Genomic DNA, 101,417 nt, shown 5'->3' with positions numbered 1-101,417 from the left:
CGGGGGGGGGGGGGGGGGGGGGGCGCGCGGGCCCGGGCCCCCCCGCGACCCCGTGTTTCCCCCCCACCCACAAACCTTCGGGGGGGGGGGGGGGGGGGGGGCCCCCCCCCCCCCCCCCGCGCCGGCACTATCCGAGCAGCGGAGTGGCGGCCTTCGCCGCGTCCTCGAGCGCCTGGTCCACGGACTTCTTGCCGAGCAGGGCGGCCTGGATCTCCGGGGAGAGGACGCCCTGCACGTCGCGGGCCTTCTCGTGCAGCGGGCCGACCGTGCTGGTGGCCACGTGCTTCTCCTGCTCCCCGAGGACGGGGTCACTGGCGTACAGCGGACCGCTGGACTTCCTGGGGGAGAAGAGGCTGGCACCGATGTCGTACTTCTTGGTGTTCTCGGCGTTGGTGGCGAAGGCCAGCCACTTGCCGGCCGCCTCCTTGTCCTTGGAGGTCTTCAGCATCGACAGCGAGCCGACGGTGCCGTAGCCGATCTGCTTGGTCTCGGTGAAGTGCGGGACGACCTGGATGTTCTCCTTGCCCCAGAACTTCTCGATCTCGGCGACCGGCGTGTACCAGCTGCAGCCGACCTTGTTCTGCGCGACGCGGGTCTGCTCGATCGGCGGGACGGCGGTGAGCATGGACTTGTCGACGTAGCCGCCGTCGACGAGCTGCTTGAGGAAGTTCAGCGCCTTCTTGCCGGCGTCGCTGTTGAAGGCGACCGACTTGCCGTCCGGGCTGAACACGTCGCCGCCGGCCTGCCAGAGCAGCGGGTAGAAGGTCTGGTTCAGGGTCTGCTTGGCGTCACCGGCGTACGAGATGATGTCGTAGCCCTTGGCCTTGAACTTCGGGGCCAGGGTGAGCAGGTCGTTCCAGCTCGTCGGGTAGTTCGTCTCGCCGACGGCCGCGAAGACCTTCTTGTTGCAGATCGGGGTGGAGGCGCTGGTGAGGATCGGGGCGCCCATCATCTTGCCGTCGATGGTCACCGACTGCACCACGTTCGCGTGCAGGTCGCTCTTGGTCGCCTCGTCGAGGTACTTGTCGACGGGCTCGATGTTGCGGGCGTACTTGGGCAGCTGGTCGGGGATCAGGTAGACGACGTCCGGCCCCTTGTTGCCCGCGATCGCGGTGGCGAGCGCCTGGTCGCGGTTGGCCCAGGGGAAGATCTCGACCTTGACGTTGATATCGGGGTTGGTCGCCTGGAACGCCTTGATGGTCTCGTCCCAGTGCGCGCGGTGCTTCGCCTCGTCGAAGATCGCCGGATATGTCCACATTGTCACGGTCGCCTTGCCGGAGTCACCGGAGCCGGAACCGCCACAGCCCGTAGCCGCGAGCGCGGCGACGGTCGCCACCGCCACGGCCGACAGGCTCTTCCGAACACGCATCTCGCATCCTTCCGGGGGAGTCAGGTTCGCAGTACATTAACTTACGGTCCGGGCCGATACTAGAGCCCGTATGCACCGAGGTCACATCGTTACTGTTCGGGTGAATACCTGGATAGATCGATCCAGAACCGTAATAGCGAAGGACTCCGATGACCGTCACCCTCGCCGTCGTCGGCGCCGGCAACCGCGGCAGCACGTACGCCGGATACGCACTGCGCCACCCCGAGCGGGCCCGCGTCGTCGCGGTCGCCGATCCGCGGCCCGCCCACCGCACCGCGCTCGCCGACGCCCACGGCGTCGCGGCGTCCGCGTCGTTCGAATCATGGCAGGACCTCGCCGCGCAACCCCGACTGGCCGACGCCGTCGTCCTCGCCACCCCGGACCGGGAGCACGCCGAACCGGCCGTCCGCCTCGCCGACCTCGGCTACCACATCCTGCTGGAAAAGCCGATCGCGCCCGGCGAGGCCGAGTGCGAGGCCGTCGCCGCGGCGGCCGAGCGGACCGGCGCGCTGCTCGCCGTCTGCCACGTGCTGCGCTACACCCGCTACACCGACGCGGTGAAGCGGTACGTCGACAGCGGGGCGCTGGGCCGGATCATCGGCGTGGAGCACCTGGAGCCGGTCGGCTGGTGGCACTTCGCGCACTCCTACGTCCGCGGCAACTGGCGCCGCGCCGAGGACTCCTCCAGCAGCCTGCTCGCCAAGTGCTGCCACGACCTGGACTGGCTGCGCTACGTCGTCGACGACACCCCGACGCGGGTCAGCAGCGTCGGCGCGCTGCACCACTTCCACCCCGGCAACCGGCCGCGCGGCGCCGCCGACCGCTGCCTCGACTGCCGGGTCGAGTCGACCTGCCCGTACTCGGCCGCCCGCTTCTACCGCGCCTGTCTCGCGGACCCCGACCGGCACCAGTGGCCGCTGGCGGTGGTGACCCGCGACCTGACCGAGGAGGGAGTGGACGCCGCGCTCCGCGACGGACCGTACGGCCGGTGCGTCTACGGCGGCGGGAACGACGTCGCCGACCACCAGAGCGTGACCGTCTCGTTCGCCGGCGGCGCGACCGCCACCCTCACCATGAGCGCCTTCACCCCCGGCGGCCACCGGCGCACCCGGATCATGGGCACCCACGGCTACCTGGAGGGTGACGGCGAACAGGTCGCCGTCACCGACTTCGTCACCGGCGAGACCGTCACCACCGATACCCGGGGCGGCGGGGCGGACGCCGGCTCCGGCCACGGCGGTGGCGACATGGCGCTGATGGCGGCCTTCGTGGAGGCGGTGGCCACCGGCGACCGGTCCCGGATGCGCTCGGGGCCGCAGGAGTCCCTGGACAGCCACCGGATGGCGTTCGCCGCCGAACGCAGCCGGCTCGCCGGAGGCGCCCCGGTGGCACTCGCGCCCGCCGGCTGACCCCGGGGCGCCGCACGCCGCCGGCGCCTCCCCTACGCCCTGCGCACGCCACGCTCCGGCGGCAGCGCCAGCATGCGCGCTGTCGCCGGGCTCGGCGGGATGCCCAACTCCTGCCGCAGCACCCGTTGGCAGGTGGCGTACGCCCGCCGCGCCTCGCTGACGTTGCCCTCGGCCAGATGGATCCGGATCACCGACCGGTGGGCGCTCTCCCGCAGGGCGTCATGGCGGAGCACCGCGAACGCCACCTCCAGCGCCAGACCGAAGTGCCCTTCGGCCGCGAGGTGGTCGGCGAAGGCCTCCTGGACGTGCAGGCACAGTTGCCGCATCCGCTCACGCTCGTCGACGAGCCACTCGTCGTCCCAGTCGTGGAGGAGTTCCACGTCGCTGTCCGGCAGGCAGGTCATCGCCTCGGGCCCTGGCCGTCCCCCTGGGTCAGCCGTCGGGCCACCCGCACCAGGTCACGGGCGTCCACGGTGACCGTGGCGCCGAGGTCCAGGGACGGCCCGACACCCGCCACGAGACCGGGAACGGCCCGGTTGGCGCGCCACATGGCGGTCCGCAGGCTCGCCAGCGCCCGGTCCTCCTCGTTGTCGGGCCAGAGCTGTCCCGCCAGCCGGCTGCGGCCCGCCCGCCCGCGCAGGGCGAGCAACGCCACCAGCCGTTGCACCCCGAGGGGCAGCGCGACATCCTCGCCCCCGACGACCAGGCGGAAGCAGCCGAACAGGGTGACCGAGACCGGTGACGGCGGAACAGCCCCGGCGCTCCGCGGTGCGCCCGGCCCGCCGACAGCGCGATCGACCAGGCGGTGCGGCATGCGCCAACTCCTCAACTCGGATGTTTCCGTCCAAACCGGAGACAACGCACTTTATCTCCGGAAAACGCCTCCCGTCAGCGCTTACCGCGAACCTCGACCGGGCCGCACGGCGGCGCCACGCACCACGGTCGGCACCCGGCCCCACCCCCAGGTGTGACGCGGACGTGACGAGCGGTTGATGAGCCGGGCCCATGCTGACGCCCATGACCAGCTTCCCGGGGAGTCCGCGCACCTGCACGGTGCCGTCGTCGCGGTCGACCTCGGTGCGCCGGCAGCCCGGCCCATCGTCTTCCAGTACAACCCTGACCAGGTCACGCGGACGGTCCGCCCGCGCGGCGGCCCCGACTCGCCCTCCGCCGGCCCGGCCGACCCGCACCGTCTCTCCGGCACCCCGGTGGAGACCATCTCGCTGACCCTCGAGGTCGACGCGGCGGACCAGCTCGCCAACGGCGACGAGGTCGCCGCGGCGATGGGGTCATGCCGCACCTCGCCGCGCTGGAGCTGCTGCTCTATCCCCCAGCAGCCGGATGATCGAGAACGCGGCGCTGCTGCTCACGGGCGCGATCGAGATCCTGCCGGCGCAGGGCCCGCTGACACTGCTGGTCTGGGGCCCCGGCCGGGCCCTCCCGGTGCGGATCGAGGGCATCAGCATCGTCGAGCAGGCGTTCGACCCCGAACTGTTCCCCACGAGAGCCTCCGTCGACCTGTCCGCCCGGGTGCTCTCGTACGCGCTCAAGGCGCGCTCGGCGGCGGAACTCGGCTACCGGAAGGCGCTCGGCGAGGCCGCCGGTCGGCTGATGGGCTCCGGCGGCGCCGTCGACCCGTGGCCCCTGGTCAAGGTCATGTACTACGCCGCCCGCAGAGGCGTACAGACGGTCGCCGAGCTGCGCAGGGACGCCCGGCTGATCGAACTCATGGGCGACGTGTCGAAGATGACCCGCGCCAGCCGCACCGAGATCACCACGGCGTTCCGCCGGGTGCGGCGGATCATCAGCACAGGTGAGCGACGCCGGATGGACGAGGCGACGATCATGCGGTACGTCGACCAGTTCGCCGCCGAGCGGCCCGACGAGGAGGCGTTCGCGGCGCTGCTGAAGGACATGAGGGCGTGGCGACCGCCCACCCAGGAGCAGGTCCTGGCCGAGACCAGGCTCACGGCCGCCAGCGAGCAGCTCGCCTCGCTGCGGCGGACGAGAGCAGAGCTGGAGGCCGAACGGACCGCCCTGCGCCAGGAGCCGGCGGGCAGCCGGGACACGGCGCGGATCCGGGAGATCGACCAGGAACTCGTGGAGCACGACGGCCTCGACCTGCGGACCGGCCGACCGACCGGCGAGGGCCTGATCCGGCGGGCCGAGGAGGCGCTCGGCAAGGCCGAGCGACTGGCCGAACAGGCCCGGCTGGACCCGACCACCCGCATGCGGCAGGTCTTCGGCGCGTCGAAGGAACGCGCCGACCTCCTGGCGAAGGTGAAGACCGACCAGGTCGGCCCCCTGCGGACGCCGCCCCAGGGACTCGAGGTGGACCACGTCGTCTCGCTGAACCGGATGTCGCAGATGGCGGGCTTCGACAAGCTCAGGGCCACCGAACGCGCCGCCCTGGCCGTACGCAGGGACAACCTCGTCGTCATGGACGCGTCCGCGAACAGCTCCAAGGGTGAGCGCAGCTGGGCGGGTGGCGGCAGTCGTCGACCTTCTACGGCCCCGACGTCGTCGCCACCTGGACGGCCCGGGACGCGACGTTGACCAGGACCATCCAGGACTGGATCCAGGCGACCGTCCGCAGTCGCTGAGGAGGCGGCCGACCCACCGCCGGATCGGAGACCAGCGGCGACACCGCCCGAGCCCGCACCACCGCAGACACCCCGACAGCCCCGCGGCCGGAAACTCTTGCCTCCCCCGCTTCGTAAGCCTAGGCTTACCGTTCGTGGACACTTACGGTTGGGGCGCTCTCGGTCTCCTCGGCGATCCCACCCGCCGCGCGATCTTCGAGCTCCTGGCCCGACGCCCGCGCTCGGTGGGCGAGCTTGCCCAGCAGTTGCCGATCAGCCGCCCGGCGGTGTCCCAACACCTGCGGGTGCTCAAGGACGGCGGCCTGGTCGTCGACCATGCGGCCGGCACCCGTCGCATCTACCACCTCAACCCGGACGGGCTGGCGGCCATGCGGGCGTACCTGGACCGGGTCTGGGACGAGACGCTCACCGCCTTCCAGAAGGCCGCCGAGGCGGCCCCCGCCGATCCCGAATCCGAACAGGAGCAGTGATGGACAGCCCATCCACAATCCCCGCGATCCGCCGGACGATCACCGTCGACGCCCCCGTCGAGCACGCCTTCCGTGTCTTCACCGAGTCCATCACCAGTTGGTGGCCCGCCGAGTACCACATCGGGCGAGCCGAGTTCGCCGAGACGGTTCTGCAACCGGGCGAGGGCGGGCGGTGGTACGAGCGCGGCACCGACGGCAGCGAGTGCGACTGGGGCCGTGTGCTCGCCTGGGAGCCCCCGCACCGACTGCTCCTGACCTGGCAGATCAGCGGCGAGTGGCAGCACGACCCGGACGCCGCACGCGCCAGCGAGATCGAGGTGCGGTTCATCGCCGCCGGGCCCGACCAAACCGTCGTCGAGCTCGAACACCGCCACCTCGACCGGCTCGCCGGCGGCAGGGCGATGCACGACGCGGTCGGCGGTGACGGCGGCTGGACCGGCGTCCTCCAGCGGTTCGCCAAAATGGCGGCGGGCGGAGCCGGGCAGCCCCCGGCCACCTCCTGACCGACGCGGACCCGATCCGGGATGCCGAGCCGGCCGTTTGCCGCGCCGGCACCCGGGTAGACGCTGCTACCCGTCGGAGAGGGAGGCCCGGAAGGTGGACAACAGCGAGTTCATCGACTCGGTGGCCAAACGCCTGCGCACGTCGCCCGAGCAGGCCACCGCCATCACGCGCGCCACGCTCACGACCCTGGCGGAGCGGATCGACGGGGGCGAGGCGCGGGACCTCTCCGCCCGGCTTCCCAACGAGCTGCGGGCCTACGCGTTCGCGCCCCGGGACAAGGCACAGCGCTTCGGTATCGACGCGTTCGTCCAACAGGTCAGCGGACGGGCCGAGGTCGACGGGACGACGGCGAAGGCCGGCATGCGGGCGGTTTTCGACACGCTGCGCGAGGCCATCCCGCCCGGCGACTACGACGACGTCATCACCCACCTCCCCGCCGAGTTCTGGGAACTCACCGACTCGGCGGGACGGTACGACGGCGGGCGCAGCCGATAGTGGGCGCACCGGGTCGACCAGCCGGCGCTGGCCGCTGCGTGCTCCGCGCGAGCCGCGCTGCGACGAACTGACGCGGTCCCGGTCAGCCGGTCAGCTTGGCCGTCAGCTCGCGGACCACGTCGACGAGCAGGTCGATGTCGCCCTCGGTGGTGCGCCAGTTGACGATCGCCGGCCGCAACGCCACCCGCCCGTCGTACAGGGTGGTGCCGGCGTAGACCCGGCCGTCCGCCAGCAGCGCGGCGCCCAGCCGCCGGTTGAGGTCGTCGAGGGCCTCCCCGGGCATGCCGGGCGGGTTGGCGCGGAAACAGACGATGTTCAGCGGCACGTCGGCGAGCCGCTGAAGCTCCGGCGCCTCGTCGACCAGCCCGGCCAGCCGCTGCGCCAGGTCGAGGTGCCGCTCGACCATCGCCCGGTGCCCGTCCCGGCCGTACGCGGCCAGGGTCGCCCAGATCGGCAGCGACCGGGCCCGGCGCGACGACTCCGGCCCGAGCAGCGCGTAGTCCGTCCCACTGGGCGGTGACGGCAGCGCGCTGTGCTCCCCCGGCAGGTACGCCGCGCCGGGCATGCCGAACGCCGCCGGCAGCCGCGCCGGGTCCTTCAGGAACGCGAACCCGCTCTCGTAGGGCACGTTGAGCCACTTGTGGCCGTCGCCGGCGATCGAGTCGGCCCGCTCGATCCCGTCCACCAGGTGACGGGTGCGCGGAGACAGGGCGGCGAAGATGCCGAACGCGCCGTCGACGTGCAGCCAGGCGCCATGCCGCTCGGCGATGTCGGCCAGCTCCGCCACCGGGTCGAAGTCACCGGCGTTCACCTCACCCGCGCTGGCGATCAGCACCGCCGGGGCGTCGATCTCGGCGAGCCGGCGCTCCAGCTCGGCGAGGTCGACCCGGCCCACGCCGTCGCGGGCGAGGACCTCGACCGAGTCCCGCCCGTGCCCGAGCAGTTGCAGGGCCTTGCGATCGCTGGCGTGCACGTACCCGCCGGAGAGCACCGGCATCCGCGGCAGCCCGGCCAGCCCCCGCGCCGCCACGTCCACCCCGTGCCGTTCGGCCCACCAGTGGGTGGCGGCGGCGAGCCCGGTGACGTTGCCGAAGGTGGCGCTGGCGACCAGCGCACCGCCGAACCGCTCCGGCAGGCCGAACAGCTCCCGCAGCCAGGTCAGCGCGATCGTCTCCGTCTCGGCGGCGAGCGGGGACGAGGCGCGGAACGCGGCGTTCTGGTCCAGCAACGCGGCGGTCCAGTCGCCGGCCAGCGCCGCCGGGGTCACCCCGCCGATGATGAAGTGGAAGAACCGTGGCCCGGCCGAGTGCGTGGCGGCGGCCGTACCGACCCGCAGCAGCCGGCGCACCGCGGCGGCGGCGCCCTCGCCCCGCTCCGGCAGCTCGCCGTCGCCGGCCGGCCGCCACAGCTCGCGCAGCAGCGGCTCGGTGCCGGGGTCGTGCACCAGCCGGTCCGGCAGGGACGACAGGTAGGGGCCGGCGGCTTCGTACACCTGGCGCAGCACAACGTCGGCGTCGCCGTCGCGCAGTGGATCGGTCACGGCGGTGGCCTCCTTGGTGGTCGTCGCCGGGCCGGTCGGCGGCCGGCACGGGCCGCGCACCTCGGGTGGCCCCACCCTGCCACCCGACGCCGGCGGCCGCGCCGACCAATTCCGGTGCGGTGGCCCGTCCCGACGCCGACCCGGCCGCTGCTGAGCCACCTGAACCAGTACCGGCGCAACGCCGACCGGGCGACCGGCTGACCGCCGAAGGACTTCGTCAGCCCCTGTACCGTCTCACCTCGACGCCCACGGTTGCCTCCGTGACTGCCTACTGGGGACCTCGCCGCGACCGGCCCGACCGCAGCAACTACCTTCCGACGGGCGTCGGGCACGGAACGTGCGCTAGGCAAACGGGGCCGGGCTCGATAGCGTGCCCGTAATCCGCTGGTAATGAAGGTGTTCCGCGACGCGATGACGACAACGATCGAGCCCGAGCTCGTCCGCCGGGCCGCCGAGGGCGACCGGGCAGCCGTCGCGACGCTGCTCAGCGACGTCCGTCCCGGGTTGGTGCGTTACTGCCGCGCGCGGCTGGGCCGGATCGGCGGCGCGTACGTGACCGCCGACGACGTCGCCCAGGAGATCTGCCTCGCGGTGCTGCGGGCGCTGCCCCGCTACCGGGAGCAGGGCACGTCCTTCGCGGCGTTCGTCTACGCCATCGCGGGGCACAAGGTGGCCGACGCGCAGCGCGCGGCCGTACGGGCCGCCTCCGTCACGGTGACCGACACGCCTCTCGACCGGCCTGCCGCGGAGCCCGGGCCGGAGCAGCAGGCCGTGGCCACCGACCTCGCCCGCCGACTGTCAGTGCTGCTCGACCGCCTGCCCGACGTGCAGCGGGAGATCGTCGTCCTCCGGGTGGCGGTGGGTCTCTCCGCCGAGGAGGTCGGCACCGTCGTCGGCATGTCCGCCGCCGCCGTCCGGGTGACCCAGTCGAGGGCCCTTGCCCGCCTTCGTACCCTGGCAGGCGACACACTCGACGAGGTGGCGGCATGAGCGAGCAGACCCGCGACGGCGGCGAGGAGCTGGACCTGGCGACGATCGCCCGGGACGACGAGCTGCTCGACGCGCTCGGCCGCGGCGGGCCAGGACCGGCGGGCGACGACCTCGCCGTGATGCTGGCCGCCTGGCGGGACGAGCTCGCCGACGGCGACCACGCGCTCAGGCCCGCCGGGGAACCCGTGCCGATGAGGAAGGCCCGGCCGGCGCCGCTCGGCCGGGGGGTGCTGCGTCTCGCCGCCGCCGTCGTCGCGGTCGCTGCCATCTCCACCGGGCTCGGAGTGGGCAGCAGGCACGCCGGGCCGAACAGCCCCCTGTGGTCCCTGACCAGGGTGCTCTATCCGGAACAGGCGGACGTACGACTCGTCGAACACACCATCCAGCGCGCCCGCACCGCCGCCACCGCAGGTCGGGTGGACGAGGCCCGGGCACTGCTCGCGGAGGCGCGGACGGAGCTCACCGCGATCGACGACCCGGCCGCCGCCCGCCGACTGGCCGCGGAACTCGACTCCCTGCAACACTCGCTGCTCGGTCCGGTGGCGACGCCCGGCGCACCGTCGACGGGCGCCTCGCCCCCGGCGCCCTCGGACGGCGGGGGGCCGGCGACGCCCGCCAGGCCCGCCCCGTCGCAGCCCGGGAAACCCACGCCCGACGCATCCCCCACCCCCGGCCTCGTCGTCCCGTTGCCGGGGTCGCCCACGCTGCGGCCGGACCCGGGTCCGCCCACGCGCCCGCCCCTGCGCGAGCTGCCCCTCCCCAACGGCCGCATCCTGGGCTAGGCGCCGGGCCGAGCGGCGGCCCGCGCCGGCTGCCTCGACGTCGGGCAGCGACCGGGATGGGGGCTCCGGTCACCGCGCGCATGTTGACGTCGGCCTCCCGAAACAGCAAGGGCAGGGGCCTGATTCTCGCTATGTGATTCGTCATACCGGAACGCTGTTACGAATCGCGGCGCCGTGCCGACAACAACATGGGAGCGCCCTCGTCCGACGGCGGCCCTCGATCACTGCGCACTACCGAGGATGGGGTGACCCCGTTGTTGCCTGACCCGCACCCTGACCACGCCGCCCGGCTGCCCGGCCTGTTCCGGGCGGTGATCGGCGCGATCGACGAGGCAGACTGGGACTTCAGCGTGTCGTCCGAGGGCCCGTTCCGGGTGGGGGACGTGCAGCGGGAGGTGGTCCAGGTGTCGGCGTGGAGCCACACCGGTGATCGACTGTGGGCGGTCTTCGTCGCCGACGCGCCGCCCGGCCGGCCGCGTCCGCCGTTCGCGCCGCTGCACGCGCTGGTGGGGCAGGGGGTGGGGGCCGCCACCGCCACCATGGCCGACGCACTGGCATTCGTACGCGGGCATCCCCACTCCGGACACCCCGAGCCCGCGCCCGATCGGCCGCGCCGGCCGCAGGGCCCCGACGGACGGTCCTGCTCGGCGGCCAGGCCCACGCGGCGGCGCTCCTCACCCGGTCCACGGACCGGGGGCAGCACCTGCACGAGGTGATCGACACCGCCGCCGAGACGCCGCACGGCCTGCCGTTGTAACGCCAGGGGCCGCCGACCGCGCTCACCTATTGACGAGCTGGTCAGATCTTGATCGACTCCGGTCGGGGAGGAACGATCCGAGGCAGCACGGAGACACCACGGACAGGCCGCACGCCCGTGTGGGGCACCGGTGGCGCAGGTCGGGCGACCGGAGGGACACATGCAGGGTGAGCTGCAGCGCATCGTCGACGCTCTCGCCGCCCACGTCGGGCGTCCGGCGTTGATCGAGGACCGGCGTCAGCGCCTGGTCGCCTACAGCGAACACACCGGGTTGATGGACGACGTCCGCAAGGCGTCGATCCTGCGCCGGCAGACCACGCCCGAGGTGATGGCCTGGTTCCGTGACGTCGGCATCCTGGAGGCCCGGGAGCCGGTGCGCACGCCGCCGTCGGCGGAACTCGACCTCCTGCCCCGGGTCTGCGTGCCGATCCGGCACCAGGACCTGCTGCTGGGCTTCGTGTGGTTCATCGACCCGGACGGCACCATGACCGGCGCGGACATCGAGGCCACCGGGCTGGTGAGCGAGCTGTCGCTGGCGCTCTACCGGGAGAACCTGCTCGGGGAGCTGGCCTCCCGACGCGAGACGGAGGCGGCGCGCACGCTGCTGTCGGACAGCGAGACGACCCGTGACCGGTCGGTGCGGGCGCTGCGGGAGGCGGGGCTCATCGTCGGGGACGCGCCGGCGACCGCCCTCGTCGCGCAGCTCGTCACGCCCGGCGGTCAGGCGCCCGACGAGACGGCCCGCTTCGCGCTGGAGCAGGCGCTGGTCAGCACCCGGCGCTGGATCGGCACCCGGGAGGCGCTGCACGTGGTACGCGACGACCACGGCGTGCTGCTGCTCTGCGGCGACCGGGGGGCCGGCCGCCCCTCCCCCGAGGTCGCCGCCAAACTCCTGGACGACAACCTCCAGCAGGCGATCCGTGGGCTCGCCTCGGTCGAGCGCACCGTCGTCGGCGTCGGGCAGGCGCGCTCGGGCCTGGCCGACGCCGTCGGGTCGTACGCGGAGGCGCTGCAGTCCGCCCGGGTGGGCGTCCGGCTGCCCGCCCTGGGCCGCGTGGTCTCCTGGTCCGGCCTGGGCATCTACCGGGTGCTGTCGCGGCTGGACGACCGGCACCTCGACATCGCCGACGTGCACCCGGGGCTGGAGCGGCTGCTGCGCGAGCAGGCGAACCCGGTGCTGTTGGACACCCTGGAACGCTATCTGGACCTGGCCGGCAACGCCCACGCCACCGCGGAGCAACTGCGGCTGCACCGCACCACCCTCTACTACCGGCTGCAGCGGATCGAGGAACTCGCCGAGACCGACCTGAAGGACGGCAACGAGCGACTCTGTCTGCACCTGGCGCTGAAGCTGGGCCGACTCACCGGCCACTACCGGCCGGAGGGCTGAGCCGCGCTGAGGCCGGGCGGAGAGCTGAGGCCGCGCTGAGACCGGCCGGAGAGCTGAGGCCGCGCTGAGACCGGCCGGAAGGCTGAGGCCGAGGCGGCGAGCGGCCCGCCGGGACGCGGACCGGTGGCGACGGGCGGGACGGGACGCCCGGCGCACCGCGCGTCCCGTCCCCGGGCCTCCTACAGGCCGGCCCGCACCGCCGCCGGCCGGCCGCCGACGACGGGCAACTCGATCCGGCTGCGGTCGAAGTGCACGGTGATGTCGGCCCGGTTCTGCTTCGCCCGGCTGCTGTAACCCGAGTACGAGCCGAGCAGGACCACGCCGATCTGGTGACCGGTGTCGAAGACGTAGTCCTCGGGGAGCAGCCGCACGTCGACGGCATTCCTGGCACCGGGCACCAGCGGTGTCGACACGGTCGGCGAGGTCAGGTTGAGGCCATCGAGGATGCCCTTGGTGACCAGTTCCTGCGGGTTGCTGGCCACGGTCTTCTCCGTCTGCCGGTAGCAGGCCTCCTCCGCGTGCCCGCCCCAGGTGGCCTCGCCGCCCCAGCAGTCCTCCCCGGCAAGCGTGCGGATGCCGTCGCCGGAGGTGCTGAACCTCGGCCGCGTCCCGTAGTCGACGAGCAGGCCGGCGAAGCTGGTGTCCGTGCCGTCGACCGACGCGTTGATCTTCACCACGGGCGAGCCGGAGACGTGCAGCGGCGCCCGCAGCGGCCCGGACAGGAACACCAGCCGGTTATCCGTGTTCGCCAGCGGGTCCGACGGGTGCCGGATGGCGTTGGTCTGGCTCATCGAGGGCGTGTCCTGGAACGTCGCCGAGGCGTTGCCGGGGTGCGGGCGCACCGACAGCCCTCCGGTTGCCCCGTCCACGCCGGGCTGCAGGAACACCTGGGTCGGGCTGGCGCCCGGCAGCGGCCAGGTGGGGTGGGACTCCCAGACGTCCGGTGCGCGCTCGACGTCGACCGCGGGTTCGGCCATGATGCCGTTGTCGATGCCGTACAGCCAGTAGTCGAACCACCGGTGCAGCGTGTCCACCCACCTGGCGCGGCGGAAGTCGAACGGGTCGACGTGGCCGGTGCCGGTCAGCCAGAGCTTGCGGGGGACGTCGTGCGCCGCCAGGGCGTTCCACCAGGTGCTGAAGTGGTCCGGCCGGACATTGTTGTCGTTGAGGCCGTGCACGACGAAGACGCTGGCGCGCACCTGGCCGGCGTGCGGGACGTAGTCCCGCTCGGCCCAGAAGTCGTTGTAGTCGCCCGTGACGTCGTCGACGCCGTCCCCGAGCCGGTCCCGCACAGGCGCGCAGTGCGCCCTGCGGTCGGGATCGGTGACGGTGTTGGCGAGGCTGCCCGAGTAGTTGTTGGCCCGGGTGACGAGGCCGTTGCTGCGCGAGTAGTCGTACCAGCTGGAGATGGCCGAGATCGGCACGATGGTGGCCAGCCCGTCCACCCCGCTGGCCGCGGCCGCGTTGGCCAGCGTGCCGTCGTACGACTTGCCGATCATGCCGGTCCGGCCGTTGTGCCAGTCGGCGACGACGGCGCGGCCGGCGGCGTCCCGGCCGGGGCGGCGGCCGTTGAGCCAGTCGATCGCCGTCGGCGCGCTGACGTTGTCGGCGCGACCGCCGGTGACCGGGCAACCGGTCGAGTTGTTGGTGCCGATCATGTCCAGCAGCACCACCGCGTACCCGCGCGGGACGAAGTAGTTGTCGTAGTACAGCGGCCAGCGGTCGTTGAGGCCGTCGCCGTCGAGGTCGGCCTTGCACTCACCCTCGTTGCCCCGGCACACCGTGGAGTAGTAGGGGCTCGCGTCCATCACCACCGGCACACGCAGCCCGCCGTCGCCGGCCCGGGGCCGGATGATGTCCATCGCGACGACGTCGCGCACGCCGTCGGCGTCGGTGTCGACGTCGGAGGTGACGAAGACCCGCTCGCGGATCGCGTCGCCGTAGCCGAACACCGGCTGGGTGACCCCGCCCTCGACGACCGGCCCGAGGCTCTCCGCGGCGGGCCGCGCTGTCGCGGTGGCCGCCGGCAGGCCGACGGCCACGGTCGCCACGACCACCACCGCCGCCCGCCACCAGGTTCTCGTGGTTCGCATCGCGCTCCTCCCGTTCCGGCACCCGCCGTCGGTCCGCCGCACCCCGTCGGGAGGACCAGGAGGTCGGCGGGCCAACAGATTGATCGAAGCGTACGAATGGGCACGCGGCCGGTCATCGGACACGTGTGGCAGGTGCGCGTCCCCGGCTCCTACGTCTGTCGCAGGCACCCCGGCCCCCGCCGCCCACCGTCGGCGTACGACAGGCGTAGGAGGCGGCGGCACGCGATTCCAACAGGTGCCCGATGACCGGACGGCGCGCCGGCCATAGGTTCGGCGACGTGCGGTTGTCGGGTCGCGCCACGATCCCGCGGATCATCGGGCGTTTCGTGGTACCGGCCCTGTTCGCGGCGCTGTTCGCCGCCCCGCTGTGGTTCATGGTGGTCGGCTCGCTGCGGCCCGCCGGCCTGCCCCCGCCGCGTACCCTCGAACTCCTCCCGCCCGAGCCGACGGTGGCCGCCTACGCCCGGCTGCCCGAGCTGATCCCGCTGTTCCGCTACCTGGCGAACTCGGCGCTGGTCGTCGCGCTCGCCGTGCCGTTGACCGTCGCCGTGGCGTCGCTGACCGGTTTCGGGCTGCGGCTGCTCGCGCCGACCGCCCGGCGGCGGGTGCTCCTCGGCCTGCTGGCGGTGCTGCTCGTCCCGGCCACCGCCGTGTGGGCGACCCGCTTCGAGTTGTTCCGCCTGGCCGGCGTGGTCGACACGTACGTCCCGCTGCTGGCACCGGCGGTGCTGGCCGGCAGCCCGTTCCTGGTGCTGCTCTACGCCTGGAGCTTCGGCGGGGTGCCGGAGACCCAACTCCAAGCGGCCCGCCTGGAGGGTGCCGGGTGGTTGACGGTCTGGCGCCGCGTCGCGATGCCCCAGGTGCGCCCGGCGACCCTCGCGGTGGCCGTGCTGGCCTTCACGTTCCACTGGGCCAACTTCATCGACCCGCTGTTGTACCTGCACAGCGGCGACCGGTACACCTACCCGCTCGGCCTGCAGTTCCTGCGGCTGTTGAACCCCACGGACTGGCCGCTGCTGATGGCGGGCTGCGTGGTCGCCACCGTCCCGTGCGTACTGGTGTTCCTGCTGGCCCAGCGGATCCTGCTGGACGACGACCCCCTGGCCGCGCTCAGATCTGGAGGACGCAGTTGACGATCACCCGGGCACGACGGTGGACCGCCCTGGTCATGGCCGCCCTGCTGGCCGGCTACGCAGCCGGCTGCGGCGGCGGTGACCGCCCCGACGAGGCGTCGGGCATCACCGTCGTGCTGTTCGGCGACGCCGAGGAGGTCGCCGGCTACCGCCGCATGGTGGCCGCGTTCGAGGAGGCCCACCGCGACGTCGACGTCAACCTCTCCCCGGTCGCCGGCCAGGACGAGCTGATGGCCCGGCTGACCACCTCGTTCGCCGGCGGCAGGCCGCCGGACGTGTTCCTGCTCAACTACCGCCGCTACGGGCAGTTCGCCGCGCAGGGAGCGATCGAGCCGGCGCAGTCCTACCTGGAGCGCAGCACCGTACTGAAGGAGAGCGACTTCAGCCCGCAGGCGCTGGACGCCTTCCGCTTCGACGGCAAGGCCCTGACCTGCCTGCCGCAGAACCTCTCCTCGCTGGTCGTCTACTACAACGCCGACCTGTTCGCCGCCGCCGGCGTACCGCTGCCGAAGGCCGGCTGGACCTGGGACGACTTCCTGGGCGCCGCCCGCGCGCTGACCCGCGACGGCCGCTACGGGGTGGGCGTGGAGCCGTCCGTGCCCCGGCTCGCGCCGTTCGTCTGGTCCAACCGGGGCGAACTCGTCGACGACCCGACCCGCCCCACCACCCTGACCCTCACCCGGGACCCGGCCACCCGCAGGGCCGTCGACTGGTTCCTCGACCTGCAACTCACGCACCACGTCGTACCGCCCGACGCCGAGGAGCAGAGCGAGTCGAGCGAGGCCCGGTTCCTGCGCGGCACCCTGGGCATGTACCTCAACAGCCGGGTGGCCGTGCCGACGCTGCGTACCATCGACGGCTTCACCTGGGACGTGGCGCCGCTGCCGGTCGCGCCGGGCGGCGTGCCCGCGTCGATCCTGCACAGCGACGCCTACTGCATGGGCGCCGGCCTGCCCGACCACGACGACGCCTGGCGGTTCATCGAGTTCGCGATGGGCCCGGCCGGCCAGCGGATCCTCGCCGAGTCCGGCCGCACCGTCCCGTCCCGGCTCGACGTCGCCAACTCCCCGGCGTTCCTCGACCCGGCCGAGCCGCCGAAGTCGTCGCGGGTCTACCTCGACGCCGCGCCGCACCTGCGCGCCACCCCACGCACCGCCACCTGGTCCCGGGTGGAACGCGAGGCGGACACCCTGCTGGCGGAGGTCTTCTACGGCCGGGTCGGGCGCGAGGAGGGGCTGCGCCGGCTGGAGGAGCAGAGCCGGCCGTTGTTCGCCCTGCCGGCGGGAGCGGGCGGGTGACCGGACGCGGGGCCATCCGGCTGGAGTCGCTGACCAAGTCGTACGGGCGGACGACCGCCGTCGACGGGATCGACCTGGACGTGCGGGCCGGCGAGATGATCACCCTGGTCGGGCCGTCGGGCTCCGGGAAGTCCACCGTCCTGCGGCTGATCGCCGGGCTGGACCGGCCGGACCGCGGCCGGGTCGTGGTCGACGGCCGGGACGTCGCCCTGGTGCCGCCGCACCGGCGGGCCGTGGCGATGGTCTTCCAGGACTACGCCCTCTACCCGCACCTCACCGCGCTGGGCAACCTGACGTTCGGGCTGCGGGTGCGCCGGGTCCCCCGCGCCGAGGCCGACCGGCGGGCCCGCGCCGCGGCCGAGCGGCTGGGGATCGCCGACCTGCTCGACCGGCACCCCGACGAGATGTCCGGCGGGCAGCGCCAGCGGGTCGCCCTGGCCCGCGCCCTGCTGCGCGAGCCCAGCGTCTACCTGCTCGACGAGCCGCTGTCCAGCCTGGACGCGCCGCTGCGGTTCGCCACCCGGGCCGACCTGCTCGCCCTGCACCGTGACCTCGGCACGACGACCGTCCACGTCACGCACGACCAGGCCGAGGCGATGACCCTCGGCGACCGGGTGGTCGTCCTCGACGGCGGCCGGGTCCGGCAGGTCGGGCCGCCGCAGCAGGTCTACGACGAGCCCGTCGACACCTTCGTGGCCGGCTTCCTCGGCTGCCCGCCGATGAACCTGGTGCCCGGCGGCGGCGCGCTGGGCGGCCGGCCGGGCGTGACCCTCGGCGTACGGCCGGAGGACCTGGCGCTCGACGCCGAGGGCCCGGTCGAAGCGACCGTCGAGGCGGTGGAGGCGCTCGGCAGCGAGGCCGTCCTGCTGACCCGGTGCCCCGACGGCACGCGCCTCGTCGTGCGGACCGGCCCGCGGCCGGGCGTACGGCCGGGCGACCCGGTGCGGCTGCGCCCCGACCCGGGCCGTGTCCACCGCTTCGACACCGCCACGGGGCGGCGCCGGTGAAGGCGGTCCGGGCCGGCCGGCAGCTCACCGCCTGGGCGTTCCTCGCCCCGTACGCCGTGGCGGTCGCGCTGCTGGTCGCCCTGCCCGCGCTGCTCAACGTCGGGTACGCGTTCACCGACCACACCGGGCTGACCCGGGACCCGCAGTTCGTGGGCCTGGCCAACGTACGCCGGATGCTGGCCGACGGTTTCCTGCTCGACAGCGTGCGGGCGTCCCTGACGCACGTGGCGCTGGCCGTGCCGGTCCGGCTGCTCGCCGCGGTGGGGCTCGGGCTGCTGCTCGCCGCGCCCCGGCCGGGCGGGCGGTGGTTCCGGGTCGCGGTCTACCTGCCGACGGTCGTCCCCGACGTCGCACTGGCCGTGCTGTTCCTGTGGGTGCTCAACCCGCTCTACGGCCCGCTCAACCAGGTGCTCGGGCTGTTCGGCCATCCCGGCTTCACCTGGCTGTCGGACCCGACCACCGCCCGGGTGGCGGTGGTGCTGATGCTGGCGTTCCCGATCGGCGAGGGCTTCGTCGTCGTCCTCGCCGCCCGCCGGATGCTCGACGGCCGGCTGTACGAGGCGGCGGCGCTGGAGGGCTGCGGCCCGTTCGGGCAGTTGCGCCGGCTCACGCTGCCGCTGCTGGCTCCCGTGCTGGTGCTGCTGGCCGTCCGCGACACGATCCTCACCCTCCAGGTGAACTTCGTCCCGGCGTACGTGCTCACCGACGGCCGACCCGCCAACGCCACGCTCTACCTGCCCGTCTACATCTTCGACCAGGCCTTCGAGTTCTCCGGCTTCGCGTACGGCGCGCTCATCTCGACGGTGCTCATGGCGGTCACGGCCGTCGTCATCACCGCCCTGTTGCTGATGGTGCGACGCTGGCGGGTGCTGCGGTGAGGTGGCATCCTGCTGCGGTGAGACTCCGGGTGTTCGCGGTCGCCGCCACGATCCCGCTGCTCGTCGCCTGCGGCGGGACGGACGCCCCGCAGGCGACCGGGCGGGGCCCCGGGATGCTGGCTAACCTGCCCGACTGCGACCGGGTGCCGCTGGACACCGAGCCGGAGGTCGACGCCCGGGTCGCCGGCCTGGTGCTGCCCGACGGCGCGCGCGTCACCTCGGTGGTGGAGCAGGGGGCTCTGACGACGGTCGAGGCCACCGTCCGGATGACCCCGCTGGACGTACGCGCCCACTACGAGGGCCGCACCGACATCGAGCTGCTGCGCGTCGAGGACGAGGTCTTCGAGGCCGAGGTGCTGACCCGGGCGCAGCAGCGGCGGATGTACCTGCGGGCCGGCGCGCTCTGCGCCGACGGCACCACGCTGACCGCGGTGGTGGGGCCGGACTCGGAGGACGCGGGGCTGCCGGAGTTCCAGAGCGGATAGTGGCGGCGCTCGACAGGTGTCCTAACCCGACGACCGGAATCCCAACAGTTGCCGGGTGACGCCGGTCACTGCGCTGTCTAGCGTGCGACAGACGACTGGTTCCCGGTCGCACCCGCACACGGACGGGAGATCCGCATGAGTCCCACCCTCGTCCGAGGTAGACGCGCCCTGCCGGTGGCAGCAGCCCTGGTGCTGCTGACGGCGGCCGCGTTGACGACCTCGACACCGTCGGCCCGCGGCGAGGAGTCGCTGGCCACCAGCAGCCCCACCGGGCCGATGGAGCTGCCCGCCGAGTGGATGACCGCCCAGCGGCTCAGCGACGGCAGCACCGACCTGTCCGCCGCCAAGTACGCGAAGGCCCGCGGCGAGGCGAACCAGCTCGCCGCCCGCACCCGCAGCGTCTACCGCGACCTCGCCGGGGAGCAGTGGCGCTTCTTCGGCCCGAGCAACATCGGCGGCCGGGTGGTCGACATCGCCGTCGATCCGCAGGTCGCCGACCAGATCTTCATCGCCGCCGCCTCCGGCGGCGTCTGGCGCTCCGCCGATGCGGGCGCCACCTTCGAGGCCGCCTGGCCCGACGGCGGGACGCAGAGCATGGGCGCGGTCGCGATGACCACCGACGGGGTGCTCTTCGCCGGCACGGGCGAGGCGCAGCCGGGCGGCGGCTCGATCACCTTCGGCGGCGACGGCGTCTACCGGTCGCGGGACCGGGGCCGGACGTGGCAGCGCGTCGGCCTGGAGAACAGCCACGCCATCGCCCGGTTCGCCATCGACCCGGGCAACCAGGACCGGATCTTCGCCGCGGCCGCCGGCAACCTGTTCGTGCCCGGCGGCGAGCGGGGCGTCTACCTCTCCGAGGACGGCGGCGACACCTGGCGGCAGGCCCTCGCCCCGCCGAACGCCACCACCGGCGCCACCGAGGTCGTCGTCGACCCCGAAAACCCGAACCGGGTGTACGCGGCGATGTGGGACCACCTGCGCGAGCCGCACCAGCGCACCTACGGCGGGCCCGGCTCCAGCCTGTGGCGCTCCGACGACGGTGGACGGACGTGGGAGCGGATGGCCAACGGGCTGCCCACCGACGCCGACCAGGGTCGCTGGGGTCTCGCCCTCGCCCCGAGCGACCCGGACCGGCTGTACGCGTACGTCGGCACCGCCCTCGGCCCGTTCCGCGCCTTCTACCGCTCCGACGACGGCGGCGACACCTGGACGCAGACCCCGGTCAACGCCAACCAGGCGTCCCAGTCCACCTTCAGCTGGTGGTTCGGCAAGCTGTTCGTCGACCCGACCGACTCCGACCACGTGTTCCTCACCGGGGTGAACCTGCGCCGCTCGACCGACGGCGGGCAGAGCTTCGGCAACGTCGGCGGCATGCACGCCGACCAGCACGTGCTGCGCTGGGATCCCAAGGTGCCGGGCCGGGCCTACCTCGGTAACGACGGCGGCTTCTACCGCTCCGACGACAACGGGGTGAGCGGCTGGGTCAAGTCCACGTACGAGCCGTACACCCAGTTCTACACGGTGGACGTCGCACAGACCGACCCGGCGCTGAAGGTCGGCGGCGCCCAGGACAACGGCTGCAACCGCGGCTACAACGGCGTGGGCGGCCCGTGGAACGCCATCGGCTGCGGCGACGGCCTCCAGGTGATCATCCACCCGGAGAACCCGAACATCGTCTTCGGCTGCAGCCAGTACGGCTCCTGCTACCGCTCGGAGAACGCCGGCGCCGCGCCGCGCCAGTCCATCGGCCCCGGCCAGACGACCTCGGACCGGCGCAACTGGCTCACCCCGCTGCAGTTCGACCCGAACGACCCGGACGTCATGTACTACGCGGGCAACGTCGTCAACCGGTCGACGGACAACGGCCGCACCTGGACGGCGATCAGCCCGGACCTCACCGGCGGCGGGCCGAACGACCCGTCGGGCTACCCGTGGGGCACGATCACCACGATCGCGGCGGCCCCCACCGACGGCGACAAGCTCTACGTCGGCACGGACGACGGCAGGCTGTGGTGGACCGACGACCTCGGGGGCACCTGGACCCAGGTCGACCCCGCGCAACTGCCCGGCACGTGGGTGACCCGGGTGGCGGCGCACCCCACGGACGCGAACATCGCGTACGCCACGTTCTCCGCGTTCCGCTCCGGTAGCGACCGCGCGCACGTGATGATGACGCGCGACGGCGGCCGCACCTGGACGGACATCGGCGGGGGGCTGCCCGACGCGCCGGTCAACTCGGTGGTGCCGACCGCCGACGGCCTGTTGCTGGTCGGCACCGACGTCGGGGTGTTCGTGTCGGCGTGGAACGGGGGCGAGTGGGCCTCCCTCGGTGGGGAACTGCCGGCGGCGGCCGTGATGTACCTGCGCTACCACGAGCCGACCCGGCAGCTCACCGCGGCGACGTTCGGGCGGGGCGTCTACGACCTCACCGTGCCCCGGTGCCCGGCGGCGTCGACCGGGCTGCCGCTGCCCGAGCCCGGCGTCGGCGTGGTCGGTGTGCTCGCCTCGTGCCGCGCGGCGTAACCCGCTGACCAGGGGCGGGGGTGGCGGGCGGCAGCCCGTCCACCCCCGCCCCTGCCCGTCACGGGGGCGGGTGGCGCGGACCGGGCGACCGAGGTCGTGGCGCTGCTGGCCGCCGCTACCGGGCCTGGTCCGCCTCGGGCACGGCCAGGTGCAGCAGAGCCGGCGACCGACCGGTCGACAGGTAGCCCCGCCCGGGTGGATCGGTGAAGTACTGGTCCGGTTCGAGAGCCACGTTGTGCGCGAGCGCCGTCGCACGGTTCTCGGGGGTGAGCAGCAGGCGGGTGCCCATGTTCATGACCGTGTTGATCAGCCGGGCGAGCGGGCTGGGAAAGCCGGTGAGCACGGGCGCGGCGTCTCCGGTCAGGACGAGGGCGCGACCGCCGCGGGCAGCCGGCTGGGCGATCTCCTCCAGCAGGGTGGGCGCGCTGGCGAACCCCTGCTCGGTCGGGAGCACCGAGACCTGGTCGGCGTCGTCGACGATCACGGCGAAGGGGGTGTCGGCGAAGGCCGCGGCGGCGGCCCGCAGGTCGGTGTCCGCGATGGCCGTTCCGGTGAGCACCCGTACCCGCGGATCGTCCGGAACCAGTCGCGGTAGCGGCGACCGGGACGACGCGACCGCGAGCACGCCGACACCCCGTCGGCGAAGGCCGTGGGCAACGGTGGCGGCGGCGGTGGTGCGACCGGCCCCCGGCGGCCCAGAGACCATGAGCAGGTGGGGCCCGGCCTCGAAGAGGTCGACGCCGACGGTGGTGTTGTCGGCCCCGCCGACACCGAGGGGAATCCAGGTGGCGCTCGGGGGCGCGTCGGGCTGGGCCAGTTCGTCGAGGGTGATCCGGGTGGGCAGCGCGGGGAACCGTCGGGGAAGCCGGGCGGGGTCGGCGTCCCGGGCGGCAGCGCCGGCTTCGGCCACGAGATGCGCGGCGGATGCCGTGGGCTGACAGACCTGGATGTGACGGCCGCTGCCGGCGTCGACGGCGCGCCCGGGCAGCGGGGGTGGACTGGCCATCGCGGAGCTCAGCTGCGCGCGCCGGGTGTCCTCCTTCGGGAACGGCAGGAGCAGCCGCCGGTTGTACAGGCTCGGCAGCTTGTGGTTGAGCATGTCCTGGCCGCCGAGGGGGATGACGTGCACACCGAGGGGGGCGCCCGCGGTGACGACGCCACGGAGCGTGGCGAGCAGCGGGGTCTCCACGAAGTCGGGGTCGCCGTGGTCCTCGAAGTGCTCCCAGCCGTCGACGACGACCACGACGTGGGGACGTGGGCTGTCGCCCGGGCCAGGGCGGTGGGCCGCGCGCCGCCTGGTCTCCTGGTCGAGCCAGGTGATGAGGCGGCGGATCCGGTCGGCATCCGCCGGGGTGAACACTCCGCCGCAGTGCGGCAGGTCGGCGTAGTCGGCGAGCCCGCCGGGTCTGCGCTCGATGAGGTAGAGGTGCGCCCGGTCGGGTGCGAATCGGGTGACGAGGCTCGTGACCAGGGTTCGGGCGAACGTCGTACGGCCCGACTGCGGACCACCGGCGACCATCAGCCGGTCGGCGGCGGCGAGGTCGAGGAACTCCGCCGGCTGCGCCTGTAGCCCGGGTTCGTCCGCCAGGCCGAGCGGTACGGCGGTGGCCGGCGCGGCGGCGGTCTGCCGGCGGGGCAGGTCGTCGAGGGTCAGGGTCGCGGGCAGCGGGGGCAGCAGCGGCCGGAACGGAGCGGACAGCCCCGCTGTGCGGGCGGCCTCCTCGACGGCGGCGATCGCCAGGTCCTGGTCGGTCGCGGCGTCCCCGGGGCGGGTGCTCTCGACGGTGCGCGGCACGCCCAGGTCGGCTGGTTCGAGGGCACGGACGGAGGCCGCGACGACGCCGGAGCGCGGTGGGTCGCCGAGGTAGCCGGACTGGAACTCCTGCGGCACCCGGGTCTCGGCGGTGGTGCAGAAGATCATCGCGCGTCCACGGAGCGCACCGGGGATCGCGGCGGCGTCCGGCACGCCGAGCACCTCCGTGCTGTCGGCGGCCTCGTTCTGGCGCAGGCTGATCCGCAGCGAGACGTTGTTCTTCAGTTCCGGCGAGAGCTTGCCCTGCAACGACTGGGTGGCCAGCACGAGGTGCATGCCCAGGGACCGTCCCTTGGCGGCGACGTTCACCAGTTCCCGGACGAAGTCCGGAGCGGCGTCGAGCACCCGCGCGAACTCGTCGAAGATCATGACGAGCCGGGGCAACGGCGGCAGTTGCGCCTGCGCGCGACGTTTCTCCCAGTACCGGTCGATCTCCCCCTCGTAGCGGGCCAGCAGGGACTCGCGCCGGCTCACCTCCGCGCGTATCGACGCCAGCACCCGCGCCGCGGCCGCGTCGTCGAAGACGTCGGCGACGCTCTCCCCGGTGGAACGGATGAGCCCGACCACGTGGGGACAGCGCTCGAAGGGCAGGAAGGCGCTGCCGCCCTTGAAGTCCACCAGCACCATGTTGAGTTCGTCCGGCCGGTTGGCCAGCAGCAGGGCCGTGACCAGGGTCTGCAGCAGGACGCTCTTGCCGGCGCCGGTGGCGCCACCGAGGATCGTGTGCGGGCCCTGCTCAGCCAGGTCGACGTGCACCGGCCCGCCGGCGTCCGCACCGAGCACCACCCGGGTGCGTGGCCCTCGACCGTCACCCCAGAGCGCGAGCACGTCGTCGCCCGTCGGCACGCCCAGGCCCAGCAGGTCGAGCAGGCGGACCCGGCCCGGGACGGCGTGCTGCGCGGCGGCGAGGGTGGCCCGGTCCCGCATCGGCGCCAACGAGCGGGCCAGCCGATCGGCTGTCACCTCGTCGAGGGCGTCCGGGCGGCCGGTGACGGGCGGGTCGTCCGGACTGCGGGTGAGTTCCACCGAGCGTTCGCCCACCTCGCACAGGCCCCGGCACTCGTTCATGCTGTGCCGGTCGGCGCAGATCACGTACACGCCGACCGCCGGCCCGTCGCGCAGGACCACGTCCATGCCGGGCAGCTCCCGCAGGGCGAGAGCGCCGTCCAGGACGACGACGACCTCCGTGCCGGCCTGACCGCCGGGCGCGCCGACCCGGTCGGCGCGTCGGGCGGCGACGAGACGGCGCAGCTCCCGCACCCGGGCGGCACGCGTCTGCGCGGTGTTGCCGATCCAGCACGGCACGGCCTCCCCCGCCCCGGCGTCGACGTGCGGCAACCACCGCGTCCAGCCCAGCCCGTCGGAGTCCCGTGCGGTGATCACGACCAGGCGCAGGTCGTCGGGACCGCGCAGGGTGGCCAGTTGGATCAGCAGCCACCGCAGCATGTCGGCCACGGGCTGGTCGGCCCCGACGACGCCGAGCACACCGGTGGCCCGCAGGTCGACGGTCACCGGCACGGCCGGCACCGTCGGGGGCTCGAAGCCGGGCCAGGGCTCCCCGCGTACCGTCACGGAGGCCGGCTGGTCGGCGGTGCCGACGCGCAGGGTCAGGCCGTACGGCGAGTCCGATCGCCGCGTCCACAGGTCGGAACGCTCCCCCGTGGCCGTCTCGACGATCCGGGTCGGCCCGGGGGCGAGCAGGTGACGGATCTTCTGCTCCTCCCGCACCTGGGACGTGATCTTGTCCTGGACGGCCTGCTTCGCGTCGGTGAAGGCCTTCTCCCGCTCCTGGCCCTGTTTCTCCTCCGACGAGCTCATCACCAGGTACCCGATGACGGCCGCGGCGGCGCCCAGCCACAGCATCGGTTGCTGCGTGACGAGCGCCGCCACCACGGCCACCCCCGCGCCGAGCAGGGCCATCGTGGCGGAACCCCGCACCGCGGGCTGGTGGACCGGCAGGGTCACCTCGACACTCGGCACGACCGGGGCCGGGTCGAAGGCCCGGTCGAAGTCCAGTCGCCCGTCCGGGGCGCGCACCACCCGCAGGGCGCCAGCCCTGGCGGGGCTCCACCGCAGCTCGTCGGCTCCGACCCGCAGCACGGCGCGCGGGGTCAGCCTCGTCCGCCCGGTGATCCGCACGCCGTCGACGAAGGTGCCGTTGCTGGACCCGCTGTCGGCGACCTCGGCGCTGCCGTCGGCGTGGACGACCACCTCGGCGTGGCCGCGCCGGGACACGTCGGAATCGCGCAGCGACACGGAGGCCCGGGAGCTCCGGGCGAGCGAGTGCCGGCCCGGGGGCAGCGCCACGGCGAGGCCGGCGTCCGGGCCGCCCACCACCTCCAGCACGCCGCCGGCACCGGAGCCGACCGGGCGACCGGCGGGACCGGGCCCGCCCACGCTGATGACCGCACCGGGCACCAGTGGACTGTCGGCCACCGTCGAGCGGGCGTCCAGCCGGACCGCCCCGACGAAGCACGGCCGGCCGTCGACGGGCACCGGCAGCGCCGACAGCAGGGAACCCACGTTCGTGCCCGGCTCCGCGATCACCTCGACGTCCCGGCAGAGCCCCGTTCCGGCGTCCCGGACCGTCACCCGGAGGATCATCGTCACCGCTCCGCCCCGAACGTCCACAGCCGGAGCCCGTCGTCGCTGCCGCACGCGAGGGTCTTGCCGTCCGGGCTCAGCGCCAGCGAATCGCAGTCGGGACCGCTGAACCGGAAGAGGTTGGTCCCCAGGACCTGCACCGTGCGGCCGGTCGTCGTCCGCCACACCCGGATGTCGTCCCAGGTGCCCGTGGCGAACAGGTCCCCGGGGCCAAAGGCGGTGGCGGTGACGCTGTAGGTGTTGCCGCGCAGGGTGGTCAGGATCCGGTCGGAGCCCGCGTCCCGGATGAGGACGGAGTTGTCGGGCCGGACGGTCGCCATGGGGTCGAAGGTGCCGGCAGGGCGGACGCTGGCGCCGGTGGTGATCTGCCAGAAGCGCCGGACGCCCCTCTCCTCGTCGACGCCGAGCAGGAGCCGGCTGTCCGCGCTGAACCGGATGACGCCGACGTCGATGCCCTCGGCATCGACCGGGACCGGCCTGCCCAGGTTGGCCAGCCGCCACAGTGCGACGCTCCCGACGGAGTCGGCGACGGCGAACGCGGTGCCGTCGGGGCTGAAAAGCGCCGAGACGATCCGGAACTCGCTGTCGCCGACGGCGAGGGTGGCCGTGTTGCGCTGGGTGCTGACGTCCCACAGCTTGACGGCCCCACCGTCGTCGCCGCTGAGCAGCAACTTCCCGTCCGGGCTGAAGGTCAATGACGTGACCCGGTCGGCGTGGCCGGACAGGATGGCGACGGCATGCCCGGTGGCCACGTTCCACACGGTGATCGTGCCCTCGGCGGCGCTGCCGAGCAGCGTGCCGTCCGGCCCGTACGCCACCACCGACGTCGCGTCCTCGGTGAGGGTGACCAGGTCCGCGGTCTGGTCCCGGTAGTAGTAGGTCCCGCCGATCAGGCCCAGGACGAGCAGGATCCACAGGACCAGGCCACCCCGGCGCGGGCCGACGTGACGGTTGGTCGCCGCGGCCCCGCCGGCGGCGCCGCCCGTCTCGTCCGCGACGGTGACGTGGTCCGGGACGGCGGCCTCGACCGCCTCCGCCACCGCCTCGGGGTCGGCGACGACGTCACCCACGACCCAGATCGGACCGTCGTTGACACGCGGCCGCAGGTAGCCCTTGAACGGCGGCACGGAGAGCCGGGCGGCCGCGGCTTTGGTGGCGAAGCCGACGGTGATCGTCGTGCGATCCACGGACCCTGCCGCGGCGGGAGCCACGATCAGCTCCCTCACGTCACCCCAGCGCAGGACGACTTCGGATCGCCCCTGCGCCGTCGGGGCCGCTGTGCCCTGAAGTACCAGCGCCGCCTCGGTGATCTTCAGCCGGCCCTGCCACGGGAAGTGCACACTGCTCGCCCCGACGGCCCACATGGCCGCCACCGTCGGGATGACGGTGATCAGCGGCATGCTCAGCGTTTCGTGCAGCAGGATCCAGCCCGCCCACCCGGACAGCGCCAGCAGGACCACGAGAGCCAGCAGGTTGGCGCGGCGGATCGACCGCGGCGGCGACACCTGGAAGCCGGCGTCCGGGTCGGGCGGCGCGAGCCGGACCGGCCCGCGTGGCTGGGGCCCGGGGGCGGCCGTCCCGTGCAGGGTGGTGGGCTGTTGCTCCCAGTCGGCGGCCCCGGCCAGGGGCTCGCTGGTTCCGCTGCCGGCCGGCGGGCCGGACGCGGCGTCAGCGCCGGCATCGGCGCCGGCGAGCAGCGCGCGGGCCTGTTCCAGCGTCATCCGTCGGTCCGGGTCCCGGGCGAGCAGTCCGGCGACCACGGTGGCCAGCGGCGGATCACAGCGTACGGCCGGCAGGTCGTCGTGGAGGACCGCGCGGATCGTCGCCGCGGTGGAGGCGCGGTCGAACGGAGCCTGGCCGTTGACCGCCTGCACCAGAGTCACGCCGACCGACCACAGGTCCGTCGCGGGGGTCGGCTCGGCACCGTGGAACAGCTCCGGCGCGAGGTAGCCGGTGGAGCCCATCATACCGTTGCGGGTCAGCCGACTGTCCTCGTCGGCCTGGGCGATGCCGAAGTCGACGAGCTTCACGTCGTCGCCGTCCAGCACCATGATGTTGCCGGGCTTGATGTCCCGGTGTACGACACCGGACGAGTGCGCCGCCGCCAGCGCGTCGAGGATCCGCACGGCCATCGTGGTCACCCGGGCCGGCGGCAGCGCCCCGGCATGCTCCAGGACGTCGGCGAGACTCGGCGCCTCCACCAGCTCCGACACGATGTAGACCGCCTCGTCGTCGGCGTTGGCGGGCACCACGTCGTGAACGGCGGCCACGGCCGGGTGACTGATCCGCCCCGCCGTCCGCGCCTCGCGCAGTGCCCGCTGCCCGAACAGCGCGCGCTCCTCGGCCGGCAGGGCCGGGTCGGCACGTATCTCCTTGACCGCGACCGCCCGGCCGATCAGCTCGTCGGTCGCGCGCCAGACCACTCCCATCCCCCCGCGGCCGAGCACCTCGGCGAGCCGGTACCGCCCCGCCACCAGCCGCTGAGACGACCGGGAATCCTGCACGCCCACTCCTTGCCGACAGCCCGTAGAGTCACTGTGGACAGTACCGGGACGGCCCTGGCGGCAACGCCCCCAGCACGGCCGGGGCACCGGCGTCACCAGCCGATCCGGCGCCATCGGGCGGTGCCGGGTGACAGCCGGTCGGCGACGGATGTCAGGAGGCGGCAGGACCGATGGCGGAGCGCTTCAGCCTGGATCCGGAGGGGATGCGTCAGCTGTCCAGGGGCCTGGACGCCGTCCGGTCCGAGGCGGCGGCCACCTGGCAACGACCCGACGCCCCGGGGTTCGCCGGATCCAACACGGTGGCGGAGTCGTTGCAGCGATTCGCCGATGCCGCGGCACGGTCCCACCACGACCTGGACGAGTCGCTGCGGCGCCTGGCGCGGTGGCTCGACCGGGTCGCCGACGGGCAGTTCTCGCTCGACGAGATGCTGAACCGCCACGCGATTCCCGGCCACACCAGCAGAAGGAGCGACACATGACGGATGTAAATGTCGGCTACGACGGGCTGCAGCGGGCGGCGTCGCAGCTCAGGTCCGGGCAGGTGGAGATGACCCAGCGACTCCAGGCGCTCAAGTCCATGATCGACCAGCTCGTGGGCAGCGAGTTCCGGACGCAGCTCGCCTCCGGGCGGTTCCAGGACTCGTACCAGCAGTGGTCCACCGGCGCGCAGAACATGATCGACGGCCTGGAGGGCATGTCGACGTTCCTCAACGAGGTGGTCCGGGAGTACCAGGACCTGGACAGCCGCCTCGCCGGCGGGCTCGGCTGATCGCCGCGGATGGAGAACTGGCTGGTCGTCGACCAGCGGACCGATCCGACGCCCGGGTCACCGGAACAGGTTCGTGCGCTGGTCGATCGACTGCGGCAGCAGGCCGACCAGTCCCGCAAGGCCGGCCAGCGGCTCCGTGGGGTGGCCGCCGACCGGGCCCGCCTCCGTCTGTGGGGTGACTACACCGACGTCCTCGACGTCATGCTCGCCGACCTTCCCGACGACGCCGCCGCCCTGACCACGGCCTACGACGCCTGCGCGGCCGCCCTGTCCGGCTACGCCCAGGAGTTGGATCAGGTCCAGACGGCGTCCCGGCTCGCCCTGCGGCAGGGCATCCGGGCGCACGAGCGCTACCGAGCGCTGTTGCAGCGGTTCTGTCAGGTGGTGCCCGTGTCCTTCCAGGGTGGCGACATCTGGCGCGGGCTCGACGCGGCGTCGGCGGCGCACCTGAGCCAGGGCCTCCGGGAGCCCGAACGGCAGTGGGCCGTGGCGCTCGGCCGCGAAGCGGGCATGTGTGAGTTCGAACGGCAGACGGCCTGCCGGGCGGTGGCGGAGGCCGCCCACCGCCACCGGGACGCCGCGAACCGCTGCGCCCAGGCCGTCCTCGCCGCCGCGCCCCGCCTTTCCGCCCACCGGTCGCGGCCGATCGGCTCCGTCGGCACCAAACAGCCGAGCCCGGGCGACCAGCGGACACTCGACGAGCTCAGGACGGCGCTCGACGGCGATGTGGAAGCGTTGGCGGCCTTCGACGTCGTGGTCGGCTGGATCGGGAAGGACGCCGTGGGCCCACTCGGCAAGGGCCACGCCGCCGGCAGGCTCAGGGAGCGGGCCCTCCAACTGGCCGGCAAGTTCAAGGACAAGGCCGGGCCGACCGACGAGCAGCGCAGGGACGTCGACATCTGGCTCAAGAACCTGGAGACGGTACGGGCGAAGATGTCGGAACTCGCGAGGAAGTTCCCGAACGCCAACATCGAGAGCCTGAAGAAAGACTTCAACAACGTGCACCAGGACATCACGGCGATGGCGAAGGACGGCAGCAAGTACAACCCGCAGCGCGGCCGCCGCGTCCTGACGATGGAATGGGAGATCGACGTGGCGCTCGCCCATCCCGACGTCCGGGGCATGGGCGTCTACGTCAAGGGACGGGACGGCACCAAGCGCGAAATCGACGTGGTCGGATTCCGCGACGGCCGATTCGAGTGGATCGACGCCAAGCGCGAGTACCTGCGCGACATGAACAACATCGAGGAGCACTGGAACCAGTTGTCGGAGCAGATGGCGGCAGCCCACGACCCCGACGCGTCCTGGCCGACCCGCTTCGACGACCCGCGGATCATCCTCCACCTTCGGAACGGGATCACCCGGGAGGCGGCGGAGGAGCTCGAGAACCGGGTGGGGCCGGGAGGACGACAGGTGACGGTCCTCGGGCCACGGGTCGACGGAGACGGGCGGTGACCGAGTGGCGGGACGCCGCCGCCTTCTTCCTGACCAGCGTCCCCGAGGATGACGAACGATGGCTCCGGAGCCTGTCGAGGACCATCGGCCTCCGGTCCGACGGCCTCAGGTTCGACGACAACTCGAGGGTCCTGCCGTGCGAATGGGCCGGCCTGGAGTCGCGGGCACAACTGCTCGGTGGTTCGAGGGGCAGCATCCTCGTGGTCAGCTACTTCAGCCGGGAGTTCCGGGACCTCGCGCGGCAGCCGGACCGGTGGCGCGGATTCTGCCGGTTGTTCGGCAGGGCTTGCCTTGCCCTCTCCCCCACGGTCGCGGTCGCTCTCGGCACCATCTCCGACGACATACCGTCCGACATCCGAGCCATCGAGGCGCCGGTCGCCGAGCAGGACGGCGCCTGGCTCCGAAGCCGGCCGTACGCCCTGTCGTACCTGTGCCCGGAACTCGACCGGGCGGCGCTGGAGGAGTCCCCCGCGTCGTCGTTCCCCAGCGTCGTGCTCGCCGACGGCGGACGCGTCACCTGGGACTGGGAGTACGACGACTTTCCCGAGTAGGCGGGAGCGGCGCCCCGACCCCGGGCCGGTCGGCGGCTCCGAGGCGCTCCGTCCGCCACCCGTCCCCGCGCCACGGCGGCCCCCACCGTCTCCGGCGGGGGCCGCTGCGTCGACGCTCGGCGGGGCCGGTCAGCACCAGCCGTTGACCGCGCCGTTCACGCCGGTCCACAGGTAGGCGTCGGAGACCCAGGTGCCGTCGCTGAGCCGGTTCCACAGCGACGTGGTGCCGTACCGGCCGGTGTGGCTGGTGCCGTTGGCGGAGCAGGAGATGGTGACCGTCGCGCCGTCACCCACCGAGCCGAGCACGGCGTAGCCGGTGCCGGGGCCGGACCGCTTGGTCAGCGAGCCTCCGCCGTTGGCGTCGACGACCGCCTGGTTGAAGCCCAGCGCGCCGTAGTTGTAGATCGCGCTACCGGCGCCCCGCCAGGTCGAGCCGTGCCGCGCACCGCCCTGGTAGGCCGAGGCGCCGTTTTCGAACACCCACTTGCCGAGGCCGTGGCCGGCGATGGGCACGTAGGCGCTGTTCTGCCGCAGCCCGAAGTGGACGTGCCGGCCGTACGCGGCCCCGCCGCAGGTGACGTCGGTGCCCGTGTAGCCCAGGTAGGCGCCCTGGCCGACCGCCGTGCCGTTGGCCGAGATGTTGCTCCACAGGTGGTAGTAGTCGGTGGAGTAGCCGCGGTCGTGGATCACCCGGATCCACCCCCGGCACATCGTGTACGCCGTGCCGGCCCGGGCCGCGCGGACCACCTGGTCGCCGCCCGCGAGGTCGATCGAGCTGTACGGCGTCTCGTAGCCGCCCCAGCCGTGCGGGCCGCTGGTCAGCGTCCAGGTCTGGCCGACCGCGAACGGCAGGGCCATGCCGGTCCGGTAGTCGCCGCCCGCGTACATCGTGCCCGGGGTGCGGGTGAAGACGTCCTTCTCCTGCTTGCCGACCAGGGGCGACTCGGCGGCCAACTCGCCGAACTCCGCCTCGCCGTCGAAGCTCACCTGCCACCCGCCGGCCTCGGCGCGGGCAATGAAGATCGCGCCGGTCGGGTGGACGTCCTCCTCGTGGCCGGTGAGGGCGACGGCGGTGCCGAAGGCCCAGCGGCCGCTCTTTCGGGTGACGGTGACCCGGGTGTCGGGCCCCTCGGCGTGCGCCTCGCCGGCGACCCGGGCCTGCCCGAGCAGCTTAACGGTCACGGCCTGCTCGACGCTCGCCCGGGCCGGGTCCGGCGTGGGCGTGGCGGCGTGCGCAGCGGTGCCCGCGACCAGGAGTTCCGTCGCCAGGAGGGCCGTGGCGATGCCGGCCCATCGTCTGATGTGCACCATTGACGACCTCTTTCAAATCGAAGGACATCGCTAAGTGGTGCTGACGATAGACAGAATCAAGAATATTGTCTACATGTTGACACGCTGGCAATGAAGGTATGTTTCGGCCCGCCCGCCAAGGCCGCCGGCCGCGTCGGCGAGGCGCGGCCGGCGGACGCCCGAGTACCCGGGCAGGGCAGCCGGCGGGTGGTCAGGCGATGCGGCGGATGCGGCGGACCCGAAGGTGGCAGACTACGCCCGGCGCCGCGTGGCGGACCCGGACGGTTGGCGGGCGGGCATGCGCGAACTGGCCCGCCGGCACCGCTCCTGACCCCGCCTGTCGCCCTGTCGGCGGACGCGGTTCAAACCAGGCCGGCGACGGCGCCTATCGCGGTGATGGCGACCGCCACCTGCTCGGAAAGAGGACCGTCGACCGGCCACGAGCCGTCCGGGCGCTGGGTGGCGGTGAGCCGCCGGACCACGGCGCGGAACACGGGATGGTCCGGGGGCAGCAACGCCGTCCGCAGTGCGCATCCGGCGCGGGCGACGTCGGCCGGCGGCGCGTCGAGCAGCCGCCGCGCCAGGATGTCCAGCCCCTGGTCCGCCTCCTCGCGCAGCCCCACCGCCCACAGCAGGGCGGCGGCGAGCCAGGTGGTGGTGAGGCACGACGGCCAGGCGCCTGAGGCTTCGACGGCGTCACGCACCGCCCGGGCGGCCCGCCCGGCCGCCTCGGGCCGGTCCAGGACCGCCAGGCACCAGCCGACGTAGGCGGGCAGGTAGAGCGGGTCCTGCGACGGCAGGTGCCCGGTGTCCACGGCGGAGCGCACCGTGCCGTCCGGCGCGACCAGCGCGGCGAGCCAGTCGGCGCAACGGTCCACCCGGGAGCTGTACTGCAGGTCCAACTCGATGATCCGGACGAGCCGTTCGCACGTCGCCGCCACGGAGGGGGCGCCGGCCGACCAGGGTGCCGGGAAACCGCCCTCGGGAGACTGGTCGGCGAACAACGCGTCCGCCACGTCCAGCGGCGTCGGCCACACCCCGGTCAGCACCGTCGCCAGTCGGTGCCCGTCGGACTCGTCACCGTGCGCGATCACCCATTCGACCGCCGCATCCTTGTCGATCATGAGCCGAACCTAGCAAGCACCGGGACGAGGGGCCGAGCTGAGGCGCGCCTTCGGCGATCCGCGCGGACGGTCAGCCGGGCCGGCGCAGCGGCCCGGGGTGCGCGGCACGCAGCCCGACCGCGGCGCCGGCCAGGCCGGCCGGCTACGCGGCGACCTCACCCGTGCAGGTACGCGAGGACCGCCAGCACCCGGCGGTTGTCGTCGTCCGACGGCGGCAGCCCCAGCTTGCTGAAGATGTTGTTGATGTGTTTGCTGACCGCCTTCTCGGTGACGAACAGCCGCCCGGCGATCGCCGCGTTCGACCGGCCCTCGGCCATCAGGCCCAGCACCTCCCGCTCCCGCGCGGTGAGTTCCCGCAGCGGCTGTGCGGTCGCGTTGCGGGCGAGGAGCTGGGAGACGACCTCCGGGTCCATCACCATGCCACCGCCGGCCACCCGGCGCACCGCGTCGACGAACTGGTCGACATTGGACACGCGGTCCTTGAGCAGGTAGCCCACTCCCCCGCCACGGTCGGAGAGCAGCTCGCGGGCGTACAACTGTTCGACGTGCTGGGAGAGCACGAGGATCGGCAGGCCCGGCAGCCGGGTCCGGGCCTGCAACGCCGCCTGGAGCCCCTCGTCGGTGAAGGTCGGCGGCAGGCGCACGTCGACGACCGCGACGTCCGGGTGGTGCCGGACCAGCGCCGGCAGCACGGACGGCCCGTCGGCGACGGCCTCGACCACCTGGCAGCCGAACGCGTCGAGGATGCGCGTCAGCCCGTCCCGGAGGAGGGCGAGATCCTCCGCGATGACAACTCGCACGGCAGCTCCATGGTCACGACAGTCGGTCCGCCGGGCGGACTCGTCACGGTCATCGTGCCATCGAAGGCTGCCAGACGGCGTTGCACGCCCGACAGGCCGGTCCCGGAGTCCGGCGTCGCGCCGCCCCGGCCGTCGTCGCCGACCACCATGGTCAACCGACCGTCGCGGTACGCCAGCCGGATCCACGCCCGCGCCGCGCCGCTGTGCTTGGTGACGTTGGCCAGCGCCTCGGCCACCGCGAAGTAGGCCGCCGACTCGACCGCGGCCGGCGGGCTGCCGGGCAGCACGACGTCGAGCTCCACGGGCAGCGGCACGGCCAGCGCGAGCGCCCGCACGGCGCCGTCGAGCCCGCGTTCGGCCAGCACCGGCGGGTAGATGCCGCGGACCAGGTCGCGCAGCTCGACCAGGGCACGACCGCTGGTCTCCTGCGCCTCGGTGAGCAGCCGCTGCGCCGCGGCCGGGTCGTCGGCCATCAGCTTCTCGGCCAGGCCGATGCTCATGCGCAGCGCGACGAGCCGGGCCTGCGCCCCGTCGTGCAGGTCGCGTTCGATCCGGCGCAGCTCCGCGGCCTGGGTGTCGACCGTGTCGGCCCGGGTGGCGGAGAGCTGCCGGACCCGCAGCGCCAACTCCTGCGCCCGGGTCGGGGCCAGGAAGAACCCGGCGAAGCGGAAGTGCAGCCACACCAGCCACGGCGCGACCACCAGGCCGGCGAACAGGAACAACCATCCCTGGGGTACGGACAGCACCGCCTGCACGAGGTTGTCCATCGGCCAGAACACGCCGTAGCCGTACCAGTCGACGGTGAGGAACAGGACCACGGGCAGCAGCAGGACGCCCTCCAGCCCGTACACCGGCAGGACGAACGCCAGCAGACACGCCCCGCCCGTCACCATGCCCGGCACCAGCCAGGCGAAGTCCCGCCAGGTCGCCGGGTCACCGACCACCCAGCGGAACCGCCGCCAGGTGCCGAGCCGGGCGCCCTCGGGCGCCGGCGGGTACGGCGAGGCGATCGGCATGCCGTGCCACCCGGCCACCCGGCGTTGCAGCCCGGTCGACCATCGCACCAGCACGGTGACCGCGGGGAACAGCGCGAACCCGATGCCGAAGACCGGGATGAGCGCGAGCGAGACCACCGACAGCACGAACAGCGCCACGTTGGTGGTCAGGCTGAGCAGGGCCACGGCCAGGCCCTGCACGGCGGCGAGCGCGCCGGGCCGGACCGACTGCCTGACGAACGCGCGTACGGAGCTGTCCACGGCGCCCATTCTCCGGCACCGGTCGCACCGGAATCGGTGGTGCTAGCACCACCCACGTTCGGGACCTGACACCCCTGCCCACGCCCCCCTCCGGCCGAAGGATCGAGGTGTGACCACAACCAGGCAGGAGAGACCCGACATGTCCCGGCGGCAACGACTGGCCGGCCTACCGTCCGGCCGGCGCACCAAGTACGCGATGCTCGTTTTCTGGCTCGTCCTCGTCGCGGTGGCCGGACCGCTGGCGATCAAGCTGACCGAGGTGCAGAACAACGACACCCTCGGGGCGCTGCCCGCCTCCGTGGAGACCAGCCGCGCGGTGCAGCGGGCGGAGGCGGCGTTCCCCGACTCCCAGGCGCCCCTCGCGGTCGCCGTCTACGTGCGCGAGAGCGGGCTCACCGAGGCCGACCGCGCGAAGGTCGACGGCGACCGGGCCGCGTACGCCGCGTACGCCGACGGCGGCCAGGTGTCGCCCCCGGTGCCGAGCGAGGACGGCAAGGCGGTGCTGGTGTCCTTCCCGGTCGCCGGCGACGACGAGCAGCGGGCCGACGCGGTGGCCGACATCAGGGACCGGCTGGCCGCCGGCGCCCCCGACGGGCTGCGCACCGCGCTCACCGGCGAGGCCGGCGCCACCGAGGACGTCTTCGACGCGTTCGCCGGGATGGACACCGCCCTGCTGCTGGCGACCGCGGGCACCGTCGCGCTGCTGCTGCTCCTCACGTACCGCAGCCCGGTCCTGTGGCTGATCCCGCTCCTCACGGTCGCGCTGGCCAACCAGCTCGCCAGCGCGGTCGTCTACCTGCTGGCCGAGTACGGCGGCCTGGCGGTCGACTTCCAGAGCCAGAGCATCCTCACCGTGCTGGTCTTCGGCGTCGGCGTGGACTATGCCCTGCTGCTCATCGCCCGGTACCGGGAGGAGCTGCGCCGGCACGCCGACCGGCACGCGGCGATGGCCGTGGCGCTGCGGAGGTCGATCGGCGCGATCTGCGCCTCGGCGGCGACCGTCGCGGTCGGCCTGCTGTGCCTGCTCGCCGCACAACTGCCGGCCACCCGGGGCCTGGGACCGGTCGGCGCGGTCGGCATCGCCGCGGCGTTCCTCGCCATGACCACGCTCCTGCCGGCGGTGCTGGTCATCTTCGGGCGCTGGCTGTTCTGGCCGTTCGTGCCCCGTCACGCCCCCGACGCGGTCGTCGACGACGAGGCGTCCGGGCACGGGCTGTGGCGCCGGGTCGCCGGCGTCGTCGGTCGCCGCCCGCGCGTGGTGTGGCTGGGCACGGCGGCGGCGCTGGTCGCCCTCAGCTTCGGCATCGGCAATCTCAGCATCGGCATGCCGGGTGACCAGTCGTTCACCACCGAGGTCGGCTCGATCACGGGCCAGCGGATGATCGCCGCGCACTACCCGAGCGGCACCGTGGCGCCCGCCGAGATCCTGGCCACCGCCGGCACGGCCGACCAGGTGGTGGCCGCCGCCCGTGCGGTGCCCGGGGTGGCCGAGGTCGGCGAGCCGCAGCGCTCCCCCGACGGCCGGTGGGTACGCGTCGCGGCCGTCCTCGCGGACACGCCGGACAGCGACGCCGCGCTGGACACCGTCGACCGGCTCCGCACCGCCGTGCGCGCGGTGCCCGACGCGCAGGCGCTGGTCGGCGGGGACACCGCGTACCTGCTCGACGAGGAACGCACCGTCGGCCGCGACAACCGGGTCGTCGGCCCGCTGATCCTGGCGGTGGTGTTCGCCGTCCTGGTGCTGCTGCTGCGGGCCCTGGTCGCGCCGCTGCTGTTGCTGGCGAGCGTGGTGCTGTCCTACGTCGCCGCGATGGGCGCGGCCGGGCTGATCCTCGACGCCATGGGCTACACGAAGCTGTTCGTCGGGATCCCGCTGCAGACGTTCCTGTTCCTGGTCGCCCTCGGCGTGGACTACACGATCTTCCTGGCCACCCGGGCCAGGGAGGAGACGGCGCGGCTCGGGCACCGCCGGGGCGTGCTGCACGCGCTGACGGTCACCGGCGGCGTCATCACCAGCGCGGGCGTGGTGCTGGCGGCCACCTTCGGCGCGCTCAGCGTGCTGCCGCTGGTGCCGTCGGTGCAGTCGGCCGTCATCGTCGGCGTCGGCGTGCTGCTGGACACGTTCCTCGTGCGCAGCCTGCTCGTGCCGGCCCTGGCGCTGGAGATCGGCCGCCGCACCTGGTGGCCGGGCGTGTTGTCGCGGCGGGGGTCACCGCCGGTCCGGACGCAGCCGGTCGAGCCGGCTGCGGCGGGGGCGTAACGCCGGCCGCCCCGCCGCCGGGCGGGCGCCGGCCGTACCCAGAGCGGTACGGCCGGCGCCCGCCGGTCAGCTGCCGCGCCGGTCGTGGGGCACGGTGACGGTCACCGCGCAGCCGACCGGGCGGCCGATCTCGTCGTGGCCCGCGTACGTCAGGGTGTAGACGCGGTCTCCGCCGGCGCCGTCGCGTTCCGCCCGCAGCCGGCCGCTGGTGTCCGGGGTGCCGAGGGCGAAGCCGCTGACGTCCGCGACGTCGCCGCCGGTCACCGCCGTCAGGGTGAGCGCGTTCGGGCCGAGGACGCCGTCGCGCAGGTCCGCCGTGACGGTGACGTCCACCAGTTCGTGGTTCGGCGGCCACAGCACCGGCCGGTCCACCACGCAGTTCACCTCCCGGGCAGGCACCGGCTGGTCCAGGGTGGCGACGGCGTGGCCGATCGTCGCGGTGAGCCGCCCGCCGGCCTCGTAGTACATGTGCGCCGTGCGGCCGTCGAAGTAGAAGGTCGGCGCGGCCGACCGCCCCAGGTCCGGCGCGGTGTTCATCGAGTCGTGCACGACGCCGAGGTGGACCTCCCGGTCGAAGTTCTCGCCGACGTCCACGGCGTGCATGTTGCCGTCGGCGGCGTGGAAGATCACCAGGTTGCGGCCGTTCCAGCGCAGGAAGAACGGCCCCGAGGCGTTCGGGCCCTCGATGCCCTGCGGGGTCACGATCGGGTCGGGCTGGGTCGTCCAGGTCCGCGCGTCCGGGGAGACGGCCCAGCGGATGCGCCGGGACACCGGCCCGGTCGGCCCCGGCAGCGCGGCGGTGGGATTGTCCATGAAGAGCATCAGGTACCGGCTGCCCAGCCGCGGCACCGCCTGCTCGAACACGCGGGCGTAGGAGGTCTCCCCGCCGGTGCTGTGGTCCCGGCTGACCGCCGTCCCGCCGTAGCTGAAGTGGATGCCGTCGTCCGAGGTGGCGTATCGGGTGATCGAGTTCTCGCCGTGGAAGTAGAGGAACAACTTCCGCTCGCCCTCGACCCAGATTGCGTGCGGGGAGGAGATGTGGCTGACCGTGGCGTAGTGGGGCAGCCAGGTGTTGCTGATCAACGGGTTGGCCCGGTACTCGGTCCACGGGCCGTCGATCGAGTCGGAATACGCCAGGGCGATCCCACCGGGGCGCTCGTGGGGCGCATAGTACAGGTAGTAGGTGCCCAGCGGGTCGGAGAAGTAGTCGGCGGCCCGGATGACGCTCGGGAAGATGAACTCGTTCGTCGGGTTGTAGGTGAGGGCGCCCTTGTCGAACGCGGTGCCCGCGTAGGTGAAGCGCGGGAAGTCCGGCGCTGTCGGTTCGGCGGCGGCCGGAGCGGCACCGGCCACGGCGGCGACCAGGAGGCCCACGCCGGCTGCCGCCACGGCGGCGCGGCTGGGCACTCGGACGGGTGCTTTCGTCATGGCTGCTCCTGCTCTTTTGGGGGTGGTGGGGGCGCTCCCCGGCCGGCCGGGCGGGGAGCCGGTGCAGGGGGCCGTCGACGCGGAGATCAGGGGGACGGCCCCCCGTACGGATGGTGACTGTGGACGTGGCGCATCGCGCCACGGGGCGACGCGAGGTCACGCTGGGTGAGGCGGCCAGCTGACCGCAGCCGCGGGACGGGCAGCCCCGATCGGCGACTAATACGTATTAGCATTCACGCTTCCCGAATGCTGCTCGACCGGGACCAGCCTTGTCAAGGGGGCCGCCACGCTCCCCCCGGCGCACCCCGGTCGCGCGGCGGGCGTCGCGCGCCCGCTGCGGCCGCCGGTGGTCCACTCGCGAGCTAATGCGCATTAGCCCTGGGAGTTCATCTCGCTGAAATATCTACGCCCACCCCTTGACACACACCCGGTCGGCCCGCCAGGCTCCTCCCCAACACCGAGCGCTAATACGCATTAGCCGCACCGGAAGGACACCGTTGTGCCCGCTATCCCCCGACGCGTCACACAGCGTGACATTGCCCGGCTGGCCGGCGTCAGCCAGGCGACCGTGTCGCTGGTGCTCAACAACCGGGCCGACGCCGACGTCCGCATCGCGCCCGAGACCCGCGACCGCGTGCTGCGGGTCATCGCCGAGACCGGGTACGCCGCCGATCCCGTGGCCCGCCGACTCGCGGCGCGGTTCAACCGGATCATCGGCGTCTTCACCTACGAGCCCGCCTTCCCCAGCGGCAGTCGCGACTTCTTCCACCCCTTCCTGCTCGGCATCGAGGACTACGCGGAGCGCGCCGGCTGCGACCTGCTGCTGTTCACCAGCGCCCCGGTCGTCGACGGCCGCCGGCGCATCTTCCACCAGGACAACCGGCTACGGCTGGCCGACGGGTGCATCCTGCTCGGGCGGGAGATCGACGGCGCGGAGCTGAGCCGACTCAACCGCGACGGCTTCCCGTACGTCGCCGTCGGCCGCCGCGACGACGCCGGCGGCCCGGTGCCGTACGTCGGCGCCGACTACGCCAGGGCGGTGGGCGAACTGGTGGGCCTGGCCCTCGCCCGCGGGCACCGGCGCCTGGCCTACCTGAGCATGGGCACCACCGCGGAGTCCTCCGAGGACCGGCGGCGCGGATTCGTCGCGTCCGCGACGGCCGCGGACAACGCCCGCCACCTGACGGTCGCCGCCCAGGACGCCGAGGCGGTCCTCGACACCCTGCTCGCCGACCGGATCACCGTCGCCTTCGTGGAGGACTTCGCCACCGCCGTGGCGCTGGAGCTGGCCACCCGGCGACGCGGCCTGACCGTGCCCGGTGACCTGTCGATCCTGACCCTCGGCGACCCGACGGTCCCGGTGCCCACCGACATCGCGTTCACCGGGTTCCGCATCCCGCGCGAGGAGATGGGCCGGCAGTCGGTCGAGGTGCTGACCGGCGTCATCGACGGCAGCGCCGCCGGCGTGCAGCAGCGGCTGCTCCCCTGCGAACTCGTCGAGGGCGACACCCTCGGCGCCCCCTGATCGGCGGTCGGCCGCGCCCATCGCGGTGACCGTGCAACCGGAAGGAAGCAAGTGGTACAGATGCGTGCGGATGTCCTCGTCGTCGGGGGCGGGTTGGGTGGGGTGGCGGCGGCGCTCGCCGCGGCCCGGTCCGGCCGGTCGGTCATCCTGACCGAGGAGTTCGACTGGCTCGGCGGGCAGCTCACCAGCCAGGCCGTCCCGCCGGACGAGCACTCCTGGATCGAACAGTTCGGGGCCACCGCGAGTTACCGGGCCCTGCGCACCGGGATCCGCGACTACTACCGCCGGCACTACCCGCTCACCGAGCGGTCCCGGGGCTGGACGGACCTCAACCCCGGGGCCGGCTGGGTCAGCCGACTCTGCCACGAGCCCCGGGTGGCCGTCGCCGTCATCGAGCAGATGCTGGCGCCGTACCGCGGCGCCGGCCGGCTGACCGTGCTCCAGCCGTACCGGCCGGTCGCCGCGGAGACCAACGGGGACCGGGTGGTCGCGGTGACCGTGGCGCACCGCGACCGCGACGACCGGATCGACATCACCGCCCCGTACGTCCTCGACGCCACCGAGACCGGCGAGCTGCTGCCGCTGTCCGGCACCGAGTACGTCACGGGCTTCGAGTCGCAGGCGGACACCGGCGAGCCCAGCGCGCCGGCCGAGGCGCAGCCGATGAACATGCAGGCCGTCTCCGTCTGCTTCGCCGTCGACCACGTCGACGGCGACCACACCATCGACCGTCCCGCCGGATACGACTTCTGGCGCGACTACAAGCCCGACTTCTGGGGTGACCGGCTGCTGTCCTGGCGGTCGCCGCACCCCCGCACCCTGGAGATCGTCGAACGCAGCTTCACCCCCAACCCGGACGACGACCCGCTGGCCGTCAACGCCGACCAGCGGGTCAACCCCGGCGACGGCAACCTCTGGACGTTCCGGCGCATCGCGGCCCGGCGCAACTTCACCGACGGCGCGTACGGCAGCGACATCACGCTGGTGAACTGGCCGATGATCGACTACTTCGAGGGCCCGGTCATCGACGTGCCGAACGCGTCCTGGCACCTGAGCAAGGCCCGCGAGCTGTCGTACTCGGTCCTGTACTGGCTGCAGACCGAGGCGCCCCGGCCGGACGGCGGGACCGGCTTCCCCGGCCTGCGCCTGCGCGGCGACGTGACCGGCAGCCGGGACGGCCTGGCGCAGGCGCCCTACATCCGGGAGTCGCGCCGGGTCCGGGCCGAGTACACGGTGGTCGAACAGGACCTGTCGCTGGCCGTCCGCGGCGACCACGGCGCCGTCAGCTACCCGGACTCGATCGGCGTGGGGATGTACCGCATCGACCTGCACCCGTCGACCGGCGGCGACAACTACATCGACGTCGGCTCCTGCCCCTTCGAGATCCCGCTGGGCGCGCTGATCCCGCAGCGCGTCGAGAACCTGCTCCCGGCCGGCAAGAACATCGGCACGACGCACGTCACCAACGGCAGCTACCGGCTGCACCCGGTCGAGTGGAACGTCGGCGAGGTCGCCGGCCTGCTCGCCGACTTCTGCCTGGCGCGGGGCGAGTCCCCGCGCGCGGTCCGCGGCACCCCCCGCCTGCTGGCCGACTTCCAGGACCGCCTCTCGGCAGCCGGCGTGGAGATGCGCTGGCCCCGGATCGCGGGCTACTGAACACCCCCGGAGGAGAAGATCATGAGATTGGGAAAGGGTGTGCGCGGTGTCGCCGCGGCACTGGCCGGCGTCCTCGCGCTGTCCGCCTGCGGTGGCGGTGACGACGCCGGGGACAAGGGCCCGGCCAGTCTGCGGATGACCATCTGGTCGGCCAACGAGGCGCACCTCAAGCTGTTCAACGAGATCGCCGACGAGTACCGCAAGACCCATCCGGAGGTCGCGGCCATCACGTTCGACCCGCTGCCCTTCGAGACCTACACCACGACGCTGACCACCCAGATCGCCGGCGGGAACGCGCCCGACCTGGCCTGGGTGTTGGAGAACTCCGCCCCCGACTTCGTCGCCTCGGGCGCGCTGCTGCCGCTCGACGAGACCCTCAAGAAGGCCGAGGGCTACCAGTACGACGACATCTCCCCGGCCACCCTCAAGCTCTGGCAGAACGGCGGCAAGCTGTACGCCTACCCGTTCTCCACCTCGCCGTTCGGGGTCTTCGTCAACACCGACCTGCTCAAGAAGGCCGGCCAGAAGACGCCGGCCGAGCTGATCGCGGCCGGGCAGTGGAACTGGGACAACGCGCTGGCCGTCGCCGGCGCCACCGCTGGCGCGACCGGCAAGGCCGGCCTCGTGATCCGCGACTTCGACTACAAGGGCTGGGACAACCTGTCGACCTTCTGGACGGGTTGGGGCGCCCGGGCGTGGAGCGAGGACGGCAAGTCCTGTGGCTTCGCCGCCCCGGAGATGGTCGAGGCGATGACCACCCTGCACAAGGCGATCTTCACCGGGAAGGCGCTGCCCGGCCCGGGCACGACCGCCGACTTCTTCGCCGGTGACGCGGCCATGACGGTCACCCAGATCTCCCGCGCCTCGCTGCTCAAGCCCGACGGCTTCGGCTGGGACCTGGTCCCGCTGCCGGCCGGGCCGAAGGGCGGCTACTCGGTGATGGGCCAGGCCGGCGTCGGAGTCATGAAGAAGAGCCGGAACGCCCAGGCCGCCGCCGATTTCCTGGCGTTCCTGACCAACCCCACCAACTCGGCCAAGCTCGCCCAGTTCTTCCCGCCGCCGCGCCAGTCGCAGCTCACCGCGGAGACGCTGGCCAAGACGAACCCGACGCTGAAGCCCGAGCAGTTGCAGAAGGTCGTCATCGACGGCATCACCAACGGCGTCATCAAGCCCAGTCACGCCGGGCAGGCCGAGCTGAGCCAGCAGGTCCGCGCCGGGCTCGACCCGCTGTGGAAGCCGGACGCGGACGTCACCGCCGTCCTCGGCGCGCTCTGCGCCAAGATCCAGCCGCTGCTGGCGAAGTAGGGCAGCCGGACCATGTCCCATACGGACACGCGGGTGGGCGGGGTCGAGGCCCCGCCCACCCGGGGCGGGTCGCGGCGGTACTGGACCAGCCGCCGCCGCGACCAGCTCACCGGTTACCTGTTCATCGCGCCGCAGCTGCTCGGCAGCGTCGCCTTCGTGATCCTGCCGCTGATCCTGGTGGTCTGGTACAGCCTGCACGAGTGGAACGTGCTGGCCGGCACGTTCGAGTTCGTCGGCGCCGAGAACTACTCGGCGCTCGCCGACGATTCCAACCTCGGCGCGGTGCTGCGGGCCACCGGGCTGTTCTCCGTCGGCCTGGTCGTGTTCAACCTCGGCCTGGCGCTGCTGCTGGCCGTCCTGCTCAACCAGAAGCTGCGCGGCACGATCGTGTTCCGCACGCTGTTCTTCTCGCCGGTGGTGGTCTCGCTGGTGGCCTGGACCATCGTGTGGGGGTTCCTGCTGCAGGACAACGGCGGCGTGAACGGCCTGCTCGACACGGTCGGCGTGGACGGACCGAACTGGCTGCGCGGCGAGGGCACCGCGATGCTCTCGGTCGTCGTGGTGCAGGTGTTCAAGAACGTCGGCCTGAATATGGTGCTCTTCCTGGCCGCCCTGCAGGGCGTGCCGGCGGAGATGTACGAGGCCGCCGAGGTCGACGGAGCCAGCCGGATCCGCCAGTTCTGGCGGATCACCGTGCCGCTGATCAGCCCCACGATCCTGCTCACCTCGATCATCACGGTGGTCGGCTCGTTGCAGGTCTTCGCGCAGATCGCGGTGCTCACCCAGGGTGGGCCCGGCACCTCGACCACCGTGCTCGTCTACTACCTCTACCAGCAGGCGTTCCAGTTCCACCACTTCGGCTACGGCGCCACGCTGTCGATCGTGCTGTTCGCCATCGTGCTCGCGCTCACCGTGCTGCAGTGGCAGATGCGCAAGAGATGGGTCTTCCATGAATCGTGACCTGTCGCCCCGGACCAAGCTGGTGCTCTACGGGGTGTTGCTGGTCCTGGCGATCCCGTTCGTCTTCCCGACCTGGTGGATGGTCACCTCCTCGCTGAAGCCGGTCGCCGACATCTTCGCCTTCCCGCCGCAGCTGCTGCCGGCGAGTCCGAAGCTGGACGCGTACCAGCGGGTGTTCGAGTTGCAGCCGTTCGGCCGGCAGTACCTGAACAGCCTCTACATCGCGCTGGTGGTGACCGTCGGCACGCTGGCCGTGTCCGCGCTGTCCGGGTACGCCTTCGCCCGGATCCGGTTCCGCGGCCAGAACGTGCTGTTCCTGGTGGTGCTCGCGGGCCTGCTCATCCCGAGCGAGGTGACGATCGTGCCGCTGTTCCAGATGTTCTTCAAGCTGGACCTGGTCGACACCCACTGGCCGCTGATCCTGGTGCCGATCCTCGGCGCGCCCAGCGTGCTGGCGACGTTCATCATGCGGCAGTTCTTCATCAGCCTCCCCGGCGAACTGGAGGAGGCGGCGCGGGTCGACGGGCTGGGGCGCTTCGCGACCTTCTGGAAGATCGCGCTGCCGCTGTCCCGGCCCGCGCTGGGCGCGGTCGCCATCTTCACCTTCCTGCACAGCTGGAACCTCTACCTGGAACCGATCGTGTTCCTCTCCTCGCCGGAGAAGTTCACCCTGCCCCAGGCGCTCACCCAGTTCGTCGACGCCTACGGCGGCCCGATGTGGAACGTCCAACTCGCTGCGGCGTCGATGACCGCGCTGCCGGTCCTGGTGGTCTTCGTCATCGCGCAGAAGCAGTTCGTCGAGGGCCTGGCGCACACCGGACTCAAGGGGTGACGAGGGCCGCTCCCCTCGTGGGCCTCGACATCGGCGGCACCAAGACGGCGGCGGCGCTGGTCGGAACCGACGGGGAGGTGCTCGGGCGTCGCCTGGCACCCACCCCCGCCGCGTCGGGCCCGGCGGCCGTGCTGGACACCGCCGCCGGGCTCGCCCGCGGGCTGCTCGACGCGGCCGGCGCCGGCCCGGTCGGCGTGGGCACCGCCGGCACGGTCGACCCGACCACCGGCACCATCCGGTACGCCACCGACAGCCTGCCCGGCTGGGCGGGCACCAGGGTCGCCGACGAGCTGGCCGAACGGCTGGGTCGACCGGTCCGGGTCACCAACGACGTCAACGCCGCCGCACTGGGCGAGGGCTGGGTGGGCGCGGGACGGGACCGCCCGCACCTGCTTCTGGTCGCGGTCGGCACCGGCCTCGGCGGAGCCATGATCCGGTGTGGCCGCCTGGCGACCGGCGCCCGGGGCGCCGCCGGCGAGGTGGGGCACCTGCCGGCCCCCGGCGCCGAGCGGCTGCGCTGCGGGTGCGGCCGGTACGGGCACCTGGAGGGCATCGCCTCGGGCACCGGGCTGTCCGCCGCGTACGCCCTGGAGACCGGCCTGCGGATGAGCGGACGGGCCGTGGCCGAGCGTGCCACGGCCGGCGACCCGGCCGCCCGGCAGGTCGTGGCCCTCGCCGGCACGGCCCTCGGCCGGGCGCTCGCGGGACTGGTCGCCGTCCTCGATCCGCAGGCGGTGGTGGTGGCGGGCGGGGCGGCCGGCGCCCTGCTCCCCGGCGCCCGCGCCGCCTTCGCCGCCGAACTGCCCGCGGCCTGGGCGGACGTGCCCCTGCTCCCCGCGGCGCTGCATGCCGACGCGGTCGTGGTGGGCGCCGCCCGACTGGCCGGCGACACCGTCCCGACACCGGCCGTGGCCGACGACGAGAGGACGAGACCATGAGTGTGTTCGACGACCTGGCCGGTGGCCTCGTGATCTCCTGCCAGCCGCTGCCCGACGAACCCGACGACCCGATGCGCGACCCGTACGTCCAGGCCCGGGTGGCCGCGTCGGTGGTACGGGGCGGCGCGGTGGCGGTCCGGGCCAGCGGCACCGCCGACATCACGGCGATCCGCGCCGCCGTCGACGTGCCGGTCATCGGGTTGCACAAGCACGGTGTCGACGGGGTGTTCATCACCCCGACGGCGGCGCACGCGGTCGACGTCGCCGAGGCAGGGGCACACATCGTCGCCGTGGACGCCACCAACCGTCCCCGTCCGGACGGGCGGACCTTCGCCGACACGGTCCGCGCGGTACGGGAGCAGACCGACGCGCTGGTCCTCGCGGACGTCTCCACGGCGGCGGAGGGGGTGGCCGCCGTCCGCGACGGTGCGGACGCGGTGGCCACGACGCTCTCCGGCTACACGCCGTCCAGCCCGCCCGGCGACGGCCCCGACCTGGTCCTCGTCGCAAGGCTCGCCGTGCTCCTGCCGGTGCCCGTGATCGCCGAGGGCCGCTACCGGAGTCCGGAACAGATCGACCGGGCCTTCGCGGCCGGAGCCCACTCGGTGGTGATGGGAAACGCCGTCACCTCTCCGCTGTGGATCACGCGCCGACTCGTCGCGGCCACCCGCCGGGCGGCAGTGACGCACGGGGAGCACCGGGCCTGACGCCGGCCCCCGCGCCGGCGGGGAGTCTGGCTGCCTCGGCCGGGCCGGCACGATCGTCGTCGCGGGGGCGCGGCCGGCAGTGCGCCGGGTGCGGAGGATCACCCCCGCACCCGGCGCCATGCTGTTTACAGGTCCCGCACCCTGACGTTGCGGATCTCGATCAGGTCGCTGTTGCCGTGGTTCTGCAACCCGACGAATCCGCTCAGGAACTGGCGCAGGTCCGTCGGCGGGTCGCCCTGGCGGGACGAGGCCTTGCCCGGCGTGTTGTCGAACTCGTTGATCACGACGCCGTTACGGGTGATCGTGTAGTGCTGCCCGACCACCCGGATCTCGTAGTCGTTCCACTGGCCCTTCGGAGTCACCCCGGCCTGGTCCAGCCCGATCGGGTCGAAGTTGTAGATCGACCCGGTCTTCTGCGGCTCGCCGGTGGGACCGTCGTAGATCTGGATCTCGTGACCGCAGTAGATGGCCACCCAGGCCTGGGAACTACGGGCCGACCCGACCGTCCCGCAACTGCCGGCCGGTCGCTGGTCGAGCGGGATTCTGGGATCCGGGACCCGGACGAAGGCGCCACTGTTGGCGTGGACGCCCTCGGCGGAGACGTCCCGGAACTGCATCCGCAGCGAGAAGTCGGCGAACTCCTGCTTGGCGTACCAGAGCATGCCGAGCCCGCCGGAGCTGCGGATGGACCCGTCGGGTCGCAGTGTGAACGACCCGCCGGGTGCCTGCCGCCAGTCGGCCAGTGACTGCGCCGTCCCGTCGAAGATGGCCCGGTAGCCGCTGATCTTGCCGATCTCGGACTGGGCCGCCGCCCGGTTCAGCGTCGACGCCTCGCGGTTGTCGAGAACGCCGCCGGCGCGCAGCCCGGCGACCACGTCGCTGACGTGGCTGACGAACTGGCCGTGGTTCGGCCACATGCGCTCGTCGTCGATCAGGTCGTTGACGGTGCAGTTGCCGCCGACCTGGTGGTTGGTCACGCCGGTGTCGGCGTCGAGAAGGCGTACCGTCTTGCGGGTGTCCGGTGCGGCGCAGCCGACGACCACCTCGATCGTTCCGGTGGCCACCTCGCCGTCGGCGTAGGTCACCTTCACCGTCGCCCGGTAGGTGCCGAACTTCGCGTACGTGTGGGTGGGGTTGGCCTCGCGCGACGGCGCGCTGCCGTCACCGAAGTTCCACTCCCAGGCCACGCCGCCGGCCTTCGCGCTGGAGAAGGCGATGGTCTTCGGGTTGCTCTGCGCGACGGCCCGCGCGGTGGCGTGGTCCGGGTTCGGCGTGGCCGGGCCGCCCTGGTAGGCGATCCGGATCAGCTTCTGGTTCGGGTGGAGGCTGAAGAACCCGCCGGCGTAGTCGAGCAGGTAGAGCGCCCCGTCCGGGCCGAACTTGGCGTCCATCCAGGACTGGAGCTGGGTGCCGCCGCTGCCCGAGCGGATGATGCTGCGCAGGTCCTCGGCGAAGGCCGGGGGCCCCTGCTTCGGCACGTTCGCCGGGTCGACGGTCACCGCGACGCGGTTGTTGGCGTTGGACTGGTCACCGATGAACCACTTGTTGTCCCAGTACGCCGGCCAGGCCACGCCGCTGTCGACGTCGACCTTCTCCCGCTGGTAGGTGGGGCCGTCCATGATGGCCTGGCCGCCGCCCTTGAGGTACGGCTGGGTGAACGTCTCCTGACCGACCTGGTAGGTCGGCAGGCCGCTGCCGTCGGTGCGCTTCGGGTAGACCGGGCCACCGCCCTGCGGCGAGTACCAGATCATGTTGTCGCGGGCCGGCGGGATGTTGACCAGCCCCGTGTTGCGCGGCGAGGTGTTCTTCAGGTTGTCGCAGTCGTACCAGCCGGTCAGCACGTTGGCGTCGGTGTTGCTGCGGTCCCGGTAGGGCTGCCGGTTGCCCATGCAGTACGGCCAGCCCTGGTTGCCGGCGGAGGTGATGATCGTCGCCGTCTCGTACTTCGCCGGCCCGAGCTCCGGGCTGGGGCCACCGGCGTCCGGGCCGACCCACGCGGCGGTCAGCCAGTCGTTGACCGGGTCCCAGGCGATCCGCGCGATGTTGCGGACACCCATCACGTAGATCTCCGGACGGGTCTTGCCGCCGCCCTCCTCCTTGCCGGTGAACAGGTTGCCGTCGGGGATCGTGTAGGTGCCGTCCGGCTCCGGGTGGATCCGCAGGATCTTGCCGTTGAGGTCGTTGGTGTTGCCGGAGGTACGCCGGGCGTCCTGGAACGACACGCCCTGGTACTCCTGGGTCCAGTTGTTGCCGGAGTAGCCGCTGGAGCCGCCGGAGGAGTTGCTGTCGCCCGTGCCGATGTAGAGGTTGCCGCTCTCGTCGAAGGTCATCCCACCGCCCGCGTGGCAGCAGCTGTGGATCTGCGTGTCCCAGTGCAGCAGGTCCTTGCGGGTGCCCTGGTCGATGGTCTGCTTCGCGGCGTCGTAGGTGAACCGGGACACCGTCCGCTGGCCGATCCGCTTGACCCGGTCGATCGACTCGTGCGGCATCCAGTAGACGTAGATCCAGCGGTTCTGCGCGAACTTCGGATCGAGAGTGATGCCGACCAGGCCCTCCTCGTTCTTCACCAGCTCGCTGCCGCTGCCCCGGTTGCCCATCACGGCGAGCGTGGTCAGCAGCTTGACCTGCTTGGTCTTCGGGTCCCACTGGTGGATGGTCCCGCAGCCGAGGCCCACCTTGGGGTCGTCCCAGCTGACGACCGGCCCGGTGGCGCAGGCCGCCTTGCCGATGTAGAACACCGTGCCGTCGGGCGCGATGGTCAGCCCGTGCGGCTCGCCGATCTGGTCGAGCTGGCCCGGCTGGTTGGTGGCGGTCAGCCGCTCGATCCGGTAGTTCGAGGCGACCGTCGCCTGGCAGTCGCCGCGGACCAGCCCGGCCGTCCACCTGATCGCGCCGAGCAGGTGGCTGCGGAACTGCTTGTCGGTGGTGTAGCTGGCCTCGGTGCGTCCCATGCCGGTGTAGAAGGACCGGCCGCCGTCGTAGTCCTGGCACCAGGAGATCGGGTGGAAGGCGCCGTTGCCGCTCAGGCCCGGGTTGTAGGTGCCCTCCTCGACCTGCGCGACGGTGTGCACCCGGCCGGTCGGGCTCGGGTCCCAGTTGATCCACTGGTCGGACCGCTTCCAGGTCAGCGGCAGGCCCTGGTTGGCCGGGTGCTGCCGGTCGGTGAGGTCGACCACCGCCTGCTGCACCGTGCTGTCCGGCGGCGGGCCGGCGTCGGGACCGATCAGCCACAGCTCGGCGAGCTGGATGAGCGGTTCGCCGCTGTTGGCGGTGACGTTGAGCCGGTAGTGCTGGTAGGCCTTGCTGTTGGTGAAGCTGAACTGCCGGGTCTGGAACCGCTGCGGGAACGTCTCGTTGCTGCGGGTGTCCAGGTCCGTCCAGGTGGTGCCGTCCTCGGAGCCCTGCAGGGTCCAGTTCTTCGGGTCCCGGCCGGGGAAGTCGTTGGCGGAGGTCAGCGCGTAGCGGCTCACCACCACCGGCTTCGCCAGCTTCACCGCCAGCCAGCCGGTCGGGTTGAAGGTCAGCCACTTGGTCCCGGTCGACCCGTCGATCGCCTTCGCGGCGGTCTCGTTCGGCGGGTTCTCCGCGCTCGCCGAGGCGGAGACGGGCTTCTCGGCGTTCGGCAGGCCGGCGGCCGGGCGGGTGCCGATCAGGCCGGTGAACCAGGCGGAGGTGGGTTGGGCGCGGGCCGCGTCGTGCACGCCGAGGAAACCGCCGCCGCCCTTGATGTACGCCTGGAACGCGGCCTCCTGCGCGTCGTCGAGGGTGACCCCGTTGGCGGACAGGAACACCACGCTCCGGTACCGGGCCAGGTTGCCGAAGGTGAACACCCCCGGGTCGGCGGACGCGTCGACGGCGAAGCCGTGCTCCGCGCCCAGGTCCCGGATCGCGTCGACAGCCTTGGCGACCGGGTCGTCCTGCTGGTCCACCGGACCGTGGAAGACCAGCAGCTTCACCGCGGCAGCGGCCTCGGCGGGCGCCGCCTGCACGGGCGCCGGGCCGGCGGCGTGCGCGGGCAGGGCCAGCAGGCCGAGCGTCAGCACGGCGCTCGCGGCGAGAGCGCCCGTGCGTCGTACGGCCCGGCGGGTGGCCGGTGGTGGGGAGGCTGTGACGTCGACGGGCCGACGTCCGCCCCATCGGGACAGCCGGAAACGGCGTTGTTGAGCCATTTCGACTCCTTCACAGGTGAGGTGTGGCGGAGGTGCGTTGTCCGAGCGGGTCGAGCAGGAGACGATGCGTCACTTGTGCTGGTGCTGCCCGGCGTCGGCGGTGGTGCCGGTGGCGTTCGCCGGGTGGGAGTGCTGGTCGTGGCCCGGAGGCATGGTCCCGTCCTCGTTCAGGACGTGCAGCATGGTCGACATGCCGCCGTCTGAGTGGAACTGCATGTGGCAGTGCAGCATCCAGTGCCCCGGTCCGACCGAGTCACCGGCAGCCACCTGGAACCCGAACGAGTCGCCGGGGCCGAGCGGCTTGTTGTCGATGATCGGGACGCCGTCGGCGAACGGCTGTCCGTTGTCCACCAGGCCGGTCCGGGTGTCCGCCCAGGAGTGCCCGTGCAGGTGGAAGGTGTGCATGTCGTTGCCGATGCCGACGACGACGAACTCGACCTTCTCCCCCTTGCGGGCGACCAGACAGGTCGGCCCCGGCTGCGGGTTCTGCGCGTCGCAGGTGTCGGCGGCCGCGCCCCGGCGCAGGTTGATGCTCTGCCGATCGCCGAAGACCACGGTGTAGGTGCGATCCGGCTTCGGGTCGCCGGGTCGCCGGACCACCAGCCCGCCGAAGAGCCCCGCGCCGAGGCCCTGGGTGCCGTGCGGGCCACCCACCACGTGGTCGTGGTACCACCAGTAGCCGGCCGTGCCCGGCGAACCGGTCTTCCTGTTCCGCTGCTGGGCGAACCAGGTGTACGTGCGCGACTCGCCGGGCGGGACGAAGGAGCCGCTCTGCACGGTGCCGTCGGAGAGCTGGGTGTACTTGACCCCGTGCACGTGCAGCGAGACACCCAGTGGGTGCGCCGGGTCGGTACGCAGCTGCGTCAGGGTGGCCGCCGGCACCAGGTTGTGCAGGGTGATGGCGACGCACTCCCCCTCGGTCATCTCGATCGTCGGGCCCGGGTAGGAGGCCGTCTGCGGGGTGAGGCCGTAGCCGAGCCGGATCTGGGTGCCGTCTTTGGGCAGCTCCACCGCGTACAGCTGCATGCTGCGGTCCGGCTTGGCACAGCCTTCCGGCCGTTCGGCGAAGAACGCCCCGGAGCGGGCGGCGGCCAGGCCGCCGGCGCCGACCAGGGTCAGCAGCACGGTGGCCGCCACCACCAGCAGCCGGCGGGTGCTCGGTCCGCGGCGCTTGCCGGCGCGGTCGTCCTCGGGCGTGCCGCCGTCCCCGGGCGGCGGGGGGTCCTCGACGAGACGCCAGGCGCTCACCGGTCACCCCGCAGGTCGACGATGCGCTGGTAGCTGCGCTCGGCGGCGCCGAGGGAGCCCGGCGGGTTGGGCTGGGCGTTCGGCCCGGTGTCCTGCTCCCACAGGTAGGTGAACCGGCCGCCCCCGTCGAGCTCGGTGAAGAACTCGGCGAACGGGATGACCCCGGCGCCGAACTCGACGTCCAGGTAGGAGTTGCCCTGCTGCGGGTCGGGCAGCGGGACGCCGTCCTTGACGTGGAACAGCGGGAACCGGTGCGGATGCGCGTTGACGTAGTCGACCGGCCGGAACCCCGGATACTTGCGGGCGCCCCCGTACGCCCACAGGATGTCCATCTCCAGGAACACGTACCGGGGATCGGTCAGCTCCAGGAACAGGTCGTACAGCCGCACGTCGGGCCGATCGACGGCGAAGCTGAACTCGATGGTGTGGTTGTGTTGGTAGAGCTTGATCCCCCGGGCCGCGGCGGCGGCGCCCCACGCGTTGAACTCGGCGGCGGCGGCCTGGTACCCGGCGATGGTGCGGTTGCCGGTGGGCGCCTGCGCGGTGCCGAGGGCCGGCATGCCGAGGGCCTCGGCGACGTCCAGTTCCCACTCCAGGTTGTTCCGGAAGTCACCGAGCCCGCGGTGGCTGCCGGCCGCCTTCAGCCCGTTGTCGTCGAGCAGCTGGCGGATCTGCGCCGGCGTGATCGGGCCGACGTTGCCCTGGGTGTAGCCGGCGAACTCCACCTCCCGGTAGCCGATGCGGGACAGCTCCTCGAAGACGGCCGCGAAGCCGAACTGCGTGACCTTGTCCCGGACGCTGTAGAGCTGGATGCCCAGGTGCCCGCGCGGCACCAGGTGGCCGTTCGAGGCGCCGCCGGACGCCGTGGCGGGCAGCGCTCCGGCGAGGCTCGCCGCGCCGACCGCGACGGTGGAGCCGGCGAGGCCGCGCAGTAACGCCCGACGGTCGATCCTGTTCTTCGCCATGGTTGTTCCCCTTCGATCGTCAGCAGCAGCTGCTCGGGTTGGCAGAGGAGGGCGCGCCGCCGGGGCAGCACGCAGAGAGCGGCGCGATCCGCACGTCGCGGAAGCTCACGACGTCGGCGGTGCCGTGGTTCTGCAGTCCGATGTATCCGCGGGCGTGCTGGCGGCCGGCACCGCCCGGGTCGTCGGCCCGGGGCGGGCTGAACACCGCGTCCGGGGTGTTCACGTACTCGTTGATCAGTTCGCCGTTGCGGAAGACGGAGTAGTGCTGGCCCACCACCCGGATCTCGTAGTCGTTCCAGGTGCCCTTCGGGGCCACCTGCGCGCCGGCCAGGTCGACCCGGTCGAAGCCGTACACCGATCCGCTCTTGTACTGGTCGCCGTCGGGCCGGTCGTAGATCTGCAGCTCGTGGCCGTACTTGATGGCCACCCACTCGGGGCGGGACTCCTGGGCGTGGCCGTGCACGTCGGGGAAGCGGACGAAGACCCCGCTGTTGGCGCGGCCGGTGCCGGGGGCGTCGTCGCGCCACCGCAGCTTCAGCGAGAAGTCGCCGTACTCGGCGGTGGGTAGCCAGAGCATGCCGAGGCCGGGGACGGCCCGGCTGGTGATCGAGCCGTCGGCGTTGCGGGTGAAGCCGCCCGCGCCGACATGCTCCCACCGGTCGAACGACGCCGCCGAGGCGTCCAGCAGCGGCTGGTAGCCGTTCTTCCCGTCCGGCTTGCCGACGCCGGAGCGGGCGGCGGCGCTCACCAGGCGGCCGTGTTCCTTGTGGTCGATCAGGCCGAGGTGGTGCAGGTGTTCCGCGACGTCCGTGACGTGCTTGACGAACTGGCCGTGGTTGGGCCACGCCTTCTCGTCGTGGATGGCGTTGTTGATCGTGCAGCCGTCGGCGACCACCCGGTTCGGCACGCCGCTGTCCACCGTGCCGAGCCACACCGTCGGCCGGGTGTCCGGCACCGGGCAGGCGCTGGGGCCGCTGGCGACCACGGTGAAGGTGACCGACGCGGTGCCCGAGGTGTTGCCGGCCTTGTCGGTGGCCCGGTAGCTGACCGTGTGCCCGCCGGGCTGGTTGACGGTGACCGGCGCCGAGTAGCGGGCGTACGGCTGCCCGTCGAGGGAGTACTCGATCCGGTCGACGCCCGAGCCGGCGTCGGCGGCGGTGAGCATGACGGTGGCGCTGCCGAGGTAGGCGCCGTGGTCGTCGAGCTGGCCGGAGAGCGCCGCCGTGACGGTCGGCGGGGTGGTGTCCGGCACCGGCGGGTCGACCACGGTGAACGACACCGACTGCGGGGCCGAGGTGTTGCCCGCCTTGTCGGTGGCCCGGTAGCCGACCGTGTGCTGGCCGACCTGGTTGACGGTGACCGGCGCCGAGTAGCGGGCGTACGGCTGCCCGTCGAGCGAGTACTCGATCCGGTCCACGCCGGTGCCGGCGTCGGTGGCCGAGATGGTGACCGTGGCGGCGCCGACGTATGCCCCGGTGCTGTCCCGCTGGCCGCTCACCGTGGCGGTCGCCGTCGGTGGCGTGGTGTCCGGGACGGGCGGCTGCACCACGGTGAACGACACCGACTGCGCGGCCGAGGTGTTCCCCGCCTTGTCCGTCGCCCGGTAGCTCAGCGTGTGCTGCCCCGGCTGGTTGACCGTCACCGGCGCCGAGTAGCCGGCGTAGGCGGCCCCGTCCAGGGAGTACTCGACCCGGTCGACACCCGACTCGGTGTCCGTGGCGGACAACGTCACGGTGGCGCTGCCGACGTAGGCGCCGTTGTCGTCGCGCTGCCCGGTGACCGCGGCCGTCGCGGTCGGCGGGGTGGTGTCCGGCTCCGGCGGTCGCACCACGGTGAACGACACCGACTGCGCGGTCGAGGTGTTGCCCGCCTTGTCCGTCGCCCGGTAGCTCAGCGTGTGCTGGCCGGGCTGGGTCACCGCGACCGGCGTGGTGTAGGTGGCGTACGGCTGCCCGTCGAGGGAGTACTCGATCCGGTCGACGCCCGACTCCGTGTCGGTGGCCGACAGCGTCACCGTCGCCGAGCCCACGTACGCGCCGTTGTCGTCGCGCTCCCCGGTGACCGCGGCCGTCGCGGTCGGCGGGGTGGTGTCCGGCTCCGGCGGTTCCACCACCGTGAAGGAGACCGACTGGGCTGCGGAGGTGTTTCCCGCCTTGTCGGCGGCCCGGTAGGTCACCGTGTGCTGCCCCGGCTGGTTGACCGTCACCGGCGCCGAGTAGGTGCCGTACGCGCCGCCGTCCAGGGAGTACTCGACCCGGTCGACACCCGACTCGGTGTCCGTGGCGGACAACGTCACGGTGGCGCTGCCGACGTAGGCGCCGTTGTCGTCGCGCTGCCCGGTGACCGCGGCCGTCGCGGTCGGCGGGGTGGTGTCCGGCTTGGGCGGCTCCACCACGGTGAACGACACCGACTGCGGGGTCGAGGTGTTTCCCGCCTTGTCGGTGGCCCGGTAGGTCACCGTGTGCTGCCCCGGCTGGTTGACCGTCACCGGCGCCGAGTAGGTGCCGTAGGGGCCGCCGTCCAGGGAGTACTCGACCCGGTCGACGCCGGAGCCCTCGTCGGTCGCGGAGAGCGTCACCGTCGCCGACCCCAGATAGGCACCGGTGTCGTTCCGCTCGCCCGACACCGCGGCTGACACGGTCGGGGGCGTGGTGTCCGAGCCGCCACCGGTGACGACCAGGAGGCCGGCCATCCCGCCGTGGCCCGGGATGGCGCAGAAGTAGCGGTACGTGCCGGGCGAGAGCACCACGTCGACGGTCCACCGGCCGCCGTTGGCGTCCGTCGGGTCGGCCAGGATGTTCACGTCGACGTCGCTGTTGTACGCCGGGTTGGTGGTGTCGAAGGTCAGGGTGTGCTGCATGCCGGTGGTGTTGCCGGTCGCGGCGCTGTTCTCGAACACGAGCGTCGCCGGCCCGGCGACGGCGGTGGTGGGCGCGGAGAGGTACGAGAGGAAGTTGTCGCCGGCGGTCCAGGTCAGCACCTGGGCCTGTAGCTGCCGGGGCGGCCCGCTCGAGTCGGCTGTCCGTGCGCGGTCCGCGTCGACCGGGCGCGCGTTCGCCGGAGCCGCCACCAGTCCGGCGGTCACCAGCAGCAGGACCGCCGTGGCGGCTGCCGCAATCGAATGCCGGAGCCGGCCCACGGAGAGCCGACCGGGCGGTGAGTACCCGTTCATGGATTCCTCTTTCACGGTCCGAGGGGACACCGGCGCAGCGTGCATCGGCCGGCCGATGTCATGAGTAGTCAGCGCTGCCGCGTCCCGAGGCTTCGGGAACTGCCCAGGGGCGGCAGGGGCACACCTGTCCGCGGATCCAGGTCGAGCGTCGTCACATGCCCGTACGAACCCTTCATCAGATCGACGGCTTCTTCGTGTCGGCAGCCTGTGCGCCCCTCCCTGGCCGCACGAGGTCCTCGGCCGTGACCAGCTGTCACGGTCGTCCTGGGTGAACGGGGTCCGCCTGATGCCAGCGGCGAGCCGGTTCGCGCGCGGGTCAGACAGGTGCCGCGTCGGGGTGACGGGATGTGAGTGAGAAGGGATGGGCATCGGTCAAGCCACGGCGCGTTTCCGCACCGGGGCGCTGTCTTGGAGCGCCGACCCGGGGTGCCATCCCTGGCCTTACCCGTGGCCGCCGGGCGTGTTGCGCCGCCTGGGACCACGGTCGAGAGTCACCGCGCCGCCGGTTCATCTCGATGAAACATATTGATGTGTCCCGACACTACTGACTTGCCGTCAGCGTGTCCAGACCTTTCGTCGCCGCAGACGCTACTTTCATTCAGAATGACGAAAGTCGGTAGCGTCGCAGGTCGTGTGGGCGTTACACCCCGCCAGCGCTCCCCTGAGGACCGCCACGACACCGCCTCAGGCGGCGCCCGACGCCCGGCCCAGGCCGCCGTCGCGAGCCGACCGGCCCACCTGACGCCCTGAGCCGGAGCAGCCCGTCGACCGAATCCTGGCGGGCGCCGGTCAGGATGACGATGCTCCGGGTGCGGACCAGTTCGCCCCGGACGTGCCGCAGCCCCGTCCACATGTACGCGAGGCGGCCGAACCTGCCCTTGAGCGTGCGGTCGGCGACGCGGATGAGGTCGCCATCGAAGCCGGCGCCGGCCATCACGGCGAAGTGTTTGCCGTTGAGCCTGCCGAGGTCCAGGGCGCGGCGCGGGCCGCCACTCCGATCCGGACGGCCTCGGAAAGGTCCTCGGGGATGCCGAGGTTGGCGGGGCCCGCGGGCAGGATCGCCACGGCCGCGCCCGAGCCGGCGAGGGCGTCGGCGCAGCGCTGCACCATGCCGACGGCCGCCGGCGCGGCGCCCGCCGCAGTACTCGTGCTCATGGCCGGCGGTGATACCCAGCCCGCGGTTTCCACGCCCGGGCCGGTGAGGCGGGTCAGCCCCCGGCCGTCATCCGGGTACGCCGGACGGCCGGCCGTCGCCGTGCGTGCGTCAGCCACCGCCAGCGGGGCAACTCCGCGACCACGGTCAGCAGCACCAGCACCGCCGTGGCGACGGCCACGCCTCGCGGCCACGCGAACCAGGCCGACACGCCGGCGGCGACCAGTTACAGCACGACCAGCGCGATGGTGACGGGACCGAGCACCGCAACCAGCGCCCGGGGCTTGTCCCCCGGGGTGGCGAAGACCGTCGGCAGCCCCACGAGAACGACCACCGAGGCGACCGCCAGGGCCACCGAGTGCGGGGCGAGCGCCCACGGCGTCGCCACCCAGGCGATCAGTTCGGTGACGAACCGCAGCGCGGACGCCGGGCCGGGGCGATCGGGCGAGGTCTGTTCGATCACGGCCGCGAGTACGGCCGGTCGGCGGGGTGTGCGCCCCGCCGACCGGCCGGAGCGGCGCTAGAGGGTACGGGCGAGGCGGTCGGCGAGGATGCGGGTGAACCGGGACGGGTCGGCCAGTTCCCCACCCTCGGCGAGCAGCGCCATGCCGTACAGCAGCTCGGTGGTCTCCTTCAGCGACTCCTCGGTGCCGCCCTCCTCGTGGGCCTTGCGCAGGCCGGTGACGAGCGGGTGCCCAGGGTTGAGCTCCAGGATCCGCTTGACCGCCGGCACCTCGTGCCCCATCGCCCGGTACATCTTCTCCAGCGTCGGGGTGATGTCGTGGGCGTCACCGACGACGCAGGCGGGCGAGGTGGTCAGCCGGGAGGAGAGGCGGACCTCCTTGACGGAGTCGGCGAGGGTGTCGCCCATCCAGGTGAGCAGGTCGGCGAAGTCCTTGCGCTGCTGCTCGCGCTCGGCCTCGGCCTCCTTCTTCTCCTCCTCGGTGTCCAGGTCGACCTGGCCCTTGGCGATCGAGCGCAGAGTCCGGCCGTCGTACTGGCCGACGCGCTCGACCCACACCTCGTCGACCGGGTCGGTGAGCAGCAGCACCTCGTAGCCCTTGGCGCGGAACGCCTCCATGTGCGGCGAGTTCTCGATCATCGAGCGGGACTCGCCGGTGGCGTAGTAGATGTCGGCCTGCCCGTCCTTCATCCGGCTGACGTAGCCGGCGAGGTCGGTCGGCTCGGCCGGGTCGTGGGTCGAGGCGACCGAGAGGATCTCCAGGAGGGTGTCCCGGTTCTCCGTGTCGTCGATCAGGCCCTCCTTGACCGCCGCGCCGAACTCGGTCCAAAAGGTCCGGTAGCGCTCGGCGTGGTTGGCCTTCATGTCCTTGACGGTGGACAGGATCTTCTTGACCAGCCGGCGGCGGACCACCTGGATCTGCCGGTCCTGCTGGAGGATCTCCCGGGAGATGTTCAGCGACAGGTCGTGCGCGTCCACCACGCCCTTGACGAAGCGCAGGTAGTTCGGCATGAGCGCTTCGCAGTCGTCCATGATGAAGACGCGCTTGACGTAGAGCTGCACGCCGCGGCGGCCCTGCGGGGCGAAGAGGTCCAACGGGGCGTGGGAGGGGATGAACAGCAGCGCCTCGTACTCGAAGGTGCCCTCGCCCCTCATGTGCACGATGTCCAGCGGGTCGGCCCAGTCGTGGCTGACGTGCTTGTAGAACTCCTTGTACTCGGCCTCGTCGACCTCGTCGCGGGGCCGGGCCCAGAGCGCCTTCATCGAGTTGAGCGTCTGGGTCTCGGTCGTGGTCGCGTCGCCCTCGCCCGGGCGCTCGACGGTCATCCGGATCGGCCAGGCGATGAAGTCGGAGTACCGCTTGACGATCTCCCGGATCGTCCACTCGGCGGTGTAGTCGTGCAGGTTGTCCTCGGCGTCCGCCGCCTTGAGGTGCAGGGTCACCGCGGTGCCCTGCGGCACCTCGTCGACGACCTCGACGGAGTAGGTGCCCTCGCCGGCCGACTCCCAGCGGGTGCCGCCGGTCTCCCCCGCCCGCCGGGTCACCAGCTCCACCCGGTCGGCGACCATGAACGCCGCGTAGAAGCCGACCCCGAACTGGCCGATCAGCTCCTGCCGCGCCCCGGCGTCGGCGGACTCGCGCAGCTTGCGCAGCAGTTCCGCCGTGCCCGACTTGGCGATCGTGCCGATCACCTGGACCACCTCGTCGCGGGACATGCCGATGCCGTTGTCCCGGACGGTCAGCGTGCGCGCCGCCTTGTCGACCTCGATCTCGATGTGCAGGTCGGAGGTGTCGACCTCCAGGTCCTTGTCGACCATCGACGCCAGGCGCAGCTTGTCCAGCGCGTCCGAGGCGTTCGAGATCAGTTCGCGCAGGAAGACGTCCTTGTTCGAGTAGATCGAGTGGACCATCAGCTGAAGCAGCTGACGCGCCTCGGCCTGGAACTCCAACGTCTCGGCCTGGTTACTCACGCCGTGTCCTTTCATTCTCGAAAGCCCACCAGAGGTTCGCCGAAAGGATACGAGCCGTCGCCCACGGCGAGACGACGACGCCCGGTCGAAGTTTCCTGACCGGGCGTCATCAGGGTACGCGTCAACGGCCGAGCCGCCGACCGGGGACGATCGTCCCCGGGGGTCGCGCGGAGGTTGGGGCTGCGTACGGCGGGCGCGCTTTGCCCGGAGGCTCTACCGTCGACGGTGGCGTCACCGTGGCCGCCGGGAAAGCCGAGGGCTGGTGCGACCGCCGCGTGCGGCGGTCAGTACGGTAGGGATGTGTCTCTATGGATGGCCGCGATGTGGGGGCTGGTCGGCAGCGCGGTGGCCGAGGCGCTCAACCTGTCCGGGATGATGCGCCCGACCACCGAGTCCGGGGGGCGGTGGCAGTGGCCGTGGCGGGACCGGCGGGACGCCCCGATCGTCGTGTTCGCGGTGCTGCTCCGGACCGTGGCCGGCACCGGGCTCGCCGCCGCGGCCGGGGCGGGTGGCCTGGCCACCACCGCCTTCGCCAGCTTCACCTTCGGGGTGGCGGCGCCGCTCGTGATCGCCAAGATGTTCGACCAGGTCCGGGTGACGGAGCAGCCGTCCGACGACACGGGTGGCGGACCGAACGGCGAGCACGATGACGCCGCGTGAGAGCCTGCTGGGCAGGTTCGTCTCCGCGCTGTCGGCCCGGCCGGCCGCCACGGCCACGGCCGTTCCCGTGCCGACCCGCACCAGGCTGGCCGCCGCGCTCGCCGCGCGGCCCGTGGCCTCCCGCGCGGCCGGTCACGCCCCAGAGCCCGTCGGGGAACCCGACCACGGGGGGAAGCTGACCCAGCGGGTCAAGGAGGTGCTGGCCGGCATCCTGGGCGTCACCGCCGACCAGTTGCGGGTCGACGCCGACGGCGACGTCGGCATCCGCGTCGGCTCCGCCATGATCTTCGTGCGGGCGCAGGACGACCCGCCGCTGGTCGACGTGTTCTCGCCGCTGCTCACCGGGGTCCAGCCGACCGAGTCGCTGTACCGGCGACTCTCCGACCTGACCAACGGTCTCGTCGTCGGCCGTGTCTACTGCACCGGGGACACGGTATGGGCGTCCGTGCCCGTCTTCGGGCAGGACTTCGTGCCCACTCACCTGCTGCTGGCCGTACGGGCCATGGTCGAGCTCGCCGACGACCTCGACGATCAGCTCCGGCGGGAGTTCGGCGGCAGCCGATTCTTCGGCGAGGAGTCCTCGGGCCTGGCGGCGGTGCCCGACCCGACCGGCTACCTGCGCGACCTCGACCGGGCCGGCGCGAGCGGAGCGGGCAGCGTCCTGGTCGACCTGCTGGCCGACCGGGGGCGGACGGAGGAGCTGCGGGCCCGCGCCGAGCACGGCGACTGGCACGCCGCCGCCCGGCTCGCCGCGCTGCTCGCCGAGGAGGGGCGCGCCGACGAGGCCGAACGGTACTGGCGGATCGCCGCCGACCAGGGCGACCCGAGGGCCCGCGACGAGCTGGCCGCCCTGCTGGCCGCCCGGGGCCGGCACGACGAGGCGATCGCACTGCTGCGGCAGGCGGTCGAGGCCGACGACTGGCGCCCCCTGCCGCTGCTGCTCACGCTGCTCACCGAGCGTGGCCTCGTCGACGAGGCGATCGCGCTGCTGCGCCGCCACGCGGCCACCCGGGACTGACCCCACCGGCCGCCACGTCGAGCAGGGCCGTCTTGCCAACAGCACCACGGACAAGGGCCGGCCCCCACCCGGGGGCCGGCCCTTTCGTCGTACGCCGGGTCAGGCCGCGTAGCGGGCGGCCAGGTCGACCGTGCGACGGGCGGCGGCCACCATCGCCCGGTCGGCGAACCGGCCGTCCGGCAGCACGACGGTCCCGGAGTCCCGGGTCTGCGCCTCGGCCACCGCGGCGAGCAGTTCCTCGGCCCGCGCGACCTCCCGCTCCGCCGGCCGGAACGCCTCGGCGATCACCGGTAGCTGGCGCGGGTGGATGGCCGCCCGGCCGAGGAAGCCGAGCCGCCGGCCCACCGCGCAGGAGGCGGCCAGGCCGTCGACGTCGGCCACGTTCGGGTACACCGACATGGCGGGCGGGGGCAGGGTGGCGGCGCGGGCCGCCACCACGATCCGGCCGCGCGCCCACGCCAGACCGGCCTCTTCGTCGACGCCGAGGTCGGAGCGCAAATCGGCCTCGCCGAGGCCGATCGAGGCCACCGCGGGGTCGGCGGTGGCGATGGCGTACGCGGCCTCCAAGCCGAGGGCGGACTCGACCAACGGGTGCAGCGGGGTGTCCACCCGGGCGGCAAGGGCGGCGACGGCGGTCGCCGACTCCACCTTCGGCAGCCGCAGGCCCGCCAGCCCGGGGCGGCCGACCACCGCGGCCAGGTCGGCGTCGACGTCCGGGCCGGTCAGCTCGTTGACCCGGACCTGGACCGGCACGGGGAGCGACTGCCCGAGGAACTCGGCGACGGCCTGCCGCGCGTACGCCTTGCGGTCGGCGAGCACCGCGTCCTCGAGGTCGAGGATCACCGCGTCGGCGCCGGAGGCAACCGCCTTGGCGAACCGGTCCGGCCGGTCACCCGGCACGTAGAGCCAGGTCAGCAGCATTCAGATCACCCCCTTCTCGCGCAGTGCCGCCAACTCGCTGTCGGTCAGGCCCATCGACCGCAACACCGCGTCGGTGTCCTGGCCGTGCCGGCGGCCGGCGTGCCGGATGTCCCCCGGCGTCTCCGAGAGCCGGAACGGCACGTTCTGCATCCGTACCTCGCCCAACTCCTCGTCACCGACGGTGCGGACGGTGCCGAGCGCGGCGTACTGCGGGTCGGCGAGGATGTCGCGCACGTCGTAGACCGGGGCAACGGCCGCCTCGGCGGCCTCGAACGCGGCCACCACCTCGTCCCGGTCGCGCCGCGCGACCCAGGCGCCCACGGCAGCGTCCAGTTCGTCGGCGTGCGCGGCCCGGCCGCTGCCGGTGGCGAACCACGGCTCGTCCACCAGTTCCGGCCGGCCGACCAGCCGCAGCACCCGCTCGGCGATACTCTGCGCGCTGGTCGACACCGCCACCCAGCGCCCGTCGGCGCAGCGGTACGTGTTGCGCGGCGCGTTGTTGTTGGACCGGTTGCCCAGCCGGGGCTGGACGTAGCCGAGCTGGTCGTACCAGGTGATCTGGGGGCCCAGCATCGCCATGATCGGCTCGATGATGGCAAGGTCCACCACCTGGCCGGCGCCGGTGAGGTCGCGGGCCCGCAGGGCCAGCATGACCGCGTACGCGGCGGCGAGCGCGGTGACCGAGTCGGCCAGCCCGAACGGGGGCAGCGTCGGCGGGCCGTCCGGCTCGCCGGTGGCGGCGGCGAAGCCGCTCATCGCCTCGGCGAGGGTGCCGAAGCCCGGCCGCCGCGCGTACGGGCCGACCTGACCGAAACCGCTGATCCGGGCGATCACCAGCCGGGGGTTGACCTCGTGCAACTCGGCCGGGCCGAGCCCCCACCGTTCCAGGGTGCCGGGGCGGAAGTTCTCCACCAGCACGTCCGCGTCGGCGAGCAGGCGGCGCAGCAGTTCGGCGCCCCGCGGGTCGGACAGGTTCAGGGTCACCGTGCGCTTGTTGCGCCCGAGCACCTTCCACCACAGCCCGACGCCGTCCTTCGCCGGGCCGTGCCCCCGCGACGGGTCCGGCTTGGCCGGATGCTCCACCTTGACCACGTCGGCGCCGAAGTCGCCGAGGAACGCCGCCGCGAGCGGCCCGGCGAAGAGGGTGGCCAGGTCGACCACCTTCACCCCGTCGAGCGGGCGGGTCCGGTCGGCACCGGCGGGGGCTGGGCTGTTCATGGCGTTCCCTTCGTCGGGTCGACGGCGGCGAGGAAGACGTCGCCGTTGCCGAGCGCTTCCCCGCCCGACGTGGTCCCGGCGGTGAGCCCGGTGACCAGCAGCCGCCCGTCGGCGCCGAGGGTCGCGTAGACGTTCTCCTCGCCGAAGGCGTCTGCGGCGTCGTCGCGGGCGGTGCCGTACTGGGCCACCCCGGCCTGGCGGCCCCGCGCGTCCAGCCGCAGGGTCAGCACGTCGGCGCCGCCGACCGGCAGGCCGAGCGCGCTGCCGGTGAAACCGACCACGGCGACCGCACCGTCGGGCAGCGCCACCACGTCCGCACCCGCGTCCGCACCCCGCCCGCCGGTCACCGTCCGCCAGCGCTGCCGGCCGGCCCCGGTGTACGCCACGGTGAGCACGTCGCTGCCGCCGGCGGTGGCCACGCCGCCGGTGGAGCCGGTGGCGACCACGAGGCCGTCGGTGCTGATCGCGACACCGCCGAGCAGGTCGTCGCCGACGCCGCCCACCGAGGTCACCCACGTCCGGGTGCCGCTGGCGTCGAACCGGGCGAGCCACCCGTCGCTGCCGCCCAGCGCGGTGGTGTCGGGCAGGCCGGCGGAGGTGCCGCCAGCCACGTACACGCCCTCGGCGTCGGCCGTCACCGCGTACGCCTTGTCCTCGCCGGAACCGCCGAACTGCCGGCTCCAGGCGATCCGCCCGTCCGGGGCGATGCGGGCCAGCACCGCGTCCTTGTCCCCGGCGCCGCTCTGCCCGGCGAACGAGCCGCTGGTGTAGCCGGCGACGTAGGCGCCGCCGTCGGGGGCGGCCGCGACGGCGTAGAACCGGTCGGCCTTGGCCGGGTCGCCGGCCTGGGTGAGCCAGGCCCGCTGCCCCGTCCCGGTCAACTTGACGACGAAGCCGTCGTCGGCGGGGCTGCCCGGGTGCGTCCCGTCGAGGTCGCCGCGGGTGTAGCCGGCGGCGACCACCCCGCCGTCGGCGAGCGGCACCACGCCGTGGAGGCGGTCGTTGGCGGCCGTGCCGAACTGCCTCGTCCAGGCCGGGGCCCCGGCCGCCGTGACGCGGCTGACCGCGGCGTCCAGCCCGCCGGCGTACGGCTGGCCGGCGACCGGGCCGGAGGCGGCGTACCCGAGGGTGGTGCTGCCGTCGGGGTGGGCGGCCACGCCGCCGGCCCAGTCGGTGCCCGCGGTGCCGTGCGGCGGCCCGGGCAGCCCGGCCGGCGGGGTGACGCTCAGCGTCGCCGCCAGGTGCCTCAGTCCGTCCGCGAAGGCGGGTCGCCAGACGTCCCAGTCGTGCCCCCCCGTCGAGCACCCGGAACTCCGCGGCGATCGCGTCGGAGCGGCGCACGGTGTTGTAGAGGGTGGCGGCCTCGTAGTCGAGGTCGTGGGTGGCGTCGGCCGGGTCGGGGTTCGCCCACTCGTCGTCGCCGACCGCGACGTACATCCGCACCGGGGACTCCGCGTCCAGGCCCGGCAGTAGTGCCGGGTAGTTCAGTCGCCGGTAGACCTCGTCGGAGAAGCGCTGCTCGCCGGAGCCGAAGCCGCCGAACTCGCGCGCCGACGAGTCGGCCGGCGGCAGCGGCCGGTACACCGCCGGGCTGAGCACCAGCGCGTGGCCGAACAGGTCCTGGTGGGCCAGGGCGTAGCGCAGCGCGCCGGCGCCGCCCATCGAGTAGCCGCCGACCAGGCGCGCCCCCCGGTGGGCCGCGGTGCGGTAGGTGGCGTCGACGTGCCGCACCAGGTCTCGGGTGAGGGCGGTCTCCACCGGGCGGCCGGGATCGTCCGCGCCGGTGTACCCGGAGTCGACGTACCAGTTGCCGCGGCTGCTCCACGGCGCGTCGGGCAGCACCGCGATCACCGGCGGCACGTCGCCGTCGGCGATCAGCCGGTCCAGGTCGGCCTTGACCCGGGTCCACGCCTGCATGGTGTCGCCCCGCCCGTGCAGCAGGTACAGCACCGGGTAGCGGCTGGCCGTCGCCTCGGCGTAGCCGTGCGGCAGGTAGACCGTGTAGTCGATCGGAGCGCCCAGCGCCGCGGACGGCGCCGCGGTGGTGGTCAGCGTGCCCGCGCGGAGCCGCTCCGCGCCGGCCGTGCCGGGCACCGCGCCGGCCAGGCCGAACGCGAGGAGCACGGCGGCCACGCCGCCGCCGATCCGCCAACGTCTTCTCATCGGTCACTCCTCGGGGGAAGGTCGGCGGCGCAGCGGAAGCCGACCTGGTCGGAGCGGGTCAGGCCGGCGCCGAGCAGCAGCAGCTTCACCGACACGTCCGGCGGTTGCGGGCCGCCGTCGAGATACCAGTCGGAGCCCTCGGCCCGGTACGCGGCGCCGCCCTTGAGGATCACGAAGCGGGTCCGCCCGTCGGAGTGCTCGCTCTCGGTCAGGTTCCACACCAGCGGTTCCCGGCGGTGCAGCAGCCCCGCCTCGGCTGCCACCTGCCACTCGTCCTCGGTGGGCAGCCGCAGCCCGGCCCAGGCCGCGTACGCCCGGGCGTCGGCGAGGTCGACGCCGGTGACCGGGGCGTCGGCCGGCCCCTGGCCGGCGGTGAACCGCTCGGGGCGCGCCGGACGGTGGCCGGTGGCGCGCAGGAACTCGGCGTACCGGCCGTGGGTGACCTCGTGGGTGTCGATGGCGAACCGGCCGAGCCGGACGGCGCGGCGCAGCGTGCCGGTGTGGTGCAGCCGGGGCGGCAGCGGCTTCCACTCGTTGACGTACGGGGTCTCGCCGTAGAGTCCGGTCTCCCGCACCCGGTGGCGCACGAGCAGCTCCCGCCGGCCGGCGTCGACCGCCACCATGCCGTCGGGCACGTCGCGCCGGGGCGCCCACGGCACGCGCAGCCGCTGCGCCGTCCGGGCCGGGAAGGACGGGTCGCCGACCGCCGGGTGCGCCGGCACCGACGCGTCGGCGGTGGCGACGACCGCGGCGACCGCCCCGGCCGGCAGCGGACCGCCGACGGCGACCGTGCCGTCCGGCTCGGCGGTGACGGCCAGCTCGGCGCCGGTGACCAGGTCCACGAAGCGCCGGCCGGCACGCGGCGCGGTACGCAGCCACGGCCCGTCGTGGTCGTCGCCCCGGTTCACCACCGTCCACAGTGGCTCGCCGTCGTGCGTCCAGCGGGACGCGTACACCTGACCGGAGCCGGGGTGGTCGGCGAGCGGGACCCAGTCCTCGGCGTGCAGCCACGCGGCGTGGCTGGCCTGCACCCGGCGCATCGCCCGCAGCACGGCCCGGTCCCGGTCGTTCCAGCCCACCCAGACGCCGAACACGCTCTCCCAGACCAGCACGCCGCAGCCGTTGAGCCAGGCGGAGTGCAGCTCGTCGAGATGGCTGCGGTGCCAGCGGCGGGTGTGGTGCAGCACGTGCCGGCGCTCGAACCACTTGGCGCGCAGCACGCCGGGGACCTCGGAGTCGGCGAACCACTGCGCCCACGACATCGCGTGGTCGGCGATGCGGGCCAGCGGCACCCGGCTCTCGCCTTCGAGGACGATGCCGGGGCGGACGGCGTCCAGCTCCCGGCGCAGCTCGTCGGCGCCCTCCTTGAGGGTGTCGAGGAAGACCCCGTCGACGCCGAGCGTGCCGGCCAGCGCGGCGACCTCCTGCGCGTCGGTGCCGGCCTCGCGCCGGGTGCCGGTGTCCCACGGGTTGTAGTCGACGAACACCCGCACCCCGCGCCGCTGGAAGGCGCGCACCACCTCGGGCAGCTCGGGAACGTCGCGGTAGAAGTCGAACTGGTTGCGTTCGTCCAGCCCGATCACCGGGTACGCGTGCCACAGGACGATCCCGTCGAAGCCCCCGAAGTCCCGCTCGGCGGCGTCGAGGAACGCGTCGACGGTGAAGACGCCCCGCTCGTGGTCGTAGAGCGTCTCGTCCCACAGCCAGGCGAGGCAGACGCTGAAGCAGTCGCCGGGGATCTCGTCGTAGTGCGCGCCGGTGTAGCCGAGGCGGGCACGGGCGTCGGCACGCCAGCGGGTCAGCTGCTCCCGCCAGGCCGGCCAGTCGGCCGGGTCGCCCGGGGCGGCGAAGACCTTCGCCTCGTCCAACGTGGTCAGGTCGGCGTGCCCGCCCAGCGGGACCTCCGTCGGCCGGTCGATGGGGCGCGGCACGTAGGGGTTGAAGCTCACGGGGCACCTCGGTAGGTCGCGGCGTACAGGTCCTCGATGGCGGCCCGGTCGGGCAGCGCGGTGGACGCGCCGGGGCGCTGCGCGCACGCCGCGCCGGCCGCACAGGCCCAGCGCAGGACGGCGGCGACGGCGTCGGCGTCGCGCGCGGCGCCGCGTTCGGCCCAGCCGACGGCGAGGGCGCCGGTGAACGCGTCCCCGGCGGCGGTGGTGTCCACCGCCGCGATGCGCGGAGCCGGGATCTCCAGTCGCGAACCGCGCCGGTCGGCGTATGCGGCGCCCCGAGCGCCGAGCGTCAGCACCACCCGGGGCACCAGCTCCAGCAGGGCGTCGAGCAGGACGCCCAGCTCGTCGGCGGCCGTCGCGGCGACGACACCCGCCTCGTGCTCGTTGACGACCAGCACGTCGACCAGCCCGAGCAGGTCCGCCGGCAACGGCGCCGCCGGCGCGGCGTTGAGCACCACCGTGGTGCCCGCGGCGCGGGCCCGGCCGGCGGCCTCCACCACGGTCGGCAGCGGCACCTCCAGCTGGAGCAGCAGCACGTCGGCCGCGCCGATCGCCGCCCCGTCGGCGGCGTCCAGGTCGGTCAGCACGGCGTTCGCGCCGGGGGCGACCACGATGAAGTTCTCCGCCGCCCGGTCGACCCCGATCAGGGCGACCCCCGAGGGGCCGGGGACGGTACGCAGGCCACGCACGTCCACCCCGGCGGCGACCAGGTTGTCCCGCAGCTGCTGCCCGAACTCGTCGGCGCCGACCGCGCCCACGAACGCGCAGTGCGCGCCCGCCCGGGCGGCGGCGACGGCCTGGTTGGCTCCCTTGCCGCCGGGCACGGTCCGGAAGTCCTCCCCGAGCACCGTCTCGCCGGGGCGGGGCAGTCGCGGCGCGGTGACCACCAGGTCCAGGTTGGCGCTGCCCACCACGACCACCCGCGCGCTCACGCCGGCCCGCCCTGCGTCGTGGCGACGCCGACGGGCGCCCCGGCGGCACCCGGCTCGGCGAGGGCGACGGTGCGGGCGGCCAGCTCGTCGAAGCCGATGCCGTCGAAGCCGGCGATGCTGCTGGCGAGCCGGCCGCGCAGCGGGCCGCCCCAACGCTCGGGCAGCCCGGACGCGCCGGTCAGCGCCCCGGTCACCGCGCCGACGGTGGCTCCGGTGGAGTCGGTGTCCCAGCCGCCGCTGACGACCGCGCAGATCGACCGCTCCAGCTCGCCCCGCCCGTACGCGAGGGCGGCGGCGACCAGCGCGGCGTTGTTGCGCACGTGCACCCAGTGCAGGTGGCCGTGCCGGGCGTACAGCTCGTCCACCACCGCCTCCCAGTCGTCCGTGCGCGAGCCGAGGGCGCGCGCCTCCCGGACCGTGGCGGCGAACCGGCTGCGCGGCGGCAGCACCGCCTCGCCGGCGTCGAGCACCTCGTCGACGTCGCCCGCCACCGTGGCGGCGGCGGCCAGGGACGCGACCCACATCGCCCCGTACACGCCGGCGCGGACGTGGCTGACCGTGGCGTCGCGCCAGGCCAGCTCGGCGGCCAGGTCGGGGCGGCCGGGGTTGACCCAGCCGTACACGTCGGTGCGGATCTGGGCGCCGATCCACTCCCGGAACGGGTTGTGCCGCCGCGCGGTCCCCGGCGGGGCCAGCCCCAGCAGCAGGTTGCGGTAGGCGACCCGTTCGGCGGTGAAGACCCGCCCGCCGGGCAGCCAGTCCAGCCACGCCTGCGCCACGTCGGCGCTGGTGAAGTCCCGCCCGTACGTCTCCAGCACGCGCAGCGCCAGCAGCGCGAAGTTCAGGTCGTCGTCCTCGGGCATCCCGTCGATGTTCTCGGCCAGGCTGGTCGGGGCGCTGCGCCGGTTCCACGGCCAGCGGGCCGCCACGTCGGCGGGCAGCCCATGGGCGGTGAACCAGTCGCGCAGCGGCCAGCGGCCGGTGGCGGCGAGGATCTCCCGGATCCCGTGGCGGGGGATCTTCTCGACCGGCTTGCCGAGCAGGCAGCCGGCCGCCCGGCCGAGCCACGCGCCGTGCACCCGGTCGTACGCGGCCGGGCCGGCGGGCAGCGACCACTCCGCCGGCCAGGTGGCGCGGACGGCGGCCAACTCCTCGGGCTCGTCGGGGCTGCCGGCTCCCGGCAGCGCGTCGGCCTCGTCGAGCAGCCGCGTGGCGAGGGCCCGCAGCCGGGGTGCCGCGGGCGTGGGCGACGCCCCGCTGGCCGGCGGGGTGAGGTCCCCGCCGGCCGCGCGCCACTGCTCGGCGATCGCGCCGACGTCGCGCCCCTCGTCCCGGCTGGCCGCGATCTCGTGCGGCAGCAGGTCCTCGGGCTGCACCCAGGTGATCCTCACCGGCCCGGCTCCCCCGGCGCCTGCTCCGGCCCGGCGGGGTCGGTGCCCCGCGCCGGATCCTCGGCGAGGCCGGCGAAGCGCTCGGCACGGCGGGCAAAGCGCTCCCGGTCGCGGTCGAAGACCTCCGTGGCCACCGCGGCGAGCACCCGGGCGGGCGCGACCAGGTCGGTGCGGGAGGCGGTGGCGACCGCCTCCGACCACTCCACCGGCACCGCCGCCGCGCCGCCGAGCGCCCCGGCGATCGCCGCCGCCATGGTGGCGGTCGAGTCGGCGTCCCGGCCGTAGTTGACCGCGCCGAGCACCGCGTCGCGGAAGTCGCCGCCGGCCACCACCAGCATGCCGATCGCCACCGGCAGTTCCTCGATGGCGTGCAGCCGGCTCGGCCGCCGGGCGCCCAGCCCCGGGCTGCGGTACTCCTCCCCCACCGTGTCGAAGGGGGCGACCGCACCGCGCAGCGGGCCGATGGCGGCCCGCCAGTCGTGGTGGCCCCGGGCCTCCTTGACTACCGCGTCGATGGCCGCCCGGGTGCCGTCGCGGGCCAGGTCGAGCGCGGCGGCGACCACGTCCTCGACGCCCGCGCCGGGGGTCGCGGCGGCGGCGACCGCGGCGGCGAAGACCGCCGCGGCCTCCCGCCCGTAGCTGTGCTGGTGCGCTCCGGCGATCTCCACCGCCTCGGCGTATGCCCCGGCCGGGTCGCCCGCGTTGACGAGGCCGACCGGGGCCATGTACATGGCGGCGCCACAGTTGACGATGTTGCCCACCCCGCCCTCGCGGGGGTCGGCGTGCGCGTGGTGCAGGCGGGTCACCAACCACCGCTCGGCGGCGGCGAGCCGGTGGAAGGTCACCCCCTCGCGCTCCAGGTCCGGGATGTACACCACCCGCTCGATCAGGTCGGGGACGAGCAGTTCCACCACGTCGTAGGCGTCGAGGTGGTCGCGCTTGGCCGCGTACGCCCGCACCAGCGCGTGGGTCATCAACGTGTCGTCGGTGATGTGCCCGTCGCCCTTGTGGTACGGCGCGAGTGGCCGCGCGGTCGCCCAGTCGGCGTGGTACGGGGGCACGATGCCCTCCACCCAGCCGCCGAAGCGGGCGCGGATCTGCTCCGGAAGTGCCGTCTCGGTCGCCCCGCCGAGGGCGTCACCCACGGCGGCGCCGACGAGACATCCGACCGACTTGTCGAGAAGGAGAGACATGGTTACCTCAGAACCTGCTTGCCACCGTCGACCAGCTGCGTGCCGAGCTGGTCCAGGGTGATCTTGTTGGCGAAGTACTGCTGGAGGGCCGGGGTGGCGTACTTGGTCTTCCACTCCGGGTAGCCGTCGGCCTTCTGGAACGGCGCGACGGTCAGGTCGGCGGCGCTGTCGGCGGCAACGTCCCAGCCCTGCTTGCCACCGGTCAGCTTGACCAGTTCCTCGTTGGCCTGCTTGCCGGTCGGGATCAGCCAGTCGCCCTTGGCGAGGGTGGCCATGTTGGTCGGGTTGAGGAAGAACTCCAGGAACTGCGCGGCCTGCTTCTTGTGCGCCGAGTCCTCGCTGACGGACAGCGTCTGCGGGTTCGCCGCGTGGGTCGCGGACAACCCCTTCAGCGGCGGCAGGGTGACCCACTCGAAGCCGGCCGGCGCCTGCTCGACCATCTGCTGACGCAGCGACACCGAGCCCGGCAGCATCGCGTACTTGCCGCCGAAGAAGCCGGGCAGGGTGTCCGCGCCGCTCATCCCGAGCGCCTCCGGCGAGGCCGACTTCGCGGTGTAGATCATGTCGTGGATGCGCTTCGGGACCTCCTTCTCGGCGTCGCCCACCTTGACCTCGGTGCGGCCGCCGTCGGTGTGGAAGAACTTCCCGTCGAAGTTGAGCGCCAGGTTCAGCACCCGGTTGGTGGGCGACTTCAGGGCCCAGGCCGCGCCGTACTGACCCGGCTTGGTGAGCTTCTGCGCGTTGGCCTGGAACTCGTCCCAGGTCCAGCCGCCGTCGGCCGGCGGCACCGCGATGCCGGCGGCGTCGAGCAGCTTCTTGTTGGCGATGACGACCTGCGACTCCAGCAGGAACGGCACGCCGGTGATCTTGCCGTCGTAGGTGACGGTGTCCCAGATGCCCTGGTCGATCTGGCCCTTGAGGTCGTCGGAGACGAGCTTGGACAGGTCGGCCAGGTAGCCCTGCTTGCTGAACTCGCCGATCGCGGACGCCTCGTAGTGCACGATGTCGGCCGCGTCGCCGCCCTCGAAGGAGGTGAGCAGCTGGTCGTGGACGGAGTTCCAGTCGCCCTGGACGTACTCGACCTGGATGTCGGGGTGCTCGGCGTTCCACTTGGCGACCAGGTCCTTGTTGGCCTGGAGCGACTCCTTCTGCCACGCGAGGCTGAGGAAGCGCAGCTTGACCGGGCCGGACGTGGACTCGTCGTCGCCGCCGTCGCCGCACGCGCTGAGCGCGCCGAGGCCGACGACCGCGACCGCGGCGGCCGCGGCGAGCCGACGGAATCTGGTACGGAGCATGGGGGTTACCTCCTGGGTGGTGGGTGGGGGACGGTGTCAGCCCTTGACCGCGCCGGCGAGCGACCCGGACGAGAGCCGGCGTTGCATGAACGCGAAGAAGATCAGGCTGGGCAGGGTGGCCAGCAGCGAACCGGCCGCGAGGGGGCCCAGGCGGGCGGTGCCCTCGATGCCCACGAACCGGGCGAGCGCGACCGGCAGGGTCGCCAGCTCCGGGGTCTTGATCAGCACGAGGGCGAAGAAGAACTCGTTCCAGGCCGAGATGAACGAGAACAGCGCGGTGGCGACCAGGCCGGGGGCGAGCAGCGGGAAGACCACCCGGCGCAGGATCTGCACGCGGCTGGCGCCGTCGACGGAGGCGGCCTCCTCCAGTTCCCGGGGGATGTTGCGGACGAATCCCTGGAGCATCCACAGCGCGAACGGCAGCGCCCAGACCACGTAGATGAGCACCAGCCCGGCGTGCGTGTTGGCCAACCCGACCTGCCGCAGCACCAGGAAGATCGGGATGATCAGCAGCACGAACGGGAAGAGCTGGGACAGCAGCACCCAGCCCAGGGCCGCGGTGCCGAGCTTCGAGCGGAACCGGGCCAGGGCGTACGACGCGGGCAGCGCGACCAGCACGGTGAGCAGCGCCGAGGCGAGCGAGACCTGGAGGCTGTTCAGCGCGGCCCGGCCCAACTCCTGCTCGGTGAACGCCTGGACGAAGTTCTGCACCGTCGGGTTGGTGGGGATCAGGGTCGGGTGCAGCTGGACCAGCTCGCGGGGCGGCTTGAAGGCCGTCGAGATTAGCCAGACCAGCGGGAACCCGAGGAAGACCAGGTAGCCGGCCAGGGCGAGATACTGCAACGCCCGCCCGGTGCGGCTCGGCTTTCCGAACATCACTGCCCTCCGATCAGGACTGCGGGGCTCGCAAGCTCACTCCTCGCACTGATCACGACTAGTTCGCCTCCCTCAACCGGCGACGGAGATACACGGCGAGCAGCGCCACGATGATCACGACCATCACGTTGCCGAGCGCGGCGGCGTAGCCGTAGTTGCCGTAGCGGAACGCCTCCTCGTAGGCGAAGAGCATCGGCAGCATGGTTTTGCCGCCCGGTCCGCCGGCGGTCAGCACGTAGACCAGGCCGAACGAGTTGAAGTTCCAGATGAAGTCCAGCGAGGTGATCGCCACGATCACCGGGGCCAGCGCGGGCAGCGTGACGTGCCGGAACCTGTGCCAGGTGCTGGCGCCGTCCACGGCGGCGGCCTCGTGCAGCTCGCGACCGACCCCCTGAAGGCCGGCGAGGAGCACGACGGTGGTCTGCGGCATGCCCGCCCACACCCCGACGACGATCACCGCGGGCAGCGCGGTGCCGAAGTCGCCGAGCCAGTTGGCCCGCAGGCCGTCGGCGCCGACGCGATGGAAGAACTCGTTCAGCAGGCCCGCGTCCGGGTGGTAGACCAGCTTCCACAGGATGCCGACCACCACCGGTGGCATCGCCCACGGCACCACGGCCAGCACCCGTGCCACGCCCCGGAAGCGCAACCGTTGGTTCAGCAGCAGCGCGAGCCCGAGGGCCAGCAGGAACTGCAGGACGGTCACCCCGAACGCCCAGAGCAGGCCGACCTGGAAGGAGTTCCAGAACAGCTCGTCGCCGAGCAGCTCGCGGTAGTTCGCCAACCCGGTGAAGCTGACCTCCACGTTGCGCCCGGCCCGGGCGTCGGTGAACCCGAGATACATGCCGCGTACCAGGGGGAAGACCGACAGCACCAGGATCGGCAGCAGCGACGGGAGCAGCAGCAGGTAGATCATGGTCCGGTCGGAGCGGGACCGGCTGTGCCGACGGGACGCTCCGGCCCGGTCGACGTCCGGCCGCTCGGCCACAGTCGTCATGACGGCATCTCTCCGGTGGACAGGCTGGGGGCGGGCACGGCGGCCCGGCTGGAGGCGCGGACGACGAGGGTGGGCGACACCTGCTCGCGGCGGGGCGGCAGGGCGGGGTCGGCGATCCGCTGGAGCAGCAGTTCGGCCGCCCGGCGACCGCGCTCGGCCGAGCCGAGCGAGACGCTGGACAGCTGGGGGAACATCATCTGGGCCAGCTCGGTGTCGTCCATGCCGATCACCGCCACGTCCTCGGGCACCCGGTGCCCGGCGGCCAGCAGCGCGTGCAGCGCGCCGACCGCGATCAGGTCGTTGGCGCAGACCAGGGCGTCCGGACGGGCTCGGGCGAGCAGCCGTTCGGTCGCCGCGCGGCCGGCCGCGTACTGGAAGTCGCCGACCTCGACCAGGCGCTCGTCGAGGGGGACGGCGTGCGCGGCGAGGGCGGCGCGGAAGCCGGCGTCGCGGGCCGCGCCGGGAACGGTGTCCAGCGGGCCGTTGACGAAGCCGATCCGGCGCCGCCCGCTGGCCACCAGGTGGTCCACGGCCAGCGCGACGCCCCGCCGGGAGTCGGTACGCACGTTGTCGACGGGCGCGTCGGCGCCGAGCTGGCCGATCACCACCACCGGCACCGGGCTCTGCACCAGCGCGGCGAGGTGGTCGTCGGTGACTCGGATCGGCGACAGGATCATGCCGTCGACGTAGCGGTTGGCCAGCCGGCGCAACAGTGCGGTCTCGTTGGCGATCTGCCCACCGGTGGCGTGGACCAGCAGCTGCCGCCCGGACGCGGCCACCACCGCCTCGATGGCCCGCATCATCGACACGTAGACCGGGTTGCCGATGTCCTCGACCGCGAGCGCGACCAGTCCGGTGCGCTGGGACTGCAACGACCGGGCGATGGCGTTGGGCACGTACCCGACCTCCGCCGCCGCGGCGCGGACCTTGCGGATGGTCTCCTCGCTGCCGCCGACACCGTTGAGCACCCGGGAGGCGGAGGCGATGGAGACACCGGCGCGGGCCGCGACGGTGTGGACGGTGGGCCGGCTGTCGGCCGACTCCGGTAAACGTTTACGACCCACGCCCTGGCACCTCCACCTGTTTCCTGTAAACGTTTCCGGGAGTTTGCGCCGCGCGTGGCGAGAAGGTCAAGGGTCCGTTACGAAAACGTTTCCAACAGGAGCTACGCGCTGGTCAGCGCGTCATCGCCGGACTACCCGGGGTGCCCACGGAACGGGACGGCGCTGCCGGCGGTCCGCACGGAACGGGCGACACTGCGGCGCGCACGAGCGGGGCTACGCCTACGGCGCGCACGGGGGCAGATGCCCCACGGCGTTCCCCGATGTGGGCCCACGCCGGGGTGGTGGCCGAGGTGGACGCGGTGGCCGGCGTCTCCGTCAGGACCGGCGTTGACGCTCCTGGCTCAGCCGCTCGTCGAGCCGGCCCAGCTCGTAGATGGCGTTCAGGTTCGTCGGCAACCGGGTCACGTTGTCGACCAGGGGTTCCCCGGCGGGATCGGGCGTGGGCGCGGGCGCGCCGGACGGGCCCACCTGCGCGACGGCGTGCCGACGCCGGCGCAGGACGAGCAGCACCGGCACGACCACGGCGGTCGCCGCCAGGCCGTAGAGAAGCCACCGCTCCGCCGGTTCCCCGTCGCCGTCCAGCGGCGGGGCGGCGACTGTGGACGCATCGCCCGAGGTGCCGGTCCGCCCGTTCGGGGCGGGCACCGCCGCCTTGCGCTCGCCCGGCCCCTCGGCCGTCCGGGCCGGATCGGCGGCGCGGGTGGACGTGGTTGTCGACGTGGACGGGCCCGGCGCGACCGGCGCCGCCGACGGGCGGGGCGACGCCGGGGCGGTCGAGCCGGACGGGACCGGTGTCGGGGAGGCGCCCGGGGAGGCCCCACCCCCTCCGGTGAGCAGGTCGTCCACGATCTGCCCGATACCGCCGAGGAGGTCGCCGACCGGCCCGCCCGAGGCCGACGGCGTGGGCGCGGGAGCGAGCGCCAGGGTCAGGGCGAGTGCGGCCACGGCGGACATGGATCACCTCGGAAGGGGTCGATGTGTCACGCACGGTACCGCACTGCGGGTGGTCGCCGCGTGACACCCCGGCGCGGCGGCCGGCCGACGACGGACGGGGGGACGCCGCGCGCGGCGTCCCCCCGGGTCGGGTCGTCAGACCGGCAGACCGCCGACCTGGGTGTTGATCCAGGACCGGATGGAGGGCAGGTCGACGTAGATGGACGGGCCGGTGGCGCAGGTGGAGTTGTTGTTGCCGGACCGGCTGGTGGCGCCGATCAGGCTCCACACCCCGTTGATCCGGCGCACCTGCGGGCCGCCCGAGTCGCCGTAGCAGGCGCCCGAGTTGCCGTTGGTGTTGTTGGTGCAGATCTCGTACGGGCCGTTGATGCCGATGCAGCGGCTGTCCGACACGATCGAGGTGTCCAGTTCGTACGCCACGGTCGGGGCGCCGCCGCAGCCGGGGGTCGGGCAGGTCTGACCCCAGCCGATGATCCGGGTGGCGGTGCCGACCGCGCCCGAGGTGCTGGGGATCGGCGCCGGGGCGTAGCCGACCGAGCTGGACAGTTGCAGCAGCTTCACGTCGACGCTCGGGTGGTTGACCGCGCGGATCACGGAGACGACGGTGCCGCCGCTGTTGCGGTAGATGCTGCCCACCCGCACCGAGGACGGCGTCGAGCAGTGCCGGGCGGTGACCGCCCAGTTGGCCTTGATCAGCGTGCCGGTGCAGCCGGAGACGTACACCATCCACGGGTAGTTCTCGGTGGCCGGCCGGCCGCCGACGACGTACGGCTGGATGTCGTCGCCGTCGTTCCACGTGTACGTGCCGGTGGGCACCGCGGACGCGGCCAGGCCGCCGGCGAACAGCGAGTTCACCCGGGACGCCTCGGTGGCGCTCGGGTACGCGTTGCGGCAGGAGACCGGCGCGCTGCTGCCGGACATCAGGTCGGAACACAGCCCGGTGCGCCGGTCCGGCAGGCCGAGGATGTGGCCCAGCTCGTGGCTGGCGATGCGGGTGCGGTCGTACCCCTGGTTGACGGCGGTCCAGCCCATCCAGATCCGGCCGGAGCCGAGCCCGGTGACCTGCGCCCGCGGCCAGCCGCTGTCGACGTAGATGGTGACGTTGCCCGGCGTGCGGGCCACCAGTTGGACGTTGCTGACCTGGCTGTTCCAGATGGCTGCGGCCTGGTCGAAGTTGGTGCGGAACTCGCCGGCCCGGCTCGCGTCGTAGTAGACGGTCCGGGCGGCGGCGGACGCGCTGGCGTCGGTGGCGACCTGCATTCCGGTTGCGGCCAGGACCGCCGCCAGCACGGCGCCCGCCGTGCGCAGCAGTTGTCGTCGGAACATACACGCACTCCCTGCGGTTGTCCGGCGGCGTGCCACCGCCGGTCATCGATGTACGTGGATGTTAGAACGAGGACCGCCGATATGCGGCATAACGGAATCGTCATACCGGCGCCCCCGCCCGTACACCGCCAGGCCAGGTCGAGGGGCACGCCCGTCCGCCGCCCCGGGGACGACGGCGAGCGACCCACGGGTGCGCGCCGACGGCGACGATCGGACGGTCGCGTGGTCAGGGCAGCGGGTCGGGAAGCATCGCCAGGGTGGCCGGCAGTTGCGAGTGCAGCGGCGCGGGCAGGGCGCCGCGGGTGAACCAGCCGATCCGGTCGAACTTGTGCGGCTCGCCGATGGCCACCTCCGCCGGGTCCACCCGGACCGCGAAGAGCACCGCCACCCAGTGCGAGGGCGGGTCGTCGCGCAGCACGTTGCGCACGCCGAGCAGGGAGACCGACCGTGGCGTGGCCGCGTACTCCTCGGTGACCTCGCGGACGACCGCCGCCTCGAAGCTCTCGCCGAACTCCAGCGCCCCGGCGCCGGTGTCCCAGGCCCCCGGCTCGTCCCGGGCACCGGCCGCGCGCCGGGCCAGCAGCAGCCGGCCCGCGCCGTCGTGGCAGACGAAGACGCAGGAGACCTTCGGCGTACGGCCGGTCATCGGTGGTCCCTTCCGAAGGGGGTTCAGGGTGCGGCGGCAATCCGCACCTCGGCGACGGTGATCCGCGCGTACCGGACGAAGCGGCCGGCGCGTCGGCGCGGGTGGCCCCCCGCCGGTCACGTCCTTCCCGGTGCCGGCCACGTCACCGGGTCCCGGTGTCGGCGCCCCGAGCCGTGGCCGACGCGCCGCTGGCCACCGTCACGCCGTCGCGGCGCTCACCCGCGCTGCCAGCGGATCTCGCCGCCCACGACGGTGGTCATGACCCGGGTGCGCAGCACCGCGTCCGGAGACTCCAGCCAGGGGTCGGTGTCCACCGCGATGAAGTCGGCCAGCATGCCGGGCGCGAGGACGCCCTTGCGGTCCTCCTCGCCCGCGGCGTGGGCCGCCCCGAGGGTGTGGGCGGCGAGCGCCTCGGCCATGGTGAGCCGCTGCTCGGGCTGCCAGCCGCCCACGGGCGTCCCGTCGGGACGGCTACGGGTCACCGCGGCGTACAGGGCGGCGAAGGGGTTGGGGTGCTCGACCGGGGCGTCCGAGCCGAAGGCCAGGCCGACGCCGGCGTCGAGCATCCCGCGCCAGGCGTAGGAGGCCAGGTCGTGCCCGGCCAGCAGGGTGTCGACGAGGTCGATGTCGCTGGTGCAGTGCACGGGCTGCATCGAGGCGGCGACGCCCAGCCGGGCCATCCGGGCCAGGTCGCCGGCCCGCAGGTGCTGGGCGTGCTCGATGCGGTGCCGCAGCCCCGGCGTGCGGCCGACGGCCTCGTAGGCGTCGATGACGAGGTGGTTGGCCTGGTCGCCGATGGCGTGCGTGGCCACGGCGATGCCGTTCTCCGCCGCCCTGGCGAAGAGCTTGACCAGGTCCTCGTACGGCGTGACGGCGATGCCGACGTTGGAATGCTCGCCGGCGAAGGGCTCGCTCATGTGACAGGTGTGCGAGCCCAGCGCCCCGTCGCTGAAGATCTTCACAGGCCCGGTGCGGAACCAGTCGTCGCCCTGCCCGGTGCGGCGGCCCTCGGCGATCGCCTCCTCCAGGTGGACCAACGGAATGGCCTTGTGTACGCGCAGCTTCAGCTCGCCGGCCTCCCGCAACTCCAGGTAGGCCGCCCGGCAGTCCTCGCCGTCGATGTCGTGCACGCTGGTCAGACCGAGGGCGAGCAGTTCGTCCTGCACGACGCGGAGCTGCTCGCGCAGGTCGCGGGAGACAATGAGGTCCTCCAGCGGGCGACAGGCCGCCTCGCGCAGGATGCCGGTGGGTTCCCCGCGCTCGTCCCTGACGATCTCACCACCCACCGGGTCGGGGGTGTCGGCGCCGATGCCGGCCAGGCGCAGGGCCGCCGAGTTGGCCCACACCGTGTGGCCGTCCACGCTCGGCAGCACGACCGGCAGCTCCGGACAGACCGAGTCCAGGGCGTACCTGTCCGGCTGCCTCGGCGGTTCCCAGGTGTTGCTGTTCCACCGGCCGCCGAACAGCCAGGCGCCCGGTCGCAGCCGCGCCGCGTGCGCGGCCACCATGGCCAGCGCGTCGTCCAGGGAACGCACGTCGCGCAGGTCCACCGCGTCCAGGCTGTGGGCGTACTGCGCGGTGTGGATGTGGGCGTCGTAGAGACCGGGGAGCACGGCGGCGCCCGCCAGGTCGACCAACTCCGCGCCCGGTCCCGCGGCGGCGCGCACCTCCGCCTCCGTGCCGACGGCCAGCAGTCGCTCGCCGGCCACGGCCATGGCCCGGGCCGACGGGTTGCCGGCGTCCCCGGTGCGGATGGCGGCGTTGCGGTACACGCGGATGCTCATGTCACCTTCAGGGGCTCGAGTGATGGATGGCCACCCACTGTAGGAGTGGCGGAGAGAAGTCGGAAGACACCGCCCCGGTCGCCCGTGACCGGCCCCGACGGCGGTGGGCGCGACCGGCCTGCGGCCGCGCCCACCGATGTGTCCGGACAACGACGGGTCAGCGACGCGGGAGGAAGACGAACTGCCGCTCACCGTTGGTCGCGGCGGGCAGCGAGAATCCTCCGATTCCCGGCAGCGACAGGAACGGGATCTGGGTGTCCTGGGGAAGCTCCTCGATCTTCCCGGTGCCGACCGCGACGGTGACGGGCACGTCCGCGTCTCCCCCCTGCCCGTAGCCGTAGGCGGTGCCGTCGTCGTCGACGGACACCAGGCGGACGCTCTCCTGCTCGCCGTCTCCGCCGAAGCAGTAGCTCTTGCCCTTCTCGAAGTCCACGGCGATGGTCCCCGCAACCGCGTAGCGGCCGTTCGGCGACAGCACGGGCTGGTGGGAGGCTCCGTCCAAGCCGCCCCCCGGGTCGCATACCACGGACGTCCGCAGCTTTCCGGACTTCAGGTCGTGCACGGCTGCCACCGGGATGCCGCCCTGCTTCGTCAGGCCCTTCTCGGCGTTCCAGAGGGAGAAGACGTGCTCGCCGACGACAGCGAACACCCGGCCGTTCTCGTACTTGCTGACGAACTTCAGATCGGCGCCCGGCGGCACGGCGTCGCTGGCCTGCCAGACGCCGGGGACGCCGAAACCGGCCGGACTGAGCGTGACGACCGGGCCGTCCGGGGAGAGCCCTGCCACCGAACCGCTGATGCAGCCCGTCTGCTCGCAGTAGGGCAGTCGCACGCTCTCGTCGTACGTCTTGACGCGGTCCTTCGACAGGTCGATCGCCGCGGCGTGGTCGATGCCTTTCTCCTCCCAGCTGACCAGGAGCCCGTTCCCGCCGTCGACGACCTTCGCCGGGCCGTAGGCATCCATCGGCACGGTACGGGTGTGGGCGGCCGCGACCTCCGTTCCGGAGGAGTCGGCCGGGTAGGCGACGAGGGAGACCGTGTCCTCGTCCGTGAACCGAGGGGTGTACGCCCAGACGACGACGTACTCACGGCCCTCCTCGTTCGCGACGAGGAGTTGAGGCAGGTACGACGGATCGGGCTTCACGTCCTCGGGAAGGGCCGGCGGCTGCCACTGCTGGCTGCTCCAGCGGGGCGCGCCGGTGACGGCGTCGCGAGCCTCGACGACGTAGCCCTCACCCTCCTTCTGGAGGAAGGCGACCACGCCCGCCTTCGCCGCGGCTCCCACCGTCAGGTTCTTTGCTTCCTCCGGCAACCAGCCGACGGTCTCCTGCCAGCCCTTGGCGGTGTCGAACCCCTCCGGCGCCTTCACCACGGGCTGCGGAGACGCCCCGGCGCTCGGCGACGAGCCGCCCGGATCTCCGCCGCGCGCCCCGCCGTCGTCACCGTCGCCACAGGCTGCCAGCATCGCGGCCGCCACCATGATGGTGACGGCCCTTCCCACACCCCTCATGCACACCTCCTCCGAGCGGGGAGGCGTTCCTGGTACCGCGCCTCCCCCAAGATCATCCAAATCGCCGGGAGGGGAGCCTGTCAAAACGGACGGGCTCCGGCATGAGCACGGTGGCCGTGATCGGCGACCGGTACGAGCAGGTGGAATCCGGCCTCGCCGCCGCGGACAGCGTCCATCATGGCCATGATCACATCCGGGCCGTCGACGTGGTCGCCGCGCGCGCCGGGCGCTTCGGCCGGCGGCAGCACGGGCCGGGGCAGGGTCGCGGCCGTCACAGGCCGGCGCAGGGGCTGCCGCCCACCGCGCAGCCCTCGGGCGCCCTCGCCCTCGGGTCGCTGTCGCGAACCTCGAACGTGAACGTCCGCGACTGTCCGGCCTTCACGGGTGGCCCGGTGAAGGTGACGGACTGCCCGTCCTGCCGCCAGTCGGCGCCGCTGGCGTCGGAGACCCGGCCGCCCCCGGCCAGCGTCACGACCACCGTCCAGTCCTTCGCGGCCACGCCGCCCGGGTTGTCGACCACCACCTCGCCGGTGTAGCCGAAGAGCCGGGTCGACACCGTCTCGTAGCGGGCGGTCACGGCGGGCCCCGACGGCGCGGCGGAGGTGGGCGTACGCGAGGGCCTTGCCGTGGGGGTACGGCTCGGGCGGGTGGCGTCCGGGGTGGCGGTCCGGGTGGGGCGGGCGGTGGGGGTCGACCGGGGCGAGCCGCTCGGGGTCGTGGCGGTGGGCACCGGCGCGGACGCCGGTCCGGCGGCGCGGTCCGGCTCGGCCGGCAGCACCGCCCACACCGCCACCCCGACGGCCAGCGCGGCACCGGCCAGCCCGGCGACCAGCAGCGGCCGGCTACGGCGGCCGGCCGGCACCGGCTCGTCGTCGAACGCCTCCGTGACCGGTATCTCGGCCGTCATCCCGGCCTCGCCACGGCGCAGGTCCACCTGCTGGAAGGCCAGCCAGTCGAGGATCGCGGGCAGCCGATTGGTAAGGGCCTGCCGGTAGCACTCCTCGCGGCGCTCGCGCTGCTCGTCGGCCCAGACGCCGTGCTCCAGAACCTCGCGGACCGACAGCCGGCAGCCCTCGGCGGTGGCGGTGACGGCACAGGTCAGTCGGCTGCGCCGGCCGCCCTCGAGGCACCGCAGCGCGATCAGCTCCGGTTCCTGCCGTTCGGTGATTTCCGCGTCGACGGCGGCGCCGAAGCCGGGCAGCCCCGCCGTGTGCAGCAGCAGCCGGTTCTGCGTGCCCGCCATCGTCTCGACCTCGGCGAACCACCGGGCGAGCAACTCACGATCCGTCAAGGCGCACCACACCCGCTCGGCGGGGTGGAACAGGTCGACCTCCGTGCCGATCTCGCTCACGGCGAGACTCTACGGTTCCGGTCGCGGGAGCGCCGGGCGGGGCGGCACCGACGTCCATCCCGGACGCCGGCCCTCGCCGATGTACGGACCGCGTCGACGCGGCCCCCGGCCTCGCTGCGAGCGGAGGACTCGAACCTCCATCGCCCGTTCCAGAGACGGGTGTGCTGCCGATTGCACCAGCTCGCAAGGGGTTCCGTCCCGCGTCGCGGGTCCGGACCGTGCCCCGACCAGGATTCGAACCTGGGCTCCTCCGGTTTCGTAGACCGGCGCTCTCTCCGCTGAGCCACCGGGGCGGGCGACCGGCGCCCACCCCTCCTGGGCGCCGGTCGGCGGTCATCCCTTCACGCAGACGACCTGCTTGAGGTGCGCCACCACCTCGACCAGGTCCTCCTGCTGCGACATCACCTGGGTGATGTCCTTGTACGCGCCGGGGATCTCGTCGACCGCCCCCGCGTCCTTGCGGCACTCCACGCCGGCGGTCTGCGCGGCGAGGTCGGCGGTGCTGTACGTCCGCTTCGCCTGCGCCCGCGACATCCGCCGCCCGGCCCCGTGCGACGCGGAGCAGTACGCGTCCGGGTTCCCCTTGCCCCGCACGATGTACGACCCCGTGCCCATCGACCCGGGGATGATGCCCAGGTCCCCCCGACCGGCCCGGATCGCCCCCTTGCGGGTCACCAGCACGTCGACGCCGTCGTAGCTCTCCTCCGCCACGTAGTTGTGGTGGCACGAGGTCGGCTCGTCGTAGCGCACCTGCGGGAACTGCTCCCGCACCACGCCGCAGAGCAGGGCGAGCATGACCGCCCGGTTGCGCCGCGCGTACTCCTGCGCCCACCACAGGTCCCGGCGGTAGGCGTCCATCTCCGGCGTACCGGCGAGGAACACCGCCAGGTCCCGGTCGGGCAGGTCGGCGTTGTGCGGCAGCCGCCGGGCGACGGCGATGTGCCGCTCCGCCAACTCCTTGCCGATGTTGCGGGAGCCGGAGTGCAGCATCAGCCACACCCGGCCCTCGTCGGCGCCGCCCTGCTCCAGGCACACCTCGATGAAGTGGTTGCCGCCGCCGAGCGTGCCCAGCTGCCGCTGGGCCCGCGTCTCCAGCTGCGCCACCCGCCGGTCGAGGTCGGCGAACCGGCGCCAGAAGTCGTCCCAGCCCGACTGCTCCAGGCCCCGGATCCGGCGCGGGTCGACCGGCTTCTCCCGCTGGGCGAACCCGACCGGGATGGTGGCCTCGATCGCCGACCGCAGGCCGGCCAGGTCGTCCGGGAGGTCGGCGGCGGTCAGCGAGGTGCGGACCGCGGACATGCCGCAGCCGATGTCGACGCCGACCGCCGCCGGCGAGACGGCCTGCCGCATCGCGATGACGGAGCCGACCGTGGCGCCCTTGCCGAAGTGCACGTCGGGCATGACCGCGACGCCCTCCACCCACGGGAGCGCGCCGATGTTGCGCAGCTGCTGGGCGGCCTGCGGCTCGATGCCGTACGGGTCGGTCCAGACCCGGACCGGCGCGCGGGTGCCCGCGAGCGGGGTGAAACTCATCGTCGTCTCCTCGTGTTGTCGGCTGGTCGGCGCCGGTCTCGGCGCGACCGGAAGGATCGACGACCGCCCGGGAATCGAACCCGGCGGGAGGGGCGTGCACGACCCCCTCCGCGCCCAGCGCGCGGCCGGCCCGGCGGGCGCGGGGCCCGGCGGGTGGAGCGGTTGGCCGGATTCGAACCGGCGGTCTTCACCGTGGCACGGTGACGCGCTGACCTTGCTGCGCCACAACCGCGTGCCTGCGACACCGCTCGGGCGTCGCCGCGTAGGCCGTACGGGGTTCGAACCCGTGACCTCCCGGCTGAGAACCGGGCGAGCTTCCCGTTGCTCCAACGGCCCGTGCGAGGTTCCGGGTGGACGAAAAAGCCGCCCGGTCCCCGGTGGGGTGGGCGGCTGCGCGTACGCGCTGGCGCTAGTCGCGCCGCCACCCCGGCTGCCGGCCCTGCTCGGGACGGCACTGGCCTAGGGCACGCTCCCCGGTGGACTGCGAGGCACCGCTGTGCGGGGTCGGCCACACGGCGTCGGTGCGGGTGCGCTGCGACACGGCGTACTCCCCTGGGTCGTTCGGTTGACCTTGCGCCGATGACGGTAGGCGCGCCGGACGGTGGCCGCAATGAATATTCGCGTGCGGGCGCCTGGGGGCAGCGGCCAATGAGGCGCGCGTCGCAGAGAGGGCGCATTCAACACTTCCCTATCGCTCCCTATCTGCACTAGATTAGGGAGTGATGAATGAGGAAATGTACTCGGTCGAGCAGGTGGCCGAGCGGCTCGGCCTGCACGTGCGCACCGTGCGCGGCTACATCCGCGCCGGCCGGCTGAGGGCGGTGCGGATCGGCAAGCAGTACCGGATCGCCCGCGCCGACCTCGACGCCCTGACCGGGCGGCCGGAGCCGTCCCGTCCCGCCACAGGCCCGGCGGTGGAGGTGTCGAGCATCGTGCAGATCGACGGCGTCGACCGGGCCGCGGCCGACCGACTCGGCACGCTCGTCCTGGCCGGGGCGAACACCGGCCACGACCCCGGCCACCCGTTGCGCGTCCAGACCGTCCACGACGAGGAGCGACACCGCATGAAGATCGTGATACTCGGCGGCGCCGCCGCCACCGCCGAGGTGCTGCGCCTGCTCGACGCGGTGCTCGACGGCGACAACGGCCTGCTCACCCGGGAGGCCGGGAATGCCTGACGTGGTACGGGAGCGGGCCGGCGTGCCGGTGCTGGTGTGCGACCCGGACGGCCCGCTGGTGGCCACGGCGCAGGACGCGCTGGACCTGATCGGCGCGGCCTTCCTCGGCGCCGAGGTGGTGGCCGTGCCCGCGAGTCGGCTGGACGCGTCCTTCTTCTCCCTCGGCACCCGCTTCGCCGGCGAGGTCATGCAGAAGTTCGTCAACTACCGCGTGCGCCTGGTCGTCGTCGGCGACATCTCCCGACACCTCGCGGCCAGCGCTGCCCTGCGCGCCCTCGTCCAGGAGTCGAACCAGGCCGACCACGTGTGGTTTGTCCCCGACCTCGACGCGCTCGACGACCGGCTGCGGGCCGCGACCCGGGCGACCCCCGGCTGAGCGGCCCGGCTGCCGCCTGCCCGGGGTCCTCCACCGGATGTGCGGATGGGCTACGGTCGACGACCGTGGCCCTGATGCGTGCTGACTTCTACTCCGAGGTGCTCGGTCTCAGCACCTCGATGACGGTGCTCCTGCCGCAGCGAACCTCCTCGCAGATCGGCATGGCCGGCAGCGCCCCGGACGGGGACCCGCCCGTGCTCTACCTGCTGCACGGCCTGTCCGACGACGACACGATCTGGCTGCGCCGCACATCCATCGAGCGGTACGTCGCGCCGCTCGGCCTGGCGGTGGTGATGCCCCAGGTCGGGCGCAGCTTCTACAGCGACGAGGAGCACGGCAACCGGTACTGGACCTTCCTCAGCGAGGAGTTGCCGGGGCTGTGCCACCAGTTCTTCCGGCTCTCGGCGCGCCGGGAGGACACCTTCGTCGCCGGGCTCTCGATGGGCGGCTACGGGGCGCTGAAGTGGGCGCTGCGCGACCCGGGCTGGTTCGCGGCGGCGGCGAGCCTGTCCGGCGCGCTGGACGTGGCGGGCCGCCGGCACGATCCGGTCCACCCGATCGACGCCCAGGTCTGGCACACCGTCTTCGGCGAGCGCGCCGTCACCGGCAGCGACGACGACATCCTCGCCCTGCTCGACAAGGCAGCCAACGACCTGCCCGCGCTCTACGTCGCCTGCGGCACGGAGGACTTCCTGTACGAGGACAACCAGACCTTCGTCGCGGCAGCCCGTGAGCGGGGCGTCCCGCTCACCGTGGACTTCTCCCCCGGCGCGCACGACTGGGCGTACTGGGACGCGAAGATCCAGGACGTACTGGCCTGGCTGCCGCTGCGCGCCGACGGCTGACCGCCGCGCCCAGGCTCCCCGCTGCCCGTCGGTGCCCCTCAGGTGCCGTCGATGCCGATCAGGCGCCCACCGTGCCGTCGATGCCCTCGCGCAGGAAGTCGGCGTGGCCGTTGTGCCGCGCGTACTCGTGGATCAGGTGCAGCATCACCAGCCGCAGCGACACGTCCTCGCCCCACCTGGCGTTGTGGCCGGTCACGTCGAGCGACTCCGCCTCCCGCTCGATCCGGCGGGAGTGTGCGACCTCCCGCTGCCAGGCGTCGAACGCCTCCGCCCGGGTGGCGCCGCTGGCGTCGTACGCCACCTGGAAGTCGCCGGAGTCCGACCAGACCAGCGGGACGTCCTCGCCGTCGATGGTCCGCCGGAACCAGTTGCGCTCCACCTCCGCCATGTGCCGGACGAGGCCGAGCAGTGACAGCGTGGACGGGGGCATCGACTGCCGGCGCAGGTCCTCGTCGGACAGCCCGTCGCACTTCATGGCGAGGGTCGCCCGGTGGTAGTCGAGGAAGGCGCGGAGCGTCTCGCGCTCGCCCCCGGTGAGCGGTGGGCCGATGCGTTCGGTGGTCACTTCCTGCTCCCCTCGCCCGACGACGCGCCGCCGTCGGAGTGTTCGTGTGCCCGGGCGGCGGCGCCCTCCCGAGGCGATCATGCCGGACGGGGCCGCCCCGTGCCGCACCGCGTCCCGCCGCGCACCTCGCCGGTCGCCCGCGGAGACCGGCCCGTGCCCCGCCACGCCGATCGCCCACCGCGCCGGTGGGCCGCCGCGTCCGTGGGCCGCCGCGCCGGCTATCCGCTCGGCACCGAGGTGCGGGCCACCGGCACGTCGAAGTACGTGTCCGGCCAGGGCTCGTCGCGGTAGCGGTAGTGCCACCACTCGCGGTCGTAGTTGACGAAGCCGCCGTCGGTCATCAACTGCCGCAGCAGCCGCCGGTTGTCCCGCGCGGTGCCGGTGATCCCAGGCGAGTCGGTGTGCGCGAGCGGGTCGAAGCAGTCGAAACCGGTGCCCATGTCGACGCTGCTGTCGCCGAACCGCTGCCCGCGGGGGGCGGTGCAGGAGACCAGCGGCTGGCCCGGAGCGTACGGGGCCTGGGTTGGGGTCGGCACGTCGACCAGGGTCAGGTCGACCGTGCTGCCCCGGCTGTGCGCCGTGGGGGCGCCGATGTACCCCTCGTCGAACAGCTTCGACTTCGCCACCCGAGGATAGAACTCGGCCTTCATCTGCTGCTCGCCGGGCTGTTTCGCCCAGGCGACGAAGTCGTCGGCGGCGCGCCGGGGACGGTAGCAGTCGTACACCTTCAGGCTGCGGCCCCGGGCGAGCGCGGCGTCCTGCACCCGGCGCAACGCCTCGGCGGCCTGCCGGGTCAGCAGGCAGAGCGGTTCGGCGTACCCGGCGACCGGCCGACCAACGAAGTTGTGCGCGGTGGCGTACCGGATGTCGGTGCGGATCCTCGGGTCGACGTCGGTGAGGACGACGAAGCCCGGCAGGCGCGGCGTCGCGGTCGCGGTCGCGGTCGCGGTCGCGGTCGCGGTCGCGGTCGCGGTCGCCGACGGTGCCGGCGCCGGCCCGGGCCGGGTGCAGGCCGGCGCCAGCGCCGCGACCACCACGGCCACGGCGACGGCCCGGGCCGCGCCCCGGGGCCGCCGACCGGCCCGGCCCGGCCTGTCCACGCCCCCTGTCTTTGACCTCCTCCCACGGCTGAAGCCGGGGGATTGCCGTGGCTGAGGCGTATTCACGCCGCGAGCCGTTCTGGTGGTTGGCGCTTCACGGACCGCCCGACGGCGAGGTCTCCACGCCCTGTCACCGCCAGCCCGGCGGCGAGAATGTTCTTGGCCGCGTTCACACGCAGCGACCGCGACAACTGCTGCTGCAACCGCTTGAGCCTCACCGCCTCGCCGGGCGTGACGAACTCCTGGTCGCACAGTTCGCCGTCGGAGGTCGCGACCGCCACGGCCACACCTCGATCGACCCCGACCGGCGGCTTACCGTTCGGCACCGCCTCGCTCACGCCGTCCTCGACACAGAACGAGATGAGCCAGCGCCCACCGCACCGGCTGACCGTGGCACTACGGATCGCGCCGCCGACCGGCCGCGTCCAACGGAACCGCACCGCACCGACCTTCGGCAGCCGCACCTCACCCCACCGCCGACTCAGCCGATGCACCGCGATCTGGTGGGGGTCAGGAAACCGAAACGACGGTGCCGTGCGCGACTTCGACCGCCACCGCACCTTCCACGTGCCATGCGTCTTGCAGGCCCGGTCCAGGTCCCGCAACGTCTGCTGCAACGTGTGCGACGGAGCGTCGGCCAGCCACGCGCAGTGCGGGTCCTTCTTCGCATCGGCCAACTGCCGGGCCTGCTCGACATAGCCGATGAACCCGCCACGCCGACGATACTCACGGCGCTGCTCCAACGCGGTGTTCCACACCGCCCGGCAAGCCGCCCCCACCTGCTCGGCATAGGCGACCTGCTCGTCGGTAAACGCGAGCAGGTAACGGCGGCCGGTCAACATTCAACGGCCCTTCTGCTGCTCGACGTACCGCTCCATGGCCGCCAGCGGGGCACCGCCCGTGGTCGCCACGAAATACGAGTTCGTCCACAACGTCGGCAACCGGGAACGCAGCGACGGGAACTCCTCCCGCAACACCCGCGAGGTGCGTCCCTTGATCGCCTTGACGAGCCTGTGGACCCCATACTGCGGGTCCACCTCCACCAGCAGATGGACACGGTCCGGCATGACCTCCAAGGCCGCCAGCCACGCCCCCCGCTCCTCAACTACCTCCCGGATCAGCTGCTTCAGCCGCTCCTCAACCCGGCCGTCGAGCACCCTGCGCCGATACTTCGGACACCACACCACATGGAAGGCACACTGGAAGACGACGTCGCTGTTCGACCGCAGCGTGACGGACACCCGGACAGCATACAACTCGGCACTATCTACTATCCGTCTAGAATCGACGCGCTATCCCCACGGCTGAAGCCGGGGGTCTGCGCGCTACGCATTTCGATCAGGGTGCGGGCCCGTCGGCCCCCGGGTCCGGCGACAGGTGTACGTGCGGGAGCCGCCAGCCCCGCCCCGCCCGGCCGAGGGACTGCCGGGCGGGGCGGTGGAGACGGTCAGTGGTGGTGGTGCCGGACGGCCCGGTGGATGTCGACCGGCAGGGCGGGCGCGCCGTCGACCGGCGCCGGGTCCTCGGCCGTGGGGGCGATGCCGCCGGCGGCGATCCGGTCGAGCGTGGCCAGGCCGGCGGCGTCGATCGATCCGAAGACGGTGTAGTTGGGGCGCAGCGCCGAGTCGGACTGGACCAGGAAGAACTGGCTGCCGTTGGTGTCCGGGCCGGCATTGGCCATGGCGAGGGTGCCCCGGGCGTAGAGCCGGCGCACGCCGGTCGGGTCGGTCGGTGCCGGCGGCAGGTCGGTGGGCAGTTCGTCGAGGTACCGGTAGCCCGGGCCGCCCGAGCCGGTGCCGGACGGGTCACCGCACTGGAGCACCTTCAGCGTCGGGTACGCGGTGAGCCGGTGGCAGGAGGTGCGGTCGTAGAAGCGGTGTCGCACCAGGTGCAGGAAGCTCTGCACGGTGCACGGCGCGGCCTCGCGGTCGAGCGTCAGCCCGATGGGCCCCTGGTTGGTCCGCAGCGTCACCCGCACCGTGCCCCGGCCGGGCGTGCGCCTCGGGTCGGGCGGCAGCGGAACCGGCCGGGCGGCCGGCTCCTCCGGTGTCTCGGTGTAGGCGCACGGTCCCGGCGTGACCCGGGGGCCGGCGGTGGAGCCGGCCGGGGACCCGGCGGGCGCGGCGACCGCGGCGGCGCCGCCACCGGTCACCAGCGCGCCCGCCACCAGGGCCACCCCGGCGAGGCGGGTCAACGCGCGGGCCGGTCGGCGGGGTGCCGCGATCGACGGCGGGACGGGGTGCGGTCGGGATTCGCTCGGCACGTGGGTCCTCCCTGGACGTGTGGCACCAGAAAGACCGGAGTCTATGGATCCCGTCGTCGGTTGTCGATCCGCTCGGCACCCGCGGCGACCTGCGGCAGGTGGGTGGCCACGAGCACCCGTGGTCAGGGGGTCCGGCGCCGCCCCGCTCGGCGCCGCCAGTGCAGCGCCACCGCCGCCAGCCCGAGCACGGCTACCGCGAGCGCGGCCGCGGGCCACCGTCCGAGCAGCCCGTCCTCCAGCGGGCCGCTGGCCGCGGCCGGACGAGGTTCGCCGGTGGCGGCGAGCGCGGGCGGCGTGGCGGCCGCCGAGGCGGCCAGTTCCCCCGGCTCGACGAGCCGGCCGACGGCGGAGTCGCGGGGCAGCGAGAAGCCCCAGTCGAGCAGCGCGGCGCCCTGCTCCCAGCCCCGCGCGGGCCGCGGTTCGGCGCCGAGCAGCGTGACGACCAGCCGGCGGCCGCCCCGGTGGGCCGCCCCGACGTAGGTGTGCCGGGCCAGGTCGGTGAAGCCGGTCTTGCCGCCGAGCGCCCCGGGGTAGCGGTAGATGAGCTGGTTCTCGTTCTGGATCTCGAAGCCCTTGGTCCGCTGCGCCGGCTGGGCGGGAACGCGGTGGGTCTCGGTCAGCGCGTACCGGCGGAAGGTGGGGTCGGCGAAGCAGGCCCGGGCGATGAGCGCCAGGTCGTACGCGCTGGTGAACTGGCCCTTCCCGTCGAGGCCGGACGGGGTGACCGCGTGGGTCTGCAGGGCGCCGAGCCGGTGCGCCTCCTCGTTCATCGCCCGTACGCCGCCGGCCATCCCGTCCGGGCCGCCACCGAGGCGGGCCAGCAGGTTGGCCGCCTCGTTGCCGGACTGCAGCAGCAGCCCGAGCCAGACGGTCTCGATCCGGTAGCGCCCGCCGGCGACGAGCCCGACGGCGGAGGAGCCCGGCTCGATGTCCATGTCGCCGTCGGTGACGGTGACGACCTGCTTCGGGTCGAGCCGGGGCAGCATGGTGGCGGCCAGCAGCAGCTTCTGCACGCTGGCGGGGGTGCCGTACTCGTGCGGGCCGCAGCCGCCCAGCACCTGGCCGGTGTCCAGGTCGGCGACCAGCCACGAGGTCGCGGTGACCGCCGGCGGTCGTGGCACCCCCGCGGGGGCGACCAGGCCGGCGGTGGCCAGCGCCGGCCCGCCCACGGCCCGCTCCTCGGGCACGGCCGGCGGCGGCGACGGGCGTGGCGGCCGGGACACCGCCGGCGCGGGCGCTTTCGGGCACGGGGCCGGCGGCATCGCGCCGGACACGCCCGTCGCGGCGGCGGTACGAGCGGTCGGGGCGGCCGCCACCGGGGCGGGCGCGCCGGCGGCGAGGACGACGGCGGTCGCCGTGGCCGCCAGCAGCCGAACCTTCATGCCCCGCACCCTAGTCGGCACGATCGGGGCGCGGGCCGGCTTCCCGATCCTCCGGCGGCCGGCGTGGCGGCGGAGAACCAAGGGGTCCGCTGGCGCGGGCGACCCGGGCGGCCCGGATTCCGGGACCATCGGCCCTGTCGCCGGGCGGGCCCGGCACGGAAGCTGGCAACGGAAAGCGGTAGACGATCTTCCGGTTTGCGCGACGGTCGCCGCCGCACGGACTGCCCCGCCCCGCGCACCGGCGCGCCCACCCGGAAGGACGCATGATGGAAGGCCACTCGCTGACCCGCCTCGCCGACGAACAGCTCGCCGCCGCCGGGGAGGCCGACAGCGGACGCAGCGCCCACAACCTGCACCGCGGCCAGGACCGCCGGCTGCGACAGACCCTGCTCGCGCTGCGGGGCGGCCGCTCGCTCGACGAGCACGACAGCCCGGGCGAGGCGACGCTGCAGGTGCTCCGGGGGCAGGTACGCCTGGTGGCCGGCGACGAGTCCTGGGAGGGCCACGCCGGCGACCTGGTGGTCGTCCCGCCGCGGCGGCACGCGCTGCACGCCGTGACGGACGCCGCCGTCCTGCTCACCGTGACGCCACGCCCGTGACCGCCGTCCCCGCCCGCCGTCGCCGCCCGGCCGGGCCGCCCACGGCGACCACCACCGGCCGCGCGCGGGCCGGGGGCCGGTCACCCGGCTGGCTGCCGCCGCAGCACGGCGCCTGGGCGATGCTGCTGCTGCCGTTCCTGGCGGCGGTGACCGTCACCGGCCCGCACCCGCTGCACCTGCCTCTGCTCGGGGCGGTGCTCGCCGCCTACCCGCTGTCGTACTTCGGGTTGCAGGCGGTCAAGACCGGCCGGTTCCGGCGGGTACGCCCGCAGCTGGCCGCGTACGGCGTCGCCACCGTCCTCTGCGCCGCGCCGGTGCTGGCGGCCCGGCCGGCGGTCCTCGCGTACGCGCCGCTCTACGGCGTCCTGGCCGCCGTCAACGCCGGCTACGCGCGCCAGCGCCGGGACCGGGCGCTCGTCAACGACCTCGCCTTCGTGGCGCAGTGCGGGCTGCTCGGGTTCGTCGTCGCCACGATCGCCGGGGTGCCGCCGGCCCGGGTGGCCGGCGCGACGGTGGTGGCGCTCGGCTACCTCCTCGGCACGATCCTGTACGTCAAGACGATGATCCGGGAGCGGGACAGCGGTCGCTACCGGTGGGCGTCCTGGGCGTACCACGCCGTCGCCGCGCTCGCCGCGGCGCTCTGGGCGCCGATGCCGGTCGCCCTGGTCTTCGCGGCGCTGCTGGCCCGGGCCGTCGTGCTGCCCGGGCGCCGGCTCACGCCGAAGCGGGTGGGGCTGATCGAGACGGCATGCACCCTGCTGGTGCTGGCGGCGGTGGCCTTCTGAACCGGGTACCCGGCCGGTGGGTCGTGCGACGGCAGGGCGACGACGTCCGCGATCCGCCGGTCCCGGCACGGCCGCCGGGTGGGTACATTCGACCCGATGGACATCGACGGTGTGGTCAGGCGCTTCCTCTTCCTCCTGGGTAGTTCACGCCCCGGTGGCAACACCGAGCTCCTGGCCCGACGTGCGGCAGCCGCGCTGCCGGCCGGTGTCGAGCAGCGCTGGCTCCGCCTGGCCGACCATCCGCTGGCGCCGTTCCACGACATCCGACACGGCCAGTTCCCTCCCCCGCCGTCCGGCAACGAGGCGCTGCTGCTGACGGAGACCCTTGCCGCGACCGACCTGGTGATCGCCTCACCGGTCTACTGGTACAGCGTCAGCGCCCCCACCAAGCTCTACCTCGACCACTGGTCGACCTGGCTGCGGCTACCCGGCGTCGATTTCCGGCCCCGCATGCGCGGCCGCACGATGTGGGCGATCAGCGCCCTCAGCGACGAGGACCCGGCCAAGGCGGACCCGATGGTGAACAGCCTGTGGATGAGCGCCGACTACCTCGGCATGCGATGGGGCGGTGCGCTGCTCGGCCACGCCGACCGCCCCGGCGACGTGCTCGGCGACGCGACCGCCCTGCGCGCCGCGGACGCCTTCTTCGCCTCGACGGCGCCCGGCGGCGCACGGGACGGGCGGGTCGCGGAGCGCGCGTCCGGCTGACCGCAGGTCCACGGTGGACGCGGCATGGCTGTCCACGATGATCCATCACGTCGCCGACCTGGACGCGGCGGCCCGCGAACTGCGCCGGGTGCTCCGGCCGGGCGCGCCCGTGCTGATCCGCTCGCCGTTCCCCGGCCGGCACCAGCGGATCGCCCTGTTCCACTGGTTTCCCGAGGCGGTCCGGGTACTGCGGCGCTACCCGGACCTCGCGCGGATGCGCTCGGCGTTCGCGACGGCCGGGTTCACCGTGAGCAGCGTCGAGCCGGTCGCGCAGACCACCGCCGCGTCGTTGGCGGAACTCGCCGAGCGCCTCGACCGCCGGGCCCACACCCCATTCCAGTTGATCAGCGACGAGGAGTTCGCCGGCGGCCTGGCGCGACTGCGGGCCGCCGCCCGCGAGGCGAGCGGCCCGGTCGTCGACCACCTCGACCTGCTGGTGCTGCGCTGAGTCACGCCGGCAGAGTCGGGTCGCGGTGCCGCAGGTAGTCGTACAGCGCCGCCGAGGCGCGCAGCCGCCGCAGGCTGCGCCGGTGCAGCTCCTGCTCCCGCCGGGCCAGCTCCGCGTGGACCCGTTGGGCGCTGCCGGTCGTGCGCATCTCGTCGAGCACGGCCGCGATGATGTCGAACGGGTACGCGCCCCGGCGCAGCAGCGCGACGACCTGCGCGGCACGCAGTTCGGCCTGGTCGTACACCCGGTAGCCGGTGCCGCGCTCGCGGACCGGCCGGACCAGGCCGCGTTGCTCCCACAGCCGTAGCTGGGAGGTGCGGACCCCGACCAGGTCGGCGACCGCGCCGATGCGCACCCCGCGCCGCGGCGCTGGCAGGGTCGCCGGCGGGCTGGTCACCACGGTCTCGAACGCGCCGAGCACCCGCCGGATGTCCGCCCGCTCGCGGTCCAGCTCGGCGTGGCCCCCGTCGAGCGCCGCCAGCGCCGCCGTTAGGTCGCCCCGGTGCACGGCGGCCATGATCTCCCGGGTACGCGCCCAGCCGTGTCCCTCGGCCATCCGGCGGGCCACGGCCAGCGCCCGGAGGTGGTCGGCGGTGAAGATGCGGTAGCCGGCGGGAGTGCGTTCGACCGGTGGCAGCACGCCCAGGTCGACGTAGTTGCGGACCTGCTGGACGGAGATCCCGGCGGTCGCGGCGAGATCCACGGCCCGCAGCCGGCCACTGCCCTTCCGCGCGGTCACCGGGCCACCGTACCGCCCACCCACTGGCCGGAGTGTTTGTGCCCGCCCCGGCGATCGACGCCGCCGGGGGTGTACGGAAGGGGCCCCTTCCTGTCCAACACTCGGCAGGAAGGGGCCCCGCACACCGGGCCGCCGGGCTCAGCGCGTGAGCCGGTACAGTTCCCCGCCCCGGGCGTAGTACATGACGCCCGACGCGTCCATCGTCCACACGTCGCTGATGCCGGTGGCCAGCTTCTGGACCGAGAGCGTCTCGGGGTCCACGCAGGCGACCGTGGTCCGGAAGTTGCCGCACACCGCGCCGTCCGGCGCGACCGCCAGGTGGTCGCTGCGCCAGACGTGGGAGACGTTCCAGTCGAAGGGCTCGACCTCGACGGTCCGGACCACGGTCCGGCTCACCGGGTCGAACTCGAAGAGCGTGCCGACCGTGGACCCCCAGATCCGGCCGTCCGGTGCCACGATCAGCCGGGTGATCGCCTTGGCGCCCGGAATGGCGGTGCCCTCCCAGACCTTCGTCTGCGTGGCCGGGTCCCAGAGGAAGAGCTTCGCCTCCGTCTGGGTCGGCGCGATGCCGAGCCCACCCCAGATGCCGGTGCCACCCAGGATCAGGTTGCCGACGGTGGCCAGGGCGGTGACGCTCTGCTCCGGTACGACGTTACGGTGCACCTCCTTCGCCCCGGTGGCCGGGTCGACGAGCGTCAGCGCCCCGCCGAGCTGGCCGTACTCGGGGATGGTGCCGAAGGCGATCCGGTTGCCGACCCCGGTGATGGCGAACGGCCGGTCCTGGTGTTCGGTGCGGAGCGTCGCGAACTGCCGGGGGTTGGTGCCGCGCACGACGGGCCTGGTCGGGTCGAGTTCGAGCAGGTTCGCGCCCGGGTACACGCCGGCGTAGATCTTGCCCTGGTAGGAGTGCAGGCCCTCGGCCTGCCCGAGCGCCCCGGCGTTCTCGCTGAAGGTGCCGGTCGCCGGGTCGTAGGAGGTGATGCCGCCGCTCGGGTAGGCGCTGGACCAGATCTTCCCGTCCGGGCCGGCCTCCACCGTCTGCAACTGGGCGGGCAGCCCCTTGACCCCGGCGGAGACGACCTTCTTGGCGCCGGTCTGCGGGTTGTAGTAGAACAGGTTGCCGCTCAGGTTGATCGTGACGAGCGTCCTGCCGGGCCACGCCGGGTCGTCCAGGTGCGCCCAGCCGAATCCCCGGGCGGTGCCGTATCCGGTGAAGTCGGTCGGGGTGAGCGTCCGGGTGTCCAGGTTGTAGGCCATCAGGCGGCCGGCCGACGAGCCGAAGTAGACGTTCTTCTTCGCGTCCGGCGGGGAGAAGTTCAGGCCCGACGCGGTGCCGAGTTCGGCGATCCACTGGCCGGCCTGCAGGTCGTGGACGAGCACCCGGTTGCTGTTGGCGAGCCGGGCGAAGAGCGTGTGCTGGTGCACGTCGAGGTCGTAGACGAACTGCTCGCTGCGGTACTGCTCGGGCAGCGGGATCTCCCGCCGTTCGCCGGACTCGATGTCGACCTCGACGAGCCGGGCCACCGTGCCCAGACCAACGTAGATCTTGCCGTTGGCGACGCCGATGCTGCGCGCGTACTGCTCGTCCGGCCAGATCTGCCCGTAGTCCCGGACCGCGCCGGTGCGGTGGTGGAACGAGTAGACCTTGCCGGTGGGGAAGGTGCCGACGAAGACCCGCTCCCCGTCGTTGGCCAGGCGCCACGTCGTGGTCTCCCCCGGCACCGGCGAGCCGAGGTCCTCCACGTGGTCCGCACCGGGCCGGTAGCGGAACAACTTGCTGTCGGCGCCGATGTACGCGGTGCCGTCCGGGGTGACCGTGCCGCCCCACGAACCGCCGGCGCCGGGCAGCGGCAGGGTCCGGACCACGGTCGCGGTGCGGGTGTCGATGACGTTGAGCGCCCCGGTGGTCCCGCGCGCCACGGCGTACGCGTAGTCGCCCGCGGACGTGGAGCCGAAGGTCGCACCGTAGATGGCCAGGTTGTGGTGCGGCACGCCGACCAGGGTCTCGGTGGGCGTGGCGGCCACGGCCGGGGTACCCGACACGGCGGTGGCGGCGACGAGGGTCGCCATGATGGCGACCGACGCCAGGCGGCGACGCTGCTGGAGAGGCATAGGCATCCCTTCTGCAATTTCGGCCATCACCGTAAATCTCGACACATCGAAGGTCAACCACGGATCGCAGCAAGTGCGTGCATCGCAGCAGACCTCGCGGCGAGTCTCCACTAAGGGTCCCAGTTACGGTCCGTCCGTTATCCATCGGCGCCGGGTTGACGCGGCGCGTCCCACGTGGACCGCACCGCCCGGGCGCCATCACCACCCCCGCTTACGCGTTATTTGAGACTTCCCGTGTCTCTCTGGGCGTGGGGCGCAGGCCAACGCGGCAAAACCCTCCACAAGCACGTTAATGAGACGATCGAAGGAAGCCGTCCCCGAAGACACGGCCCGGGCGGAGCCCCGCCCACGATCTCGCGAAGGGTTCGCATGCAGCAGCCAGCACGGTCCGCCGCCGACAGCCACGACATGATCGAGGTACGCGGAGCGCGGGAGAACAACCTCGCGGCCGTCTCCGTCGACATCCCCAAACGCCGGCTGGTCGTCTTCACCGGCGTCTCCGGGTCGGGGAAGTCGTCCCTGGTCTTCGGGACCATCGCCGCCGAGTCGCAACGCCTGATCAACGAGACCTACAGTGCCTTCCTCCAGTCGTTCATGCCGAGCCTGAGCCGGCCCGACGTCGACTCGCTGCGCAACCTGACCCCGGCCATCGTGGTCGACCAGGAGCGGATGGGCGCCAACTCCCGCTCCACGGTCGGCACCGCCACCGACGCGTACGCGATGCTGCGGATCGTGTTCAGTCGGCTCGGCACCCCGCACGTCGGCGGCGCCGGGGCGTTCAGCTTCAACCTGGCCGAGGGGATGTGCCCGACCTGCGAGGGCCTCGGCCGGGTCTCCGACCTCGACGTCAACGAGATGGTCGACGTCGAGCGCTCCCTCAACGACGGCGCGGTCACTGTGCCCAACTTCGCCGTCGACTCCTGGTACTGGCAGACCATCGTCAACTCCGGCCTGTTCGAACCCGACGTCAAGCTCCAGGACTACACGCCCCAGCAGTGGGAGGACTTCCTCCACAAGCCGGCCACCAAGATCAAGGTGGGCAGCAACAACTGGACGTACGAGGGCCTGGCGGTCAAGGTCCGCCGGCTCTACCTGGCCAAGGACCGCGAGTCGATGCAGCCGCACATCCGCGCGTTTGTCGACCGGGCGGTCACCTTCACCACCTGCGCCGCCTGCCGGGGCGCCCGGCTCAACGAGGCGGCGCTCTCCTCCCGGATCGCCGGGCGCAACATCGCCGAGTGCTCGGCCATGCAGATCAGCGACCTGGCCGGGTTCGTCCGCGCCATCGACGACCCGTCGGTCGCCCCGCTGGTCGGCAACCTGCGTGAGCTGCTCGACTCGCTGGTGGAGATCGGCCTCGGCTACCTCAGCCTCGACCGCGAATCCGCCACCCTCTCCGGCGGCGAGGCGCAGCGGGTGAAGATGGTCCGGCACCTCGGCTCCAGCCTCTCCGACGTCACGTACGTCTTCGACGAGCCGACCGTGGGCCTACACCCACACGACATCGCCCGGATGAACGACCTCCTGCTGCGCCTGCGCGACAAGGGCAACACGGTGCTGGTCGTCGAGCACAAGCCGGAGACCATCGCGATCGCCGACCACGTGGTCGACCTCGGGCCGGGAGCGGGCGCCGCCGGCGGCCGGGTCTGCTACACCGGGGACGTGCCGGGCCTGCGCCGCTCCGACACCCTCACCGGCCGCCACCTCGACCACCGGGTCCGCCTCCGCGAGCACGTACGCCGGCCGGCCGGCCACCTGTCGATCCGCGGCGCCGACCTGCACAACCTGCGGGACGTCAGCGTCGACATCCCGCTCGGGGTGCTGACGGTGGTCACCGGCGTGGCCGGCTCCGGCAAGAGCTCGCTGATCCACGGCTCGCTGCACCGCCGCGACGGCGTGGTGGTCGTCGACCAGACCGCGATCCGGGGTTCCCGGCGCAGCAACCCGGCCACCTACACGGGCCTGCTGGACCCGGTCCGGACGGCCTTCGCCAAGGCCAACGGGGTCAAGGCGGCCCTGTTCAGCGCCAACTCCGAGGGCGCCTGCCCCACCTGCAAGGGCATCGGCCTGGTCTACACCGACCTGGCGATGATGGCCGGCGTCGCCTCCGTCTGCGAGCAGTGCGAAGGTCGGCGCTTCACCGACGAGGTGCTCACCTACCGGCTGCGCGGGAAGAACATCAGCGAGGTGCTCGCCATGTCGGCCACGGAGGCCCGGGACTTCTTCCCCAGCGGCCCGGCCCGGGTGATCCTCGACCGGCTGGTCGACGTCGGGCTCAGCTACCTCACCCTGGGGCAGCCGCTCAACACCCTCTCCGGCGGCGAGCGGCAGCGGCTCAAGCTGGCCATCCACATGGCCGACAGCGCGAGCACCTACGTGCTGGACGAGCCGACCACCGGCCTGCACCTCGCCGACGTGGACCAGTTGCTCGCGCTGCTGGACCGGCTCGTCGACGCCGGCAACACGGTCATCGTCATCGAGCACCACCAGGCGGTCATGGCACACGCCGACTGGCTGATCGACCTCGGGCCCGGGGCGGGGCACGACGGCGGCCGGATCGTGTTCACCGGCACCCCGGCCGATCTGGTCGCCCACGGCGACACCCTGACCGCCCGCCACCTGCGCGAGTACGTCGGCCGCTGAGAAAGCGACGCGCCCTGGTCCCGGTGCCGCAGGCCCGGGACCAGGGCAGCCACGCGGCACGGAAATGCCTCTTACCCACCGTGGGCTGCGCAAACCTTTACCGATGACACGAACCGCAACAAGGTGGCCCGGCCGCGCGTGCCACGATCGCGGATTAGAGCGACCGGCGATAGGTGTTACCTGAGCCTGCGGGTGGTGGGGCGTGTGTCCCAGCGGTAGAGGGTGCGGGCGCGGTAGATGAGTTGACGG

The 101,417-nt window shown here is 73.2% G+C and carries 83 protein-coding genes, 4 tRNA genes and 2 pseudogenes; 37 read left to right on the top strand and 52 right to left on the bottom strand.

Translation table 11 applies throughout. The features are described 5' to 3' along the window. Window positions 1-127: 127 nt before the first annotated feature. Entirely contained in the window at window positions 128-1,369 is a 1,242-nt protein-coding gene (locus tag ACGF5C_RS26255; RefSeq protein WP_393305737.1) for an ABC transporter substrate-binding protein, read from the bottom strand. Window positions 1,370-1,518: 149 nt separating this feature from the next. Between ACGF5C_RS26255 and ACGF5C_RS26250 the strand changes: the two genes are divergently transcribed. After that, window positions 1,519-2,778: a Gfo/Idh/MocA family protein gene (locus tag ACGF5C_RS26250; RefSeq protein WP_393305735.1), complete on the top strand. Its 1,260-nt coding sequence runs from the start codon at window positions 1,519-1,521 to the stop codon at window positions 2,776-2,778. A 32-nt stretch (window positions 2,779-2,810) separates the two neighbouring features. Here ACGF5C_RS26250 and ACGF5C_RS26245 read toward each other — a convergent pair whose 3' ends face one another. Together ACGF5C_RS26245 and ACGF5C_RS26240 are read right to left on the bottom strand one after the other, a co-directional pair. Then, complete coding sequence (locus tag ACGF5C_RS26245) at window positions 2,811-3,182, bottom strand: BTAD domain-containing putative transcriptional regulator (RefSeq protein ID WP_393305733.1); 372 nt, start codon at window positions 3,180-3,182, stop codon at window positions 2,811-2,813. Beyond that, window positions 3,179-3,592 (bottom strand): hypothetical protein, encoded by a 414-nt coding sequence (locus ACGF5C_RS26240; protein ID WP_393305731.1) that lies wholly within the window; start codon window positions 3,590-3,592, stop codon window positions 3,179-3,181. Before ACGF5C_RS26240 ends, ACGF5C_RS26245 begins: the two co-directional genes overlap by 4 nt. Window positions 3,593-4,119: 527 nt before the next feature. Here ACGF5C_RS26240 and ACGF5C_RS26235 point away from each other — a divergent pair. The 4 genes from ACGF5C_RS26235 (at window position 4,120) to ACGF5C_RS26220 (ending at window position 6,850) form a co-directional block, all read left to right on the top strand. After that, complete coding sequence (locus ACGF5C_RS26235) at window positions 4,120-5,334, top strand: hypothetical protein (protein WP_393305729.1); 1,215 nt, start codon at window positions 4,120-4,122, stop codon at window positions 5,332-5,334. A gap of 181 nt (window positions 5,335-5,515) precedes the next feature. Beyond that, entirely contained in the window at window positions 5,516-5,851 is a 336-nt protein-coding gene (locus ACGF5C_RS26230) for an ArsR/SmtB family transcription factor (RefSeq protein WP_393305727.1), read from the top strand. Continuing rightward, the gene (locus ACGF5C_RS26225) at window positions 5,851-6,354 is read left to right on the top strand and encodes an SRPBCC family protein (protein WP_393305725.1); all 504 of its coding nucleotides are present in this window, start codon (window positions 5,851-5,853) and stop codon (window positions 6,352-6,354) included. Before ACGF5C_RS26230 ends, ACGF5C_RS26225 begins: the two co-directional genes overlap by 1 nt. Before the next feature lie 94 nt (window positions 6,355-6,448). Further along, on the top strand, window positions 6,449-6,850 hold the full coding sequence (locus ACGF5C_RS26220; protein WP_393305723.1) for a DUF2267 domain-containing protein: 402 nt from the start codon (window positions 6,449-6,451) through the stop codon (window positions 6,848-6,850). Window positions 6,851-6,932: 82 nt separating this feature from the next. Here ACGF5C_RS26220 and ACGF5C_RS26215 read toward each other — a convergent pair whose 3' ends face one another. Further along, the gene (locus tag ACGF5C_RS26215; protein ID WP_393305721.1) at window positions 6,933-8,390 is read right to left on the bottom strand and encodes a pyridoxal phosphate-dependent decarboxylase family protein; all 1,458 of its coding nucleotides are present in this window, start codon (window positions 8,388-8,390) and stop codon (window positions 6,933-6,935) included. 411 nt (window positions 8,391-8,801) lie between these two features. Here ACGF5C_RS26215 and shbA point away from each other — a divergent pair, with 411 nt between their 5' ends. From shbA to ACGF5C_RS26195, 4 genes are all read left to right on the top strand, one after another. Continuing rightward, entirely contained in the window at window positions 8,802-9,380 is a 579-nt protein-coding gene (shbA, locus tag ACGF5C_RS26210) for an RNA polymerase sigma factor ShbA (RefSeq protein ID WP_393305719.1), read from the top strand. After that, the gene (locus ACGF5C_RS26205) at window positions 9,377-10,162 is read left to right on the top strand and encodes an anti-sigma-D factor RsdA (RefSeq protein ID WP_393305717.1); all 786 of its coding nucleotides are present in this window, start codon (window positions 9,377-9,379) and stop codon (window positions 10,160-10,162) included. Before shbA ends, ACGF5C_RS26205 begins: the two co-directional genes overlap by 4 nt. Window positions 10,163-10,407: 245 nt before the next feature. Then, the gene (locus ACGF5C_RS26200) at window positions 10,408-10,878 is read left to right on the top strand and encodes a hypothetical protein (RefSeq protein ID WP_393305715.1); all 471 of its coding nucleotides are present in this window, start codon (window positions 10,408-10,410) and stop codon (window positions 10,876-10,878) included. A 201-nt stretch (window positions 10,879-11,079) separates the two neighbouring features. Next, the gene (locus ACGF5C_RS26195; RefSeq protein ID WP_393305713.1) at window positions 11,080-12,309 is read left to right on the top strand and encodes a PucR family transcriptional regulator; all 1,230 of its coding nucleotides are present in this window, start codon (window positions 11,080-11,082) and stop codon (window positions 12,307-12,309) included. A gap of 179 nt (window positions 12,310-12,488) precedes the next feature. Here ACGF5C_RS26195 and ACGF5C_RS26190 read toward each other — a convergent pair whose 3' ends face one another. Beyond that, window positions 12,489-14,402 (bottom strand): Xaa-Pro dipeptidyl-peptidase, encoded by a 1,914-nt coding sequence (locus tag ACGF5C_RS26190; protein WP_393305711.1) that lies wholly within the window; start codon window positions 14,400-14,402, stop codon window positions 12,489-12,491. A gap of 242 nt (window positions 14,403-14,644) precedes the next feature. Here ACGF5C_RS26190 and ACGF5C_RS26185 point away from each other — a divergent pair, with 242 nt between their 5' ends. The 6 genes from ACGF5C_RS26185 to ACGF5C_RS26160 all read left to right on the top strand — a co-directional run bounded on the left by ACGF5C_RS26185 (window position 14,645) and on the right by ACGF5C_RS26160 (window position 21,726). Then, window positions 14,645-15,535, top strand: a complete 891-nt coding sequence (locus ACGF5C_RS26185) for a carbohydrate ABC transporter permease (protein ID WP_393305709.1) — start codon at window positions 14,645-14,647, stop codon at window positions 15,533-15,535. Beyond that, window positions 15,532-16,833 carry an ABC transporter substrate-binding protein gene (locus ACGF5C_RS26180; protein ID WP_393305707.1) on the top strand — a complete coding sequence of 434 codons (1,302 nt, stop codon included), beginning with the start codon at window positions 15,532-15,534 and terminating at the stop codon, window positions 16,831-16,833. The genes ACGF5C_RS26185 and ACGF5C_RS26180 overlap by 4 nt, the downstream gene beginning before the upstream one ends. Then, window positions 16,830-17,840: an ABC transporter ATP-binding protein gene (locus ACGF5C_RS26175; protein ID WP_393305705.1), complete on the top strand. Its 1,011-nt coding sequence runs from the start codon at window positions 16,830-16,832 to the stop codon at window positions 17,838-17,840. Before ACGF5C_RS26180 ends, ACGF5C_RS26175 begins: the two co-directional genes overlap by 4 nt. Then, entirely contained in the window at window positions 17,837-18,718 is an 882-nt protein-coding gene (locus ACGF5C_RS26170; RefSeq protein WP_393305703.1) for a carbohydrate ABC transporter permease, read from the top strand. The genes ACGF5C_RS26175 and ACGF5C_RS26170 overlap by 4 nt, the downstream gene beginning before the upstream one ends. Before the next feature lie 17 nt (window positions 18,719-18,735). Continuing rightward, complete coding sequence (locus ACGF5C_RS26165) at window positions 18,736-19,203, top strand: hypothetical protein (protein ID WP_393305701.1); 468 nt, start codon at window positions 18,736-18,738, stop codon at window positions 19,201-19,203. A 135-nt stretch (window positions 19,204-19,338) separates the two neighbouring features. After that, window positions 19,339-21,726 (top strand): WD40/YVTN/BNR-like repeat-containing protein, encoded by a 2,388-nt coding sequence (locus tag ACGF5C_RS26160; RefSeq protein ID WP_393305700.1) that lies wholly within the window; start codon window positions 19,339-19,341, stop codon window positions 21,724-21,726. 115 nt (window positions 21,727-21,841) lie between these two features. On the opposite strand, the gene ACGF5C_RS26155 is transcribed toward ACGF5C_RS26160, so the two are convergent. Next, window positions 21,842-26,143, bottom strand: coding sequence for an FtsK/SpoIIIE domain-containing protein (locus ACGF5C_RS26155; protein WP_393305744.1), 4,302 nt, complete (start codon window positions 26,141-26,143; stop codon window positions 21,842-21,844). A gap of 2 nt (window positions 26,144-26,145) precedes the next feature. Then, a complete protein-coding gene (locus tag ACGF5C_RS26150; RefSeq protein WP_393305698.1) occupies window positions 26,146-28,647 on the bottom strand; it encodes a protein kinase in 2,502 nt (833 codons plus the stop codon). Window positions 28,648-28,817: 170 nt separating this feature from the next. Here ACGF5C_RS26150 and ACGF5C_RS26145 point away from each other — a divergent pair, with 170 nt between their 5' ends. From ACGF5C_RS26145 to ACGF5C_RS26130, 4 genes are read left to right on the top strand one after another with little or no spacing between them, the layout of a single operon-like run. Then, window positions 28,818-29,126 (top strand): hypothetical protein, encoded by a 309-nt coding sequence (locus ACGF5C_RS26145; protein WP_393305696.1) that lies wholly within the window; start codon window positions 28,818-28,820, stop codon window positions 29,124-29,126. After that, window positions 29,123-29,416 (top strand): WXG100 family type VII secretion target, encoded by a 294-nt coding sequence (locus tag ACGF5C_RS26140; protein ID WP_393305694.1) that lies wholly within the window; start codon window positions 29,123-29,125, stop codon window positions 29,414-29,416. The genes ACGF5C_RS26145 and ACGF5C_RS26140 overlap by 4 nt, the downstream gene beginning before the upstream one ends. A gap of 9 nt (window positions 29,417-29,425) precedes the next feature. Continuing rightward, window positions 29,426-30,871, top strand: a complete 1,446-nt coding sequence (locus ACGF5C_RS26135) for a hypothetical protein (RefSeq protein ID WP_393305692.1) — start codon at window positions 29,426-29,428, stop codon at window positions 30,869-30,871. Beyond that, the gene (locus tag ACGF5C_RS26130; protein WP_393305690.1) at window positions 30,868-31,422 is read left to right on the top strand and encodes a hypothetical protein; all 555 of its coding nucleotides are present in this window, start codon (window positions 30,868-30,870) and stop codon (window positions 31,420-31,422) included. Before ACGF5C_RS26135 ends, ACGF5C_RS26130 begins: the two co-directional genes overlap by 4 nt. A gap of 129 nt (window positions 31,423-31,551) precedes the next feature. Here the strand turns inward: ACGF5C_RS26130 and ACGF5C_RS26125 are convergent, their stop codons facing one another. The 4 genes from ACGF5C_RS26125 to ACGF5C_RS26110 form a co-directional block, all read right to left on the bottom strand. Continuing rightward, window positions 31,552-32,733 carry a peptidoglycan DD-metalloendopeptidase family protein gene (locus ACGF5C_RS26125; RefSeq protein ID WP_393305688.1) on the bottom strand — a complete coding sequence of 394 codons (1,182 nt, stop codon included), beginning with the start codon at window positions 32,731-32,733 and terminating at the stop codon, window positions 31,552-31,554. 341 nt (window positions 32,734-33,074) lie between these two features. Further along, complete coding sequence (locus ACGF5C_RS26120; protein ID WP_393305686.1) at window positions 33,075-33,836, bottom strand: hypothetical protein; 762 nt, start codon at window positions 33,834-33,836, stop codon at window positions 33,075-33,077. Window positions 33,837-33,991: 155 nt separating this feature from the next. After that, complete coding sequence (locus tag ACGF5C_RS26115) at window positions 33,992-34,636, bottom strand: response regulator transcription factor (protein ID WP_357464222.1); 645 nt, start codon at window positions 34,634-34,636, stop codon at window positions 33,992-33,994. Next, window positions 34,588-35,901, bottom strand: a complete 1,314-nt coding sequence (locus ACGF5C_RS26110; RefSeq protein ID WP_393305684.1) for a sensor histidine kinase — start codon at window positions 35,899-35,901, stop codon at window positions 34,588-34,590. Before ACGF5C_RS26110 ends, ACGF5C_RS26115 begins: the two co-directional genes overlap by 49 nt. A 100-nt stretch (window positions 35,902-36,001) precedes the next feature. Between ACGF5C_RS26110 and ACGF5C_RS26105 the strand changes: the two genes are divergently transcribed. Continuing rightward, on the top strand, window positions 36,002-38,152 hold the full coding sequence (locus ACGF5C_RS26105) for an MMPL family transporter (protein ID WP_393305682.1): 2,151 nt from the start codon (window positions 36,002-36,004) through the stop codon (window positions 38,150-38,152). 66 nt (window positions 38,153-38,218) lie between these two features. Here the strand turns inward: ACGF5C_RS26105 and ACGF5C_RS26100 are convergent, their stop codons facing one another. Next, the gene (locus ACGF5C_RS26100) at window positions 38,219-39,580 is read right to left on the bottom strand and encodes a hypothetical protein (protein WP_393305680.1); all 1,362 of its coding nucleotides are present in this window, start codon (window positions 39,578-39,580) and stop codon (window positions 38,219-38,221) included. A gap of 499 nt (window positions 39,581-40,079) precedes the next feature. On the opposite strand from ACGF5C_RS26100, the gene ACGF5C_RS26095 reads away from it, so the two are divergent. The 7 genes from ACGF5C_RS26095 to ACGF5C_RS26065 are packed head-to-tail and all read left to right on the top strand — an operon-like array spanning window position 40,080 to window position 47,503. Further along, the gene (locus tag ACGF5C_RS26095) at window positions 40,080-41,105 is read left to right on the top strand and encodes a LacI family DNA-binding transcriptional regulator (RefSeq protein ID WP_393305679.1); all 1,026 of its coding nucleotides are present in this window, start codon (window positions 40,080-40,082) and stop codon (window positions 41,103-41,105) included. Between the two features lie 60 nt (window positions 41,106-41,165). After that, window positions 41,166-42,761: an FAD-dependent oxidoreductase gene (locus tag ACGF5C_RS26090; protein ID WP_393305677.1), complete on the top strand. Its 1,596-nt coding sequence runs from the start codon at window positions 41,166-41,168 to the stop codon at window positions 42,759-42,761. A gap of 21 nt (window positions 42,762-42,782) precedes the next feature. Next, window positions 42,783-44,066 (top strand): extracellular solute-binding protein, encoded by a 1,284-nt coding sequence (locus tag ACGF5C_RS26085; RefSeq protein WP_393305675.1) that lies wholly within the window; start codon window positions 42,783-42,785, stop codon window positions 44,064-44,066. Window positions 44,067-44,078: 12 nt separating this feature from the next. After that, a complete protein-coding gene (locus ACGF5C_RS26080) occupies window positions 44,079-45,026 on the top strand; it encodes a carbohydrate ABC transporter permease (protein ID WP_393305673.1) in 948 nt (315 codons plus the stop codon). Continuing rightward, window positions 45,016-45,858, top strand: coding sequence for a carbohydrate ABC transporter permease (locus ACGF5C_RS26075; RefSeq protein WP_393267059.1), 843 nt, complete (start codon window positions 45,016-45,018; stop codon window positions 45,856-45,858). The genes ACGF5C_RS26080 and ACGF5C_RS26075 overlap by 11 nt, the downstream gene beginning before the upstream one ends. Window positions 45,859-45,875: 17 nt before the next feature. Next, window positions 45,876-46,796: an ROK family protein gene (locus ACGF5C_RS26070; protein WP_393305672.1), complete on the top strand. Its 921-nt coding sequence runs from the start codon at window positions 45,876-45,878 to the stop codon at window positions 46,794-46,796. Then, the gene (locus tag ACGF5C_RS26065; protein WP_393305670.1) at window positions 46,793-47,503 is read left to right on the top strand and encodes an N-acetylmannosamine-6-phosphate 2-epimerase; all 711 of its coding nucleotides are present in this window, start codon (window positions 46,793-46,795) and stop codon (window positions 47,501-47,503) included. Before ACGF5C_RS26070 ends, ACGF5C_RS26065 begins: the two co-directional genes overlap by 4 nt. Before the next feature lie 125 nt (window positions 47,504-47,628). Here the strand turns inward: ACGF5C_RS26065 and ACGF5C_RS26060 are convergent, their stop codons facing one another. From ACGF5C_RS26060 to htpG, 8 genes are all read right to left on the bottom strand, one after another. Then, complete coding sequence (locus ACGF5C_RS26060; RefSeq protein WP_393305668.1) at window positions 47,629-51,672, bottom strand: ThuA domain-containing protein; 4,044 nt, start codon at window positions 51,670-51,672, stop codon at window positions 47,629-47,631. A 69-nt stretch (window positions 51,673-51,741) separates the two neighbouring features. After that, a complete protein-coding gene (locus ACGF5C_RS26055) occupies window positions 51,742-52,920 on the bottom strand; it encodes a multicopper oxidase domain-containing protein (protein ID WP_393305666.1) in 1,179 nt (392 codons plus the stop codon). After that, window positions 52,917-53,885 carry a sugar phosphate isomerase/epimerase family protein gene (locus ACGF5C_RS26050; protein ID WP_393305664.1) on the bottom strand — a complete coding sequence of 323 codons (969 nt, stop codon included), beginning with the start codon at window positions 53,883-53,885 and terminating at the stop codon, window positions 52,917-52,919. The genes ACGF5C_RS26055 and ACGF5C_RS26050 overlap by 4 nt, the downstream gene beginning before the upstream one ends. Before the next feature lie 19 nt (window positions 53,886-53,904). Beyond that, window positions 53,905-57,057 (bottom strand): OmpL47-type beta-barrel domain-containing protein, encoded by a 3,153-nt coding sequence (locus ACGF5C_RS26045; RefSeq protein WP_393305662.1) that lies wholly within the window; start codon window positions 57,055-57,057, stop codon window positions 53,905-53,907. Window positions 57,058-57,990: 933 nt separating this feature from the next. After that, window positions 57,991-58,212: a hypothetical protein gene (locus ACGF5C_RS26040; protein WP_393305660.1), complete on the bottom strand. Its 222-nt coding sequence runs from the start codon at window positions 58,210-58,212 to the stop codon at window positions 57,991-57,993. Between the two features lie 53 nt (window positions 58,213-58,265). Further along, window positions 58,266-58,391, bottom strand: a complete 126-nt coding sequence (locus tag ACGF5C_RS26035) for a hypothetical protein (protein ID WP_393305658.1) — start codon at window positions 58,389-58,391, stop codon at window positions 58,266-58,268. Window positions 58,392-58,436: 45 nt separating this feature from the next. After that, a complete protein-coding gene (locus tag ACGF5C_RS26030) occupies window positions 58,437-58,673 on the bottom strand; it encodes a hypothetical protein (RefSeq protein ID WP_393305656.1) in 237 nt (78 codons plus the stop codon). 57 nt (window positions 58,674-58,730) lie between these two features. Further along, window positions 58,731-60,659: a molecular chaperone HtpG gene (gene htpG, locus ACGF5C_RS26025; RefSeq protein ID WP_393305654.1), complete on the bottom strand. Its 1,929-nt coding sequence runs from the start codon at window positions 60,657-60,659 to the stop codon at window positions 58,731-58,733. 285 nt (window positions 60,660-60,944) lie between these two features. Between htpG and ACGF5C_RS26020 the strand changes: the two genes are divergently transcribed. Both ACGF5C_RS26020 and ACGF5C_RS26015 read left to right on the top strand, forming a co-directional pair. Next, window positions 60,945-61,304, top strand: coding sequence for a hypothetical protein (locus tag ACGF5C_RS26020; RefSeq protein ID WP_393305652.1), 360 nt, complete (start codon window positions 60,945-60,947; stop codon window positions 61,302-61,304). Then, window positions 61,291-62,322, top strand: a complete 1,032-nt coding sequence (locus ACGF5C_RS26015) for a hypothetical protein (protein WP_393305650.1) — start codon at window positions 61,291-61,293, stop codon at window positions 62,320-62,322. Before ACGF5C_RS26020 ends, ACGF5C_RS26015 begins: the two co-directional genes overlap by 14 nt. Window positions 62,323-62,421: 99 nt before the next feature. On the opposite strand, the gene ACGF5C_RS26010 is transcribed toward ACGF5C_RS26015, so the two are convergent. The 24 genes and pseudogenes from ACGF5C_RS26010 to ACGF5C_RS25895 all read right to left on the bottom strand — a co-directional run bounded on the left by ACGF5C_RS26010 (window position 62,422) and on the right by ACGF5C_RS25895 (window position 85,761). Further along, window positions 62,422-63,243 (bottom strand): HpcH/HpaI aldolase/citrate lyase family protein, encoded by an 822-nt coding sequence (locus tag ACGF5C_RS26010; protein ID WP_393305648.1) that lies wholly within the window; start codon window positions 63,241-63,243, stop codon window positions 62,422-62,424. Next, a complete protein-coding gene (locus ACGF5C_RS26005; RefSeq protein ID WP_393305742.1) occupies window positions 63,244-64,461 on the bottom strand; it encodes a CaiB/BaiF CoA transferase family protein in 1,218 nt (405 codons plus the stop codon). After that, window positions 64,458-65,618: a hypothetical protein gene (locus ACGF5C_RS26000; RefSeq protein ID WP_393305746.1), complete on the bottom strand. Its 1,161-nt coding sequence runs from the start codon at window positions 65,616-65,618 to the stop codon at window positions 64,458-64,460. The genes ACGF5C_RS26005 and ACGF5C_RS26000 overlap by 4 nt, the downstream gene beginning before the upstream one ends. A 475-nt stretch (window positions 65,619-66,093) precedes the next feature. Beyond that, window positions 66,094-66,624: pseudogene (locus tag ACGF5C_RS25995) on the bottom strand (alpha/beta hydrolase); the annotation flags it as partial. After that, window positions 66,621-68,573, bottom strand: a complete 1,953-nt coding sequence (locus tag ACGF5C_RS25990) for an SUMF1/EgtB/PvdO family nonheme iron enzyme (protein WP_393305646.1) — start codon at window positions 68,571-68,573, stop codon at window positions 66,621-66,623. The pseudogene ACGF5C_RS25995 and the gene ACGF5C_RS25990, both read right to left, overlap by 4 nt. Continuing rightward, complete coding sequence (locus ACGF5C_RS25985) at window positions 68,570-69,508, bottom strand: PfkB family carbohydrate kinase (protein WP_393305644.1); 939 nt, start codon at window positions 69,506-69,508, stop codon at window positions 68,570-68,572. Before ACGF5C_RS25985 ends, ACGF5C_RS25990 begins: the two co-directional genes overlap by 4 nt. Then, entirely contained in the window at window positions 69,505-70,899 is a 1,395-nt protein-coding gene (locus tag ACGF5C_RS25980; protein WP_393305642.1) for an ADP-ribosylglycohydrolase family protein, read from the bottom strand. Before ACGF5C_RS25980 ends, ACGF5C_RS25985 begins: the two co-directional genes overlap by 4 nt. Beyond that, window positions 70,896-72,092: an ADP-ribosylglycohydrolase family protein gene (locus ACGF5C_RS25975; protein WP_393305640.1), complete on the bottom strand. Its 1,197-nt coding sequence runs from the start codon at window positions 72,090-72,092 to the stop codon at window positions 70,896-70,898. The genes ACGF5C_RS25980 and ACGF5C_RS25975 overlap by 4 nt, the downstream gene beginning before the upstream one ends. 2 nt (window positions 72,093-72,094) lie before the next feature. Then, a complete protein-coding gene (locus ACGF5C_RS25970) occupies window positions 72,095-73,387 on the bottom strand; it encodes an ABC transporter substrate-binding protein (protein ID WP_393305638.1) in 1,293 nt (430 codons plus the stop codon). A gap of 36 nt (window positions 73,388-73,423) precedes the next feature. Continuing rightward, window positions 73,424-74,263, bottom strand: a complete 840-nt coding sequence (locus tag ACGF5C_RS25965; protein WP_393305636.1) for a carbohydrate ABC transporter permease — start codon at window positions 74,261-74,263, stop codon at window positions 73,424-73,426. A gap of 58 nt (window positions 74,264-74,321) precedes the next feature. Beyond that, window positions 74,322-75,257, bottom strand: coding sequence for a carbohydrate ABC transporter permease (locus ACGF5C_RS25960; RefSeq protein ID WP_393305634.1), 936 nt, complete (start codon window positions 75,255-75,257; stop codon window positions 74,322-74,324). After that, a complete protein-coding gene (locus ACGF5C_RS25955) occupies window positions 75,254-76,321 on the bottom strand; it encodes a LacI family DNA-binding transcriptional regulator (protein ID WP_393305632.1) in 1,068 nt (355 codons plus the stop codon). The genes ACGF5C_RS25960 and ACGF5C_RS25955 overlap by 4 nt, the downstream gene beginning before the upstream one ends. A 315-nt stretch (window positions 76,322-76,636) precedes the next feature. Then, complete coding sequence (locus ACGF5C_RS25950) at window positions 76,637-77,275, bottom strand: hypothetical protein (protein WP_393305630.1); 639 nt, start codon at window positions 77,273-77,275, stop codon at window positions 76,637-76,639. A 135-nt stretch (window positions 77,276-77,410) separates the two neighbouring features. Beyond that, window positions 77,411-78,535 carry a snapalysin family zinc-dependent metalloprotease gene (locus ACGF5C_RS25945; RefSeq protein WP_393305739.1) on the bottom strand — a complete coding sequence of 375 codons (1,125 nt, stop codon included), beginning with the start codon at window positions 78,533-78,535 and terminating at the stop codon, window positions 77,411-77,413. Between the two features lie 292 nt (window positions 78,536-78,827). Further along, a complete protein-coding gene (locus ACGF5C_RS25940; RefSeq protein WP_393305628.1) occupies window positions 78,828-79,247 on the bottom strand; it encodes an NUDIX domain-containing protein in 420 nt (139 codons plus the stop codon). A gap of 215 nt (window positions 79,248-79,462) precedes the next feature. Continuing rightward, the gene (locus ACGF5C_RS25935; protein ID WP_393305627.1) at window positions 79,463-81,031 is read right to left on the bottom strand and encodes an amidohydrolase; all 1,569 of its coding nucleotides are present in this window, start codon (window positions 81,029-81,031) and stop codon (window positions 79,463-79,465) included. Window positions 81,032-81,188: 157 nt separating this feature from the next. Continuing rightward, a complete protein-coding gene (locus ACGF5C_RS25930; protein ID WP_393305625.1) occupies window positions 81,189-82,541 on the bottom strand; it encodes a hypothetical protein in 1,353 nt (450 codons plus the stop codon). A gap of 80 nt (window positions 82,542-82,621) precedes the next feature. Continuing rightward, on the bottom strand, window positions 82,622-82,789 hold the full coding sequence (locus tag ACGF5C_RS25925; RefSeq protein WP_393305623.1) for a hypothetical protein: 168 nt from the start codon (window positions 82,787-82,789) through the stop codon (window positions 82,622-82,624). Between the two features lie 23 nt (window positions 82,790-82,812). Continuing rightward, window positions 82,813-83,892: an SRPBCC family protein gene (locus ACGF5C_RS25920; RefSeq protein ID WP_393305621.1), complete on the bottom strand. Its 1,080-nt coding sequence runs from the start codon at window positions 83,890-83,892 to the stop codon at window positions 82,813-82,815. A gap of 114 nt (window positions 83,893-84,006) precedes the next feature. Further along, window positions 84,007-84,078, bottom strand: a tRNA-Gln gene (locus ACGF5C_RS25915). 33 nt (window positions 84,079-84,111) lie between these two features. Beyond that, window positions 84,112-84,185, bottom strand: a tRNA-Arg gene (locus ACGF5C_RS25910). A 40-nt stretch (window positions 84,186-84,225) separates the two neighbouring features. Continuing rightward, window positions 84,226-85,425, bottom strand: a complete 1,200-nt coding sequence (locus ACGF5C_RS25905) for an RtcB family protein (protein ID WP_393305619.1) — start codon at window positions 85,423-85,425, stop codon at window positions 84,226-84,228. A 154-nt stretch (window positions 85,426-85,579) separates the two neighbouring features. Further along, window positions 85,580-85,657: transfer RNA gene (locus ACGF5C_RS25900), tRNA-Gly, on the bottom strand. A 31-nt stretch (window positions 85,658-85,688) separates the two neighbouring features. After that, a tRNA-Glu gene (locus ACGF5C_RS25895) sits at window positions 85,689-85,761 on the bottom strand. Window positions 85,762-86,147: 386 nt separating this feature from the next. On the opposite strand from ACGF5C_RS25895, the gene ACGF5C_RS25890 reads away from it, so the two are divergent. The 3 genes from ACGF5C_RS25890 (at window position 86,148) to ACGF5C_RS25880 (ending at window position 87,824) form a co-directional block, all read left to right on the top strand. Next, window positions 86,148-86,603, top strand: coding sequence for a helix-turn-helix domain-containing protein (locus ACGF5C_RS25890; protein ID WP_393305617.1), 456 nt, complete (start codon window positions 86,148-86,150; stop codon window positions 86,601-86,603). After that, complete coding sequence (locus ACGF5C_RS25885) at window positions 86,596-86,979, top strand: DUF4180 domain-containing protein (protein WP_393305616.1); 384 nt, start codon at window positions 86,596-86,598, stop codon at window positions 86,977-86,979. The genes ACGF5C_RS25890 and ACGF5C_RS25885 overlap by 8 nt, the downstream gene beginning before the upstream one ends. A gap of 65 nt (window positions 86,980-87,044) precedes the next feature. Continuing rightward, entirely contained in the window at window positions 87,045-87,824 is a 780-nt protein-coding gene (locus tag ACGF5C_RS25880; RefSeq protein ID WP_393305614.1) for an alpha/beta hydrolase, read from the top strand. 58 nt (window positions 87,825-87,882) lie between these two features. Here ACGF5C_RS25880 and ACGF5C_RS25875 read toward each other — a convergent pair whose 3' ends face one another. The 6 genes from ACGF5C_RS25875 to ACGF5C_RS25850 form a co-directional block, all read right to left on the bottom strand. After that, window positions 87,883-88,389 (bottom strand): DinB family protein, encoded by a 507-nt coding sequence (locus ACGF5C_RS25875; protein WP_393305612.1) that lies wholly within the window; start codon window positions 88,387-88,389, stop codon window positions 87,883-87,885. 218 nt (window positions 88,390-88,607) lie between these two features. Continuing rightward, the gene (locus tag ACGF5C_RS25870; RefSeq protein WP_393305610.1) at window positions 88,608-89,489 is read right to left on the bottom strand and encodes a M15 family metallopeptidase; all 882 of its coding nucleotides are present in this window, start codon (window positions 89,487-89,489) and stop codon (window positions 88,608-88,610) included. Between the two features lie 62 nt (window positions 89,490-89,551). Continuing rightward, window positions 89,552-90,331, bottom strand: a complete 780-nt coding sequence (locus ACGF5C_RS25865; protein WP_393305609.1) for an RNA-guided endonuclease InsQ/TnpB family protein — start codon at window positions 90,329-90,331, stop codon at window positions 89,552-89,554. Further along, window positions 90,332-90,730, bottom strand: a complete 399-nt coding sequence (tnpA, locus tag ACGF5C_RS25860) for an IS200/IS605 family transposase (RefSeq protein WP_393305608.1) — start codon at window positions 90,728-90,730, stop codon at window positions 90,332-90,334. Between the two features lie 206 nt (window positions 90,731-90,936). Further along, window positions 90,937-91,752, bottom strand: coding sequence for a peptidylprolyl isomerase (locus tag ACGF5C_RS25855; RefSeq protein WP_393305606.1), 816 nt, complete (start codon window positions 91,750-91,752; stop codon window positions 90,937-90,939). Between the two features lie 122 nt (window positions 91,753-91,874). Next, window positions 91,875-93,134 (bottom strand): D-alanyl-D-alanine carboxypeptidase family protein, encoded by a 1,260-nt coding sequence (locus ACGF5C_RS25850; protein WP_393305604.1) that lies wholly within the window; start codon window positions 93,132-93,134, stop codon window positions 91,875-91,877. Window positions 93,135-93,400: 266 nt separating this feature from the next. On the opposite strand from ACGF5C_RS25850, the gene ACGF5C_RS25845 reads away from it, so the two are divergent. From ACGF5C_RS25845 to ACGF5C_RS25830, 4 genes and pseudogenes are all read left to right on the top strand, one after another. Then, a complete protein-coding gene (locus ACGF5C_RS25845; protein WP_393305602.1) occupies window positions 93,401-93,733 on the top strand; it encodes a cupin domain-containing protein in 333 nt (110 codons plus the stop codon). Then, window positions 93,730-94,518 (top strand): YwiC-like family protein, encoded by a 789-nt coding sequence (locus ACGF5C_RS25840; protein ID WP_393305601.1) that lies wholly within the window; start codon window positions 93,730-93,732, stop codon window positions 94,516-94,518. The genes ACGF5C_RS25845 and ACGF5C_RS25840 overlap by 4 nt, the downstream gene beginning before the upstream one ends. A 96-nt stretch (window positions 94,519-94,614) precedes the next feature. Continuing rightward, a complete protein-coding gene (locus ACGF5C_RS25835; RefSeq protein ID WP_393305599.1) occupies window positions 94,615-95,226 on the top strand; it encodes a flavodoxin family protein in 612 nt (203 codons plus the stop codon). Between the two features lie 7 nt (window positions 95,227-95,233). Continuing rightward, window positions 95,234-95,674 (top strand): annotated as a pseudogene (locus ACGF5C_RS25830) (class I SAM-dependent methyltransferase); the annotation flags it as partial. A 1-nt stretch (window position 95,675) separates the two neighbouring features. Here ACGF5C_RS25830 and ACGF5C_RS25825 read toward each other — a convergent pair. Both ACGF5C_RS25825 and ACGF5C_RS25820 read right to left on the bottom strand, forming a co-directional pair. Beyond that, window positions 95,676-96,413, bottom strand: a complete 738-nt coding sequence (locus tag ACGF5C_RS25825; protein ID WP_393305597.1) for a MerR family transcriptional regulator — start codon at window positions 96,411-96,413, stop codon at window positions 95,676-95,678. Between the two features lie 138 nt (window positions 96,414-96,551). Next, complete coding sequence (locus ACGF5C_RS25820) at window positions 96,552-98,525, bottom strand: hypothetical protein (protein ID WP_393305595.1); 1,974 nt, start codon at window positions 98,523-98,525, stop codon at window positions 96,552-96,554. A 369-nt stretch (window positions 98,526-98,894) separates the two neighbouring features. On the opposite strand from ACGF5C_RS25820, the gene ACGF5C_RS25815 reads away from it, so the two are divergent. Next, window positions 98,895-101,168: an ATP-binding cassette domain-containing protein gene (locus tag ACGF5C_RS25815; RefSeq protein WP_393305593.1), complete on the top strand. Its 2,274-nt coding sequence runs from the start codon at window positions 98,895-98,897 to the stop codon at window positions 101,166-101,168. The last annotated feature ends 249 nt before the right edge of the window (window positions 101,169-101,417 follow it).

It is taken from the genome of Micromonospora sp. NPDC047620 (assembly GCF_043205005.1).
Classification (GTDB): domain Bacteria; phylum Actinomycetota; class Actinomycetes; order Mycobacteriales; family Micromonosporaceae; genus Micromonospora.
The sequence above is the reverse complement of the archived record's forward strand: the minus strand, read 5'-3'. Positions and strand labels throughout refer to the sequence as shown.

Bases quoted from the DNA above. Each gene is read 5' to 3' on its own strand.
- ACGF5C_RS26255 (WP_393305737.1), bottom strand. From the start codon at position 1,369: ATGCGTGTTCGGAAGAGCCTGTCGGCCGTGGCGGTGGCGACCGTCGCC.
- ACGF5C_RS26250 (WP_393305735.1), top strand. From the start codon at position 1,519: ATGACCGTCACCCTCGCCGTCGTCGGCGCCGGCAACCGCGGCAGCACG.
- ACGF5C_RS26245 (WP_393305733.1), bottom strand. From the start codon at position 3,182: ATGACCTGCCTGCCGGACAGCGACGTGGAACTCCTCCACGACTGGGAC.
- ACGF5C_RS26240 (WP_393305731.1), bottom strand. From the start codon at position 3,592: ATGCCGCACCGCCTGGTCGATCGCGCTGTCGGCGGGCCGGGCGCACCG.
- ACGF5C_RS26235 (WP_393305729.1), top strand. From the start codon at position 4,120: ATGATCGAGAACGCGGCGCTGCTGCTCACGGGCGCGATCGAGATCCTG.
- ACGF5C_RS26225 (WP_393305725.1), top strand. From the start codon at position 5,851: ATGGACAGCCCATCCACAATCCCCGCGATCCGCCGGACGATCACCGTC.
- shbA (WP_393305719.1), top strand. From the start codon at position 8,802: ATGACGACAACGATCGAGCCCGAGCTCGTCCGCCGGGCCGCCGAGGGC.
- ACGF5C_RS26205 (WP_393305717.1), top strand. From the start codon at position 9,377: ATGAGCGAGCAGACCCGCGACGGCGGCGAGGAGCTGGACCTGGCGACG.
- ACGF5C_RS26195 (WP_393305713.1), top strand. From the start codon at position 11,080: ATGCAGGGTGAGCTGCAGCGCATCGTCGACGCTCTCGCCGCCCACGTC.
- ACGF5C_RS26190 (WP_393305711.1), bottom strand. From the start codon at position 14,402: ATGCGAACCACGAGAACCTGGTGGCGGGCGGCGGTGGTGGTCGTGGCG.
- ACGF5C_RS26185 (WP_393305709.1), top strand. From the start codon at position 14,645: ATGACCGGACGGCGCGCCGGCCATAGGTTCGGCGACGTGCGGTTGTCG.
- ACGF5C_RS26160 (WP_393305700.1), top strand. From the start codon at position 19,339: ATGAGTCCCACCCTCGTCCGAGGTAGACGCGCCCTGCCGGTGGCAGCA.
- ACGF5C_RS26155 (WP_393305744.1), bottom strand. From the start codon at position 26,143: ATGATCCTCCGGGTGACGGTCCGGGACGCCGGAACGGGGCTCTGCCGG.
- ACGF5C_RS26145 (WP_393305696.1), top strand. From the start codon at position 28,818: ATGGCGGAGCGCTTCAGCCTGGATCCGGAGGGGATGCGTCAGCTGTCC.
- ACGF5C_RS26140 (WP_393305694.1), top strand. From the start codon at position 29,123: ATGACGGATGTAAATGTCGGCTACGACGGGCTGCAGCGGGCGGCGTCG.
- ACGF5C_RS26135 (WP_393305692.1), top strand. From the start codon at position 29,426: ATGGAGAACTGGCTGGTCGTCGACCAGCGGACCGATCCGACGCCCGGG.
- ACGF5C_RS26125 (WP_393305688.1), bottom strand. From the start codon at position 32,733: ATGGTGCACATCAGACGATGGGCCGGCATCGCCACGGCCCTCCTGGCG.
- ACGF5C_RS26120 (WP_393305686.1), bottom strand. From the start codon at position 33,836: ATGATCGACAAGGATGCGGCGGTCGAATGGGTGATCGCGCACGGTGAC.
- ACGF5C_RS26110 (WP_393305684.1), bottom strand. From the start codon at position 35,901: ATGGGCGCCGTGGACAGCTCCGTACGCGCGTTCGTCAGGCAGTCGGTC.
- ACGF5C_RS26100 (WP_393305680.1), bottom strand. From the start codon at position 39,580: ATGACGAAAGCACCCGTCCGAGTGCCCAGCCGCGCCGCCGTGGCGGCA.
- ACGF5C_RS26090 (WP_393305677.1), top strand. From the start codon at position 41,166: ATGCGTGCGGATGTCCTCGTCGTCGGGGGCGGGTTGGGTGGGGTGGCG.
- ACGF5C_RS26085 (WP_393305675.1), top strand. From the start codon at position 42,783: ATGAGATTGGGAAAGGGTGTGCGCGGTGTCGCCGCGGCACTGGCCGGC.
- ACGF5C_RS26080 (WP_393305673.1), top strand. From the start codon at position 44,079: ATGTCCCATACGGACACGCGGGTGGGCGGGGTCGAGGCCCCGCCCACC.
- ACGF5C_RS26075 (WP_393267059.1), top strand. From the start codon at position 45,016: ATGAATCGTGACCTGTCGCCCCGGACCAAGCTGGTGCTCTACGGGGTG.
- ACGF5C_RS26065 (WP_393305670.1), top strand. From the start codon at position 46,793: ATGAGTGTGTTCGACGACCTGGCCGGTGGCCTCGTGATCTCCTGCCAG.
- ACGF5C_RS26060 (WP_393305668.1), bottom strand. From the start codon at position 51,672: ATGGCTCAACAACGCCGTTTCCGGCTGTCCCGATGGGGCGGACGTCGG.
- ACGF5C_RS26050 (WP_393305664.1), bottom strand. From the start codon at position 53,885: ATGGCGAAGAACAGGATCGACCGTCGGGCGTTACTGCGCGGCCTCGCC.
- ACGF5C_RS26045 (WP_393305662.1), bottom strand. From the start codon at position 57,057: ATGAACGGGTACTCACCGCCCGGTCGGCTCTCCGTGGGCCGGCTCCGG.
- ACGF5C_RS26040 (WP_393305660.1), bottom strand. From the start codon at position 58,212: ATGAGCACGAGTACTGCGGCGGGCGCCGCGCCGGCGGCCGTCGGCATG.
- htpG (WP_393305654.1), bottom strand. From the start codon at position 60,659: ATGAAAGGACACGGCGTGAGTAACCAGGCCGAGACGTTGGAGTTCCAG.
- ACGF5C_RS26015 (WP_393305650.1), top strand. From the start codon at position 61,291: ATGACGCCGCGTGAGAGCCTGCTGGGCAGGTTCGTCTCCGCGCTGTCG.
- ACGF5C_RS26010 (WP_393305648.1), bottom strand. From the start codon at position 63,243: ATGCTGCTGACCTGGCTCTACGTGCCGGGTGACCGGCCGGACCGGTTC.
- ACGF5C_RS26005 (WP_393305742.1), bottom strand. From the start codon at position 64,461: ATGAACAGCCCAGCCCCCGCCGGTGCCGACCGGACCCGCCCGCTCGAC.
- ACGF5C_RS25975 (WP_393305640.1), bottom strand. From the start codon at position 72,092: ATGTCTCTCCTTCTCGACAAGTCGGTCGGATGTCTCGTCGGCGCCGCC.
- ACGF5C_RS25970 (WP_393305638.1), bottom strand. From the start codon at position 73,387: ATGCTCCGTACCAGATTCCGTCGGCTCGCCGCGGCCGCCGCGGTCGCG.
- ACGF5C_RS25965 (WP_393305636.1), bottom strand. From the start codon at position 74,263: ATGTTCGGAAAGCCGAGCCGCACCGGGCGGGCGTTGCAGTATCTCGCC.
- ACGF5C_RS25960 (WP_393305634.1), bottom strand. From the start codon at position 75,257: ATGACGACTGTGGCCGAGCGGCCGGACGTCGACCGGGCCGGAGCGTCC.
- ACGF5C_RS25950 (WP_393305630.1), bottom strand. From the start codon at position 77,275: ATGTCCGCCGTGGCCGCACTCGCCCTGACCCTGGCGCTCGCTCCCGCG.
- ACGF5C_RS25945 (WP_393305739.1), bottom strand. From the start codon at position 78,535: ATGCAGGTCGCCACCGACGCCAGCGCGTCCGCCGCCGCCCGGACCGTC.
- ACGF5C_RS25940 (WP_393305628.1), bottom strand. From the start codon at position 79,247: ATGACCGGCCGTACGCCGAAGGTCTCCTGCGTCTTCGTCTGCCACGAC.
- ACGF5C_RS25935 (WP_393305627.1), bottom strand. From the start codon at position 81,031: ATGAGCATCCGCGTGTACCGCAACGCCGCCATCCGCACCGGGGACGCC.
- ACGF5C_RS25930 (WP_393305625.1), bottom strand. From the start codon at position 82,541: ATGAGGGGTGTGGGAAGGGCCGTCACCATCATGGTGGCGGCCGCGATG.
- ACGF5C_RS25905 (WP_393305619.1), bottom strand. From the start codon at position 85,425: ATGAGTTTCACCCCGCTCGCGGGCACCCGCGCGCCGGTCCGGGTCTGG.
- ACGF5C_RS25890 (WP_393305617.1), top strand. From the start codon at position 86,148: ATGAATGAGGAAATGTACTCGGTCGAGCAGGTGGCCGAGCGGCTCGGC.
- ACGF5C_RS25885 (WP_393305616.1), top strand. From the start codon at position 86,596: ATGCCTGACGTGGTACGGGAGCGGGCCGGCGTGCCGGTGCTGGTGTGC.
- ACGF5C_RS25865 (WP_393305609.1), bottom strand. From the start codon at position 90,331: ATGTTGACCGGCCGCCGTTACCTGCTCGCGTTTACCGACGAGCAGGTC.
- ACGF5C_RS25850 (WP_393305604.1), bottom strand. From the start codon at position 93,134: ATGAAGGTTCGGCTGCTGGCGGCCACGGCGACCGCCGTCGTCCTCGCC.
- ACGF5C_RS25845 (WP_393305602.1), top strand. From the start codon at position 93,401: ATGGAAGGCCACTCGCTGACCCGCCTCGCCGACGAACAGCTCGCCGCC.
- ACGF5C_RS25835 (WP_393305599.1), top strand. From the start codon at position 94,615: ATGGACATCGACGGTGTGGTCAGGCGCTTCCTCTTCCTCCTGGGTAGT.
- ACGF5C_RS25820 (WP_393305595.1), bottom strand. From the start codon at position 98,525: ATGCCTCTCCAGCAGCGTCGCCGCCTGGCGTCGGTCGCCATCATGGCG.
- ACGF5C_RS25815 (WP_393305593.1), top strand. From the start codon at position 98,895: ATGCAGCAGCCAGCACGGTCCGCCGCCGACAGCCACGACATGATCGAG.